Origin of the sequence: Amycolatopsis sp. NPDC005232, assembly GCF_040607795.1 — a bacterium.
GTDB lineage: Bacteria > Actinomycetota > Actinomycetes > Mycobacteriales > Pseudonocardiaceae > Amycolatopsis.
Genome location: NZ_JBEXHL010000008.1, coordinates 111734 through 225090, shown reverse-complemented (window position 1 = coordinate 225090; position 113357 = coordinate 111734). Strand labels below are relative to the sequence as shown.

Annotated in this window: 104 protein-coding genes and 1 pseudogene (2 of these 105 running past the window's edge); 53 read left to right on the top strand and 52 right to left on the bottom strand. The window is 70.1% G+C overall.

What is annotated here, in order from left to right; translation table 11 throughout:
- Window positions 1-4392, top strand: the 3' portion of a protein-coding gene (locus ABZU76_RS17955; protein WP_354870570.1) for an AAA family ATPase. It extends 498 nt beyond the left edge of the window; 4392 of the gene's 4890 nt are visible here — the last part of the coding sequence; the start codon falls outside the window, past its left edge; it ends in the stop codon at window positions 4390-4392.
- Window positions 4393-4660: 268 nt separating this feature from the next.
- Here ABZU76_RS17955 and ctaD read toward each other — a convergent pair whose 3' ends face one another.
- Window positions 4661-6433, bottom strand: a complete 1773-nt coding sequence (ctaD, locus tag ABZU76_RS17950; RefSeq protein WP_354870567.1) for a cytochrome c oxidase subunit I — start codon at window positions 6431-6433, stop codon at window positions 4661-4663.
- A gap of 1159 nt (window positions 6434-7592) precedes the next feature.
- On the opposite strand from ctaD, the gene ABZU76_RS17945 reads away from it, so the two are divergent.
- The 5 genes from ABZU76_RS17945 (at window position 7593) to ABZU76_RS17925 (ending at window position 13500) form a co-directional block, all read left to right on the top strand.
- Window positions 7593-8345 (top strand): sigma-70 family RNA polymerase sigma factor, encoded by a 753-nt coding sequence (locus ABZU76_RS17945; RefSeq protein ID WP_354870564.1) that lies wholly within the window; start codon window positions 7593-7595, stop codon window positions 8343-8345.
- A gap of 686 nt (window positions 8346-9031) precedes the next feature.
- Window positions 9032-9427, top strand: coding sequence for a hypothetical protein (locus tag ABZU76_RS17940; RefSeq protein ID WP_354870561.1), 396 nt, complete (start codon window positions 9032-9034; stop codon window positions 9425-9427).
- Window positions 9427-11148 carry a GAF domain-containing protein gene (locus ABZU76_RS17935; RefSeq protein ID WP_354870558.1) on the top strand — a complete coding sequence of 574 codons (1722 nt, stop codon included), beginning with the start codon at window positions 9427-9429 and terminating at the stop codon, window positions 11146-11148. The genes ABZU76_RS17940 and ABZU76_RS17935 overlap by 1 nt, the downstream gene beginning before the upstream one ends.
- Before the next feature lie 829 nt (window positions 11149-11977).
- Complete coding sequence (locus ABZU76_RS17930; RefSeq protein ID WP_354870555.1) at window positions 11978-12205, top strand: hypothetical protein; 228 nt, start codon at window positions 11978-11980, stop codon at window positions 12203-12205.
- Window positions 12206-12501: 296 nt separating this feature from the next.
- Window positions 12502-13500, top strand: coding sequence for a DUF6454 family protein (locus tag ABZU76_RS17925; protein ID WP_354870552.1), 999 nt, complete (start codon window positions 12502-12504; stop codon window positions 13498-13500).
- An 87-nt stretch (window positions 13501-13587) separates the two neighbouring features.
- Here ABZU76_RS17925 and ABZU76_RS17920 read toward each other — a convergent pair whose 3' ends face one another.
- The 6 genes from ABZU76_RS17920 to ABZU76_RS17895 all read right to left on the bottom strand — a co-directional run bounded on the left by ABZU76_RS17920 (window position 13588) and on the right by ABZU76_RS17895 (window position 19561).
- Window positions 13588-13806 (bottom strand): hypothetical protein, encoded by a 219-nt coding sequence (locus tag ABZU76_RS17920; protein ID WP_354870549.1) that lies wholly within the window; start codon window positions 13804-13806, stop codon window positions 13588-13590.
- A gap of 381 nt (window positions 13807-14187) precedes the next feature.
- Window positions 14188-15108 (bottom strand): NADP-dependent oxidoreductase, encoded by a 921-nt coding sequence (locus ABZU76_RS17915; protein WP_354870546.1) that lies wholly within the window; start codon window positions 15106-15108, stop codon window positions 14188-14190.
- A gap of 128 nt (window positions 15109-15236) precedes the next feature.
- Entirely contained in the window at window positions 15237-16652 is a 1416-nt protein-coding gene (locus tag ABZU76_RS17910; protein ID WP_354870544.1) for a PLP-dependent aminotransferase family protein, read from the bottom strand.
- A 652-nt stretch (window positions 16653-17304) separates the two neighbouring features.
- The gene (locus tag ABZU76_RS17905; RefSeq protein WP_354870541.1) at window positions 17305-18126 is read right to left on the bottom strand and encodes an isocitrate lyase/phosphoenolpyruvate mutase family protein; all 822 of its coding nucleotides are present in this window, start codon (window positions 18124-18126) and stop codon (window positions 17305-17307) included.
- A gap of 134 nt (window positions 18127-18260) precedes the next feature.
- Window positions 18261-18908, bottom strand: coding sequence for a nitroreductase family protein (locus ABZU76_RS17900; RefSeq protein WP_354870538.1), 648 nt, complete (start codon window positions 18906-18908; stop codon window positions 18261-18263).
- Window positions 18909-18961: 53 nt separating this feature from the next.
- Window positions 18962-19561: a carboxymuconolactone decarboxylase family protein gene (locus tag ABZU76_RS17895; RefSeq protein ID WP_354870536.1), complete on the bottom strand. Its 600-nt coding sequence runs from the start codon at window positions 19559-19561 to the stop codon at window positions 18962-18964.
- 101 nt (window positions 19562-19662) lie between these two features.
- Between ABZU76_RS17895 and ABZU76_RS17890 the strand changes: the two genes are divergently transcribed.
- Window positions 19663-20316: a TetR/AcrR family transcriptional regulator gene (locus tag ABZU76_RS17890; protein ID WP_354870533.1), complete on the top strand. Its 654-nt coding sequence runs from the start codon at window positions 19663-19665 to the stop codon at window positions 20314-20316.
- Between the two features lie 55 nt (window positions 20317-20371).
- Here ABZU76_RS17890 and ABZU76_RS17885 read toward each other — a convergent pair whose 3' ends face one another.
- The 3 genes from ABZU76_RS17885 to ABZU76_RS17875 form a co-directional block, all read right to left on the bottom strand.
- Window positions 20372-20524, bottom strand: a complete 153-nt coding sequence (locus ABZU76_RS17885; protein ID WP_354870530.1) for a hypothetical protein — start codon at window positions 20522-20524, stop codon at window positions 20372-20374.
- 306 nt (window positions 20525-20830) lie between these two features.
- Window positions 20831-21751 (bottom strand): NADPH:quinone oxidoreductase family protein, encoded by a 921-nt coding sequence (locus ABZU76_RS17880; RefSeq protein WP_354870528.1) that lies wholly within the window; start codon window positions 21749-21751, stop codon window positions 20831-20833.
- A gap of 195 nt (window positions 21752-21946) precedes the next feature.
- A complete protein-coding gene (locus tag ABZU76_RS17875) occupies window positions 21947-22246 on the bottom strand; it encodes a hypothetical protein (protein ID WP_354870525.1) in 300 nt (99 codons plus the stop codon).
- A 194-nt stretch (window positions 22247-22440) separates the two neighbouring features.
- On the opposite strand from ABZU76_RS17875, the gene ABZU76_RS17870 reads away from it, so the two are divergent.
- Both ABZU76_RS17870 and ABZU76_RS17865 read left to right on the top strand, forming a co-directional pair.
- Window positions 22441-22818 (top strand): glycerol-3-phosphate dehydrogenase C-terminal domain-containing protein, encoded by a 378-nt coding sequence (locus ABZU76_RS17870; protein WP_354870859.1) that lies wholly within the window; start codon window positions 22441-22443, stop codon window positions 22816-22818.
- 429 nt (window positions 22819-23247) lie between these two features.
- On the top strand, window positions 23248-24456 hold the full coding sequence (locus ABZU76_RS17865) for a cytochrome P450 (protein ID WP_354870522.1): 1209 nt from the start codon (window positions 23248-23250) through the stop codon (window positions 24454-24456).
- Between the two features lie 413 nt (window positions 24457-24869).
- Here ABZU76_RS17865 and ABZU76_RS17860 read toward each other — a convergent pair.
- A pseudogene (locus tag ABZU76_RS17860) lies at window positions 24870-24989 on the bottom strand (IS481 family transposase); the annotation flags it as partial.
- Between the two features lie 59 nt (window positions 24990-25048).
- On the opposite strand from ABZU76_RS17860, the gene ABZU76_RS17855 reads away from it, so the two are divergent.
- Together ABZU76_RS17855 and ABZU76_RS17850 are read left to right on the top strand one after the other, a co-directional pair.
- On the top strand, window positions 25049-25624 hold the full coding sequence (locus ABZU76_RS17855; protein WP_354870520.1) for a hypothetical protein: 576 nt from the start codon (window positions 25049-25051) through the stop codon (window positions 25622-25624).
- A gap of 63 nt (window positions 25625-25687) precedes the next feature.
- Window positions 25688-25822, top strand: coding sequence for a hypothetical protein (locus ABZU76_RS17850; RefSeq protein ID WP_354870517.1), 135 nt, complete (start codon window positions 25688-25690; stop codon window positions 25820-25822).
- A 217-nt stretch (window positions 25823-26039) separates the two neighbouring features.
- On the opposite strand, the gene ABZU76_RS17845 is transcribed toward ABZU76_RS17850, so the two are convergent.
- On the bottom strand, window positions 26040-26225 hold the full coding sequence (locus tag ABZU76_RS17845) for a hypothetical protein (RefSeq protein WP_354870515.1): 186 nt from the start codon (window positions 26223-26225) through the stop codon (window positions 26040-26042).
- Window positions 26226-26280: 55 nt separating this feature from the next.
- Between ABZU76_RS17845 and ABZU76_RS17840 the strand changes: the two genes are divergently transcribed.
- Window positions 26281-26472: a hypothetical protein gene (locus ABZU76_RS17840; protein ID WP_354870512.1), complete on the top strand. Its 192-nt coding sequence runs from the start codon at window positions 26281-26283 to the stop codon at window positions 26470-26472.
- 310 nt (window positions 26473-26782) lie between these two features.
- The gene (locus ABZU76_RS17835) at window positions 26783-27190 is read left to right on the top strand and encodes a hypothetical protein (protein WP_354870509.1); all 408 of its coding nucleotides are present in this window, start codon (window positions 26783-26785) and stop codon (window positions 27188-27190) included.
- Between the two features lie 488 nt (window positions 27191-27678).
- On the opposite strand, the gene ABZU76_RS17830 is transcribed toward ABZU76_RS17835, so the two are convergent.
- Window positions 27679-28995: an MFS transporter gene (locus tag ABZU76_RS17830; RefSeq protein WP_354870506.1), complete on the bottom strand. Its 1317-nt coding sequence runs from the start codon at window positions 28993-28995 to the stop codon at window positions 27679-27681.
- Between the two features lie 418 nt (window positions 28996-29413).
- Window positions 29414-29602 (bottom strand): hypothetical protein, encoded by a 189-nt coding sequence (locus ABZU76_RS17825; protein WP_354870504.1) that lies wholly within the window; start codon window positions 29600-29602, stop codon window positions 29414-29416.
- 96 nt (window positions 29603-29698) lie between these two features.
- Here ABZU76_RS17825 and ABZU76_RS17820 point away from each other — a divergent pair, with 96 nt between their 5' ends.
- Window positions 29699-29908, top strand: a complete 210-nt coding sequence (locus tag ABZU76_RS17820; protein WP_354870502.1) for a hypothetical protein — start codon at window positions 29699-29701, stop codon at window positions 29906-29908.
- A 35-nt stretch (window positions 29909-29943) separates the two neighbouring features.
- Here ABZU76_RS17820 and ABZU76_RS17815 read toward each other — a convergent pair whose 3' ends face one another.
- The 3 genes from ABZU76_RS17815 to ABZU76_RS17805 form a co-directional block, all read right to left on the bottom strand.
- Entirely contained in the window at window positions 29944-30138 is a 195-nt protein-coding gene (locus tag ABZU76_RS17815) for a transposase (RefSeq protein ID WP_354870856.1), read from the bottom strand.
- A 272-nt stretch (window positions 30139-30410) separates the two neighbouring features.
- Window positions 30411-31580, bottom strand: coding sequence for a Dyp-type peroxidase (locus tag ABZU76_RS17810; protein ID WP_354870499.1), 1170 nt, complete (start codon window positions 31578-31580; stop codon window positions 30411-30413).
- Window positions 31573-32706 carry an EfeM/EfeO family lipoprotein gene (locus ABZU76_RS17805; RefSeq protein ID WP_354870853.1) on the bottom strand — a complete coding sequence of 378 codons (1134 nt, stop codon included), beginning with the start codon at window positions 32704-32706 and terminating at the stop codon, window positions 31573-31575. The genes ABZU76_RS17810 and ABZU76_RS17805 overlap by 8 nt, the downstream gene beginning before the upstream one ends.
- A 253-nt stretch (window positions 32707-32959) precedes the next feature.
- On the opposite strand from ABZU76_RS17805, the gene ABZU76_RS17800 reads away from it, so the two are divergent.
- The gene (locus tag ABZU76_RS17800) at window positions 32960-35134 is read left to right on the top strand and encodes an alkaline phosphatase family protein (protein WP_354870496.1); all 2175 of its coding nucleotides are present in this window, start codon (window positions 32960-32962) and stop codon (window positions 35132-35134) included.
- A 1012-nt stretch (window positions 35135-36146) separates the two neighbouring features.
- Window positions 36147-37223, top strand: coding sequence for an extracellular solute-binding protein (locus tag ABZU76_RS17795; RefSeq protein WP_354870493.1), 1077 nt, complete (start codon window positions 36147-36149; stop codon window positions 37221-37223).
- 50 nt (window positions 37224-37273) lie between these two features.
- Here ABZU76_RS17795 and ABZU76_RS17790 read toward each other — a convergent pair whose 3' ends face one another.
- Together ABZU76_RS17790 and ABZU76_RS17785 are read right to left on the bottom strand one after the other, a co-directional pair.
- A complete protein-coding gene (locus tag ABZU76_RS17790; RefSeq protein WP_354870491.1) occupies window positions 37274-38521 on the bottom strand; it encodes a hypothetical protein in 1248 nt (415 codons plus the stop codon).
- Window positions 38522-38854: 333 nt separating this feature from the next.
- On the bottom strand, window positions 38855-39010 hold the full coding sequence (locus ABZU76_RS17785) for a hypothetical protein (RefSeq protein WP_354870488.1): 156 nt from the start codon (window positions 39008-39010) through the stop codon (window positions 38855-38857).
- A 51-nt stretch (window positions 39011-39061) separates the two neighbouring features.
- Between ABZU76_RS17785 and ABZU76_RS17780 the strand changes: the two genes are divergently transcribed.
- Window positions 39062-39514 (top strand): MarR family transcriptional regulator, encoded by a 453-nt coding sequence (locus tag ABZU76_RS17780; RefSeq protein WP_354870485.1) that lies wholly within the window; start codon window positions 39062-39064, stop codon window positions 39512-39514.
- Between the two features lie 58 nt (window positions 39515-39572).
- Here ABZU76_RS17780 and ABZU76_RS17775 read toward each other — a convergent pair whose 3' ends face one another.
- Window positions 39573-40424, bottom strand: a complete 852-nt coding sequence (locus ABZU76_RS17775; RefSeq protein WP_354870482.1) for an LLM class F420-dependent oxidoreductase — start codon at window positions 40422-40424, stop codon at window positions 39573-39575.
- 35 nt (window positions 40425-40459) lie between these two features.
- Window positions 40460-40879 carry a RidA family protein gene (locus ABZU76_RS17770; protein WP_354870479.1) on the bottom strand — a complete coding sequence of 140 codons (420 nt, stop codon included), beginning with the start codon at window positions 40877-40879 and terminating at the stop codon, window positions 40460-40462.
- A 467-nt stretch (window positions 40880-41346) separates the two neighbouring features.
- On the opposite strand from ABZU76_RS17770, the gene ABZU76_RS17765 reads away from it, so the two are divergent.
- The 3 genes from ABZU76_RS17765 (at window position 41347) to ABZU76_RS17755 (ending at window position 44664) form a co-directional block, all read left to right on the top strand.
- Complete coding sequence (locus ABZU76_RS17765; RefSeq protein ID WP_354870476.1) at window positions 41347-42213, top strand: hypothetical protein; 867 nt, start codon at window positions 41347-41349, stop codon at window positions 42211-42213.
- Between the two features lie 213 nt (window positions 42214-42426).
- Window positions 42427-44382, top strand: coding sequence for a KUP/HAK/KT family potassium transporter (locus ABZU76_RS17760; protein ID WP_354870473.1), 1956 nt, complete (start codon window positions 42427-42429; stop codon window positions 44380-44382).
- A gap of 21 nt (window positions 44383-44403) precedes the next feature.
- Window positions 44404-44664: a hypothetical protein gene (locus ABZU76_RS17755; protein WP_354870470.1), complete on the top strand. Its 261-nt coding sequence runs from the start codon at window positions 44404-44406 to the stop codon at window positions 44662-44664.
- A 10-nt stretch (window positions 44665-44674) separates the two neighbouring features.
- Here the strand turns inward: ABZU76_RS17755 and ABZU76_RS17750 are convergent, their stop codons facing one another.
- The 3 genes from ABZU76_RS17750 to ABZU76_RS17740 all read right to left on the bottom strand — a co-directional run bounded on the left by ABZU76_RS17750 (window position 44675) and on the right by ABZU76_RS17740 (window position 48109).
- Complete coding sequence (locus tag ABZU76_RS17750) at window positions 44675-44809, bottom strand: hypothetical protein (protein ID WP_255637990.1); 135 nt, start codon at window positions 44807-44809, stop codon at window positions 44675-44677.
- A 92-nt stretch (window positions 44810-44901) separates the two neighbouring features.
- Window positions 44902-47499: an AAA family ATPase gene (locus tag ABZU76_RS17745; protein ID WP_354870467.1), complete on the bottom strand. Its 2598-nt coding sequence runs from the start codon at window positions 47497-47499 to the stop codon at window positions 44902-44904.
- 34 nt (window positions 47500-47533) lie between these two features.
- On the bottom strand, window positions 47534-48109 hold the full coding sequence (locus tag ABZU76_RS17740; protein WP_354870464.1) for an NAD(P)H-dependent oxidoreductase: 576 nt from the start codon (window positions 48107-48109) through the stop codon (window positions 47534-47536).
- Window positions 48110-48271: 162 nt separating this feature from the next.
- On the opposite strand from ABZU76_RS17740, the gene ABZU76_RS17735 reads away from it, so the two are divergent.
- Window positions 48272-49102: a fumarylacetoacetate hydrolase family protein gene (locus ABZU76_RS17735; protein WP_354870461.1), complete on the top strand. Its 831-nt coding sequence runs from the start codon at window positions 48272-48274 to the stop codon at window positions 49100-49102.
- On the opposite strand, the gene ABZU76_RS17730 is transcribed toward ABZU76_RS17735, so the two are convergent.
- The gene (locus tag ABZU76_RS17730; RefSeq protein ID WP_354870458.1) at window positions 49086-49871 is read right to left on the bottom strand and encodes a polysaccharide deacetylase family protein; all 786 of its coding nucleotides are present in this window, start codon (window positions 49869-49871) and stop codon (window positions 49086-49088) included. The genes ABZU76_RS17735 and ABZU76_RS17730 overlap by 17 nt on opposite strands.
- Before the next feature lie 153 nt (window positions 49872-50024).
- Here ABZU76_RS17730 and ABZU76_RS17725 point away from each other — a divergent pair, with 153 nt between their 5' ends.
- Window positions 50025-50564, top strand: a complete 540-nt coding sequence (locus ABZU76_RS17725; protein WP_220240341.1) for a VOC family protein — start codon at window positions 50025-50027, stop codon at window positions 50562-50564.
- Between the two features lie 51 nt (window positions 50565-50615).
- Here ABZU76_RS17725 and ABZU76_RS17720 read toward each other — a convergent pair whose 3' ends face one another.
- Both ABZU76_RS17720 and ABZU76_RS17715 read right to left on the bottom strand, forming a co-directional pair.
- Entirely contained in the window at window positions 50616-51176 is a 561-nt protein-coding gene (locus ABZU76_RS17720) for a carboxymuconolactone decarboxylase family protein (protein ID WP_354870455.1), read from the bottom strand.
- A gap of 49 nt (window positions 51177-51225) precedes the next feature.
- Window positions 51226-51645 carry a GFA family protein gene (locus tag ABZU76_RS17715; RefSeq protein WP_354870452.1) on the bottom strand — a complete coding sequence of 140 codons (420 nt, stop codon included), beginning with the start codon at window positions 51643-51645 and terminating at the stop codon, window positions 51226-51228.
- 340 nt (window positions 51646-51985) lie between these two features.
- Here ABZU76_RS17715 and ABZU76_RS17710 point away from each other — a divergent pair, with 340 nt between their 5' ends.
- Both ABZU76_RS17710 and ABZU76_RS17705 read left to right on the top strand, forming a co-directional pair.
- Window positions 51986-52867 carry a patatin-like phospholipase family protein gene (locus ABZU76_RS17710; protein WP_354870449.1) on the top strand — a complete coding sequence of 294 codons (882 nt, stop codon included), beginning with the start codon at window positions 51986-51988 and terminating at the stop codon, window positions 52865-52867.
- 61 nt (window positions 52868-52928) lie between these two features.
- Window positions 52929-53489 (top strand): TetR family transcriptional regulator, encoded by a 561-nt coding sequence (locus ABZU76_RS17705; RefSeq protein WP_354870446.1) that lies wholly within the window; start codon window positions 52929-52931, stop codon window positions 53487-53489.
- A 36-nt stretch (window positions 53490-53525) separates the two neighbouring features.
- Here ABZU76_RS17705 and ABZU76_RS17700 read toward each other — a convergent pair whose 3' ends face one another.
- Window positions 53526-53903: a hypothetical protein gene (locus ABZU76_RS17700; protein ID WP_354870443.1), complete on the bottom strand. Its 378-nt coding sequence runs from the start codon at window positions 53901-53903 to the stop codon at window positions 53526-53528.
- Between the two features lie 90 nt (window positions 53904-53993).
- Between ABZU76_RS17700 and nadE the strand changes: the two genes are divergently transcribed.
- Window positions 53994-54836, top strand: coding sequence for an ammonia-dependent NAD(+) synthetase (nadE, locus tag ABZU76_RS17695; protein ID WP_354870440.1), 843 nt, complete (start codon window positions 53994-53996; stop codon window positions 54834-54836).
- Window positions 54837-54881: 45 nt separating this feature from the next.
- Here the strand turns inward: nadE and ABZU76_RS17690 are convergent, their stop codons facing one another.
- Together ABZU76_RS17690 and ABZU76_RS17685 are read right to left on the bottom strand one after the other, a co-directional pair.
- A complete protein-coding gene (locus ABZU76_RS17690) occupies window positions 54882-55736 on the bottom strand; it encodes a transporter substrate-binding domain-containing protein (protein WP_354870437.1) in 855 nt (284 codons plus the stop codon).
- Between the two features lie 8 nt (window positions 55737-55744).
- On the bottom strand, window positions 55745-56581 hold the full coding sequence (locus ABZU76_RS17685) for an ABC transporter substrate-binding protein (protein ID WP_354870434.1): 837 nt from the start codon (window positions 56579-56581) through the stop codon (window positions 55745-55747).
- A 117-nt stretch (window positions 56582-56698) separates the two neighbouring features.
- Here ABZU76_RS17685 and ABZU76_RS17680 point away from each other — a divergent pair, with 117 nt between their 5' ends.
- A complete protein-coding gene (locus ABZU76_RS17680; protein ID WP_354870431.1) occupies window positions 56699-57436 on the top strand; it encodes an SDR family oxidoreductase in 738 nt (245 codons plus the stop codon).
- Between the two features lie 51 nt (window positions 57437-57487).
- On the opposite strand, the gene ABZU76_RS17675 is transcribed toward ABZU76_RS17680, so the two are convergent.
- Complete coding sequence (locus ABZU76_RS17675) at window positions 57488-58489, bottom strand: LacI family DNA-binding transcriptional regulator (RefSeq protein WP_354870851.1); 1002 nt, start codon at window positions 58487-58489, stop codon at window positions 57488-57490.
- Between the two features lie 226 nt (window positions 58490-58715).
- Between ABZU76_RS17675 and ABZU76_RS17670 the strand changes: the two genes are divergently transcribed.
- The 13 genes from ABZU76_RS17670 (at window position 58716) to ABZU76_RS17610 (ending at window position 73599) form a co-directional block, all read left to right on the top strand.
- Window positions 58716-60233, top strand: coding sequence for a sugar ABC transporter ATP-binding protein (locus tag ABZU76_RS17670; protein ID WP_354870428.1), 1518 nt, complete (start codon window positions 58716-58718; stop codon window positions 60231-60233).
- A 91-nt stretch (window positions 60234-60324) separates the two neighbouring features.
- Window positions 60325-61368 (top strand): ABC transporter permease, encoded by a 1044-nt coding sequence (locus tag ABZU76_RS17665; RefSeq protein ID WP_220240351.1) that lies wholly within the window; start codon window positions 60325-60327, stop codon window positions 61366-61368.
- Window positions 61361-62413, top strand: a complete 1053-nt coding sequence (locus ABZU76_RS17660) for an ABC transporter permease (protein WP_354870425.1) — start codon at window positions 61361-61363, stop codon at window positions 62411-62413. The genes ABZU76_RS17665 and ABZU76_RS17660 overlap by 8 nt, the downstream gene beginning before the upstream one ends.
- Window positions 62414-62431: 18 nt before the next feature.
- On the top strand, window positions 62432-63505 hold the full coding sequence (gene rhaS, locus ABZU76_RS17655; protein ID WP_220240353.1) for a rhamnose ABC transporter substrate-binding protein: 1074 nt from the start codon (window positions 62432-62434) through the stop codon (window positions 63503-63505).
- A 73-nt stretch (window positions 63506-63578) separates the two neighbouring features.
- Complete coding sequence (locus tag ABZU76_RS17650) at window positions 63579-63917, top strand: L-rhamnose mutarotase (protein WP_354870422.1); 339 nt, start codon at window positions 63579-63581, stop codon at window positions 63915-63917.
- Between the two features lie 11 nt (window positions 63918-63928).
- A complete protein-coding gene (gene rhaI / locus ABZU76_RS17645) occupies window positions 63929-65104 on the top strand; it encodes an L-rhamnose isomerase (protein ID WP_354870849.1) in 1176 nt (391 codons plus the stop codon).
- A gap of 2 nt (window positions 65105-65106) precedes the next feature.
- Window positions 65107-67137 carry a bifunctional aldolase/short-chain dehydrogenase gene (locus ABZU76_RS17640; RefSeq protein WP_354870419.1) on the top strand — a complete coding sequence of 677 codons (2031 nt, stop codon included), beginning with the start codon at window positions 65107-65109 and terminating at the stop codon, window positions 67135-67137.
- A 12-nt stretch (window positions 67138-67149) separates the two neighbouring features.
- Entirely contained in the window at window positions 67150-68601 is a 1452-nt protein-coding gene (locus ABZU76_RS17635; protein WP_354870416.1) for an L-fucose/L-arabinose isomerase family protein, read from the top strand.
- Window positions 68602-68615: 14 nt separating this feature from the next.
- Window positions 68616-70076 carry a rhamnulokinase family protein gene (locus ABZU76_RS17630; RefSeq protein ID WP_354870846.1) on the top strand — a complete coding sequence of 487 codons (1461 nt, stop codon included), beginning with the start codon at window positions 68616-68618 and terminating at the stop codon, window positions 70074-70076.
- Window positions 70073-70798 (top strand): (Fe-S)-binding protein, encoded by a 726-nt coding sequence (locus ABZU76_RS17625; protein ID WP_354870413.1) that lies wholly within the window; start codon window positions 70073-70075, stop codon window positions 70796-70798. Before ABZU76_RS17630 ends, ABZU76_RS17625 begins: the two co-directional genes overlap by 4 nt.
- Before the next feature lie 17 nt (window positions 70799-70815).
- A complete protein-coding gene (locus tag ABZU76_RS17620; protein WP_354870843.1) occupies window positions 70816-72267 on the top strand; it encodes a lactate utilization protein B in 1452 nt (483 codons plus the stop codon).
- Window positions 72264-72845 carry a lactate utilization protein C gene (locus ABZU76_RS17615; protein ID WP_354870410.1) on the top strand — a complete coding sequence of 194 codons (582 nt, stop codon included), beginning with the start codon at window positions 72264-72266 and terminating at the stop codon, window positions 72843-72845. Before ABZU76_RS17620 ends, ABZU76_RS17615 begins: the two co-directional genes overlap by 4 nt.
- A gap of 100 nt (window positions 72846-72945) precedes the next feature.
- Entirely contained in the window at window positions 72946-73599 is a 654-nt protein-coding gene (locus ABZU76_RS17610; protein ID WP_354870408.1) for a response regulator transcription factor, read from the top strand.
- Here the strand turns inward: ABZU76_RS17610 and ABZU76_RS17605 are convergent.
- Window positions 73596-73958 (bottom strand): response regulator, encoded by a 363-nt coding sequence (locus tag ABZU76_RS17605; RefSeq protein WP_354870406.1) that lies wholly within the window; start codon window positions 73956-73958, stop codon window positions 73596-73598. The genes ABZU76_RS17610 and ABZU76_RS17605 overlap by 4 nt on opposite strands.
- Before the next feature lie 375 nt (window positions 73959-74333).
- The gene (locus tag ABZU76_RS17600) at window positions 74334-75839 is read right to left on the bottom strand and encodes a DUF4118 domain-containing protein (RefSeq protein WP_354870403.1); all 1506 of its coding nucleotides are present in this window, start codon (window positions 75837-75839) and stop codon (window positions 74334-74336) included.
- Window positions 75840-76227: 388 nt separating this feature from the next.
- Between ABZU76_RS17600 and ABZU76_RS17595 the strand changes: the two genes are divergently transcribed.
- Together ABZU76_RS17595 and ABZU76_RS17590 are read left to right on the top strand one after the other, a co-directional pair.
- Window positions 76228-76434 carry a hypothetical protein gene (locus tag ABZU76_RS17595; RefSeq protein WP_354870400.1) on the top strand — a complete coding sequence of 69 codons (207 nt, stop codon included), beginning with the start codon at window positions 76228-76230 and terminating at the stop codon, window positions 76432-76434.
- The gene (locus ABZU76_RS17590) at window positions 76431-76622 is read left to right on the top strand and encodes a hypothetical protein (RefSeq protein WP_354870397.1); all 192 of its coding nucleotides are present in this window, start codon (window positions 76431-76433) and stop codon (window positions 76620-76622) included. The genes ABZU76_RS17595 and ABZU76_RS17590 overlap by 4 nt, the downstream gene beginning before the upstream one ends.
- 120 nt (window positions 76623-76742) lie before the next feature.
- On the opposite strand, the gene ABZU76_RS17585 is transcribed toward ABZU76_RS17590, so the two are convergent.
- Window positions 76743-77228 carry a helix-turn-helix domain-containing protein gene (locus ABZU76_RS17585; protein ID WP_354870394.1) on the bottom strand — a complete coding sequence of 162 codons (486 nt, stop codon included), beginning with the start codon at window positions 77226-77228 and terminating at the stop codon, window positions 76743-76745.
- Between the two features lie 89 nt (window positions 77229-77317).
- On the opposite strand from ABZU76_RS17585, the gene ABZU76_RS17580 reads away from it, so the two are divergent.
- Together ABZU76_RS17580 and ABZU76_RS17575 are read left to right on the top strand one after the other, a co-directional pair.
- Window positions 77318-78781, top strand: coding sequence for an amidase (locus ABZU76_RS17580; RefSeq protein ID WP_354870392.1), 1464 nt, complete (start codon window positions 77318-77320; stop codon window positions 78779-78781).
- 85 nt (window positions 78782-78866) lie between these two features.
- Window positions 78867-79157, top strand: coding sequence for a hypothetical protein (locus ABZU76_RS17575; protein ID WP_220240367.1), 291 nt, complete (start codon window positions 78867-78869; stop codon window positions 79155-79157).
- Here ABZU76_RS17575 and ABZU76_RS17570 read toward each other — a convergent pair.
- Entirely contained in the window at window positions 79147-80025 is an 879-nt protein-coding gene (locus ABZU76_RS17570) for an alcohol dehydrogenase catalytic domain-containing protein (RefSeq protein ID WP_354870389.1), read from the bottom strand. The two genes, ABZU76_RS17575 and ABZU76_RS17570, sit on opposite strands and share 11 nt — an antisense overlap.
- A gap of 136 nt (window positions 80026-80161) precedes the next feature.
- Between ABZU76_RS17570 and ABZU76_RS17565 the strand changes: the two genes are divergently transcribed.
- Window positions 80162-80731 (top strand): helix-turn-helix domain-containing protein, encoded by a 570-nt coding sequence (locus ABZU76_RS17565; RefSeq protein ID WP_354870386.1) that lies wholly within the window; start codon window positions 80162-80164, stop codon window positions 80729-80731.
- Window positions 80732-81049: 318 nt separating this feature from the next.
- Here the strand turns inward: ABZU76_RS17565 and ABZU76_RS17560 are convergent, their stop codons facing one another.
- Window positions 81050-82276, bottom strand: coding sequence for a hypothetical protein (locus ABZU76_RS17560; RefSeq protein WP_354870383.1), 1227 nt, complete (start codon window positions 82274-82276; stop codon window positions 81050-81052).
- 134 nt (window positions 82277-82410) lie between these two features.
- On the opposite strand from ABZU76_RS17560, the gene dxs reads away from it, so the two are divergent.
- The gene (gene dxs / locus ABZU76_RS17555; protein WP_354870381.1) at window positions 82411-84309 is read left to right on the top strand and encodes a 1-deoxy-D-xylulose-5-phosphate synthase; all 1899 of its coding nucleotides are present in this window, start codon (window positions 82411-82413) and stop codon (window positions 84307-84309) included.
- Between the two features lie 16 nt (window positions 84310-84325).
- Here dxs and ABZU76_RS17550 read toward each other — a convergent pair whose 3' ends face one another.
- The gene (locus tag ABZU76_RS17550) at window positions 84326-84934 is read right to left on the bottom strand and encodes a TetR/AcrR family transcriptional regulator (RefSeq protein ID WP_354870379.1); all 609 of its coding nucleotides are present in this window, start codon (window positions 84932-84934) and stop codon (window positions 84326-84328) included.
- A gap of 65 nt (window positions 84935-84999) precedes the next feature.
- On the opposite strand from ABZU76_RS17550, the gene ABZU76_RS17545 reads away from it, so the two are divergent.
- Window positions 85000-86466, top strand: a complete 1467-nt coding sequence (locus tag ABZU76_RS17545) for a fatty acid--CoA ligase family protein (protein ID WP_354870376.1) — start codon at window positions 85000-85002, stop codon at window positions 86464-86466.
- 102 nt (window positions 86467-86568) lie between these two features.
- A complete protein-coding gene (locus ABZU76_RS17540; protein WP_354870374.1) occupies window positions 86569-90069 on the top strand; it encodes a multifunctional oxoglutarate decarboxylase/oxoglutarate dehydrogenase thiamine pyrophosphate-binding subunit/dihydrolipoyllysine-residue succinyltransferase subunit in 3501 nt (1166 codons plus the stop codon).
- A gap of 3 nt (window positions 90070-90072) precedes the next feature.
- Here the strand turns inward: ABZU76_RS17540 and ABZU76_RS17535 are convergent, their stop codons facing one another.
- On the bottom strand, window positions 90073-90438 hold the full coding sequence (locus ABZU76_RS17535; protein WP_354870373.1) for a tautomerase family protein: 366 nt from the start codon (window positions 90436-90438) through the stop codon (window positions 90073-90075).
- A 119-nt stretch (window positions 90439-90557) separates the two neighbouring features.
- On the opposite strand from ABZU76_RS17535, the gene ABZU76_RS17530 reads away from it, so the two are divergent.
- Together ABZU76_RS17530 and ABZU76_RS17525 are read left to right on the top strand one after the other, a co-directional pair.
- Window positions 90558-91004 (top strand): winged helix-turn-helix transcriptional regulator, encoded by a 447-nt coding sequence (locus ABZU76_RS17530; protein ID WP_354870371.1) that lies wholly within the window; start codon window positions 90558-90560, stop codon window positions 91002-91004.
- 178 nt (window positions 91005-91182) lie between these two features.
- A complete protein-coding gene (locus ABZU76_RS17525; protein WP_354870369.1) occupies window positions 91183-92103 on the top strand; it encodes a hypothetical protein in 921 nt (306 codons plus the stop codon).
- A 20-nt stretch (window positions 92104-92123) separates the two neighbouring features.
- On the opposite strand, the gene ABZU76_RS17520 is transcribed toward ABZU76_RS17525, so the two are convergent.
- From ABZU76_RS17520 to ABZU76_RS17500, 5 genes are read right to left on the bottom strand one after another with little or no spacing between them, the layout of a single operon-like run.
- Complete coding sequence (locus ABZU76_RS17520; protein WP_354870367.1) at window positions 92124-93452, bottom strand: cytosine permease; 1329 nt, start codon at window positions 93450-93452, stop codon at window positions 92124-92126.
- A 54-nt stretch (window positions 93453-93506) separates the two neighbouring features.
- Window positions 93507-93890 carry a nuclear transport factor 2 family protein gene (locus ABZU76_RS17515; RefSeq protein ID WP_354870364.1) on the bottom strand — a complete coding sequence of 128 codons (384 nt, stop codon included), beginning with the start codon at window positions 93888-93890 and terminating at the stop codon, window positions 93507-93509.
- Between the two features lie 24 nt (window positions 93891-93914).
- Window positions 93915-95126 (bottom strand): amidohydrolase family protein, encoded by a 1212-nt coding sequence (locus ABZU76_RS17510; protein WP_354870362.1) that lies wholly within the window; start codon window positions 95124-95126, stop codon window positions 93915-93917.
- On the bottom strand, window positions 95123-96205 hold the full coding sequence (locus ABZU76_RS17505) for a DUF917 domain-containing protein (RefSeq protein ID WP_354870360.1): 1083 nt from the start codon (window positions 96203-96205) through the stop codon (window positions 95123-95125). Before ABZU76_RS17505 ends, ABZU76_RS17510 begins: the two co-directional genes overlap by 4 nt.
- Window positions 96192-97757, bottom strand: coding sequence for a hydantoinase/oxoprolinase family protein (locus ABZU76_RS17500; RefSeq protein ID WP_354870358.1), 1566 nt, complete (start codon window positions 97755-97757; stop codon window positions 96192-96194). Before ABZU76_RS17500 ends, ABZU76_RS17505 begins: the two co-directional genes overlap by 14 nt.
- A gap of 223 nt (window positions 97758-97980) precedes the next feature.
- On the opposite strand from ABZU76_RS17500, the gene ABZU76_RS17495 reads away from it, so the two are divergent.
- The gene (locus ABZU76_RS17495; RefSeq protein ID WP_354870356.1) at window positions 97981-98577 is read left to right on the top strand and encodes an XRE family transcriptional regulator; all 597 of its coding nucleotides are present in this window, start codon (window positions 97981-97983) and stop codon (window positions 98575-98577) included.
- 56 nt (window positions 98578-98633) lie between these two features.
- On the opposite strand, the gene ABZU76_RS17490 is transcribed toward ABZU76_RS17495, so the two are convergent.
- The gene (locus ABZU76_RS17490) at window positions 98634-99182 is read right to left on the bottom strand and encodes a carboxymuconolactone decarboxylase family protein (RefSeq protein WP_354870353.1); all 549 of its coding nucleotides are present in this window, start codon (window positions 99180-99182) and stop codon (window positions 98634-98636) included.
- Window positions 99183-99301: 119 nt separating this feature from the next.
- Here ABZU76_RS17490 and ABZU76_RS17485 point away from each other — a divergent pair, with 119 nt between their 5' ends.
- Entirely contained in the window at window positions 99302-99889 is a 588-nt protein-coding gene (locus tag ABZU76_RS17485) for an ABATE domain-containing protein (protein ID WP_354870351.1), read from the top strand.
- Window positions 99890-99893: 4 nt separating this feature from the next.
- Here ABZU76_RS17485 and ABZU76_RS17480 read toward each other — a convergent pair whose 3' ends face one another.
- Entirely contained in the window at window positions 99894-102686 is a 2793-nt protein-coding gene (locus ABZU76_RS17480; RefSeq protein ID WP_354870349.1) for a transcriptional regulator, read from the bottom strand.
- 154 nt (window positions 102687-102840) lie between these two features.
- Between ABZU76_RS17480 and ABZU76_RS17475 the strand changes: the two genes are divergently transcribed.
- Window positions 102841-104328, top strand: coding sequence for a sialidase family protein (locus tag ABZU76_RS17475; RefSeq protein ID WP_354870346.1), 1488 nt, complete (start codon window positions 102841-102843; stop codon window positions 104326-104328).
- An 80-nt stretch (window positions 104329-104408) separates the two neighbouring features.
- Here the strand turns inward: ABZU76_RS17475 and ABZU76_RS17470 are convergent, their stop codons facing one another.
- The 5 genes from ABZU76_RS17470 to ABZU76_RS17450 all read right to left on the bottom strand — a co-directional run bounded on the left by ABZU76_RS17470 (window position 104409) and on the right by ABZU76_RS17450 (window position 111399).
- Complete coding sequence (locus ABZU76_RS17470) at window positions 104409-105998, bottom strand: ABC transporter ATP-binding protein (RefSeq protein WP_354870344.1); 1590 nt, start codon at window positions 105996-105998, stop codon at window positions 104409-104411.
- 11 nt (window positions 105999-106009) lie between these two features.
- Window positions 106010-106882, bottom strand: coding sequence for an ABC transporter permease (locus ABZU76_RS17465; RefSeq protein ID WP_354870342.1), 873 nt, complete (start codon window positions 106880-106882; stop codon window positions 106010-106012).
- Window positions 106879-107835: an ABC transporter permease gene (locus ABZU76_RS17460; RefSeq protein ID WP_220240382.1), complete on the bottom strand. Its 957-nt coding sequence runs from the start codon at window positions 107833-107835 to the stop codon at window positions 106879-106881. The genes ABZU76_RS17465 and ABZU76_RS17460 overlap by 4 nt, the downstream gene beginning before the upstream one ends.
- A 3-nt stretch (window positions 107836-107838) precedes the next feature.
- Window positions 107839-109470, bottom strand: coding sequence for an ABC transporter substrate-binding protein (locus ABZU76_RS17455; RefSeq protein ID WP_354870340.1), 1632 nt, complete (start codon window positions 109468-109470; stop codon window positions 107839-107841).
- A gap of 138 nt (window positions 109471-109608) precedes the next feature.
- Complete coding sequence (locus tag ABZU76_RS17450; protein ID WP_354870338.1) at window positions 109609-111399, bottom strand: gamma-glutamyltransferase; 1791 nt, start codon at window positions 111397-111399, stop codon at window positions 109609-109611.
- 70 nt (window positions 111400-111469) lie between these two features.
- Here ABZU76_RS17450 and ABZU76_RS17445 point away from each other — a divergent pair, with 70 nt between their 5' ends.
- Window positions 111470-112345, top strand: coding sequence for a LysR family transcriptional regulator (locus ABZU76_RS17445; protein ID WP_354870336.1), 876 nt, complete (start codon window positions 111470-111472; stop codon window positions 112343-112345).
- Between the two features lie 106 nt (window positions 112346-112451).
- On the opposite strand, the gene ABZU76_RS17440 is transcribed toward ABZU76_RS17445, so the two are convergent.
- Window positions 112452-113117 (bottom strand): hypothetical protein, encoded by a 666-nt coding sequence (locus tag ABZU76_RS17440; protein WP_354870334.1) that lies wholly within the window; start codon window positions 113115-113117, stop codon window positions 112452-112454.
- 205 nt (window positions 113118-113322) lie between these two features.
- Window positions 113323-113357: the final stretch of an NAD(P)H-binding protein gene (locus ABZU76_RS17435; protein ID WP_354870332.1), read on the bottom strand. It continues 166 nt past the right edge of the window; the window shows 35 of its 201 coding nt (coding positions 167-201); its start codon lies off the right edge, out of view; the stop codon is at window positions 113323-113325.

The following is a 113357-nucleotide window of genomic DNA, read 5'->3' as shown; positions in this document are numbered from 1 at the left end:
ACGCTGTACGAGCTGGCCACGGGGCAGCCGCCGTTCGGCACCGGGGACCCGCTGCGCCTCACCCGCGATCACCTGGCGCGGGTGCCGGTGCCACCGGCGAAGGTGAACCCGGCGGTACCGGGGCCGCTGTCGGAGATCATCCTGCATCTGATGGAGAAGGAACCGGACCACCGCTATCAGACCGCCGACGGCGTGATCCACGACCTGGAGCGGGTGCGGGAGGTCCAGGTGCGTCCCGCGGCCGCTTCTGTTCGCGTCGGCGAGCACGATGTTCCGCTGCGGCTGTTGCCGCAGCGGCTGGTGGGCCGCGACGACGACGTGGGGACGCTGCGGGCGGCGTTCGAGGATGCGCGGGCGGGCCGGTGCCGGGCGGTGCTGGTCGGCGGGACACCCGGGGTGGGCAAGACCGCGCTGGTCGACGAGTTGCGGCCGCTGGTGGCCGGCCGGGGCGGCTGGTTCGTGGCCGGCAAGTTCGACCAGTACCGGCGCGACCTGGAGTTCAACGGGGTCCACCAGGCGTTTCGGGCGCTGGGTCGGCTGCTGCTGGCCGAGCCGGAGGCCGAGCTGACCGAGATCCGCGCACGGATCTTGGCGGCGCTCGGCCCGAACGCCGGGCTACTGACCGCGGTGGTGCCGGAGTTCGCCGCGCTGCTGGCGGTGCCGTCCGATCCCGGGGATCCGCTGACCGCGCAGAACCGGGCGCAGTGGATGGGCGTGCAGGCGCTGCGGGCGGTCGCGTCGCGGGAACGCCCCGTGGTGCTGTTCCTCGACGACCTACAGTGGGCCGGGCGCGGCGCACTCGGCCTCGTCGACATGATGCTCGACGAGGAACCGGTCGGGGGTCTGCTGCTGGTGGGCGCCTACCGCGACGAGGACGTGGACGCGGCGCATCCGCTGGCGGCGCCGCTGTCCCGATGGCGTGAGCAGGCCGGAGTGCGGCACCTGCGATTGGACAACCTGTCCGTCCCGAGCGTGGTCACCATGGTCGCCGAGATGCTGCACGCGGCGCCGGCCGTGGCGGCCGGTTTGGCCGAGGTGATCGGGCCGCACACGTCCGGCAACCCGTACGAGACCGTGGAGCTGCTCAACGCGCTGCGCCGCGACGGCGTGCTCACCGCGACCGCCACGGGATGGCGGTGGGACACGGCGGCGGTGCGCGCTCATCTGGGCCGGTCAAAGGTCGGCGAGCTGTTGGCGGCGCGCATCGAGACCGTACCGCTGCGGTCCCGGCAGCTGGTGGAGGTGATGGCCTGTCTGGGCGGCCGCGCCGAGCTGAGCCTGCTGCCGACTGCAACCGGCGACCCCGCGGGGGAGGTGCAACCGGTGCTTGCGCCCGCCCTCGCCGAAGGCCTTCTCGTCATGGAGCCCGGCGCACACGATGCGGTGCGGTTCCGCCACGACCGCCTCCGCGAGGCGATCCTGCGCGGCCTCGAACCGGGGCGGCGACGCACCTTGCAGCTGGCCACGGCCCGGCGGCTGGCCGGGGTGCCCCGGTTGTATGCGGTCGCCGCCGAGCAGTACCTGCCGGTCGTCGACGCGATCGACGATTCCGGCGAGCGCCGTCGGGTGGTCGGGCTCATGCGGCGCGCCGCCGACCAGGCCACGTTGATCGGGGACCACACGCTGGTGAACGCGCTGCTGACCGCCGCGCTGCGGCTGATCGAGCCGGGTGAGACTGCCACGCTGATCGCGGTACACACCGGTCGCCACGCGGCGCTCTACGGCCTGGGGCGCCTGGATGATGCTGACGAGGAATACCGCACGATCGAAGCGCTGGGCCCCGCCGCGTCGGACCGCGCGGCCGCGACGGCGATGCAGGTGAGCAGCCTGACCCACCGGAACCGATTTGCGGACGCGATCGGACTCGGCATCGACTTGCTGCGTGAGCTCGGTATCACCGTGCCGGTGGCGGACCGGCTCGCCGCCGAGCTCGACCACCATTTCGACCGCCTGTACCGGTGGCTGGACCGCACCGACGCCGCCGATGATCTGGCTCGGCCCGACCTCACCGAGCCCACACTGCTGGCCACGACCCGCCTCATCGACGCAGTCCAGCCGGCGGCCTACTTCGCCGGCGGCGACGCCACGGTCGCCTGGCTGAGCCTGGAATCGTTGAGGATCTGGCTCGAGCACGGCCCTGGCCCTACCCTGATCGGACCTGCCAGCGCTGCCGCCGTCGCCGCGGCGGCGCTCAGTGGCCACCACGGCGTCGGGTACCGGGCAGTGCGCCGGATCCTGGCGTTGGGCGAGGCCCGCGGCTACGAACCCGGCACCTCCGAAGCCCGCCGCCGGTTCGCTCTGCTGAGCTGCTGGTTCGAGCCGATCGAGAACGGTGTCCAAGCCGCGGCGCGGGCCCGCGAGGGGCTGATCGCGGGGGGCGACCTGGCCAACGCCGGCTACACCTACCACCCGACCGTGCACTACCTGCTGGACTGCGCGCCGTCACTGGACGTCCTCGTCGCCGAGGTGGAGGCGGGTCTGGCCTTCGTGCGGCGCACCGGCAACGAGCAGACCGGCCAGTGGCTCGACAGCTACCAGTGGCTGGCCGGTGTACTGCGCGGCGAAAGCGTTGTCACAACTGGCAAAGAGGTCTCCGCCGACAGGTACGCCAACAACCCGATGCCGCTGTTCCACGCGTATCTCAGCCACGCGCTCGTCGCCGCGCTCTTCGGCGATCCGGGAGGACTGGCGCGGCACGCCGCGGCGGCGATGCCGCTGCTCCCGGCTGTACCGGGCCTCTACCCCACGGCCGTGGCCCGCCTCCTGCGCGGGCTGTCCCTTGCCGAGCAGGCCCGCGCCGGCCACGGGAACGAACGCGGCGGCCCGCTGTCCGAATTGGACGAGGTGACGAGCTGGCTGGCCGCCCGCGCCGCGGACGCGCCGGACAACTTCCGGCATCTGCAGCGGTTCTTGGAGGCGGAGCGGGCCTGGGCGGCCGGCGACTTCCACGCTGGAGCAATCGCCTTCGACACCGCACGGCGCGAGGCCGCCGGTCGGCAGCGACCGTGGCACCGGGCCCTCATCACCGAACGCGCCGCCCGCTTCTACCTCGCCCACGGGTTGGAGGAAGCCGGCCGCGACCTGCTCGCTCGCGCGCGGCAGTACTACGCCGTATGGGGCGCGACAGCGAAGGTCGCCCAGCTCGACTGGGCCTACCCGATCCCACGGCTGGGAGCACTCACGACCGGCGAGCCCGGCGTCGACCGGCGTGCCGATGAACTCCCTCTGTCCTCGACGGTCACGACCGGCACACTCGATCTGCTCGGCATCCTCGCCGCGTCGCAGGCGCTCAGCTCGGAGACCGACATCGAGCGCTTGCACACCCGCGTCGTCGAAATGCTCAGTGCGATGACCGGCGCCACCAGCGTGCGCCTGCTGTTGTGGGACGACGACCGCCACGACTGGCTGCTGCCCACACCGAACCACACCGCGGATGCCGCCACGGCGGGCGGCCCGCAGGAACGCGACCTGCCGATGTCGGCACTGCGCTACGTCCAGCGGACGGCTGAGATCCTGATCGTCGACGACGCCACCCGCGATGACCGCTTCGCCCGCGACCCGTACCTCGCCGGCCTCGGTCCCTGTTCGTTGCTGGCCATGCCGATCCTCGGCCGGGGCGCGCTGCGGGCGGTGCTGTTGCTGGAGAATCGCCTCATGCGCGCCGCGTTCGCCACGGAACGACTCGACGCCGTCAGGCTCATCGCCTCGCAACTCGCCGTCTCCCTCGACAACGCTCAGCTCTACTCCGACCTCACCGCTTCGCGTGCGCGTATCGCCGTCGCCGCCGACCAGGCCCGTCGGCGGATCGAGCGGGACCTGCATGATGGCGCCCAGCAACGTCTGGTCGCGCTCGTCATGCGCGCGCGGATCGCGCGAGCGGCCGTACCGCCCGAGTCCGGCGAACTGACGGAAGAGCTGGAGGCTCTCGAGGCCGAAGCCGCCACCGCCCTGGACGAGCTGCGCGACTTCGCCCGCGGCATCCACCCGTCGGTCCTCGCCGCGGGCGGCCTGCGTCCGGCGCTCAAGGGACTCACCCACCGCTCCGCAGTCCCGGTCGAGCTGGCCGTGCAGGTCGACCGGCGCCTGCCCGAGCCGGTCGAGATCGCCGTCTACTACGTCGTCTCCGAGGCGCTGACCAACGTGGCCAAGCACGCGCGGGCATCGACCGTCCACGTCGAGGTCGAGATCGTCGACGGTGGCGGCGTGCTGCGGGTCCGGGTCCGCGACGACGGCCGTGGCGGCGCCGACTTCTCCGGCGGCTCCGGCTTGGTCGGGCTCAAGGACCGGGTGGAAGCCCTCGGCGGCCGGCTCTGGGTGCAGACCGCCCCCGGCACAGGCACCGCCGTTGTGGCTGAGTTCTCCCTGCCGCGCACCGGCGTGGGCCCGAGCTGAGCAGCAGTCACCTCACCTTCGTGCGGATACCGTCGAGCGCCTGACTGAAAGCCCGTTGGGGAGGGGCCGGTGACACGGTAGGCCCGACCCACCGCGTGCGCTGCCCGCGACGTCAGAGGCGGCTCACAGTTCTCCGGAGGCTATGCCTGACCTGCGAGCCGATCGCTAGCACCTTATGCGCCTGGAGCGGACTCATCGCGCGCGGGCGCAAGCCTTGCCCCTGTAGTCCGGTTCGCCTTCCGCCGGAGGTGGAGTGGAGTGGACGACGCTATTGCTCGCCGGCGTTGTCTTTGCTGTGGTCGCCCGGGATGGTCGCGTCGACCAGATTCTGTGACGGCTGAGCGACGTGGCGTGGTTTGCCGAAGAAGCCGATCTCGCCTTCGGTGTGCATGCGCTCGATCATGTGGGGGTAGTGCAGTTCGAACGCGGGGCGCTCGGAGCGAATCCGGGGCAGTTCGGTGAAGTTGTGCCGCGGCGGCGGGCACGACGTGGCCCATTCCAGGGAGTTGCCGTAGCCCCAGGGGTCGTCGACGGTGACGATCTCGCCGTAGCGGTAGCTCTTGAACACGTTCCAGATGAACGGCAGCGTGGACGCACCGAGGATGTACGCGCCGATCGTGGAGATGGTGTTCAGCGTGGTGAACCCGTCGGAGGTCAGGTAGTCGGCGTAGCGGCGGGGCATGCCCTCGGCGCCGAGCCAGTGCTGGACCAGGAACGTGCCGTGGAAGCCGATGAACGTCGTCCAGAAGTGCCACTTGCCGAGCTTCTCGTCCATCATCCGGCCGGTGATCTTCGGGAACCAGAAGTAGATGCCGGCGAAGGTCGCGAAGGCGATCGTGCCGTAGAGCACGTAGTGGAAGTGCGCCACGACGAAGTACGTGTCGGACACGTGGAAGTCGATCGGCGGCGCGGCCAGCAGGACGCCGGTCAAGCCGCCGAGGAGGAACGTGACCAGGAATCCGACAGCGAAGATCATCGGTGTTTCGAAGGACAGCTGGCCCTTCCACATGGTGCCGATCCAGTTGAAGAACTTCACGCCGGTGGGAACGGCGATGAGGAAGGTCATGAAGGAGAAGAACGGCAGCAGCACGGCGCCCGTGGCGTAGAGGTGGTGCGCCCACACGGAGAACGAGAGGGCCGCGATCGCCAGCGTCGCGAAGACCAGGCCCTTGTACCCGAAGATCGGTTTGCGGCTGAACACCGGGAGGATCTCGGACACGATCCCGAAGAACGGTAGGGCGATGATGTAGACCTCGGGGTGGCCGAAGAACCAGAACAGGTGTTGCCAGAGGATCACTCCGCCGTTGGCGGGGTCGAACACGTGCGCGCCCAGGCGGCGGTCGGCTTCCAGGCCGAAGAACGCGGCGGTGAGGATCGGGAACGCGAGCAGGATCAGGATGCTCGTGACGAGGATGTTCCAGGTGAAGATGGGCATCCGGTACATCGTCATGCCCGGCGCGCGCAGGCAGACCACGGTGGTGATCATGTTGACCGCGCCGAGGATCGTGCCCAGGCCGGACACGATGAGGCCGCAGATCCACATGTCGGTGCCGGGGCCCGGGGTGTGGACGGCTTCCGAGAGGGGCGTGTACCCGGTCCAGCCGAACTCGGCCGCACCGCCCGGTGTCAGGAAGCCGGATACCACGATCAGGCTGCCGAAGAGGTAGAGCCAGTAGGAGAACGCGTTCAGCCGCGGGAACGCGACGTCGGGCGAACCGATCTGCAGCGGCAATACGAAGTTGGCGAACCCGAACAGCACCGGAGTCGCATACATCAGCAACATGATCGTGCCGTGCATCGTGAACAGCTGGTTGTACTGCTCCTGCGACAGGAACTGGAGCCCAGGCCGGGCCAGCTCCGTGCGGAGCAGCATGGCCATCGCACCGCCGGCCATGAAGAACGCGAACGCCGTGACCAGGTACATCACGCCGATCTGCTTGTGGTCCGTCGTCCGCATCAGCCGCAGCAGCGCCGCGCCCTTCGTGGAAACGCGCGCGGGATACGGCCGCGTCGCGATCGGCCCTGGCGCAGCGGTCCTCATGATTTCCTCCTGCCGGATGCTGGACTGGCTGCTTTTTCGATCCCGGTTCGGAGTGGGAAACCGTTCGACGGCACCGGCCCGGACTGATTTTTTGGGAACGCTCACCTCGTCGGACCGCCTTCAGCCCGGACCCAGTTCGTGCCGACACCGAGCGCGAGCAGCAAGCCGGTCGTCGTGCCAGAGAAGCCTGACGTGCCGCAGCCGTGGACATCGATGTGCTACAGAGTCATACCGCCGCCATCCGCGCGCATTGCCGCCAGCGGCCGTTGCGTACTTGTTGCTGGCAGGAATGCCCGAGTACCTGCCAGCCGGTAGCGACCGCACCGGCCACCAAGCCTTCGGGTGACCTGAAAATCCGACATCGCCCCGTCGACGCTCGCTCACGCCTGGCTCGCCGTCTCCCGATTCCCTGTCGCAAAAGGGAATCTGGCGTCGGTGGGCCAGGCGTGATCGGATTCACGTTCCCCGGAGATCCGACGCCTGCTCGCCAAGCTGGTTCTTCGTGTCACCGACGCCGCCGAAACTTCGGGTCCTGGTCCCGCTTCGCCGCGCTGGGACACCAGTTCGGCTGTGCTTGCCTGCTACACGATGTGGTCCGGGGACGCCTCAGCCACATGCGGGCCAGCCGTTCCATCCGACGATGACTGGGCCTTCGGAAGACCCGGTAGTTCAAGGCGTTGCTCAGACGGCATGTCCGGCGGCCGGCTCCAAGTAGGTGACGGTAGGTGCGGACTTCCAGGTGGCAGGAATGCGAGGGGACCCCCGCCGCCGCGATGCTGGGCAGGCCCTCGCCACCGGGGGACACGCGGTTTCCGGCACTTCGCCGGGCGTCCGCCCCCATCGGCTCCGGACCGGAAGATTGAGTCTGATGAGAAACATCGGCCTGGCCCGTGCCGGACGTCCGGCGTTTTCCCGTTGCGCAACCGCTTGAGCCGCTCACGTCCTGCACGTGTCCCCGGCAGCCGCCGCGTTCAGGTTGCCTGCCCTGTTCCCGCGCCGAATCCGTATCGAACGCAGGTGGAGGACGTGAACCTCGAACAGGTTCCGTTCGCCTGCCTGGCGTCTGCCCCAGATGGGTTCGGCTCATCGTCGATGGCCATCGACGCGGTGGTGAGCAAATTCGTCGAGGAGCCGTGAAGACGTAGCACGGAGCTTGCAAATGCAGAAGACGGTCAACGGAGAGAAGATGAGACGGCATGACGCCGGGATCGTCCCGGATCCGGCCGGCACACAGCGCTGGCACCGGACGGAAACCCCCGCTCACATGAGCACGTCGGAGACCAGCGGGCGAGTCCTGGTCGGCGGACGCAGTTTCGACCCCGAGTCCGCCGCCTGGGTCCAAGACTTGAGCCCTGGCAGCGCGAACTTCGAAGATGTCTGCCGCAGGCTGTACGCGATGCTCATCAGGATCGCCAGAAGGGAGACCGGGCGCAGGTCTCCGGCCGCGCGGATCAGTGGCCCCGAGCTCGAAGACCTCGCCCACCAGGCCGCGGCCGACGCCCTCATGCGCATCACCCGCAAGATCGGCGAATTCCGAGGCGATGCGCAGTTCAAGACGTGGGCCTTCAATTTCGTCATCCGCGAAGTCTCAACGAAAGTCGGCCGCCACTTCTGGCGGGATCGCCGTGTGTCTCTCGACCAGGACGAGACGAACCGCGCACGCGCAGCCGTCGGCGACGAACCGCCCCACCAGGTGGAAGTCGTCGAGCTCCGAACTGCCCTCACTCACGTCATCGAGAACGTATTGACCGACCACCAGCGGCGTGTCTTCGTTGCCGTGGCGATCGACAAAGTCCCGATGGTAACCCTCGCAGCGCGACTGGGCACCAATCGCAACGCCATCTACAAGGCCATGTTCGACGCCCGGCACAACATCCGCAAATACCTGGTAGCGAACGAATTCATCGCCTGACCAGCACGACACGCAGAACGCCGATCCGAGCGACCGGGCTTTCCCGAATGGCAACCGCCCCTCATGCGGCCACGACAGCCAACCGGAACTGACGGCCCAACCACACTGAACAAGGACCGCGGCTCGTCGTCTACCCGCAGGCCCGTCGGCAAGGCCGCTGCGGCCAGGCCGCGCATGTGACTTCGGCTCGTGAACGCCCATCACCGCGGCAGCTGGGCCCGAGCACCGTCCTTTCGTAGTCCCCGATCAAAGAGCAGCCGTCAGGCCCGCTTCGTCCGCGCGCACCACGGCCCGGCGTCCGATTGGACGGGCAGGCCGTGCCGAAGGAGCGCGATCTTCACCGGTCCGGCTTCGAGCCGGCGGCCGCAGAAGCCCTGGCACTGCTCGCTGGCCTGGTCGGCATCGGCCTGCTCGGTTGGGGGTGTCCGCCGCCGAGTCGGTGGTCTCGTACGTCGTCGGGGACACCTTTCGTAGCGCGGGGCCGGCCTGAGCGGACCGGTCCGGGGCGCCGACGTGACCCGTGCTGACCTAGGGTGCGGGGTTGTGGTCATGGAGGGGTCCGCGCATAGTGAGAACACGGGTGGCGCGGGACCGGCGTCACAGACATCTGCGGCCCTTTCGACCTTCGGCGTTGCCCGATGAGGACGGGATCGTGGCGGCGCCACGACCGTCCGGAGGTCTGCGCTGTGGAGACGATCGGTCACGTGGGCAAGCGCCGTGGTGGTGCGCTCGCCAGACGCGCGAGCGTGCACGTCGACGACCATGTCGCCAGTCGATTCGCGCTCGGCGACATGGCGCTGGAGCTCGAGCCGATGCGGCCGCAGTCCGGTCGCAACGGCGGTTTTTGTGAGGCGTTGCAGGTCTTCGCCGGCGACATCGGAGTGGAGTTCCGCACGCCGCTGGACTACGACGCGGTAGCCGCGGCCTGGCCCGAGAAGCACAGCTCCGCCAGGGCCAGCTGGACGGTGTATCAGCGGATGGCGCACCTGCCCGGCTGTTCAGTCGTCCAGGATCCGCCCTTCACCGATCGGTTGGGCGTCCGGTGCGGAGGCGGCGTGGCTACCGGGGGAGCGGAGGCCTGATGGCTACTCGGCGAAGTGACCGGATCGCCGGGGAGCAGGCGGCGCTGCGGCGGGTGGCGACGTTGGTGGCCCGGGCGGCGGCGCCGGAGGAGGTGTTTGCGGCGGTTGCTGAGGAAGCCGGGCAGTTGCTGGGCGTCGACCATTCGTGGATGACGCGGTACGACCCTGATGGCGCGGCAAGTTTGGTCGCCACGTGGAGCAGCACCGGCGCTGCTGCCCCCGCCGGGACTCGATTGAGCCTCGGAGGGCGGAACGTGCGCACGGTGGTGTTCGAGACCGGCCGTCCCGCGCGGATCGACAACTCCACCGACGCCACGGGCCTCGTCGCGGACCTGGCCCCCGGGTTCGGTTACGGCGTGGCCGTGGGCGTGCCGGTCAGCGTCGAGGGCCGCCTGTGGGGCGCCATGGTCGTCGCATCCTCGCAAGGGGAGCCGCTGCCGGCCGATTCGGAGGCGCGGCTGGCTGGGTTCACTGAACTGGTGGCCGCCGCGATCGCCAACTCGCAGGCGCGGGTGGAGCTGCGCTGGTTCGCCGGGGAGCAGGCGGCGCTGCGGCGGGTGGCGACGTTGGTGGCCCGGGCGGCGGCGCCGGAGGAGGTGTTTGCGGCGGTTGCTGAGGAAGCCGGGCAGTTGCTGGGCGCGGACCATTCGTGGATGACGCGGTACGACCCTGATGGCGCGGCAAGGTTGGTGGCCACGTGGAGCAGTACCGGTGCCGCGGTCCCTGCGGGGACTCGGCTGAGTCCCGGCGGGCGGAACGTGTACACGCTGGTGTTCCAGACCGGCTGTCCCGCGCGCATCGACAGCTCCACCGGAACCTCGGGCCCGGAGTGCGACATCGCCAGCGAGCTGGGCGTCCGCTCGGCTGTCGGCGTGCCGGTCAGCGTCGAGGGCCGCCTGTGGGGCGTCCTGGTCGTGTCGTGCACGCATGAGGAGCCGCTGCCTGCGGACACCGAGGCGCGGCTGGCCGGGTTCAGCGAGCTGGCCGCGACTGCCCTCGCCAACGCCGAGGCCCAGACAGAGCTGGCCGCCTCCCGGGCCCGGATCGTGACCACGGCCGATACCGCCCGCCGCCGGATCGAACGCAACCTGCACGACGGCGCCCAGCAACATCTCGTCTCCCTCGCCCTCCAGCTACGCGCCGTGCAGCTGACCGCGCCCTCCGGGGCGAGCGAGCTGATGCGGCAGCTGGACGAGGTGGCCGCTGGGCTGGTCGAGGTCCAGGAGGAGCTGCGCGAGATCGCCCGCGGCCTACACCCGGCCATCCTGGCCGAGTGCGGACTGCACTCCGCAATGAAGGAGCTGGCCCGCCGCTCGGCGGTCCCGGTCCGGCTGGATGTCCGCGTGGAAGGGCGGCTGGACGAGCCCGTCGAGACCGCCGCTTACTACGTGGTGGCCGAGGCGCTGACCAACGCGGCCAAGCACGCGCACGCCACCACCGCTGAGGTCCACGTGGCAGCCGGTGAGGGCGTGCTGCACGTGCGCGTCCGCGACGACGGCCGCGGCGGCGCCGACGTTACCCGCGGCTCCGGTCTGACCGGCCTCAACGACAGGGCCGAGGCGCTCGGCGGCCGGATGGCGCTGCACAGCCCACGCGGAGAGGGCACCACCCTTCAGGTTCAGCTCCCGGTGGAGCAGGTCCGCCCCACCGCGGCGGGAGCGGCAGGGACAGGTCCCGCAAAACGCGTGCACGAGGTGCCACCGTGGTCATGTTCTCTCTGAGCCGGGAGACACCGGTTTGACTGGGGACAATGCCGCGCGTCTGAAGGACCAGGTGCGCCCGTCGTCGGTGAACACACGAGGCAAGGCGTGATGGACGAGTTGCCCTCGAACCGAGCTGCCGGCCAGAAACCCTTCCGGCGCTTCCGTGTCGATACTGGTCGGCTGACCGGCAACATCGTCTCGGATGACGTGGCTCTCCGGCCGAGTCACAGTGGGTTGATCAGCAGCTTGGCTGCGCACCCCCGCCCGGCACTGCCGTCAGATCGGGGCGGCTCGGATAGGTCGGACTCTTGGTGCCTGGGGCGACGGAGGCCAGATGCCCAACGTTGGCTCTCCGTCTCAGCACGTAAAATTGATCTGTACATGATCCGGGGCCGTCGGTGCGAGCTAACCGATGGTGGTTGACGTGCGTTCGATGGTTATATCTACGCCGAACGGGCCCTGGTCGCGCACGAAATATCGGTCGTGATGGGCCGCAACACGGAGACCATACTGCTGCGTGCAGAGGCGGAGATTGATCTCGACGACAACGGGGCAGGGATGTGACTCTCGGATACAATTAACGAATGATCTGCCGAAACTTGGGAGATTTCCCGTGCGCGCGGGTTCAAGTCCCCCAGGTTCGTGTCAGCGCACGGTTTGAGTGTCCTTCTGTCCTTCTGTCGTTCGTCGGGATGACGGACGTGAGCCGACAGTTGAGCCCACGTCCCCGACCGGCGTCGGATGACCGGCTTATGGGGTCGTGTCAACCGCGGAGTGCGCAAGTCGGCCGCTTTAGTCTGTTGCCATGGTGTCGAGGGGGTGGGCCGTCAAGGTCGTGGAGCGGCATTTGGCCGAGTGGGTGGAGAATGGCGGGCCGACGCTGGTGATCACAGACGTCAGTCCGCATCGGTTGGGTTGGGTGGTCGGGAGTCAGGGCGAGCGCTACATGCGCACTCGTATGTTGCCCACGCACGGGCTGACCGCGGCGGACGTGGATCGCTTCGTCCGCGCAGCCGAGGTCCGATCCGCAGCCAGAACGGGCGAAGGTGAACGCGACGCCGGCATCGCTGCGTAGCCAGTAGCGAACGTCGAGAACTTGCCGCCAGCCGTGGAGGAAGCCGAAGCGCTCGAGCCCCCGGATGGAACACCAGTGACACGGCAGCTGCGACCCGCGAAGCACGCCGCCGAGGGCACCGTCGTGTGCTCCGACACCGCACCCACGTTCCACTGTGGATCGAGCTGGCGCGATCCGCGTCACATCGAAGGGGCATCGTCTTGGCTGGGGGTCGGACGGCGTACTTGTTGCCGTCGTCAGGCGTTCACCTCGTCTCCGTAACCTCCGTTGCTCTGGGGTCGGACAAGGAGCGAGACATGAAGAAACCAAGGTCGCGTCTGGTGGTGGCCGCACTGTCCATCGCCGCGGTGCTCGGCTCTCTGGTGACGGCCCACGCGGCCGGCGCCGACGGTAGCGCCGCGAACGGGTCCGGTGCTCGGGCCGCGGCGCGCGGTGGGGTGCTGGCCAACGATTTCACCGCGGTCGATCGCACCACCGCGTGGAACCTGACGAACACCCTGGACCTCAAGTTCCCGACCTACCACCCCGAGGGGCTGGCCGTGGTCGGCGACCGGATGTTCCTGTCGTCCACGCAGATCATCGAGCCCACGAAGATGTACCCGACGCCGCAGGACGGCTACGACCGCACGCCCGGCAAGGGGATCGGCCACCTGTTCGTGATCGACCGCCAGGGAAAGCTGCTGAAGGACATCGTCCTCGGCGAGGGTGACATGTACCACCCCGGCGGAATCGACTTCGACGGCCGGAACATCTGGGTCCCGCTCGCGCAGTACCGGCCCGGCAGCAGCGCGATCATGTACCGTGTGGACGCCACCACCCTGCAGGCGCACAAGGAGTTCGAGGTCCACGACCACATCGGCGGGATCGTCTACGACCGGACGACCGGGCACCTCGTCGGCAACAACTGGGGCTCGCGGCGCTTCTACGAGTGGACGGCCCAGGGCCGGACGGTGGCCACCTGGGACAACCCGAACCACATCGTCGACTTCCAGGACTGCCAGTACGTTCCCGACGCACGCATGCTCTGCAGTGGACTCACCACGTTCGGCCAGAATCCGGCCGCGGGCGGCACGTCCGCGAGCTACGAGCTCGGCGGCCTCGCGCTGATCGACCTGCGCTCGCACGACATCCTGCACGAGATCCCGTTCCAGAAGTGGTCGGCCGCCGGCCACGTCGTCACCCGCAACCCGCTCAAGGTGGCAGCCGACGGCCACCACCTCACCCTGTGGGCCGCGCCCGACAACGGCGAGGACGTGAAGGGGACGCAGGTGTTCACTTTCCAGGCGACGGTCTAGCCCGATCACGGCGCCACCAGGAATCCCGTAGGCGGGCCGTCTAGCGACCGCGGGAGACGGCCCGCCTTCGGGCACCGCCGGAAGTGATCACACCGCGGCACCCGGGACGTTTGCCCGACAAGGTCGTCGCTGGTGCATCGTCGAACTCTTCGATGAGGCGAACCAGGTGCCATTCATCGCTGCGGGCAACAGGTTGACCTCTTCCCAGCAGTTCACCTGTACATTGGAGAACTGCAGCGCGGGGCCGGTGTCGTGGACCACCGTGACCCGCCACTGCGCTTGACGCCCGTTGAGGCTGGTGCGCAACACCACATCGAAGCTTCCGATCGCTCCGCTGGAGTTGCCATACGCGGCGTTGCCTTTGGTCTCTCCGATGTAGTTGTTGATTGTGCGGTCGTCGAGTCCGCGGGGCGTCGTATGTGTCCGTCCCCGCTGGAGCAGTGAATTTGGAAGCGCCCGCGATCACCAAGATGGTGATGGTCGAGAGGTTAGTACATGAAGAATTCTCATCAGGACCCCCTGAATTATCGATTCCCCAGAATTCCCCTTACCTGATCGTGGTGAAAACACATACCCGGTCGTCATCGGCTCCCAATTTCCACGCCTGCAAACGATTGTAAGATCGAGACCGGCCGACCGGGTTGCGATGTGCGCCGACCCGGTCGGCCGCTTCTGTAACTGCGACGCCTAAGACTCGTGGACCACGACGATCGGCTTCCCGCCGCCTTGCCGTCCGGAGGCGAAGGCCTTCGGTGCCTCGGCCAGCGAATGGCGCGACCCGATCGGCACGCGAAGGCTGCCTTCGCGCACGAGCGCGACCAACTCGGCCAGGCGGGCCCGGTCGGCTTCCACGACGAAGAAGACCGACCGCCCGTAACGCGGCTCGACCTCCGGCGGGGCGGCGATGGTAACGAGCGTGCCACCCGCCCGCACCAGGCCGGCGGACAGTACGCCGATCTCCTCGCCGAACACGTCGAGCACCACGTCGGCTTCGCCGATGTCTTCCAGCCGCTCGTTCTCCAGGTCGACGAACGCGTCGGCACCCAGGTCGAGGGCGATTTCGCGACCGCTGGCGCGGCCCGTGCCGATCACGGTCGCGCCCGCTCGCTTCGCCAGCTGCACCGCGAGCGAGCCGACCCCGCCGGCGGCGCCGTGGATCAGCACGGTCTGCCCCGCCTCGAGCCGGCCGTGGTCGAACAGGGCCTGCCACGCGGTCAGCCCGGAGACCGGCAACGCGGCGCCGACGGCGTGTTCGACGTCGGCCGGCAGCGGCGCGAGGTTGCGGGCTTCGACGGCGGTGAACTCGGCGAGCGACCCGTCGCGGGTCCAGTCGGCGAGCCCGAACACACGCTGCCCGACGGTGAGCCCGGTGGTGCCGTAGCCGAGCTCGGTGACGACACCTGACAGCTCGTGACCAGGCACGCTGGGTGTCCGGTCACGGCCCGCCCGGTCGGTCCAGGTGCCCGGCCACTCCAGCTCGCCGGAGGTGAAGCCGGCCGCGTGCACCCGCACGATGACGTCGTTCTCCGCGGCGTGCGGGGCCGGGCGGTCGGTCAGGGTCAACCCCTCGACTCCGGCGGCGGGGTCCTTGACGGTGATGGCTTTCATGCTGAGTCCTCGTGGTGAGCGGGCAATGGGGTTCGGCCGTGGGCCTTCATCGGCCTGTCCGCGAGGCTAACTCCGGTTCGACTCGGCACCTGGGTCCACTTGGGACGCGCGAGCGGGGACCAATCGGGTCACGCGAGCGCGCGCACCAACGCGTCGAGAACCCCCGACCACCCGCTCGGCGACGGTGCGGCGAAACCGATCACGACGCCGTCGCGGTCCGAGGCGGCGTCGGGATGCTGGAAGAAGCTCAGGGGTTCGACCGTCAGCTGCTCGGCGGCGATCCGCCGCACGAGTTCGTGGCCCGTGCGCCCGGGTTGTTCGAGTAGGACGTGCAATCCGGCGGCCACCCCCGCCACGCGCACTTCCGGCGCGTGCCGGGCGAGCGTCTCGACCAGGTGCCGGCGCCGGCGGCGGTACTGCGCGCGCATCGCCCGGATGTGCCGGTCGTAGGCGCCCGATTCCACGAACTCGGTCATCGCCAGCTGGTTCACGAACCCGACGGTTTCCTCCGTCTCCCCCTTCTGGGCGGTGATCGCGTCGACGAGGCGGTCCGGCACCACGAGCCAGCCGAGGCGCAGGCCCGGCGCGAGCGATTTGCTCGCGGTGCCCAGGTACAGCACGTGATCGCGGTCGAGTCCCTGCAGCGCGCCGACGGGGGACCGGTCGTAGCGGAACTCGCCGTCGTAGTCGTCTTCGATGACCAGCGCACCGTGTCGGCGGGCCCACTCGACGATCGCGGCGCGCCGGTCGTACCGCAGCGCGACACCCAGGGGGAACTGGTGTGAGGGGGTGAGGAGAACGGCGCCGATCCCCGGTGATCCTTCGAGATCCGAGGGGGCGACGCCGTCCGCTTCGACGGTGAGGGGAACGGTTTCGAGCCCGGCGTCGGCCAACATGCGGCGCTGGGCCGGCAGGCCGAACCCTTCCACGGCCACGCGCGTTACCCCGGCCGCCGCGAGCGCGGCCGCGACGAGCCGCAACCCCTCCGCGGCGCCACTGCACACGACGACGTTGCCGGCGTGCGCGCGCAGGCCGCGGGCCCGCGCGAGGTACCGGGCGAGAGTGTCGCGGAGTTCGCCTCGGCCGCGGGGATCCGCGTAGCCGAACGCCTCGAACGGCGCGGTGCCGACCGACTTCTTCACCGCGCGAATCCACTCGTCGCGCGGGAACGACGACAGGTCCGGATGGCCGGGCCGCAGATCGTGCCCCGGCCGCGAGCGGGTGTCGGCCGGCCGTGGCCGAGCTCGTTCGCCGACGATTTCGACTACCCGCTCCGAAACTTCGGTGCCGGAACCCTGAAGCCCGGTGAGCCAGCCCTCGCTGATGAGCTCGGAGTAGACCCGGACCACGGTGTTGCGGGCCACCTGGAGGTCGGCGGCCAGGGCACGGCTCGACGGCATCCGGGTCCCGGGCGCGAGCCGGCCGGCGCGGATCGCGTCGCGGACCGCGTCCATGAGGCAGGCCCGCACGTTCCCCTCGAGCCGGCCCAGGTGCAGGTCGAGGCCCGTCGTCCTGGGGCCGCGCTCAGCTGCTCGGTCGGTCACGCGTCAACGATACTGACCGGCCGGGATGATCGAGCTGATCACCTGATCCGGTGATCGCGTTCTCGCGACGTTCGAGCGCACGGCCAGCCGAAACGATCGGTCGCGCCTGTTGGCCGGCAGGATCGGCCAGGAACGATCTGCAATTTCAGCTGAGCTTCCCGAGGATTTGCTGCTCACGTTTGCAAGGGGTGCCGATGATCTGTTTCACGTTTACCGAGCTTCGCAGAAGGGCAAACGGACCGGACGAAATTGTTAACGGACTCAACTCCACTCGGCACGTGGATGGCGAAGGTCCTGCCTACGTCGGGACCGAAGATGTGGCGCAGACGTGGGCTGGTGAATTGGTCGGTACACGCGAGAACTACTACATAAACGGATCCTGTGTGTCCACGCCTTCGGTGTGGGTGTTCAGCTGATGCCGGACGGCGCCTATGGCCATGCAAACGCCCTCGCGTGACGGATGGTCGATTCACGGTGGAAGACACCGCGGGGCATATTGGAGAAGTTCGAAGGGCTCTCGTGCTTTCAGCTGCACCATGAACCCGACGTGTGGCGAGGCGTCCGCCTCCAGGAGCTGATCACCCTCCGACGAGCAGCGCCGGCGCCTCGTCCACGTCGCAGCGACGCTCAGCTGCCCGGTTGCGTGGCCGTGTCAGCCCTTGATGAGGTCGATGATGTGGCCGAAGGTGAGCTCTGCTGCGAGCGCCGTCAGGTCTCCCTCCGCCAGCTTCGCCGCAGCCGCCTGTGTTGCTCCGAGGGCGTGTGTGTAGGGGTCGACCCCGAGGCTGATCCGGCGGACCCCGATCGTCTGGAGTTCTGCGAGGGTGGCCGGGTCCTGGGGGCTGACGAGGACGTTGACCGGTTTGGGTGCGACAGCGTTGATGACGGCGGTGATGGAGGCCATGTCCGGCAGGTTCGGCGCGTACAGGACGTCCGCTCCTGCTTCCGCGAAGGCCGTGAGGCGGCGGATGCTGTCATCGAGGTCGGAAATTCCCCATAAGAAGTTGTCCGTACGGCCGGTCAGAACGATCCGTCCGTGCGCGGCTGCGGCGGCGGCCTCGATGCGGCGAACCGCGTCGTCGAAGCCACGAATCGGCTGGGACCGGTCGCCGGTGGTGTCCTCGACTCCGATGCCGGCCAGGCCACGGGCGATGGCGGCATCGACGGTGGCCCGGACGTCGTCGGGAGTCTCGCCGTAGCCGTCCTCGAAGTCGCCGTTGATCGGCAGGCCGCTCACCGACGTGAGGAGCGCGGCATGATCCAGGTGTGTGTCGCGGCTGACGGCGTGGATGCCGTCGAGCCGACCCAGCGTCGCGGCGAAAGCCGCTGAAGAGGTCGCGATGGACTTGAACCCGGCCTCCTTGAAGAGCAGGGCCGACGGCGCGTCCCAGGCGTTGGGCATGATGAACGTGCCGGTGCCGCGATGGAGTTCGAGGAACTGTTCGTAGCGAGCGTGCTGCGTCGTGTCAGGCATGGTGATGCTCTTGCTTCTTTCTGCGGTTCGACGGTCGTTCGATGCGCGCCTGGGTCTTCGTCGCGCGCTTGGTCAGTGCCGGTTCGCGGCGTCGTATTACGGCAAAGCGCGATACGGGCAAGGCCAGGGTTATTTTAGGCGAAGGTGAAGAGCCGGTCGGGCTCGAAACGCGAGATCGGGGTGGCGTACGCCTTGGCGGTGTCGGGGTAGCCGAGTGCGAGCAGCACCGTGGTGGTGTGCCCGGTCTCGCGGATGTTGAAGGCCTTGTCGACGCTGGTCGGGTCGAATCCTTCCAGCGGCATGGCTTCGACGCCGAGCTCGGCCGCCGCCATCATCGTCATCCCGAGCGCCATGTAGGTCTGCTTCTCCATCCAGTGGTTCAGGTCTTTGTAGCCGTAGTTGCGGATGGTGAGGAAGTCGCGGGTCATTGATTCCCAGAGCGACTGCTTCGCGGGGTCGGGGAACCGGCCATCCGCCCTCTCCTTGTCGAACACGGCCTCGAGGTGCTCGTCGGGCACGTCCACGCGAGTGGTCATGATGATCGCGTGCGACGCGTTCATGATCTTCTCACCGTTGTCGGCGAAGCGTTCGCCCAGATTGTCCGCGAGCTGCCTCTTTCCTTCGTCCGTGCCGAGGACGTAGAAGTGGTTCGGCTGCACGTTCACTGACGTCGGCGCCGAGCGCAGGAACTTCAGCAGCTGCTGAAGTGTTTCTTCCGGGATGGCCCTGCTTCCGTCGAAGTATCGGGTGAGGTGCTTGTTCATCAGCTTGTCGAGGTCCATGTCGATCTGCTTTCTTCTTGGGATGCCGTGGTGAAAAATGGATGGGTGCGTGATCAGGCGGCGGTGTTCGCCTCCGCGACGGCGGGGATGTCGACGTCGGTCTGGTTGACGTTGTTGAGGAAGTTGGTGAGCAGGAACACCACCGCGACCGTGACGATCGCTTGGATCTGCGCGTCGGTGTAGCCGGCGCCTCGCACCGCCGCGATGTCGGCATCGCTCACTTGCCCACGGCTTTCGACGACCCGCTGCGCGAAGCGAGCGACTGCGGCGCGCCGGGGGTCGGTGGAGCTCCCCGCGTGAGCCAGCTCGATGTCGTCATGCGACATGCCGCCGAGCTCGGAGGAGACGTAGGCGTGCATGGCCTGGCAGTAGTCGCAGCCGTTGGCTTGGGAGACTGCGAGGGCGATCGTGTGCCGGGTCTTCGCATCCAGAACCCGGCCGATCTTGCCTTGCAGGGTCATCACAATGTCAAGGACAGCCGGGTTCGCTGCCAGGGTCGCGAACATGGTCGGCACGAAGCCGAACTGCGCGCGGATACCGTCGAGGGTGGCCTGCACCTGCGCGGGAACCTCGTCGGGAGCGGGGGTGGTGAGTCGGGACATGGCGTCGGCCTCCGTTGATTCGTGTGGGTGGTGATCCTCGACGGTGGCCATGAGTGCCACCCCCGAATATTTTGGGCTGTTCAGCCCACTTCTGGAAGTGAACACCATCAGAGAATGGGCTGTCAAGCCCAATTTTTGGTAGGGTGGAGACCATGAAGACGGACACGGGACCTCGGCAGGCCCACAAGCTCACCGACAAGGGGCAGGCGACGCGCGCCCGCATCCTCGAGCACGCGGCCGATCTCATCTACACCAAAGGCGTTCACGCGGCGAACAACGAACAGCTTCGCCGAGTCGCGGGCGTGAGCGGCTCCCAGCTCAACCACTACTTCCCGAACAAGGAGAGCCTCGTCCTCGCCGTCATCGACTGGCAGGCCCGCGGTGTCCTCGACTTCCACCGCAGCGACAAGTTCGACGGCTTCGACACCATCGACGCGTTCCGGGAGTGGGCGGACTTCTACGTCGCCCATGGCCGTCCATTCGAGGACGGCTGCAGCCTCGGATCGCTCGCGAGCGAGATCGTCAAGACCGACCTCGACGTCCACCAGCAGCTGGCCGCCACGTTCGAGCAGTGGCGGGACATCTTCCGCGATGGCCTCGAGCGGATGCAGCGCCTCGGCCGCCTCGACGCTGCGGCCGATCCCGCCCGGCTCGCGCACGCGCTCCTCGCCGCGTATCAGGGTGGCATGCTCCTCGCGCAGATCGCGCGGGACATCGCGCCGCTGCGAGACGCCTTGTACGCCGCGGTCGACTACGTGGAGACCTTCGCGATATCGCCCGACGCCGACAGGCCGCGGGGGCAGTAACCGAGCATTCGGGGCCGCGTGCCGGTGCTCCGGACGACCACTGGCGCGTCCTTCCCTACCGGGAGGACGACCACCGGACGGTGAGCATGGTGGCCGCGCCCAGCGCCTGCAACCGATGCGCGTGCGCGGGCCCGAAGAGGACGTAGTCTCCCAGTTCGGACAACAGCACGCTCTGCTGGCCGACCTCGACGCGGAACGCGCCGCCCAACACAAGGATTGTGAGCGTGTGCGCGTCCGTCGGCGGGCAAACCCCTCCCGTTCCTCGCCGGCCGGGTGGTTGGCCGACTTTACCTCGACCTTGTCGGCGTGCCGGCCACTGTCGGCCGGGACGAAGTGCCCGACTGCCTTTCAGCGGCACTCGGGGTTGGGACGGGTGAAGTCGACCCGCTCGACGATGCGCGGCCGCACGTCCACGGAAAGCCCGCGAACATGTGTAGCTGCAGCCGGGCCTACGGGCCCGCCGCGGCGGCCGGGTCGCCGCCGCTGCGGCACCACAGCCGGTGAGCGCCGATCCTCACCCGGCCACTCGCACAATGGACTTGCCGGCGGGCGGCGCACTTTGTCGCGCGATCATCCGCGGCACCTCATCGAACGCGTACACCGTGCCCACCGGCGTCGTGATCGCGCCCTGCGCCGCCAGTTCGGTCAGGCGCTGCCACGCGGTTGCCTCCGTCTGCGCGTCGGACGGGCTCGCCAGCACACCGACCACCGTGTAGTTGCGCAGCAGTATGTCCATGGGGTCGAGGGGCACCGGCGCGCCGCTCGCCAGGCCGATCATGGCGATACGCCCGTTGCGCGCGATGCTCTTCACCACCGTGGCAGCCGTGTCGCCGCCCACTGGATCGTAGATGAGGTCGAGGCCGCGGCCGTCGGTGATTTCCGCGATTCGCGCCGTCAAGTCGTCCGTCCGGTGGTTGAGGACGTGGTCGGCGCCCAGCCGCGCGCAGAAGTCCACCTTCTCCGGGCTTCCCGCGACGGCGATCACCGTCGCGCCGAGCGCCTTGCCGAGTTGCACAGCGGTGGCCCCGCTGCTTCCGGCGGCACCGAGTACGAGCAGGCTCTGACCCGGTTCGACCGGAGCGCGCTCGACCAGCCCCGCGTACGCCGTGCGGAAGCCGATCGGGAAACCGGCCGCCTGTTCGTCCGTCATGCCCTGAGGTATCCGGATCGTGGAGCGCTCGCGCAGGTACACGTAGTCCGCATAACCTCCCCACCCTTCTCCGAAATCAGTGATGCCGCTCACCTGCTCACCGACGGCGAAGGAAGAGCCGGGTGGCACGGCGACGACTTCGCCTGCGGCTTCCTCCCCAAGACCGAAAGGCGGCGCACCCAGCAGCGGGAATGTGCCGCCCGTCATCATCAGGTCAGGAAACCCGGCCCCCGCGGCCCGGACCCGAATGAGCACCTGCCCGGACGACGGCTCAGCCCAAGTCATCTCCTGGAGTTCGGCCGCCTCTCCCGGTTCGCCGAACTTCACCACCCGCCACGCACGACCAGAGAACACAGTGTTCCTTTCCGAAAATGCACTCGAGCACGAGCTTGCGGACCAGGGCGTCGAGCTCGTCGTTGGCTGTCATGCCCCCCGATGCTGATCGGGGTGTTGATGCCCACTCACCTTGAGCAGCAGCGGTCAGCGGGCCCGGCCGGCGAGGGGTGGCGTTTCTGCAGGACTGGCGCTGTGGGCGTCGCTGTGGCCGTTGCTCAGCTGTACGCGCCGATCGCGCCGGTAGGACACAACTTCTCGAATGTCGTCGGTGGTGACAATCCGCACTGTGGTCGCGCCGACCAGGATCTCGGCGACTTGTAAAGACCATGCCCGCAGTCCACGCACCGGTTCGTGCCAGAACCACTGGCCTTCGGTGAGATTCTCCGCGGCCACGGTCGGCTCATGAATGTTCACCTTCGACAGCGTCGCTGCGGCGATCAACATTACCGGTCAGCCGACCACGGCCGACCCGGCTGAGTTCCCACCGCGACTACATCACGCACTGGAACACCACCGCCAAGCCCTTCACCTGGGCCGCCACCGCCGACGAGATCCTCGCCAAGGTCCGCCTCGTCCAGACCAACATCAAGAAACACGTCGACAACAACGCTAAGTAGAGACACCAGAATCACGGGACACTGGGCCGGTACGGCACGCTCACCCTGGGCATTCTCGACCTGATCGCCGACCGGCCCGAGCTGGCTCGCCCGGTGAAGGGCGCGCCGAACTACCTCACGGCGGAGCTCCACTACGCTGCCCGGAGCGAAGGGGCGTTGCATCCCCATCTCGCCGACGTGATGGAGCGGCGAACCCGAATCTTCATCGAGACTCCCGACCGAGGACTGGGTGCCGCACCGTTCGTTGCCGAGGTACTGGCCGAAGAGCTCGGTTGGGACTACGACCGGCGAGCGGTCGAGGTGGCGCGGTATCGGTTGGAGCGGGAGGCTGACCGGCGCGCGCTCGCCGCGGCTTCCGACGACGATGCGGTGACTGCGCGCCTGTCTGTGCGGAGCTGACGTGGCTCGGTTATACCGGTCGGCCTTGTCTCATCGGCAAGTGCGACATGTTTGTCCGAATGCGACGGTCAGTGCCTGTTGTGATCATGCAGCGGCGTCAGCCTCCCCGCTTCAGCCCGCCTCTCCCGATCGATCGTCGCAGCCACGGCCGAGCGGGCATCGTCTGAGAGTCTGTTGCTTCGGCTGTGAGGTGAGCGGGGAGGCCCCTACATTCCTGCGCTTGTTCTGAGATTACCGCTCCGGGTAACGAGCAGACCGGGTGCAAATCCCCGACTTGGTTCGAGGCGTGGCGGTTCGCGCCGGCCTGATATCCGATAGTTCCCGATCGTCAGGTCTTACTGCCCGATCTCACCTTCGCCTGCTGCCTTATCAGGTCGCGGTTTCTGCGTGATAGTTGATCACGCGATGTACGGGCTTACGGTGGGCTGCATGCGAGTGGTTGTGGACGGTGAGGCGATGCAGGACGCGCACGGCTTCATGGCGAAGCTGCGCGAGTCGGCGCCGGTGTGTCCGGTTTCGGAGGCGCGCCAGGCGGCGGCCGTCCTCGTGACCCGTTACGAGGATGTCCGGGCTCTTGTCGGTGACGGCCGCGTTCGCCACGACCTGCGGTCGAAGGCCGAGCAGGACGCCGCGGCGGAGCGGCGTGAGCTCACGCCTCGTGAGGAGCTGATGTACCGGGCGCTGGGCAGCAGCATGATTTACCGCGACCCGCCCGACCACACGCGGCTGCGCAGGTTGGTGAACCGGGCTTTCACCCCGCGTGCGGTCGACCGGCTCCGCCCGCGGCTGTCGGCGGTGATCGACGAGCTGATCGGCGCGTTCGCGCCGGGCCGGCCGGTGGACCTGGTGGCCGAGTTCGCCGTGCCGCTGACCACGTTCGCGATCTGCGAGCTGCTCGGCATCCCGCAGGACGACCGCGGCGTGTTCTGGGGCTGGGCGCAGGCGATCAACGACGCCGAAGCCGGCGACGGGTACTACGAGGCGCTCGCCGAAGCCGTCGAGTACTTCACCGCGCTGATCGAACGCAAGCGCGCGAACCCTGCGGCCGACCTGCTCTCCGAACTCATCGCGGTGTCCGATGAGGACGGTGATCGGCTGAGCGCGGACGAGCTGGTCGCGACGTCCCTGCTGCTGTTGATCGCCGGGCACGACACGTCGGTGCACCTGATCGCCAACGCCGTGCTGTGCCTGCTCACCTCGCCGGATCAGCTCGCCGCGTTGCGCGCCGATCCTTCGTTGGTGGACAACGTCGTCGAAGAGGTGCTGCGGTACGAGTCCCCGGTGAACATCCTGCCGACGCGGTTCGCCGGTTCGGCGATCGAGCTGGCCGGCGGGACCATTCCCGAGGGCGAGACGGTGCTGCTGTCGGTGCTGTCGGCCAACCGCGACGAGTCGGTGTTCCCGGACCCGGACCGGTTCGACATCACCCGCTCGGCCGCCGGGCACCTGGCATTCGGACACGGCATCCACTACTGCCCGGGCGCGCCACTGGCCCGGATGGAGGGCAGCCTCGCCGTGGCCGCCTTGATCACGCGCTTTCCGCACCTGCGTCTCGCCATCGCACCGGACGAGCTCCGGTGGCGCGACAGCACATTGATGCACGGCCCGGAGAGCCTCCTCGTCAGGACCGCGCAGTGACCGTGCCTGAAACGGACGGCTACGTCCTGGGGCGGTCCCGGCCGAGACGATCGGATGCGCTTGCCGGCTGAGATTTACGGGCCGCACACCGCGTTCCTGCTGACCCGGGCCGGCATTGAGCCGGGGATGCGGGTGCCCCGCTATCTCGCGGAACTCGCTCGCAGCATGCTGCCGGTGATCACCGCGCACGGTCTGGCCACCGAGGACGAGGCGGACGTCGACACCCTCGCGAAGCGAATAGCCGAGGAGATGACACCGCGGGCGCCATGCTGTGGCTGCCCGACCTCGCTGCCGCGTGGGCGCACGTCCCGTAGCAACACCACGGTTTCCGCCATCGCTCGCGTGATCCACCGGATCTGGCGGCCGCGTTCGGGCGCCGCTCGCTCACCATCACCCACAGTCGGTCGTCAAGCCGGGTTGATACGCGGAAGACTGGACCGGTCGTGCATTCCGGCTTCCCGGTCGATGCGGTAGCGAACGGCCCATTGCGCGGCGGTCGAGACCGACATCCGGAACCGCTTCGCGGCGCATCGTCGGTAAGAATCGATCGTCGACTGACGCCAGCATTGAGCCGAGCTGCAGAGGAGGGCGCGTGAACAAGCCAACGGTGCAACTGAACTCCACTTTCAAGGTTCCGCCTCTGACGAATGCCGTGGCGTGCGAAGAGGACGAACGACGGGTCGGCGTCAAGATCGGCGGGCAGGTGGATCGGCGCGAATGCGCGGCGCTGGTGTTCGAACTGATCGGTGGCTACGTCGAAGGCGATGCCGACCGGGTCGCTCAGGTCACTCGTCAGGTTGGCGCAAGCGCGCGCGTCGGCGAGGTGCTCGCTGAGGCAACCCGGTTCGCCGCGTACCTGACCGCTGAGGCTCGGGCCGCGGGCGCGCGGCTGAAGGCTCGGCAGATCCGGACAGGGGTGCTGTCGCGGCTGGCCGCGACGGTGCCACCGCACCACGAGCTGGCAGTGTCGGCCGCACTGGACGCGCTCTTCGAGGGGCGATTCCACGCCGCGGCCGCCGCGTTCGGAGACGGCCCGGCAGGAGACCTGATCGCGCTCCACGCTCTGACCGCGTTTACCGCCATGCTCGGCATCCGCGTGGCCGCGCCCGGCGAGTTCACGTCCGCCAACCTCGCGGCCTTGGCGTCGATCCTGCACCGCCGTGACTGAGCTCGACCATCCGGAACGTGAGGATGGCATGGCAGCGGCGGCCGGCCAGGCCTGTGCAGCTCGATGTACTGGGTCGACCGCACCAGCGGGCTTACCACCGCCCTGTCCACCCAGACCTTCCCCTTCGCGGTGGCCGACCAGGTCGCCTTGTGGGAACGCTTCGAGAGAGCGGTCTACGCGGCCTTCGTGACGCGTTGACTGCGGCGGCGGACGGCCACGAAATGGCGACTCGAGCTGACCGTCGCGGGTGGCCGGTGTCCGTCGATACCTCATCGCCCGGCGGGCGTCGTGGCTGCGATCCCGCCAGCACTGTCGAACGCTGTGCCGGACCGTTTGGTGTCTATCCGACAAGTCCGCCGAACCGGCCGTCGAGGTGTTCGAAGCACAGCAGATTCCATCGGCCGATCTCTGATCGTCACTTCAGCTCGGGGGACACGGGCCGGACGCGCGGATTGATGGAGGCTTCGCCAGCCCGTACTCGGTGGCCGGCGGTCTGCAGAAGCATCTCGGTGGGGTAGATCGCTCCCGTCAGTTGCGACAGATGCTCGCCCCATCGCCCCATCGTGGCCAGGATGCCCACCGAGCGGCGCGTGGTGATCACCGCGCTACGGTGGCGCGGGACCGGTGCTGGATGTGGAACGAACACGGGGGTCGCTGTGCGGCTGGTGTCGGTGAACGCGTTCAACCTCTACGACGGCGACACCCCGGCCGCGGAGCAACGGTTCGCGCGCCTGGAGGCGCTGGTGCGCGGGCTCGACGCGGACGTGCTGGCGGTGCAGGACATCGTCGCCCGCGAACCCGGCCCCCGCGACCCTGACAAGCGGGACCTGGCGACGACGCGGCTGTGACGACTGGCCAAGGCTGTGGACCGGCAGTGGAAACACCGCGGCGAGCCGATGCTCGCCCTGGGCGGCGGGATCCACCACACCGCGCTGCTCTGGCGCGAGGGCATCACCCCCATACCCGGCACCTTCGACCGCTACGAACGTGCCGACGCGGGCATGTGGCACTCGCTGATCACCTGCGTGTTTGACACCGGCGGCCCGCGACTGAGGATCGGGTCAGTGCCGTTGTCGCCGTTCGATCAGGCATGGGGCTGGTCCGACGCCGCGCAGATCATGCGTGCCAAGCACGGCGACGACGTGCCCGGGTTCGTCGGTGGCGACTTCAACGGCATCGGCGCGACCACAGTGGCGCAGCCCGACGGCAGCGAAGCCTTTCTACGACCGCGACCCGTACCGGCGCCAGCCCTGGCACCCGACGTTCGCCTACCAGTTCGACGAGCACGGGAGCCTCGACCGGCGCGTCGCGATCCGGCTGGAGCGACTCGGCCGGATGCGCGACTGCGCCCGCATCGCCGGCGCCCCATGGACCGCGACCACCGGGTTCCACCCGGCCGACGACCACCCGCCCCGGCGCATCGACCGCTGGTACGCCACCCACCACGCCCCCGACGCCGCCGTGCGTAGCCTCACGGTCGTCGACCAGGGCACGGTGGGGTACTGCACCGCCCACGCCCACGCCCCCGTCGTGCTCGAGCTGGACCACACAGCCATCGCGCGGTAGGCCTCTGGGCGGGCGTGGGGTCACTGCTCTTGATCTGCCGGTCGAGGTCGGTCCTGTCCTTCTGCAGGCGATCGGCGCCACGAACCGCATGCAGCACGCAGGCGCGACCTCGGTCGGCCGGGCGCGTCCGTCACCCGTCCGTCGATCACGAAATGCCGGGAGGTGACGCCCCACCTGTGCAAGGCTGTCGTGCAACGAGGTGCTGAGCCGAACGACGTGAGCCGTGTGCCGGAAGAACTCTTGGTTCAGGCCCGGCCCGCGAGCTGGTCAAGATCGTGCGTTCCGAGTTCGAGGGGACGAACGAGGCTCGGCGGTCTTCCTCGCGCAAGCTGGCGAAGTCGTGTACGCGGACGAGAAGGAGAAGTCGCGTTCGTGCAATGACTGAGCTGTGCGGCAACCAGCCCCGAGCTGCCTGGACGAATGGCGCGCCGGCAGTTCGGGGCCGTGTGCGAGGAGGAGTTTCCTGCGCTGGTGAACTCGTCAAGTGTTCAGGCTCCTGTGTCCCCTCTGGCAGCCACGTTACGGCTGGCCAGCATCAGAAGGCCCGAGATGAGGCAGCCGCCGGCCCCGACGACGAGCGCGGCCGGGCCGTAGCCCCAGCCGAGCCCAGTAAGGGCTGACAGCAGTAGCCCGCCGAGGATGGCGCCGGGCTGGCTCATGGCAAAGGCGAATGCGCCGCCAGTCGCGCGGCATTCGGTGCTGTAGCACTCGGACTGGAAGACCAGGAGGGTCGCGTACGGGCCGAGCAGGAAGAACAATCCGATCATGTAGGTGACGAGCACGAAACCGACGTTGTTCGGGCCGAGCAACATCAGCGTGAACATCGCTGCGGCGACGGTCCAGCCGACGGCGATGACGCGGTGGCGCGGGAAGCGATCGCCGAGCCAGCCGTGGGCGAGGTATCCGAGCGCGGCGACCAGGTTGGACGCGACGACGAGCAGCAGGCTGTTCGACGAGCTGAAGCCTTTGCCCGATTCGAGCACGGTGGTGCCGAGAACGCTGAAGGTCTGAATCGCCATCCAGTTGGTGAGCCAGCCGAGCGCGAGCACTACGGTGTTGCGCAGCTGGGCGCGCTTGAAGATCAGCGACAGCGGCGCGGAGCGTTGTTTCTCGGCCCCGCGCTGGGCCAGAAACTGCGGGCTCTCCCGCAGCTTGCGGCACAACAGAGCGACGAGAATTGCCGGGACGGTGGCGAGGAGAAAGACCCAGCGCCATTGGCTCGGGTCGAGGAAAAGTGACACGAGAGCGACGAAGCCCGCGGCGGCGAGGGCGCCCAGCGGCCAGGCCGTTTGCACCATCGAGAACACGAAGCCGCGGTGACGCGAAACGCGCTCGTCCTCGGCCGCGGCGTAGAGCTCGTTGAGGTAGGTCGCGTTGACGGACTGCTCGGACAGACTGAGCCCGCTGATCGAGCGCACTGCGACAAGGCTGGTTGCGCCTCCGGTCGCGGCCGTCACCGCAGACGCGATTGCGGTGCCGCTGACCGTGGCGATCATTCCGCGGCGGCGCCCGATCCGGTCCACGATCGGCCCGATCGCGAACAAGGCCACGGCCGTACCGACGCTCACGAGCGTGGACACCAACAGCGCGAAGGACTCGGACCAGCCGAACGTCGCCGCGATCCGCGGCAGCAACGTGCCGAACAGGATGAAGTCGTAGACAGCGACGATGCCGGCGACCCAGCCGATCACGGTCGAGCGTTTGATGTCCCGCGTCGGCACCTTTTCGAAGGCCGGTTCGGTGGGTTCGCCGAGAGTTCTGGCCCTGGCGGGGTCACGCTCGAAGGGTTCGGGGTACGCGGTCATGAAAGCTCCTTGACGTAGTCGGGACGACCGAGCCGGCTGAGGTCGGCGGAGCGTCTCCGGTCGAGTCGGGTGTCCGATGAGAAGCGAGACGAAGAACGATGGGGCCGCCGGCTGTGGCGCCGGTCAGACCGGTCTGCCGGGGTTCGTGGCCCGGGCGTGGATGTCGGAATAGTGGAACAGCGGACACGGTGTCCGTGTGGCCAAAGATTCGCGGCCATGGGACCGGCCGTTCGCCGGTCGAACGGGTAGCCGGCGACTGCCCGTTCGGCGTCCCGCTGACGGCGTCCGGGCGCCGGAGCTGGCCTTATGGTGTGTGGTCGGCTCCAATGGGCCGCTATGGCGGTACTCGGCTTTCGACACCGTGCGGACGTCGTTCGAAGGAACGATCGCAGGGAGGAAACCCGCGAGGAAGCAAATTTCAGCTTCCGCGCGGAATGGGAAAACGGAAAACGAGCTGTAGCAGGACCAGATCTGGCAGGAAGACGCCGAACCCGAACTGGCCAAGCTCCACCGGAGGCCACCCGCACCCCACAAGAGAACGTTCGGCCATCGCGTCGGCCACCAGCTCGGACAGCTCGTCGGCCACCTCCGGGTCGTCGATGTCCACCGAGTCTTCGAACCCGTGCAGGCCGCCGTAGTTCTTGTCGCCGTGGTTTGCTGACTGTGCCTGGGATCGGTGGAATGGCCGCGATCAGCGGGATCAATGAGTGACGTCGTTGCGGTGTCCGCCGGTCAGCATGACCGCGAGTGGAGTTCCGACCGCGTCGGTGATCAGGTGATGCTGGGAGTCGAGCTTGCGGCGATCGACTGGACTCGGCTCCGTGCGTTCCCTACTGAGCGCGCCCAGATGCGTGGAATCCGTCAGACCTGCGGTCTGGTCGAGCAGGCCGGCGGCGCGAAGCTCAGCGAGTAGCTGTTCGTGCAGTTGCTGCCAGACCCCGCCTCGTACTACTCGGTCAACCGGTGCCAGCACGTAGCGCCGGAAGCACCGAGCAGAGCGGCCGGTGACCGGTTCCAGCCGATACCAGTGCGCACGACGTACAGCACACCCTCCAGGGCAGCACGATCGTCCGCGCGCTTGCGGCCTGGAAAGCGGATACGTCGCTCAGGAAACGGAATCAGCGGCTCAAGCCGACCCCGCAGCCCGTCACGATCTCGTCACGCACCCTGACAATCTTGGACCCTCCACAGCCCACGACGCAGACAGACCGACCTCATTCTGAACTGACTTCTTGGACGCCGCACAACGGGTCCGGCGCGGCAACTCGATGCCAAGCAGAACCAGCGCTCATCGCCGGCCACATCGACATCGGCCAAGCGATGCGGCTCTACCAGGACGGATGCTCCCCGGCTCGGATGGGGATCTCGTTCAGGTTCATGGCTGACGTGCCTGGAAACGCCCGACCGGTGGCCGTTCAGTCGAGCATGCCGTGACCCAGCCAGTCGTCGGCATCCCGTACGCCGGGCAGGGCGAAGAAGTAGCCGCCGCCGACGGGGGAGATGTAGTCGACCAGCGGTTCGTCGATGAGCAGCGTCTGGACGGCGACGAATTGCCGGTCGAGGTCGGCGTTGAAGCAGATGAAGATCATCCCCATGTCGAGCTGGCCGTTGCGCTCGATGCCGGCGCTGTAGTTGAAGCCACGGCGCAGCATCCGTCGGTCGTCGGCCGTGCCGTCGTGCGGGTTGGCGAGCCGGGTGTGCGCGGTCAGCGGCACCGTGTTGCCGTGTGCGTCCCTGAAGTAGCTGGGGAGCTGGAACTCCTCCTGGCCGGCTACTCGTTCGCCCGGGCGGCCCGACAGCGGCGCGCCGGTGTCGCGGTCACGGCCGAAGATCCGCTGCTGCTCGTTGATCGAGATCCGGTCCCAGAACTCCACGAACATCCGGATCAGGCGGACCACGTGGTAGGAGCCGCCGGTCACCCAGTCCGGTTCGTCGCCGCCTGCTTTGGTCCACACCAGTTGATCGACGAGATCGGGGTGGTCGAGGAATTCCTTGTTGGCTGTGCCGTCCTTGAAGCCGAACAGGTTGCGGGGCGTCCCACTCGGCCGCGGCGGGCTGGTGAAGCCCTCCATCTGCCACAGCACCTGCAGGTCGGCCCGGGTCGCGCGCGTCAGGATGCGCAGCGCGTGCAGCACGGTGTCAGGGTGATCGGCGCAGATCTGCACCAGCAGGTCGCCGTCGCAGCGGTCGGGGTCGAGCGCGTCGTTCGGGAACTCGTCCATCGCGCGCAGCCGGGCCGGTTTGACGCCGGCAAGACCGAACCGGTCGTCGAACAGGCTCGCGCCGACACTGACCGTGACAGTGAGGCCGTCGGGTACCGTGCCCGCGCCGAGCACGCCATTCTCGTACGGGGTGGACACGAGCCCGTCGTCGCTGCCGCGCCCGGCCGGTGCGTCGTCCCCGTCGACCAGGTAGCGGATCGTCGCGGTCAGCGTCTGGAACATTTGCCGCAGCGCGGGCCGGTCGGCCGCGGTCACGAGGAACGCGACGACGATCGCCGCTTGCTGCGCGGGCTCGAGAATGCCGGCCTGGTGGGTGCCTTCGAACGGCCGGCTCGTCGGCAGGGCGGTGTCGATGTCAGTCATGGGTGATCGGGCCTCGGTCGCGGGTGGCGTTGCGCGGGTCGACGACGACCGCGGCGTGGGAGAGCAGTTCGACGCTGTGCTGCACGGCCGCGTTGACCGCGGCCCGCTGGCGAACGGACAGTGCCGCCAGTCCGACCCAGCCGTCGGCGTGGTGGTGGCTGCGGACCAGCTGCTGGGTGAGCCGCAGCTGCTCGTCGGTCTGATCCAGGTACGGGTTCTGCTTGCGCAGTATCGGCCGCAGCGGGTCCAGAGCCTGCCAGACGCCGGTGAGGTTCGCGTCCACGGTCGCCAGCTCGGTCTGGCTGCCGGCGTCGCCGATCCCGTTGAGGTCCCACTGCAGGGCGTCCTCGAGGATCTCGTGCGCCCGCCGGGCCATGTCGATCGGCGCGATCGCGTTGGGCAGCGCCAACTCGTCGGCGAGCCGCCCGATCGCCTCGAGCAGCGCGTCGACGTGCGGCACGATCGTCGCCGCCGGCCGGTCGCGCCACAACATCGCCTCGATCTTGCGGAAGCCGGTGAAGTCCGCGTCCGCGAGGCGAGCGGGGGAGACGCCGCGTGGCGGGTCGGCGTTGATGTCGTCACCGATCTCGTCGTACGCCCGGTAGGCCCCGCCCAGCGTCTCGTAGGTGAGGTGGGCGGTCAGCCAGTCGCGTTGGGCGGCCGCTGTATCGCCGGCTTGCAGGGCGCTGCGGAGCCGTTCGACCTGCTGGGTGAGCGCGGGCAGCTGTCCCGTGATCCAGGCGACGTAGCTGTTGATCGGGATCCGCAGGTCCAACCCGGTGACGGGGATGATCCCGTGCACGTCGTGGGGCAACGGGTCACCCGTGACGACGACCGGCAGGCTGTACTTGATCGTGTAGTCGGTGATGCACACCCAGCGATACGTTCCCGGCGGCACCCATGCCGTGACGGTGCGGCTGACGCCGCGGCCGAAGTGCTCGACCTCGACGTAGATCCGCTCGGTCTCGGGGTCCTCCAGGTAGATCTCCGCGCCGGCGCCCTCGTTGTTGACGAACTCGAAGTCGTAGCGGCCGGCGGGGCCGCCGAGCCAGTCGTCGATGCCGTAGGGCGAGCCGACGACCAGGGTGACGGTCTGCGGCCGGGGTGGTGCGGCCGAGGCCGTCATGGTGCTCACCGCGCCCAGCTTGGGTGGCGGTCGTGAACGCGTTCGATGGCGCCCATTGCGCGTCAGTGAACAGCATGTGACTCGGATGCGATTTTATCCGGGCAACCCCGACGGAGCGAAATCGCGGACGCCCTGAGACTTCCCGGAACGTTCATTACCTGATTCTCGCGGCGCCGAGACTTGCGGCAGTTGACTTTGGCGTGGTCGGCGATTCAGGCCGACTCCCCACCACGAGAACCGAGGTAAGAACCGCATGTCTCAGAACGACTCGGACGGCGACAGAGTGACCACGGACCGCAACCGAATCTCCCGGCGCCGGCTGATCCAGGCCGCGGGAGCCGCGGGCGCGGCAGTCGCCGCCGGCGGGCTGACGGCCGTCCCGGCCGAGGCCGCGCCCGACGCGGTCGTCCCGGTCGACGCCGTGGCGGACGGCAAGCCCGGCTCGAAGCCGGCGCACCGCACGGGCACGATCAAGGATCTGAAGCACATCGTGATCCTGATGCAGGAGAACCGGTCGTTCGATCACTACTTCGGCACCCTCGACCTGGCCGGCGCGCGCGGCTTCGGTGACAAGCAGGTGCTGACCTGGCAGAACGGCCAGACGATCTACTACGACCCCAACAGCCGCGCCGAGGGCTACCTGCTGCCCTACCACGCCGACAGCCTGAAGTACAACGCGCAGAACAGCAGCGCGCGCAACCGGTACTTCATGGAAGCCGACGTGCCGTGGCACCACGCGATCGCCAAGGCCTACACCATCGGTGACCACTACTTCTGCTCGCTGGACACCAGCACCAGCCCGAACCGCATCATGATGTGGGCCGGCACCAACGACGCGGCCGGCACCCAGGGTGGTCCGGTCGTCAACAACAACGGCGACTACGGCTACGCCTACAAGTTCAAGACCTACCCGGAAACGCTGCAGGACGCCGGCGTCAGCTGGCAGATCTACGTCAACAACGACACCGACGACAACTTCCTCGGCGACTACACCGACAACACGGTCCGTTCGTTCGCGGCGTTCGACCCGAAGAACGCGAACCCGCAGAACACCATGCCCCGCGAGGGCCTGCTCGCCCGCGGTGGTGTGGTGCACGCCCACACCACGCAGCCCGCCGGAATCAAGAACGACACCTCCAACCTCGACTACGTGCTGCGGGACTTCATCGCCGACTGCAAGGCGGGCGACCTCCCCGAGGTGTCCTGGGTCGTCGCGCCCGCGGCGTGGACCGAACACCCGACGTACGCCCCGAACAACGGCGCGGTCTACACCGACCGGGTGATCCAGGCGGTGCACGACAACCCCGAGCTGTGGGAGTCGACGCTGATCATCCTGAACTACGACGAGCCCGACCACGCGAACCGCATCGGTGAAGGCGGCTTCTTCGACCACGTCGTGCCGCCGATCCCCGAGGTGGGCACCGTCGGCGAGCGCGCACCCGGAATCAAGCCCGGCATGGGCGGTCGCGTGCCGTTCGTGCTGGTCTCGCCGTGGACCCGTGGCGGCTTCGTCAACTCCGAGGTCTTCGACCACACCTCGACGATCCAGCTGATCGAGGAGTGGACCAAGAGCCTCGGCAAGCCGGCCATCAGCAAGAACATCAACGACTGGCGGCGCAGCGTCTCCGGCAACCTGCTCTCGGCGATCGACTTCGGCAACTTCGACACGTCGTTCCCGAAGCTGCCGAAGCCCGCCGACCTGCTCAAGTCGGTCGTCGTCGACGCCAGCCTGCCGGCAGTGCCCCAGCCGGCCGTCGGTGCGCAGGTCATGCCGACCCAGCAGATCACCGGCAAGGCGAAGCGGAGCCCGCTGTCGTTCCAGCCCAACGGCGTCCTCGTGGAAAACCACAACACCGGGACCGCGACCGCGACCTTCACCGTCGAAGGCGGCGCAGGCGGCAAGGCGGTCAACCTGGTCGGGCTGGCCGACAAGTACGTGCCCGCCCTCGTCGGCGCCGAGCCGCTCGGCATCGGCCAGGACGCGCTGCCGCTCACGGCCGGCAACCACCGGTCGAACTCGTACACCTGGGACACCAAGGCGACGAACGGCAAGTACGCGTTCACCTTCTACGGGCCCGACCACTTCATCCGGTCCTTCGCCGGCATCGTCGTCCCGGCCAACGACCGGACCTCGGCCCAGCCGCGGGTCGACGTTCGGCTGGTCAAGGGAAACACGCGGTCGGACGGCCGGGGCAAGTCGGCCGACGCGACTGTCGAGTTCACCCTGTCCGCCGACGGCAGCCGGTCAGTGACCTACACGCTGACCGCGAACGACTTCGCCGGGAGGAAGACGACCATCCAGGTGCCCGCCGGCAAGCACAGCGTCGTCACCTGGCCGACCGAGGACGGCTACTACGACGTGATCATCACGGCGAAGGAGTCTGCCGACTTCATGCAGCGGTTCGCCGGTCGCGCCGCGGAGAAGTGAGCCTTTCGCCCACCGCTTTGAGCTAGTCGCGATGTGCCCGCGTTCCCCACCGGATCGCGGGCACATCCGCGATGGGGCGACGCCCTGGCCACGCTGACGGGGTTTCGAAGTTGTGGTGTGTGGTGGGGGGTGCCGCAGTCGAGCGGGTCATCCTCACCCGCGAACGCCGCAGCACTCTGAAGTTGGTGCAGCCTCGTTTCGGAGCCTCTGGAGAGTCTGCAGGCACTACGGCAGGCCGGCGGCCCGCTGGGCGCACACGATGGCCGGCCGAGGTCTTCATCGACGTCTGATCGAACCGGGGTGCGCCTGGTTCGGCAGCGCAGGACCGTTCCCACGCCGACCGGACGGGTGCACATCCCTGACCAATCCGACGTTGCGGCGGTAGTGATCAGCGTGCAGGCCGTCGAGCGCAGGGCAGCCCGCCTGTGCTCGCGGTTGGTTGCGAGTCGTCACAGTTGAAATACGCGCCTTCCAGCGTCCCCAGGGGATACGACGGATAACCTGCCGGCGGGAAGCTTCCGTTCACGGCGCCGTAGTACTCGCTCGAGTTGTTGAGTCGGCTTCTGTAGAGGATGCCGCTGTCCCAGCGGCGCCGTGGCGGGAGACCCGGCGTCATATGCACCGCAACTGTTGTCGGGCAACAGGTTGACCTCTTTCCAGCAGTTCACCTGTGCAGTGGAGAACTGCAGCGCGGGGCCGGTGTCGTGGAGCAAGGTGACCCGCCACTGCGCTTGACGCCCGTTGAGGTTGGTGCGCAACACCACATGACAGCACCGCTGCCTGGCAGCTGGACAACGGCGCGTTCTTCGGCGAGGCGCTCGGCGGTTGTGCCGAGCCGCTGGCCCCCGGGGGTTCGTCGAAGGTCGGGCCCGTCGACGTCGGCGCGCGGCCGGCGACGGTTGACAAATAGTCCTACCAATAGTCCATACTGCTGAGCGTCGATTCCGCACTCACGCCGAGGTGAATCGCCGCCCCGCGTTGAAGGGTGGCCGCCCTCGCCGAAGGGACGGTTATGAACGTGTGGCGCTCGATCTCCCGGCCGCTCGCGGCCCTGCTTGTGGTCACGGCGGTCGCCGCGTGTGGTGGTGGGGCGGGTGATGACTCGGTGGCCCAGGCCGCGGCCGACAAGCTGAGTCCCGCTCAGCTGGCGGCCGCCGCGGCCAAGGAGGGGGCCGTCGTGTGGTACACGACCTTCGCCGACACCGACGTGCAGCCCATCATCGCCGCTTTCAACAAGACGTACCCGAACGTCAAGGTGAACGCGTTGCGGCCCAGCGCATCCGAACTGCCCCAGCGCATCATCACCGAACAACGCGGCGGGAAGTACAACGCGGACGTCGTCTCCGGGGAGGGGCCGCAGATCGCGCAGCTCGTGCAGGCCGGTGCGTTGCAGCCTTACCAGCCGAAGGACGCGCCGCCGCTGCCTGACGGCCTGGCGCTGCCGGCCGGGTACCGGGGCGTCGTCTACGTGCTCACCACGGTCTTGGCGTGGAACCCGGCCGTGGTGGCGCAGCGCGGACTGACGGCACCCAAGTCGTGGGAGGACCTGACACGGCCTGAGTGGAAGGGTCAGTTCTCCATCGACCCCTACGCGGTGAACTGGTACGACAGCCTGATCATCGCCATGGGACACGACAAGGCGCTGGCGCTGCTGAAGGCACTCGGCGCGAACTCACCGCGCTTCGTGCAGAGCCACACCGTGTCGCTGACGAACGTCCAGGCGGGCGAGCCGCCCGTCGCTGCGACCGCGTACGGCTACAAGGCCTCGGCGCTGAAGCGGAAGACCCCGGGCGAACTCGACTTCGCCAACGGCACCCCGCTGCCGGCTTCGCTCAGCCTGATCGACGTCGTCAAGAACTCGCCGCATCCCAACGCCGCCCGGCTTTTCGACGACTGGATCGTCTCGAAGGCCGGCCAGGAAGCAGTCGTCCGGATCACCAACCACACCTCGATCCGGACGGACGTCACGAACGACGCGGCCGTCTGGGACCCGACCAAATGGGCCCCGGCCTGGAGCCACCCGGTCCTCGCGCAGTCGGACTACAACAACTACCTCGCGGAGATGAAAGCGGCGCTTCGCGCTCCGTGACAAGGAGCGCGAAGCGCCAGGCACGGTCAGGCCGTCAGCCCGTCAGCCAGTCAGGCCGGCAGCGAGGACAGCGGCACGGCGAACACCGAGCGGCCACACGTCTGGCCCTGGGCGGAGCAATCCGTCGTCGACCATTCCGACTGGGACCACACCAGGCCGGTGGACCAGTCGTAGGTCAGGGCTTCCGGATGCACTGCCCAGCAGGCCGTCGTGGCGGGGGAGCTGCACGTCGAAGAGCTGCTCGCAGAGGTCGTCTGGGTCCAGAGCTGGCCGTTGAGCGTGGCGGAGCTGTGGGAGACGTACCACTTGCCGTTGTGGGAGAGGACGCCCTGCATGTTGCCGACGGAGCTGCGGAAGGCCTCGGTGGCGGGCGTGGTGCCCGTGCTCGCCAGGAGGTAGTCGGCGCCGGTGGGGTAGCGGTAGAGGCGGCCGTGGAGGGATTGGTCGGCGAAGTATTCCGTGGTGACGATGGTGGCGGGCGAGGTGGTGCGGTCCAGGGACATCGAGGAGAAGCAGGGGACGCCGGTGTCGGACTGCATGCTGCAGGTGCCGCCGGCGTAGGTGTAGTAGCCGATTTGCATCAGGGCGTACTTGTAGGTGTAGGCGGCGTATCCGGCGGACGTCTTGCCTATCGAGTTGGACGTCGTGTCGCTCATCTGCAGGATGTGTTTGGTACTGAAGACGCGGATGGCGGTGGAGGTGTTGCCGACGGCCGTGACATAGATCTTGTCGCCGTACCAGGCCATGCCGCCCATGTGGGCTTTGGCGGCGGTGAAACTCGAGCCGGTGCTGTTGGGGACGGCGAGGTACACCATGCGGTTGGTGGGCGCGGCCGGCTTGTCGTAGTTGACGGCCATGATGCGGGCGTCGTCGTAGCGGCCGAGGGCGTCGCCGCTGTGCCAGCCGGACAGGATGATCTTGTCGGCGCCCCACATGCCGTCGTCGTCGGCGTCGCCGGAGGTGGTGATTCCCTGGGGGACCCAGGTGGCGCTGTTCGCGCGGTCGGTGTCCCAGCAGAAGGACGTGGTGGCCGCCGGCGCCTTGGGGAGAGCGGCTTTTTCGGCGGCGGTGCAGCCGGTGGTGGGGTAGCTGGGGTCGTTGACGACGGTGTTGAGGCTGACGTTGGGCAGCGCGTTGTCGAGCGCCGTCAACGCGGCGGTCGGGGTGGCGTGCCAGACCAGGCTCTGTTTGGTCGTGGTCGTCAGCGGATCGCTGTAGGCGGCGCTGGCGGTGCCGGGGATCGCGAGCGCGCCGGCGGCGACGGCGAGCACGAGGAGGAGCACTCGGGGAATTCGCATGACGACTATTTCTGCACGCGATTCGGGAAAGTGTCAAACCGTCGGGTGAACCGAGTTTGTACGATTCTTGTACAATTCTTCGGTAGGAATAGGCTGGGGTCGTATTGGTGCTTTCAGGCGAAACGCGTGTCCGGCGCCGTGCCGATGGGATTGGATGAACGCCGTGCCCGTCGAAACCGCGCTGATCGCGCTCGGCACCGTCGCCGTGCGGACGACCACGAAGCTGTGGCTCGGCGACCACGAGATCGCCGCGGAGGTCGGGAGCGGTGGTCGACCGGCTGTCCGGGCAGCTCACGAAGGAGCGCGACCGGCGCGTACCAGCAGGCGCGGTTCTTATTTGAGCTGGGCGAACCAGGACCAGACGCGCTCGGGCGGGGCGGGCAGGGTGAAGGCCCGGTCCATGACGACGTCGGCGTGGGGGAGGAGGTCGTCGCCGGGCAGGGCGGCGGTGAGCTCCGCCTGGCGGCGTGTGACTCCGAGGCTGAACACGGGCAACCTCCGTATCGGATGAAACCGTATCAGTCGAGGTAGAGTGCGGGCATGAGTGGGAAGTCGCGGGCGATCGATCGTCCGGGGGATGACTCGCCGTTCGCGCTGGGGTTGCTGCTGCGCCGGGCGCACGCGCGGGTGGCGAGCACGATGACAGCCGCCATGCGGCCGCACGGGCTGGATCTGCGGCACTTCGCCGTGCTGATCATCCTGGTGGACCAAGGGCCGACCACGCAGCGGGACCTGGTCGAGGCGACGGGCTCGGACAAAGCCGGGATCATGCGGGTCGTCGACGACCTGGAGGAGAAGGGGTACGCGGTCCGCAAGTCCGTGGCGGGGGACCGGCGCGTGCGTGAGGTCGAGATCACCGAAGCCGGGTTGAAGGCGTTCGACGCGGCGCACGATGACGCGGTGGGGCCGGCGCAGGAGTTGGTGTCGCACCTGCGGCCAGGTGAGCCGGCGAAGTTGATGGATTTGCTGACCCGGTTCTCGTATCCGGAGTAAGCGGCTGGTCCACTGTGGACGATTCTGGTGCAGCGACGGCCGTCGGGGTGTCGCGGGTTCAGGCGGAGAGCCAGCGGTCGGCCAGAGCTGAGACCCATTCTGTCGCCGACCCCGGATCGTCGGGCGGACTGTCGACGATCACCAGCTCGTCGACGCCCAGCGAGGCCAGCTCCGCGACGTCGCCAGGGGCGGGATTGCGCAGGGCGACGGCGATCCGCAGTTCGGCGAGGTCTCGGCCCTGAGCGGCGAGGAAGTCCAAGCGGTCGGCGACCTCGGGAACGCCGTCGAGGTTGAAGCCGTACCAGCCGTCGCCCAGGGTGGCGGCGCGGCGAAGCGCCGAGTCGCTGTTGCCGCCGAAGATGATCGGGATGGTGGCGCCACAAGGTTTCGGATTCACGCGGATGGATGAGAACCGGACGAAGTCGCCCGTGAAGGAGGCGACGTCCGAGCGCCACAACGTGCGCATCGCGGCCACGTACTCCTCAGTCCGCGCCGTCCGCCGGGCGAAGGGCACGCCGAGCGCGTCGAACTCCTCGCGCGACCAGCCGACACCCACACCGAGGGTGAGGCGGCCGCCGGACAGGACGTCGAGGCTCGCGGCCTGCTTGGCGACGACGATCGGGTTGTGTTCGGGCAGGAGCAGGACACCCGTGGCGACGCGGATGGTCGAGGTGGCCGCGGCGGCGAAACTGAGGCCGATCAAGGGGTCGAGCCAGTCCGCGGCCGCCGGGACGGCGATGCGGCCGTCGGCGGAGTACGGGTAGCGCGAGGACGTGCGGTCGACCATCACGACGTGCTCGCCCGACCACAGCGTCGCGAAGCCGCACGACTCGGCCGCCACGGCGACCGCGTCGATCACGGCCCGGCGGGCGCCGGCGCCGATGCCCAGTGCGTGCAGGCCGAGCTGCATGGCTACCGTGCCTCCGCTTCTGGGTGAACCGCGGTTCAGGCCGGGGCGGTGGTGACGGCCAGCGCGTCGACCTCGATGAGCCACTCCGGCAGGCCGAGGGACGACACGCCCAGCCACGTGCTCGCGACCTTCGGGAACTCGTCGCCGAACACGCGCTGGGCCGCGGCGAAAATGGGCTCGATGAGCGCCGGCGAGGAGTCGACGACGTGGATCGTGTACTTGACCAGGTCGGCCGGCGTGCAGCCGGCGGCCGCCAGTGCCGCGCGCAAGTTGAGGAACACCTGCTCGGCCTGCGCGGCGTGGTCGCCGGGACCGACCAGCACCTCGTCACGGTCCAGGGCCACCTGCCCGGCGATCGCCACCAACCGCGCGCCGGGCGGGCCGACGGTCACTTGCGAGTAGAGGTCCATCACGGGCGGGGACAGAGTCTCGGGGTTGAGGTGGTCGACGGTCATCGAGGCCTCCCGGTGCCTCGGAGGTGGCTGGCTTCCGAGTGTGCGGCGGCTCGTGAACGGGTGTCAACCGTGGCGCAGACAACCTTGTCGCGAAGACGATCACCCCTACTCGGTTGGTGATTTCCCGGAGTACCCCGAAATACGGCACAGGGAGTCGCGGTGGGCATCTAAAGTGGACTGTCCGGAGTCGACGCGGACGTGGGGTGCGCGTGGTCGCCGGTGGGTGCGGGTTGGCCGGCGCCCGCGGTCAGGCTGGCGCTAGTCCCGCCCGCTGTCCGCGGCGATGCGGACGAAGCTGCGGACCTGCGGGCTCGCGCCGGTTTTGGGCCACGTCACGACGAGGTCGCTCGGCCCGTGGTCGGACAGTGGGATCGCGACAAGGCCCGCGGGCAGCGGTTGGTCGGCCGAACGAGAGCGGCCGCGGCGTTCCAGGTGATGTCGGGTCGGCGCAGTCGTACGCGAAGCGCGTGCTGGCGGGGCAGGCCCCGACCACCGCTCCCCTGCCGCGAAACACCCGGCAACGGACGTTCACCGTCTTCGGCCACGACGTGGTGGTCGACGGGACGCGGCCTGTGCTGCTCGGGGCCGCGGTGCTGGCGTGCGGGGCCGGGGTGCTGGCCTATCGGCAGATGAACGGTCGGCGAGCCGTCCGGATGTTCTCCGTGGCGCGTACCGCGATGCGGCGGCGGCCGGTGCGGGCGACCGGGTTCGTCGTCACTGTCGAAGGCAGCCCGTCGGCGGACACCGCCGCGCACGCGGCCGACCTCGCCGACTGGCTCCGGGGATCGGGCACCGGCACGGTGGTGCTCGCCGCCGACCCGGGCTGGGGCGACCCGCGGCTGCAGGCACTGCTGTCCGGTGCTGCGGTGACGACCGCGCGAGCCCGAGTGCTCGCCGCGGCCGCCGTGCGGGCCGACATCGTCGAGCGCGAGGTCCGGCCGGCGCTCGAGTCCGGTGCCATCGTGGTGATCGAGCGCCTGATCGACTCGCCGCTGGAACAGGACGGAACCGGACTCGACCTTGAGGAGCTGGCGGGCCTCGCGGAGTGGACGGCCGGCCGTCTTCGGCCGGACTTCACCATCCTGCTCGACCACGGCGCGGACGAGCCAGCGCCGGCAGCGGACGCCTGGGACCGGCGGATCCGCCGGTGGCTGAGGGACCGTTCGATGACCGCCCGCTGCGTCGTCGTCCAGACCGCCGATCACGATGCCGACCGGGCACAGATCCGTGCGGCGATGACCACGGCACTCGCCCGGATCGCCACGTCCGAGGCGGCCGAGGAACCGGGGCCGGTTGACCGCGATCGCCGCACCGGCACGCGTCCGGGCTTCTGACGGGGACCAAGCCCTCCGGGTAACCATCACCGCTGGTCACGAGTCGGGGAGATGCTTTTCAACGGCCGGCAGCGCGGATCGCCTTCCGCGGACGTACGACCGAGGAGAGCCACGATCCGACGCGGCCGTTGATCTTCCGGTGCCGTCCACCTCGGACCGGTAGGGTTCCCCCCGATGCCGGGGCTGTGCCCGCTCGCGCCGAGGAGGAAGACCGTGACCGAGGGCCGTGAGGCGACCACGACGGAGGACGGGCCGGCCGGCCGGGCGCGGCTCGCGCGGGACTCCGTGAAGCTGGCCGTGGTGGTCGGGGCGCTGGGGGTCGTGTTCGGCGACATCGGGACGAGCCCGATCTACACACTGCAGACGGTGTTCAGCCCGAGCGACCCGCACCCGGTGCCGGTGAGCGCGCAGAACGTGTTCGGGGTCGTGTCGCTGATCTTCTGGTCCGTGACGATCATCGTGACCGTCACATACGTGCTGCTGGCGATGCGCGCGGACAACGACGGTGAGGGCGGCATCATGGCCCTGATCACCCTGTTGCGCCGTCGCAACGGGCAGGGGCGGCGGCGGGTGGCCGTGGTGCTGGCGGGGCTGGGCATCTTCGGCGCGTCGCTGTTCTTCGGCGACAGCATGATCACCCCGGCGATCTCGGTGCTGTCGGCGGTGGAGGGGCTCAAGGTCGTCGACGACTCGTTCGAGAGCTGGGTCGTGCCGATCACCGCGGTGATCATCGTGGTTCTGTTTTTGGTGCAACGCCGGGGCACGGCCGCGGTCGGGCGGGTGTTCGGGCCGGTGATGATCGCGTGGTTCACCGTGATCGGCCTGACCGGCGTGACGGGCATCGTCAAGCACCCTGCGATCCTCGAAGCGCTCTCGCCCACGTACGCGCTCGACTTCATGGTCGGCCACTTCGACATCGCCTTCTTCGCGCTGGCGGCGGTCGTGCTGTCGGTCACCGGCGCCGAAGCGCTGTACGCGGACATGGGCCATTTCGGGCGCCGCGCCATCACGCGCGGGTGGCTGTTCCTCGTGTTCCCGGCGTGCGTGCTCAACTACTTCGGCCAGGGCGCGCTGATCCTCGAAGACCAGGCCAATCTGAGCAGCCCGTTCTTCCTGCTCGTCCCCGGCTGGGCCCGGCTGCCGCTGGTCTTGCTGGCCACGGCGGCGACCGTGATCGCGTCGCAGGCCGTGATCACCGGCGCGTACTCGGTCGCCTCGCAGGCCGCGCAGCTCGGGTACCTGCCGCGGCTGCGGATTGCGCACACGTCGGAGACCGAACGCGGCCAGATCTACGTGCCGTGGATCAACTGGCTGCTGATGGTTTCCGTGCTGACGCTCGTGTTCGCCTTCCGCAGCTCGTCGGCGCTGGCCTACGCGTTCGGCATGGCGGTGACCGCGACGATCACCATCACCACCCTGCTGTTCTTCTACATCGCCCGGTCGAAGTGGAGCACGCCGCCGTGGCTGCTCTGGGGCGGCGGGGGAGTGCTGCTGGTGGTGGACCTGCTGTTCGTCGCGGCCAACCTGACCAAGCTCGTCCACGGTGCGTGGCTGCCGCTGCTCATCGGCGTCACCGCGTTCACGGTCATGACCACCTGGCAACGCGGCCGCCAGATCGTGACGGCCGAACGCAACCGGCACGAAGGGTCGCTGCGCGAGTTCGTCGACAAGCTGCGCAACGGCGAGTCTCCGACGCAGACGGTGCCCGGCACGGCCGTGTTCCTCAACCGCGGCAACGACAGCGCGCCGCTGGCGATGCGCGCCAACGTGGAGCACAACCACGTGCGCCACGAGCACGTGGTCATCATGTCGCTCGAAACCGAGCCCGTGCCGCGGATCCCGGACGCCGAACGGATCTCCGTCGACGACCTCGGCTACGCCGACGACGGCATCACCCACGTCACGGCCCGCTTCGGTTACATGGAAACCCCCGATGTGCTGCGCACGCTCGCGCTCGTCGATCCCGCCGACACCGAAGGCCGCCTGCAGGTCGACGACGCGTCCTACTTCCTGTCGAAGATCGAGCTGCGCCGCGGCGACGAACCCACCATGGCGTCGTGGCGCAAGCGCCTGTTCATCGCCACCTCCTACATCACCGCCGACGCGGCCGAGTACTTCGCGTTGCCCCGCGAACGGACCGTGATCATGGGTTCGCACATCGACGTGTAGCGCGTCAGGAAGGTGCAGACGATGACCGACCCCGATCTGGAAACCCTGCGCGCGGCGGCCGCGCGAGGAGACTCCGACGCCGTCGACCAGCTGATCGAGCTGGCCGCCGAACGCGGCGACGCGGCCGAGCTGCGCCAGTGGGCGGCCGGTGGCAGTGCCGATGCCGCGGACCTGCTCGTCGAGCTGGCGACCGAACGCGAGGACCACGACGAGCTGCGGCGCCTGGCTCTGGGTGGCAACACCACGGCCGCGGAAGTGCTGGCGGAGCTGGAAAACGACTAGTCCGGCAGGGTCACTGCGGGGGCGGGATGTGGCGCGCGAAGGGGTCGTCGTCGTGGGAGTCGAGCCATGCGCCGGCCAGGCGGAGCAGCAGGGCCACCAGCACGAACCCGCCGATCGCGACCAGGGTGAACGTCAGGTCGGTCATGGCTCCAGCGTGCGGCTTCGGGCCGGTCGTGTCCTCGGCGCGGACGGAACCTTGACGCCCGCGAAGCGCTCGTTGACGGCGTTTTGCTGCCGTCAGTCCGATTCGGGCGACGGCAGATCGAGACGGGCGAGCTGGGCACGGGTCGTGACGCCGAGCTTCGGGAACGATTTGTACAGGTGATAGCCCACGGTGCGCGGACTGAGGAACAGCCGCGCGCCGATGTCCCGGTTGGACAGTCCCCGCGCGGCGAGGCGCACAACCCGCAGCTCCTGTGACGTCAGCACCCTAGCGGCGTCGGACGGCGCGGTGTGCGGGGTTTCGCCCGTGGCACGCAGCTCGCTGCGGGCGCGCTCGGCCCACGGCGTCGCGCCCAGCTCCTCGAAAAGGTCGACCGCCGTGCGCAGGTGGGTGCGCGCGGCGGCCCGGTGCTGGTTGCGCCGCAGCCATTCGCCGTGCAACAGGGCGGTGCGGGCACGTTCGAACGGCATGGTGCCGTCGGCTGAGTGGATGGCCTCGGCCTCGGCGAACCGGGCCGCGGTCTCGTCCCCGGTGAGGGCCGCGCACCGCCGGGCGACGGCGTGGGCCCAGTTCTGGTCGACGATCTCGGCCCACCGCGCGAACCGGTCGGCCGCCGTGCGCGCTTCGGCATCGCGCCCGCAGCGAGTCGCGGCTTCGACCAGGTCGGGCAGCCAGCGGGGCCCGTCGGGCAGGTCACGTTCGGCCGTGAGGCCGGCCAGCCGGTCGGCCGCCGCGTCGAACCGGCCGAGGCCGAGGTCGAGCAGGCCACGGGTGGCGGCGATCATCGGACCGCGCTCGTGCACCCCGGCGGGGATCGCGGCGATCGCGTCGGCGACCCCGGCTTCGTCGCCCCTGACGGCGGCGAGGATCGCGCGGACGCCGGCGAGATCGCCGACGACCGAGGCGTGTCCGGACTCCACGGCCAGGCGCAGGCCTTCGGCCACCGCGGCGGCCGCTTGCGCCGGGTGTCCCTGCCGCCAGCGAGCCCGGCCGAGGACGACGAGCGCGCCGGCGAGGGTGTCGAGCTGGCCGCCGGCGTGGGCGGTTCGTTCGGCCGTCGCGGCCAGGGAGTGCGCGAGGGCGGTGTCGCTGAGCACCAGGTACCAGCGGGCGGCGGTGACCAGGGCGCGGGGCGTCGAGAGGCTGCCGGTCGTCTGCCGGAGCGCGTCGATCGCCCGGCGCGGCGCGATGTCGGCACCGAAGTAGCCCTGGACCAGGCGGGCGATCGCGAGCACGTGGTCGGGCAGGTCGCTGGCGGCCGCGACGGCCTGCTCGACCGTCCGCCCGTCGCGCGCTTCCCACGCGGTCCGCACGACCGACAACAGCAGCTCGCCCGCCAGCTGCGGGTCGGCGGCGGCGACGGAGTCCGCCGCGGCGAGCAACACCCGCGGGTCGGGAGCATGGTCGTCCTCGGCCAGCGTGGCTTCGAGCAGCGCCAGCCGCGCCAGCGGAACCGGTTCGGCCAGCAACGGCGCGGCACGGGTGGCCAGTTCGGCGGCGCGTACGCGGTGGCCGGCGTTCGCCGCGGCACCGGCGGCAGCCACGAGCCGCTCGCCCTTGCCTTCGCGGTCGCTGCTGAGCTGCGCGGCGCGTTCGTAGGCCGTGGCCGCGTCCTCGGGTGCTCCGCGGCGCAACGCCCGGGTCGCGGTTTCGTCGAGGGCCCTGGCCACATCGTCGTCGGGGCCGACGGCGACGGCCGCGCGGTGGCGGGCGTGGCGGTCGGGCTCGGTCCGCGGGTCGAGCACGTCGACGAGCGCTTGGTGGGCTTCGTGCTTGAGCGCCAGCGGAGCTCGCGTGTAGGCGGCCGGCCGGATGAGGGGGTGGGTGAACTCGAGGCGGTCGCCCGTCGTCCGCAGCAGGCCGGCGTGCTCGGCCGCGGTGAGGTCGGCGGCGGTGGCGCCGCGCCGGGCCGCGGCGGCCAGGACGGTGGCGAGGTCACCGGTGCCGTCGGCGGCGGCGAGCCGGACGATCGTCTGCGCGGGTGCCGGCATCGCCGCGACCCGGCGGGCGAACTCCTGCTCGGTCCGGCTTCCCGACGTCGGGTTCGCGAACTCCAGCAGGGCCAAGGGATTTCCCGCCGCTTCCGCCCGGACACGGTCGTGCTCATGCCGGGAAAGACCGGCCGCACGGGCACGGAGAACCTCGGTCGCGGCGGCCGGGTCGAGTCGCGGTACGACGAGCTCCGGGATGCCCGGCGCGTCGTCGTCGCGCGTGGCGAACACCATCACCACGCACTCGTCCGTCAGCCGCCGGGCGGTGAACAGCAGCGCCTCTGCGGACGGGCGGTCGAGCCACTGCAGGTCGTCGACGACGAGCACGACCGGCCCGGCCCGCCCGACCGCGCCCAGCACGGCGAGACCGACGAGGAACCGGTCCGGTGGGCCGTCTTCGCCCTGGCCCAGGGCGGTGCGCAGCGCGGACGCCTGCGCCGCCGGCAACGCGTCGAGTTCGACGTCGCGGAGCAGGACGTGCAACGCGGCGTAGGGAATGTCCTGCTCCGCTTCGAGCCCCGCGTGGCGCAGCACCCGCACGTCACCGGCCGCGCGGGCAGCTTCGTCCAGGAGCGCGGTTTTCCCGATCCCCGCCTCGCCGCGGACCACGAGGGCGCCGGCGCCGGCGCGCACCAGGCGCGTCAGCGTGGCGAGCTCGGCGTCGCGTCCGAAGAGGACCATGCCGCCGAGGTTAGAACCTCCGGTGCGCTCGAGGTCAACCCAGCGCACGCGCCGCCCTCGCGTCCCGCAGCGCCCGGGCCCACCAGGTCAGCTCGTCGAGGAGGGTTTTCGCGGCCGCCGCCTTCGCCTCGGCGTCCAGGGGCCGGCCGGCCGCGTCGAACGAGGCCGGGATGCCGTGGAAGCTGACGACGTCGCGCAAGGTCGCGGCGTGCAAGCCGGCGAAGACCAGGCGCAAGGCCTCGACCGCGCGCAGGCCGCCGCAGAACCCACCGTACGAGACAAAAGCGACCGGCTTGCGCTGCCATTCGTCGTGGTGCCAGTCGATGAGCGTCTTGAGCGAGGCCGGGAAGCTGTGGTTGTACTCCGGCGTCACGATCACGAACGCGTCGGCGGCCTCCAGACGAGGGCCGACAGCCGCCACCTCGGACGGCACGGGTGAGGTGCCGAGCCGGTCGGGCAGGCACGCGTCGGCGAGGTCGAGCACGTCGACGTCCACGTCGGTCCTGGGCGCGACCTGCTCGAGGAACCAGTTCGCGGCAGTCGGGCCGAAGCGGCCTTCCCGGACGCTGCCGATGACGACCGCCAGGCGCAAGGGGTTCTCGCCGTCCACAGAGGTCTCCTTCCAGTGCTCGTTGTTCTTGTCACCGACCGTAGGAAACGGCCGGCGCGGGCGAATCAGTCGAATGACCGGTGCCGTGCCGAGATCGTTGACAGCCGCGGGCCGTCCCGCTCAGGGTGACGCTCGAAACTCCCGGAGAGAGGACGGACGACCATGCGGATCACCCGGTTCGAGGACGCGCGCGGAACGGGTACCGGGGCGCTGACCGACGGCGGGCTGCGCCGCCTGCCGTGGCCACGCCTCGACGACCTGTTCGCGGAGCCGGACCCGGCGGCGGCCGTGCGGGCCGTCGACGTGCGCGGGCTCGAACCCGTCGGCGAGCACCGGCTGCTGGCGCCGACCGCGCAGCGCTGCCAGCTCATCGCGACCGGCGGCAACTACGACGCCCACGTGGCCGAAGGCGGCCGGGCGGTGACGGAACCCGTATTCTTCCCCGCGCTGAGGAGCTCCATCCTCGGTCCGGGCGGCGAGATCGTGAAGCCCGCCGAGGACACGTTCCTCGACTACGAGGTGGAGTTCGCCGTGGTGATCGGCAAGCGGGTTTCGAAGCTGACGCCCGAAACCGCGATGGACGCGGTGTTCGGCTACACCGTCGCCAACGACGTCAGCGCCCGCGAAGTCATGGCGGGCAACAAACTGCAGATCATGCTCGCCAAGTGCCTCGACACCTTCTGGCCGGTCGGCCCGCACCTCGTGACCGCGGACGAGGTGCCCGACCTGGGCCGGCTGAAGGTGACTTCTTCGCTGAACGGGCAGCTGCGCCAGTCGGGCAGCACCAGCCAGCTGATCTTCGACGTGCCCACGCTGCTGAGCAAGCTCACCGCGTCGATCACGTTGCATCCCGGCGACATCGTGACCACGGGCACGCCGGGCGGGGTCGGCTACTTCCGGACCCCGCCCGAGTCGATGCGGCCCGGCGACGTGATCACCGTCGAGGTCGAGGGCGTCGGGGCGCTGACCAACCGCGTCATCGCGGGGTGGTAGCCCTGAGGTAGTCGGCGACCTCGCCGCACGGCGCGAGCCAGAGCCGGTCGTCCGCGCGCAGTTGCTCCACGAGCCGGGCGAGCGTGTCGAGCCGCTCGGGCGTGTCAAGCCACAGGGGGTGGAAGATGAAACTCACGTAGCCGCGTGCGTCGACCGTTTCCTGTGCGACGGTCCAGTACGAGGCCAGCATCTCGCCGGGGCCGAGCACCACAGTGGACGGTGGGCGGCGCAGGGCGGGGAAGTGGTAGGTCCCGTCGATGGTGTCCCAGCGGAACGGCAGCAGCGCCACGCCGTCGACCAGGCCTGCCGGCCCGCCGGCCGGCGAGACGAACTCGATTCCCGCGTCGCGCAGGATGTCCAGCGAGCCGGCGGTCAGACCGCCGCCGGGGGGCCGGAAACCGCGGACGGGGACGTCGATCTCCTGGAACAGGGCCATCGACTGGGTGATGAGCGCGCGCTGGTCGTCCTCCGTCAGCTCGCCCCACGCTTCGTGCTGGTAGGCGTGGCAGGCGAGCTCGTGGTCTTTCGCGATGGTGCGCAGGGCGTCGGGGTAGACGGTCGCGTTGAAGGATTCGACGAAGAAGGTCGCGCGCGTCTCGCCCAGGACCGCCAGCACCTTCGGCAGGTTCTCGCGCACGCTGGGGTGCTCGCCCAGCGGCGCGCCGGCGGGCCACCGGCCCCGGCCCAGGTCGGCGGCCTCGCCGAGGTTGTCGAACGTGATGCTCGCGGCCGCGAGTTTTCCTTCGGGGCCCCACGTGGTCACACCCATTGACGGTCCTTTCGGTGGTTTCCGCCCATGTTGTGGCGGGACTTCCCGGGGTGTCAACGCGCGCGGGCCGACTCAGGTCGTTCGACTGATTCGCCCTGGCGACGCGCGTTTCTACTGTCGAGGCGAGGACAACGTGGACAAGGAGGTCTCGCAGTGGGAGCAACGATCAAGTACCAGGGCGTGAGCCATCTGGCGCTGGTGTGCGACGACATGGCCCGGACGGTCGAGTTCTACGAGAACGTGATGGACATGCCGCTCGTGAAGTCGATGGAGATGCCGGGCGTGGGCCAGCACTTCTTCTTCGACATCGGCAACGGCGACGCCCTCGCCTTCTTCTGCTATGACGACGCACTGGTCCGGCCCGCCGCGCCGGGCATCGCGGCGCCGGGGACGAACACGGACGTGTCGGCCAACGGCTCGATGCACCACATCGCGTTCCGCATCGAGCCGGACGAGGTCGAGGCTTGCTGCGAGCGGTTCGCCAAGCTGGGCGTGGACTACCAGTTCAAGGCGCACAACAAGGGCTCCGACGGCCAGGACCTGTCCGATGTGGACGACGAGGACACGTTCTGCGCCTCGATCTACCTGTGGGACCCGGACGGGATTCGCCTCGAGCTGTGCGCGTGGCTGCCCTCGTGGTACGAGCTCGGCAACGACGTGGCCCCGATGTCGCGGAAGGTTCCCGTGGCGTAGGCGTCTGTGTTTCGCTAAAAGCGGGCGACCCCGGCCGGGGTCGCCCGCTTTTCACTGTGGCCCCTCGACGCCGAAGACGTGCAGCTGCATCGCGATGAGCTGGTAGTAGCCGACCACAGTGGACAGCTCGAACAGCTTCGCCGCTCCGAGCTTCGAGACGGCGTCGGCGTAGTCCTCGTCGGTGAGCGTGCCGTTGTCGAGCAGCCGACGGGTGGTCGCGACGATCGCCTGCTCCTCGGGATCGGCGAGTTCCGGCTCCCCGCCCTCGCGCAGCGCGGCGATCTCGTCGTCGGTCAACCCGAGTTGCCGGCCGACATGCTCGTGGGCGAACTGCTCGTAGCCGCTCTCCCGCGAAGCGGCGACCATCAGAATGGCCAGTTCCCGGGCCCGGTCGGACAGTTCTCCGCCGTGGCGCAGCGCCGCGCCGAGCCGCTGTAGCGCATCGCCGACCGGCGGGGTGAGCAGCATGGCGTTGAACGGCCCCGCGAGCGTCCCGTCGGGGTCCACGATGCCGAACGGGTTCCGTGCGCGCGGCCCCGCCGTGATCGACTCGTAGAGGCTCCGCTGGTCATCGGTCAACGCGGCGGGGGCGATGCGGGGAATCCGGCTCATGCCGGGAATCCTAGTGAAATCCCGTCCGTTGTGGCCTTCTTGGCGCGAACTACTCGGCGTCGCCCTCGAAGCGCGCGCGGGTGGGGTGCGGCGCGAGCCAGTCCTGCGCCCGGCGCCACCACACGTCGGCGAACGGCGCGAGGCCGGTGCGGTCGTCGAGGGTGCCGCCCTTGACGATGAGGGTTTCGGGGCGTTCGTGGAGGATCGTGAAGATCGGGGTGCCGCAGTCGCCGCAGAACAGGCGGTCGCGCAGGCGGCCGTTCTCGGTCCCGGTGGTGTGGTGGACCTTGGGCGTGCCCTCGATCTTCACCGCGTCCCGCGCCACCAGGACGTTCTCCGAGAACGCCGAGCCCGTGTGGCGCTGGCAGTCTTCACAGTGACACAGGACGACACCGTCGGGCCGGGCGTCGAACCGGTAGCTGATGGCGCCGCAGAGGCAATGGCCTGTTCGTGAAGCGGTGGGGGTCATGGCGCGATCTCCTTCTCTCAGTTGGGCAGCCGAGGCAGGAGTCGCACGTGGACAGTCCCGGGTGGCTGTGTTTCAAGTATTGCAACGGAAGAACCTCCGTACCTGCCCCCGCTGAACAGCGGATGGTGTGCGTACCACCGCCGGAGACAGGTTCGCGCGGCGACCTGGAGCGAAGCTCGTACTGCCGGGCCGGCAGGGAAGCCCCGAGTTCCGTAAGTCATCGTTCGTAGACATCGATAGTAGACATCATGTGTAGACTAGCGAGTGACGGTACACGGAACCCCACTGCGAGTCGGGTGGTTCGTGCGCCTGTTTCGGCGACCTTGAAGGAGAACGTGCCATGCCCCGAACCGGGGAGATCCTTCCGCTGACCGCGCTCGTCCTGGGGGGAGGTGGTCCCGTCGGTGCCGCGTGGACCTCGGCTCTGGTGTACCGGCTGGAGACCGCCGGGCTGCCGCTGTCCGAGTCCGGGGTGGTGGAGGGTACGTCGGCGGGATCTGTCGTCGGCGCGTGGCTGACGATGGATCCGGCCGGGCTGACCACCGTGCCCGCGATGATGCGGGAGCGCGCGGCCTGGCACGCCGGGAACGCCGCCGCCGGCCGCGGTGACCGGAGCTTGTTCCGGCGCCTGGCTCAGGACACCTCGAAGGGACCCGAGCGGGCACGGCGGATCGGTCAGGCCGCGATCGCCGAGGTGCCGCCGGTTTCGGAAACCGAGGCGGACGCGATGTGGACCCGCGCGCTGCCGAGCGGGGAGTGGCCACCTCGGCTGCGGATCACCGCGGTGAACACGGAGACCGGCCTGGCGCGAGGGTGGTCGCCGGCCGACGGCGTTTCCGTCGCGGTCGCGGTGGCGTGCTCGACGGCGGCACCGGGCGTCGCGCCGCCCGTGAGCGTGGCCGGCGTGGCCTGGGTCGACGGGGGAGTGCGCTCCGGCACCAACGCCGACTTGGCCGTCGACCCGGAGTGGCACGACGGCCGCACTCTCGAGCCGGGCCGTGTGCTCGTGGTGGCGCCGATGGCGTCCGCGGATCTCGCCCGCGAGGAGGCCGCTCTCGCCGAGCGCGGCCACCGCGTGCGGGTGATCACGGCGGACCCGTTCTACGAGAGGCCCCACGACCTGCTCGACCCGCAGTTCGTCGAACTCGGGGCCGAGGCCGGTGCCCGGCAGGCGGACGGTCTGGCCGAGGACCTGCTGAAGTGGTGGAACGAGCTGATCTGACCAGGCCCCGGTTCCAGTAAGGTCCACCGGAACGATCACCTCACGGCACAAGGATCCCGGGATGCCCGACTCTTCGTCTCCCCGTCGTCGCGACGCCGCGGCCAGCCGCGACCGGCTGCTGGCCGCGGCCGGCGAGTTGTTCGCCGACCGCGGCTACGACCAGACGACGGCCCGGGACATCGGCGAACGCGCAGGCGTCGACCCGACGATGATCGCGCGCTACTTCGGTGGCAAGGCGCAACTGTTCATCGCCGTCCTGCGTGCCGAGGGCGACCCGGGCGAGCGGCTTCCCGACATCCTGGAGCCGGCCCGGCTGAAGGGCCTGATCGAGCGCACCGGTACGCGCGGGCCGGGCCCGATCCTGCAGGCCGCCATCCGGCCGTACGACAATCCGGAAGCCCAGGAAGCCGCGCTCGCCGAGCTGGACCACCGCGTCCTGACCCCGCTGCGCGAGCGGTTCCTGCGCGAGGGCGTGGCGAACGCGGAGTTGCGCGCCGAAGTGCTGTCCGCCGCGTTGATCGGCGTGATCCTCGGCCGGCACGCGGGAACGTTGGAGCATCTGGCGGGCGCCGGCACCGAAGAGTTGCTCGCCCTGGTGCAGGAGATCCTCGGCACCGAGTGAGACCTGAGACCCGCTGGTGTCCTGAAAGGACAGCGCTCAGGAACTCGGGCTCGTCACCCGGCGCAGTGCGTCGAGGGTGGATTCCGGGGACGTGTTGAAGCAGAACGTGATGCCCGGGACCAGTTCGACCACGACGTTGACGAGGCGTTCGAACAGGAGGGTGTGCTCGGCGGCCATGCGGACGCCCGCGCCGATCATCGCCGCGGTGACCGGGTTCGCGGCCAGGCAGTCGCGGACCTGCTGCTCCGCTGCGTCGGGGTCGGCGGGGACGTAGCAGGGCACGAGGTCGAAGCCCGCGTCGCGCACGGCGGTCTCGCCGGCGGTGATGCGGGCGGTGAGGGTGGCTTCGTCGAGGCCGGGGTGACGGCTGTAGTCGAGGGTGCTGGGGTGCAGACCGAGCGAGAGGATGGGCACGAGGCGGGTCCCCTTTCGGGTGGAGGAGGCCCTGCCGAGGCTAGCGGCGCGGTGCTCGGCCGGGCGGCAGGCGCCAGTAAGGTACGGCGGATGGAGAACCTACGGCAGCAGATTCTCGCCGAGCTGGGCGTCAAGCCGGTCATCACGCCGAAAGCCGAGATCCGGCAGCGGGTCGACTTCCTCAAGGACTACCTGCGCTCGACGCCGGCCAAGGGCTTCGTGCTCGGCATCAGCGGCGGCCAGGACAGCTCGCTGACCGGCCGGCTGTGCCAGCTCGCCGGCGAGGAATTGCGTGCGGAGGGGCACGACGCCACGTTCGTCGCGGTGCGGCTGCCCTACGGCGTGCAGGCCGACGAGGAAGACGCGCAGATCGCGCTGGAGTTCATCAAGCCGGACCATTCGGTCACGGTGAACGTGAAGCCCGGCGCGGACGCCGTCGCGACGGAGGCCGCGCTCGGGATGAGCGAGCTGCTGGGCGAGGCGCCCGGTCTGCGCGACTTCGTTCGGGGCAACATCAAGGCGCGCGAGCGCATGGTGATCCAGTACTCGATCGCCGGCCAGCTGAACCTGCTGGTCGTGGGCACCGACCACGCGGCAGAGGCCGTCACCGGCTTCTTCACCAAGTACGGCGACGGCGGTGTCGACATCACGCCCCTGACCGGGCTGACCAAGCGCCAGGGCGCCGCGCTGCTGCAGGAGCTGGGCGCGCCGCCGAGCGTCTGGCAGAAGGTGCCGACCGCCGACCTCGAGGACGACCGGCCCGCCTTGCCCGACGAGGTGGCCCTGGGCCTCAAGTACTCCGAGCTCGACGACTACCTCGAAGGCCTCGACGTGACCCCGCAGGTCGCGGAGAAGGTGGAGTCGATCTTCCTCAAGACGCGCCACAAGCGGACCGTGCCGATCAGCCCGCTCGAGGACTGGTGGCGGAGCTGACCCGCGAGTGAAGGGCGGCCGGGCCCGCGAACCCGGCCGCCGTCGTCACTTGGCCGCGAGATCCTTCTGGACCTGTGCCTGCAGCGAGGGCCAGTACTGGAACAGTGAGCTCGGGTACTCCTGCCCCGGGAAGTACTGGTGGTACAGCTTGAGGAACGTGCCGTCGTCGACCACGGCGGCGAGTTGCTTGTTGTAGTCGGCGAGGAACTTGTCGAGTCCTTTTCGGACGGCCATCGCCTCGGGCAGCGGGTTCTGCACCGAGACGCCGACCTTCAGCCGCCCGGGGTGCTGGGCGAAGACCGTGATGGCCTGCACGGAGCTGACGACGAAGCCGTCGAGGTTGCCGTTGAGGAGCTGGTCGATGCCGGTGGCGTTCGTCTGGACGCTCACGACACTGGCCTGCGGCAACGTCTTCGCGGCGAAATCGGCCTGCGCACTGCCGATGCCGACGCCCACGCGCTTGCCGTTCAGGTCGGCGACGGTCTTGGCCGGCGAATCGGAGTGAACCAGCACGTCGTTGGCGTCCACGTAGAACGGCGTGGTGAAGGCGACGTTGCGTTTGCGTTCCTCGGACATGGTGAGGTCGGCGATCATCATGTCGTACTGGCCGGCGGTGACCAGCGGCAGACCCGCGCCGACGGTGGAGAGCTTGTAGGTGATCTTGAGGCCCATGCGCTTCGCGATGACGTCGTTGAGGTCGATCAGCATCCCGGCCGGCTTGCCGCTCGCGTCGGGTGACACGAACGGCGCGTCGCCTTGCGGGACACCGGCGGTGATGGTGCCGGGTACCGCGAGGCCGTAGGGGTCCGTGCTCGCGGAGTCGCCACCGCCGCAGGCGGAAACGGTCAGCAGCCCGGCTGCCGCGAGCGCGGCGAAGGCGGTCCGGAATCGTCGGCGCATTTCTTACTTCATCTGCCCTTCTGGATCTGGTCTCGGAGCTGGGGCCAATAGGTGAACATCTGCGACGGGTAGGGCTCGCCGGGGAAGTACTTGTCGTACAGGCGAAGGAAAGTGCCGTCGTCCATCGTGGTCTTGAGCTGGTCGCCGTAGGCCTTCTCGAAGGCGGTGAGCTTGCGGTTGACCGGCATCGCCGAGGCCTGCTCGTGCGGAGCGGAGTAGGCGATCTTGACGCGGCCGGGGTTCTCCTGGAGCACGGTCGGGACCTCGGTGGAGGCCAGCACCATCGCGTCGAGGTTGCCGTTGAGGAGCTGGGTCACACCCGCGCTGTTGGTGGGCTGCGAGATGAGGGTGGCGCCGGGGATCTTCGCGGTGACGAAGTCGGCCTGCGCGCTGCCCAGCCCCGCGCCGACGCGCTTGCCGGTGAGGTCTCCGGCCGCCTTGGTGGTCGAATCGGTGCGGACCACGACGTCGTCGGAGGCCAGGTAGAACGGCTTGGTGAAGTCGACGCTCTTCTTGCGCTCGGCGGTCGGCAGCATGCCGATCGCGAGCATGTCGAGCTGCCCGGCCGTGACCAGCGGCAACCCGGCGCTGACGGTGGTCATCCGGTAGGTGATCTTGAGGCCCATCCGCTGGGCGATCACGTCGTTGAGATCGACCAGCAGGCCCACCGGCTTGCCGGTCGCGTCGGGGGAGACGAACGGCGCGTCGCCCGCCGTGACGCCCGCGGTGATGGTGCCGGGTTCGGCCAGTCCGAGGCCGTCGGATTGGCCGCGCGACCCGCACGCGGCGAGCGAGACGAGCGCGGTGGTCGCGATCAGGATCCGCCGGATCCGCAGAGCTGCCATAGCTCCCTCCAGGCACCGGCTCGCGGGGCGCGGGCTCGGTGGTCTGGTATTTCTTAGGCTCATAAGACCAGGTTGTCAACTGCCGGGCTCACGCTCGCGTCTGGTAGACGTCGTGGCATGACAGACCTCATCGACCTGGCCGGCAAAACGGTCATCGTCACCGGCGCCTCCTCGGGAATCGGCGCGTCGACCGCCCGGCGCCTCCACGCGGCCGGCGCTTACCCCGTGCTCGCGGCCCGCCGGGCCGACCGCCTGACCACGCTCAGCGACGAACTCGGTGGCGCCCTCGCCGTCCCCACCGACGTGACCGACCCCGCGCAGGTGGCCGCCCTCGTCGCGGCCACCCTGGAACGCCACGGCCGCGTCGACGGCCTGGTCAACAACGCCGGCGCCAGCCTCCACGGGCCCCTCGACCAGGTCGATCCCGCCGCCTTCGGCGCGACGCTGCAGCTCAACCTGGTCGGCCTGCTCGCCGTGACGCAGGCCGTCCTGCCCGCCATGCGGCGGCAGGGTTTCGGCCGCATCGTCAACATCAGCTCCGGCACCACCCGCCGCGTCGCGGTCGGCGTGGGCGCGTACGCGGCGAGCAAGTCGGCCGTGAACATGCTCAGCGCGGTGCTCACGCAGGAACTTGCGGCCGACGGTATCGCTGTGTCGCTCCTGCTGCCGTCGATCACCGCGACGGAGTTCGCGGACGGCCGGTTCACGCTCGGCGCGTCGCCGATCCCGGGGATGGTGGTGCAGAGTCCGGATTATGTGGCCGGTGTGATCTTGCGGCTGCTGCGGACGGGGGAGGAGTCGTTCGATATTCCGCATGGGGTGGAACAGCCGGAGATCACTCGCGTGCCGGAATGATTCCGGATTAGGTCCACTGTGGATGTCCGATGAAGACCATCCACAGTGGACCTACTTCGTCCGCAAAGTGGACGCCCGCACCACCAGCTCCGGAAGGTACGTGACCTGCTGGTGCACGTGGCCCGGGTCCGACGTCTCCTGCATGAGCAGCTCCGCGGCCGTGCGGCCGAGGCGGTGGCGGGGCTGGCGGACGGACGTGAGGGGCACGGTGGCGGCCGCAGCGAAGTCGATGTCGTCGTAGCCCACGATGGCGAGGTCGGCCGGGACGGAGATGCCCAGGGCGGCGCAGCTGCGCAGGAGGCCCAGAGCGAGCAGGTCGTTGGCGCAGAACGCGGCGGTCGGGCGGGTGGCCGAGGGCAGGCCGGCCAGGCGCTGGCCCGCGTTGCTGCCGTCCTCGACGGTGAGCTGGGGGGTGGCGAGGTCGACCAGGTGGTCGGGGCCCAGGCCGGCTGCGAGCAGGGCCCGCAGCGCGCCCTCGCGGCGGTCGCGGACCTGACCGAGGGTGAGCGGGCCGCCGACGTAGGCGATGCGGGTGTGGCCCTGGTCGAGCAGGTGGCGGGCGGCGAGCTCGCCGCCGCGGACGTCGTCGACGGCGACGGAGCAGTGGTCGGTGCCGGCGCGTTTGCGGTCGACGATGACGACCGGCGTGCCGCGGCGCGCGAGTTCGGCCAGGGCGGGGGAGTCCGGGTCGACCGGGGTGATGAGGACGCCCTGCACGCGTTGCTGTTCGAGGCGGCGGAGGTAGGCGGCCTCGCGTTCGGCGAGGTTGGCGCTGTTGCACACGAACAGTGACAGGTCGTCCGCGGCCGCCGCGTCCTCCATGCCGGCGGCGACGTCGGTGAAGAACGGGTTGCGCCCGTCGAGCATCACGTAGGCGAGCACGCTGCTGTGGCCGGCGCGCAGCTGGCGCGCCGACTCGTTGCGGACGAAGCCCAGCGCGGCCATCGCGGCCTCGACCCTGGTCCGCGTCTTCGGGCTCACGCGCTCCGGCCGGTTGAGCACGTTGGACACCGTGCCGAGCGAAACGCCGGCCGCCGCGGCCACGTCCTTGATCCCCGCCGCCCGCGGTGCGGGGGCCGCGACCTCGTTCGAATCTTCCACCGCCACCCCACCCTGTGTTCAAGTCGCTGTGTTGAAACGTGACAATCACGGGTTGCTGCCTGAAAAACCGCGACTGCCTCGAGATGTGCCTGGCAGCCTTTTTCGTTGACTTCCCGTTCGGACACATAGTAGCGTCACCGCGCCAGGTTTGTGAAACCTTTCAATCCCGGAGGTCGCGATGACGCGGCAGGAGCGCGACCGAGTGCCACTGCTCGAGGTCCGCGGGGTCACGAAGTCGTTCGGCGCGGTCGCGGCGGTCGCGGGCGCGTCGTTCCCGCTGTACGCCGGCGAGGCCCACGCGCTGGTCGGCGAGAACGGCGCGGGCAAGTCCACGATCGTCAAAATGCTGGCCGGAGTGCATCGCCCCGACCAGGGCGAGCTGCTGCTGGACGGACGGGAAGCCGAGTTCTCCTCACCCGCCGACGCAAAGGCCGCGGGCATCGCGGTGATCTACCAGGAACCGACGTTGTTCCCGGACCTCACGGTCGCCGAGAACATCGTGATGGGCCGCCACCCGCGTGGCCGGTTGGGGATGATCGACCGCGCGGCGATCCGCGCCGAGGCCGAACGGCTCTTCGAGCGCCTGGGCGTGCGGATCGACCCGAACCGTCCGGCGCGCGGGCTTTCCATCGCCGACCAGCAGATCGTGGAGATCGCCAAGGCGCTCAGCGCCGACGCGCGCGTGCTCATCATGGACGAGCCCACCGCCGCGCTGAGCCTGGTCGAGGTCGAGCGCCTGTTCTCCGTGGCGCGGGCGCTGCGCGACGAGGGCGCGGCGATCATGTTCATCTCGCACCGCTTCGAGGAGATCGTCGACCTGTGCCAGCGCGTGACGATCATGCGCGACGGCCGGCACGTCTCCACCGACGCGATGGAAGACGTGACGGTGGACGAGATGGTGCGCCGCATGGTCGGGCGCGACCTCGACGCGCTGTTCCCCAAGCAGGACGTGGAACCCGGCGCAGTGGTGCTCGAAGTGGACGGTCTGACACGCGAGGGTGTGTTCCGCGACGTCTCCTTCGAGGTTCGGGCCGGGGAGATCGTCGCGTTCGCCGGGCTGGTGGGGGCCGGTCGGTCCGAAGTGGTCCAGGCGGTGTTCGGAGTGGACGAACGCGACGCCGGAGTGGTGCGGCTCAACGGGAAGAAGCTCAAGCCCCACTCGCCGCGCGCGTCGATGGCGGCGGGCATGGCGCTGGTGCCGGAGGACCGGCGGCAGCAAGGCCTCGTGATGGACCTCTCGATCGAGCGCAACGTCACGCTGCCGCGGGCGAGAGCGCTGTCGAAACTCGGCTTGCTCCTCGGCCCGGGCGAACGCCGGGAAGCGTTGCGCTGGACCGAACGCCTGCGCACCAAGTACGGCCGGCTCGGTGACGCGGTCGGCACGCTCTCGGGCGGCAACCAGCAGAAAGTGGTGCTGGCCAAGTGGCTTTCGATGGCGCCGCGCGTGCTGATCGTGGACGAGCCGACGCGTGGCATCGACGTGGGCACCAAGGCCGAGGTGCACCGGCTGATGTCCTCGCTGGCGGCCGAAGGCGTCGCGGTGGTGATGGTGTCCTCGGAGCTGCCCGAGGTGCTGGGCATGGCCGACCGCGTGCTGGTGATGCGCGAAGGCCGGATCGTGGCGGAGATCCCGCGCGCCGAGGCCGACGAGAACTCAGTGATGTTCGCGGCGATGGGACAAGGGGCGGTGGCATGAGGACTGCTCGAAGGTCCGCATCGTCAAGCACGGGGATCGCCCGCACGCCCGCCGCGGCGAACACGACACGAACGTCGGAAAAGGAGGCCGCGTGAACGCGACCAAGGTGGCGGCCCCGCCACCCCGCCAGGCGAGCCCGGGGGAGCGGCGATCGGTGTTCGGGACCGTGTTCAAGGCCCGCGAGTCGGGCATCGTGCTGGCGTTGATCGTGCTCGTGGTGTTCACCGCGACGCAGAACTCCCGGTTCCTTTCGGGGCAGAGCATCCGCGACATCCTGCTCGGGACGGCGATCCTCGCGGTGCTGGCCGTCGGGCAGGCCGTCGTGATGATCACCCGCAACATCGACCTGTCCGTGGGTTCGGTGCTCGGTCTGTCGGCCTTCGCCGTCGGCACGATGCTGCGCGACAACCCCGGCCTGCCGGTGATCGTGGCGCTGCTCGCCGGCCTGGTCGTCGGCGCCGCGTGCGGCCTGATCAACGGCGCGGTCGTCCGGTTCGGCCGCGTCCCGGCGCTGGTCGTCACCCTCGGCACGCTGTACGCGTTCCGCGGTGCGGTCTACTTCTGGGCCGGCGGGCAGCAGATCAACGCCGACAAGCTCCCGCGCTCGTTCCTCGACTTCGGCGACGCGTCGGTGCTCGGGGTGCCGTGGCTGGTGCTGATCGCGGTGCTCGTGATGGTCATCGCCGGCGTGGTGCTGCGCAACTACCGCGGCGGCCGTGAGCTCTACGCCATGGGCTCGAGCCCGCAGGCCGCGCAGCTGGTGGGCATCAAGGTCGGGCGCAACACCACCATCGCGTTCCTCGTCAGCGGAGCGCTGGCGGGGCTCGCCGGTGTCTTGTTCGCCGCCCGGTTCGGCACGGTCGACGCCGCGGCCGGCACCGGGTACGAGCTCAACGTCGTGGCCGCCGCGGTCGTCGGCGGGGTCGCCGTGTTCGGCGGCAGCGGTTCGGTGTGGGGTGCGAGCCTCGGCGCGCTGCTGCTGACGGTGATCGGCAGCGCGCTGGCGGTGCTGGACATCGACCAGTTCTGGCAGCAGGCGATCGTCGGCGCCCTGATCCTGCTGGCCATCGGCGCCGACCGGCTTGTCGCCGTACGCGTCGCCAAGGCACTGAAGAAGAGGGACTCCCATGTCTGATCCCACCACCAGAACGGACACAGCCCGGCGGCCCGCCTGGCTGGCGCGGCTCGCGAGCTGGGACGTCGCCGTCATCGCGATCGCGATCGTGGTCCTGCTCGTCGCGTCGGGCACCATCGACAACTTCGGCACCGGCCGCAACTACACGTTCCTGCTGCTGGACCTCCTGCCGATCGCGCTGATGGCGTTGCCGATGACGTTCATCATCGTCACCGGCGAGATCGACCTCTCGGTGGCGAGCACGCTCGGGCTCACGTCCGCGGTGATGGGTTCGCTGTGGAACTCCGGGCTGACGATCGAGATGATCATCCCGTTGTGCATCGTGCTGGGCGCGGTCCTCGGCGCGGTGAACGGCTTCTTCGTCACGGTCCTGAAGCTGCCTTCCCTGGCCGTCACCATCGGCACCATGGCGCTCTACCGCGGCCTCGCGTTCGTGGTGCTCGGCGACGGCGCGGTGGCCGACTTCCCAGGCTCCTACACCTCGTGGGTGACGGGGACGCTCGGCGGCAGTTCGATCCCCAACGTCCTCATCCCGCTCATCGTGCTGTCCATCGTGTTCGGCGTGGTCCTGCACGCCACCCCGATCGGGCGTGGTGTGTTCGCGGCCGGAGCCAGCGACACGGCGGCGCGGTTCGCCGGTATCCGCACCGGGCGCACGAAGTTCTGGCTCTACGTCGTGAGCGGCGCGGTCGCCGGGTTGGCCGGGGTGCTGTGGACGCTCCGCTACTCCAGCGCCCGCGCCGACAACGGGTTCGGTCTCGAGCTCGCCGTGGTGGCGGCCGTGCTCCTCGGTGGCGTCTCGATCTTCGGCGGCAAGGGCACGCTGCCGGGCGTGCTCGGTGGTGTGGTGCTGCTGTCGGCCTTGCAGAACGCGTTGCGGCTGCGGGACGTGTCGAACGAGGCGCTCAACATCGTGACCGGCGTGCTGCTGATCATCTCGGTGCTGCTGCCCAACATCCTCTCCTCCTCCCGCGCCGCGCTGCAGCGGCGCAGGCGACGATCCCCGTCCCCGAAAGCCGGAGCTCTCGCCGGCGCCGAGCAGTAACCCAGAAAGGTGACGAAGATGTCCCGACGAATCCTGACCGGCGTCGTGTCGGTGGTGAGTGCGGCAGGCCTGGTCCTGAGCCTCACCGCGTGCGGTGGCACCACGAAGAACGACAGCACGGCGTCCGGCCCGGCCGCGTCCACCGCGTCCGCGGACCCGAACGCGGCGAGCAAGCAGGGCGTGAAGATGGCGTTCCTGCCCAAGCAGCTCAACAACCCCTACAGCGACATCGAGGTCGGCGGCGGCAAGACGGCCCTGGATGAGCTCAAGGGCACCTACAAGCTCGTCGGGCCGAACGACGCCAGCGCGTCCTCGCAGGTCAGCTACATCAACACGCTGATCCAGCAGCAGCAGGACGTCATCGGCATCGCCGCCAACGACCCGAACGCGGTGTGCCCGTCGCTCAACCAGGCCCGCAGCGCCGGCATCAAGGTCGTCGCGTTCGACTCCGACGCGGCGAAGAACTGCCGCGACGTGTTCATCAACCAGGCCAGCACCCAGGGCATCGGCGAGCAGCTCGCGAAGATGGCGAACGAGCTGGCCGGTGGTGAGGGCGAGATCGCGATCCTGTCGGCGACGCCCAACGCGACCAACCAGAACGCGTGGATCGACGTGATGAAGCAAGAACTGGCCAAGCCTGAGTACTCGAAGCTGAAGCTCGACAAGATCGCCTACGGCAACGACGACGACCAGAAGTCGTTCCAGGAGGCCCAGGGCCTGCTGCAGTCGTTCCCGAACCTCAAGGTGATCGTGTCGCCGACCACCGTCGGCATCGCGGCCGCGGCCCGTTACGTGAGCTCGTCGAGCTACAAGGGCAAGGTCGCCATCACCGGGCTGGGCACGCCGAACCAGATGCGCGCGTTCGTCAAGGACGGCACGGTCAAGGAGTTCGCGCTGTGGAACCCGGCCGACATCGGCTACCTCGCCGCCTACGCGGGTGTGGCGCTGAGCTCCGGGCAGATCACCGGCGCACAGGGCCAGAAGTTCAAGGCCGGCAAGCTCGGTGAGTACACGATCGGCGCGGACGGCGAGATCGTGCTCGGCCCGCCGACCGTCTTCAACGCCGACAACATCGACAAGTTCAACTTCTGAGCGGAGTTCCGGCCGGGCCTGCTCGGCCCGGCCGGACCCGCCGGACCCATCGAGTCCACTGAGGACGGAGACCGTGGCGCGATACTGCTTCCAGCTGCAGGTGCGGCCCGAGCGGATGGCCGAGTACACCGAGCGCCACCGCGCCGTGTGGCCGGACATGCAGGCGGCCCTGCGCGACACCGGCTGGCGCAACTACTCGCTCTTCCTGCGTGAGGACGGCCTGCTGATCGGTTACGTCGAGGCCGACGACCTCGCCGCGGCGCAGGCCGCGATGGCCGAGACTGAGGTGAACACCCGGTGGCAGGCCGAGATGGCGCAGTTCTTCACCGGACTCGACGGCCGCGGGCCCGACGAGGGGTTCGCCCTGCTCACCGAGGTTTTTCATCTGGACGACGAGCGCGCGAGCGCGTGACGGGAAAAGACGTGATCGACTTGCCCGACCTGACAGCCGTGAAATCCGCTCTGCGGGCGCAGCGGATCGAGACCCCCTCGTGGGCGTTCGCCAACTCCGGCACCCGGTTCAAGGTCTTCACCCAGGCCGGGGTTCCGCGTACGGCGGCGGAGAAGATCGCCGACGCGGCCACCGTGCACCGCTTCACCGGGGTCGCGCCGACCGTCGCGTTGCACATCCCGTGGGACCGGGTCGACGACTTCGCCGCGCTGCGTTCTTATGCCGAGGACCTCGGTGTGGGGATCGGCGCCATCAACACCAACGTGTTCCAGGACAACGACTACAAGCTCGGCTCGGTCACCAACCCCGACGCGGGCATCCGGCGCAAGGCGACCGACCACCTGCTCGAGGCGATCTCCATCATGGACGCCACGGGCTCGCGCGACCTGAAGCTGTGGTTCTCCGACGGCCTCAACTACCCGGGCCAGGACGACCTGCGCGACCGCCAGGACCGCCTCGCGGCCGCGTTGCGCGAGGCGTACGACCGCCTGGGCGACGACCAGCGGATGCTCCTGGAGTACAAGCTGTTCGAGCCCGCCTTCTACGCCACCGACGTCCCCGACTGGGGCACCTCCTATGCCCACTGCATCGAGCTGGGTGAGAAGGCGACGGTGTGCATCGACACCGGCCATCACGCGCCGGGCACGAACATCGAGTTCATCGTCGCGTTCCTGCTGCGGGCCGGGAAGCTCGGCGCATTCGACTTCAACTCGCGCTTCTACGCCGACGACGACCTGATGGCCGGCGCCGCGGACCCGTTCCAGCTGTTCCGGATCCTGTACGAGATCGTGCGCGGTGACGCGCTGGACCCGGCCTACGGCATCAACTTCATGCTCGACCAGTGCCACAACATCGAGGCGAAGATCCCCGCGATCATCCGCTCGGTGATGAACGTGCAGGAGGCCACGGCCAAGGCGCTGCTCGTGGACCGGCACGCTCTGCGCGCGGCCCAGCAGTCCGGCGACGTGCTCGGCGCCAACGCGGTGCTGATGGACGCCTACAACACCGACGTGCGGCCGATCCTGGCGCAGGTGCGCGAGGACGCGGGGCTGGACCCGGACCCGGTCGCCGCCTACCACCGCAGTGGCTACCAGCAGAAGATCGAGGCCGAGCGTGCCGACGGGCAGCAGGCCGGATGGGGAGCATGAGCATGACCGTGCCCGAGGAGCTCATCGCCCGCAGCAACGCGCTGGGCGCCGATCCGCGGAACACGAACTACGCCGGCGGCAACACCTCCGCGAAGGGCGAGGTGCTCGACCCGGTCACCGCCAAGCCCGTCGAACTGTTGTGGGTCAAGGGCTCCGGCGGTGACCTGGGCACGTTGACGGAGGCTGGGCTCGCCGTGCTGCGGCTCGACCGGCTGCGCGCACTCGTCGACGTCTACCCGGGTGTCGAGCGCGAGGACGAGATGGTCGCCGCGTTCGACTACTGCCTGCACGGGAGAGGCGGAGCGGCGCCGTCGATCGACACCGCGATGCACGGTCTCGTCGAGGCGGCGCACGTTGACCACCTGCACCCGGACTCGGGCATCGCCCTGGCCACGGCGGCCGACGGTGCCGCGCTGACCAAGGAGTGCTTCGGCGACCGCGTCGCGTGGGTGGACTGGCGCCGGCCCGGGTTCCAGCTCGGCCTGGACATCGCGGCGGTGAAGGAGGCCAACCCGCACGCGATCGGCGTGATCCTCGGGGGCCACGGGATCACGGCGTGGGGCGCGACTTCCGAGGAGAGCCGGCGCAACTCGCTTGAGATCATCCGCACTGCGGAGAAGTTTCTCGCCGGACGCGGCAAAGCCGAGCCGTTCGGCATGGTCGTCCCCGGTTTCGAGGGGTTGCCGGAGGATGAGCGCCGCGCACGGGCCGCGGCGCTGGCGCCGCTGGTCCGTGGACTCGCGTCCACGGATCAGCGGCAGGTCGGCCACTACACCGATGCCGACGTGGTGCTGGAGTTCCTCTCGCGGGAGAAGCTCGGGCGGCTCGCCGCGCTGGGCACGTCGTGTCCGGACCACTTCCTGCGCACCAAGGTCCGGCCGCTGGTGGTCGACCTGCCCGCGACCGCGCCGCTGGAGGACGTCGTCGCGCGGCTGAAGGAGCTGCACGCGGAGTACCGCGAGTCCTATCGCGCCTACTACGAGCGTTATGCGACGCCCGATTCGCCGGCCATGCGCGGTGCCGACCCGGCCATTGTGCTGGTGCCCGGCGTCGGCATGTTCTCCTTCGGCAAGGACAAGCAGACCGCGCGCGTGGCGGGGGAGTTCTACGTCAACGCGATCAACGTGATGCGCGGCGCGGAGGCCGTGTCGACGTATGCGCCGATCGCGGAGAGCGAGAAGTTCCGCATCGAGTACTGGGCGCTGGAGGAGGCCAAGCTCAAGCGGCTGCCGAAGCCGAAGCCGCTGGCCGGCCGGATCGCGCTGGTCACCGGCGCGGGCTCGGGCATCGGGCGGGCCATCGCCGAACGGCTCGCGGCCGAGGGCGCCTGCGTGGCCATCGCCGATCTCGACACCGAGGCGGCCGAGGAGGTCGCGACCGGCATCGGCGGCACGGACAAGGCCATCGCCGTGACGGCGAACGTGACCGATGCGGCGGGTGTGGCCGCGGCCGTCGACGCGGCCGTGCTGGCGTTCGGCGGGCTCGACCTGGTCGTGAACAACGCCGGGCTCTCGATCTCGAAGCCGCTGCTGGAGACCACGGAACGCGACTGGGACCTGCAGCACGACGTGATGGCCAAGGGCTCGTTCCTGGTGTCGCAGGCCGCGGCGAGGGCGATGATCGCCCAGGGGATGGGCGGGGACGTCGTGTACATCTCCTCGAAGAACTCGGTGTTCGCCGGCCCCAACAACGTCGCCTACGGCGCGGCGAAGGCCGACCAGGCCCACCAGGTGCGGCTGCTCGCGGCCGAGCTCGGCGAGCACGGCATCCGCGTCAACGGCATCAACCCCGACGGCGTCGTGCGCGGCTCCGGCATCTTCGCCGGCGGCTGGGGCGCGCAGCGCGCGGCCGTCTACGGGGTGCCGGAGGAGAAGCTCGGCGAGTTCTACGCCCAGCGCACGATCCTCAAGCGGGAGGTGCTGCCCGCGCACGTCGCCGCCGCGGTGTTCGCGCTGACCGGCGGCGACCTCACCCACACCACCGGCTTGCACATCCCGGTCGACGCCGGGGTGGCCGCGGCCTTCCTCCGCTAGGGAGAGGACCTCATGACCGACACGCTCGCGCGGCCCGTCCCGTCCGGACTGGACCGCATCACCCCGCGCCGCACCCGCGTCGGCCTCGTCGCCGGCGGGCTCGGCGCGTACTGGCCGCAGTTCCCCGACCTGCTGCCGCAGTTGCAGGCCTCGGCGCGCCGGGTCGCCGAGCGTCTGTCGGGACTGGACTGCGAAGTGGTCGACGCCGGGTTCATCTCCGATGCGGCCGAAGGCGCGGCAGCCGCGGAGAAGCTGCGGGTGGCCGACTGCGACCTGATCATCGGCTTCCTGACCACGTACCTGACGTCGAGCATGCTGGCGCCGATCGCGCAGCGCTCGGGCTCGCCGGTGCTGCTGCTGAACTTGCAGCCCACCGAGGCGATGGACCACGCGTCCTTCGACACGGGCGCGTGGCTGGCCTACTGCGGGGCCTGCCCGCTGCCGGAGATGGCCAACGCGTTCCGCCGCGTCGGCGTCGAGTTCCGCTCGGTGTCCGGGTACCTGGAGGACGAGCGCGCCTGGGTGAAGATCGCACGGTGGATCAAGGCGGCCGGCGTGCGCGCGGCGTTCCGGCACGGCCGCCACGGCCTGCTCGGGCACCTTTACCCGGGGATGATGGACGTGGCCACCGATCCGACGCTGGTGTCGGCTCAGCTCGGCGGGCACGTCGAGATCCTGGAGGTCGACGACCTGCGCGTGCGCGTGGAGCAGGTCACCGACGCCGAGACGGCGGCCCGGATGGCGCTCGCACGCGAAGTGTTCACTGTGGACGGTTCGGTCGTCGACGAGGATTTCGCCTGGGGAGCCAAGGTTTCGGTGGCGCTGGACCGCCTGGTCGGGGACTTCGGGCTGGACTCGCTCGCGTACTACCACCGCGGGCTCGACGGCGAGGCCCACGAGCGCGTCGGCGCGGGGTTCATCCTCGGCGCGTCGCTGCTCACGGCCCGCGGAGTGCCCACGGTCGGCGAGTACGAGCTGCGGGCGTCACTGGCGATGCTGCTGCTGGACCGGCTCGGCGCCGGTGGTTCGTTCACCGAGCTGCAGGCGCTGAACTTCCGTGACAACGTGGTGGAGATGGGCCACGACGGCCCGGCGCACCTGGCGATCAGCGCGCGCAAACCGCTGCTGCGCGGGCTCGGCGTCTACCACGGCAAGCGGGGCTGGGGCGTGTCCGTCGAGTTCGACGTGCACCACGGCCCGGTGACGCTGTGCGGCCTCGGCCAGCTGCGCGACGGCACGTTCGTGCTCGTCGCGTCGGAAGGAGAGGTCGTGCCCGGGCCGCTGCTGCAGATCGGGAACACGACCTCGCGGGTGGACTTCGGCTGCGACCCCGGCGAGTGGACCGACGCGTGGTCGGCCACCGGGGTGAACCACCACTGGGCGCTGGGGACCGGTCACCGCGTCGCCGAGCTGAAGGCGGTGGCGGACCTGCTGGGACTCGAGCTGACCGTGGTGTCCGGCTGATGGGTGTGCGGGTGATGCGCGTGGCCGCCGTCGACCTCGGTGCCACGAGCGGCCGGGTGATGGCCGGGACGGTCGGGCCCGGGCGGCTCGAACTGGAAGAAGTGCGGCGGTTTCCGAACGGTGGCGTCCGGGTCGCGAACGCCACCGGCTCCACGCTGCACTGGGATGTGCTCGGGCTGTACCGCGAGGTGCTGGCCGGGCTCGGCGACGCCGGCGAGGTGGCGGGTGTCGGCATCGACTCGTGGGCTGTCGACTACGGGCTGCTCGGCGCCGACGGCCGGCTGCTCGGCAACCCCGTGCACTACCGCGACTCCCGCACCGACGGCGTGGCGGAGTTCGTGCACCGGACGATCCCCGCGCCGGAGCTGTTCGCCGTCACCGGGCTGCAGGAGCTGCCGTTCAACACGCTCTACCAGCTGGTGTCCGAAGGGGACCGGCTCGCGGCGGCCGAGAAGATCCTTCTGATCCCGGACCTGCTGGGCTACTGGCTCACGGGGAGCGTCGGCGCGGAGCGCACCAACGCGTCGACTACGCAGCTCTACGACGTGCGCGAGCGGACTTGGGCGGCCGACCTCGCCGAGCGGGCCGGCATTCCGGCGCGGCTGCTGCCTCCGCTGCGCGAGCCGGGAGAGCGGATCGGGACGCTGCTGCCGGCGCTGGCCGAAGAGCTCGGGAAACCGGAGCTGCCGGTGGTCGCCGTCGGTTCGCACGACACGGCGTCGGCGGTGGTGGCGGTGCCGGCCGAGCCCGGCACGAACTTCGCCTACATCTCCTCCGGCACGTGGTCGCTGGTCGGGCTGGAGCTCGACGAACCGCAGCTCGGCGCCTCGGCGCTGGCGGCCAACTTCACCAACGAGACCGGCGTCGACGGCAAGATCCGCTTCCTGCGCAACGTGATGGGCCTGTGGGTGCTCACCGAAACCCTGCGGACCTGGGCCGCGCACGGCGAGCCCGCGGACCTGGCGACGGTGCTCGCGGAGGCGGCCGCCGCACCCGCGCTGGCGGCCGTCGTGGACATCGACGCCCCCGAGTTCCTCCCGCCCGGCGACATGCCCGCGCGCATCGCCGCCGCCTGCCGTGAAACCGGGCAGCGGCCGCCGGAAAGCCGGGGCGAGCTCGTGCGGTGCATTGTGGACAGTCTCGCGCTCGCGTACCGGCGCGCGGTCCGACAGGCCGCGCAGGTCACGGGCCGGCCGGTCGACGTGGTGCACCTCGTCGGCGGCGGCGCCCGCAACGAGCTTTTGTGCCGGCTGACGGCCGACGCGTGCGGCGTCCCGGTGCTGGCCGGGCCGGTCGAGGCGGCGGCACTGGGCAACGTCCTCGTACAGGCGCGGGCCCTCGGTGCCGGCCTGCCGGACCTCGCGGCCATGCGTAGGCTGATCCGCGAAACCCAGCCGCTGCGGCGTTACCAGCCGGGCGGCGGGAACTGGACCGCCGCCGAGGCGCGGCTGAGCGGGGCGGGGGTGGTGGCGTGAAGGTCGCCGTGCTCGTGACGTGCATCAACGACACGATGTTCCCCGACACCGGCAAGGCGGTGTTCCGGCTGCTGCGGCGCCTGGGCGTCGAGGCGGACTTCCCGGAGGCGCAGACCTGTTGTGGGCAGCCGATGGTCAACACCGGCTACCTCGACGAGGCGGTGCCCGTGGTGCGCGCCTTCACCGACGCGTTCGCCGGGTACGACTACATCGTCACCCCGTCCGGGTCCTGTGCGGGTTCGGCGCGCCACCAGCACGGGATGGTCGCCCGGCGTGCGGGGGAGCCGCGGCTGGCCGAGACCGGGCCGAAAACGTATGAGCTGAGCGAGTTTCTGGTCGACGTGCTGGGCGTGACCGACGTCGGCGCTTACTTCCCGCACCGCGTCACCTATCACCCGACGTGCCACTCGCTGCGCATGCTCGGCGTCGGTGACAAACCCTTGCAGCTGCTGCGCAACGTGCGCGGGCTCGACCTGGTGGAGCTCCCTGCCGCGGAGGAGTGCTGCGGGTTCGGCGGGACGTTCGCGGTGAAAAACGCCGAGACTTCCACCGCCATGGGCGCGGACAAGGCCCGCCACGTCCGCGACACCGGCGCGGAGGTGCTCGTCGCAGGCGACAACTCGTGCCTGCTGCACATCGGCGGCCTGCTCTCGCGCGAGCGCTCCGGCGTCCGCGTGCTGCACCTGGCCGACGTACTGGCCTCGACCGAGGAGGACGCGTGAGCGCCACGTTCGTCGGTATGCCCGCGTTTCCGACGGCCGCGCGCGAGGCACTGGCCGACACGCAGCTGCGCCGCAACCTCGCCCACGCCACCGGCACGATCCGCGCCAAACGCGCGGCCGTGGTCGGGGAGGTGGACGAATGGGAGGAGCTGCGCCTCGCGGGCGCCGCGATCAAGGACAACACGCTGCGGCACCTCGATGACCACCTGCTGACGCTGGAAGCGGCGTTGCAGTCCCGCGGCGTGACCGTGCACTGGGCCCGTGACGCGACCGAGGCGTGCGACATCGTCGCGCGGATCGCGCTCGGCCACGGCGTCGGCGAGGTCGTGAAGGTCAAGTCGATGGCCACGCAGGAGATCGGGCTGAACGAGGCGCTCGCAGCCCAGGGCATCACCGCGTGGGAGACCGACCTCGCCGAGCTGATCGTGCAGCTCGGCGACGATCTGCCCAGTCACATCCTGGTACCGGCGATCCACCGCAACCGTGCGGAGATCCGCGAGATCTTCCGCCGCCGGATGGCCGCCGCGGGCCGTCCCGCGCCCGAGGACCTGACCGACGAACCGGCCGAGCTCGCGGGCGCCGCGCGGCTGCACCTGCGCGAGAAGTTCCTGCGCGCCAAGATGGCCGTCTCCGGCGCGAACTTCGCGGTCGCCGACAGCGGGACGCTGGTCGTGGTCGAGTCCGAGGGCAACGGCCGCATGTGCCTGACGCTGCCCGAGGTGCTGGTTTCCGTGGTGGGCATCGAGAAGGTCGTGCCGACCTGGTCCGACCTGGACGTGTTCCTCCAGTTGCTGCCGCGCTCCAGCACCGGCGAGCGGATGAACCCCTACACCTCCACGTGGTCGGGGATCACGCCCGGAGACGGGCCGCAGGAGATGCACGTGGTGCTGCTGGACAACGGCCGCACCCGTGCCCTGGCCGACGAGGTGGGGCGGCAGGCGCTGCGGTGCATCCGCTGCTCGGCGTGCCTCAACGTGTGCCCGGTCTACGAACGCACCGGCGGCCACGCCTACGGCTCGGTGTACCCGGGCCCGATCGGCGCGATCCTCAACCCGCTGCTCAAGGGCGTCGGCGTCGACGAGCAGACCGACTCGCTGCCGTACGCCTCCAGCCTGTGCGGCGCCTGCTTCGAAGCGTGCCCGGTCCGCATCGACATCCCCGAAGTGCTGGTCCACCTGCGCTCCCAGGTCGTGGACGCGCACCGCGGCGGGGCGCCGAAACCCGAAGCGGTGGCGATGAAATCCGCGGCCTGGGTCCTGTCCGACGCGCGGCGGCTCACCCTCGCCGAACGCGGGATGGGCGCGGCGGGCAAGGCGTTGAACCGCTTCGGCCGCGCCGTGCTGCCCGGCGGCCGACGCGCGCTGCGCCGGCTGCCCTGGCCCGCCTCGCTGTGGACCGGCGCCCGCGACCTGCCCGCACCACCGCCGGAGTCCTTCCGCGCGTGGTGGCGCCGGACGGGCCGCCGATGAGCGCGCGCGACGAGATCCTTGCGGCCGTCCGCGGCGCTCTGCGGGACGCCGACCGGACCGAGGCGCCCGTGCCGAGGGGCTACCGCGGCGCACCACCGCCCGCGGACATGGTTTCCCTCTTCGCCGAACGCGTGGTCGACTACCGCGCCACCCTCAGCCGGTGCACGCCGGCCGACCTGGCCGACACCGTCCGCGCCGCGCTGGGTCCGGCTGAAAACATCCTGGTCCCCGACGGCTTCCCGGTCGGCCTCGGCGGGGCAGCCGACGCCGACGACCTCGACTCCTGCGACGCCGTGGTCACCACCGCGGCCGTCGGGATCGCGCGCACCGGCACGCTCGTGCTCGACCACGGCCCGGGCCAGGGCCGTCGCGCGCTCAGCCTGGTTCCCGACGTGCACGTATGCGTCGTCCGCGAGGACCAGATCGTGCCGGGAGTGCCCGAGGCGGTCGCGCTGCTGGACCCGGACCGGCCGCAGACGTGGATCAGCGGGCCCAGCGCCACGAGCGACATCGAGCTGAACCGCGTCGAAGGCGTGCACGGGCCGCGGACCCTGCACGTGGTGCTCGTCGGTTCGTGACACGCCGCACGAGTTGGTGGCGGCCGAAGCGCTATGGGACGATTTGTCCACATGACTTCCGCGGCATCCGGGCAGCACCGCGGCGAAAGCGGTGGTGGCGATGACGGTGCCACGAGTGGTCCTGGCCGAGGACGACGTGCTGCTGCGCGAGGGCCTGGCCAGCCTGCTCGACCGCTCGGGGTTCGCCGTGGCCGGTCAGGCGGGCGACGCGGCCGAGCTGCTCGACCTCGTGCGGGAGCACCGGCCCGACCTGGTCCTGGTCGACGTCCGGATGCCCCCGACCCACACCGTCGAGGGGCTCGAGGCCGCGCGGACCATCCGTGAGGAGCTGCCCGAGATCGGCATCCTGGTGCTCTCGGCCCACGCCGACGTCGACCACGCGATGGAGCTGCTGGCCGGCGGCCGCGGCATCGGGTACCTGCTCAAGAGCCGGGTTGCCGACGTCGGGGAGTTCCTCGACACGCTCCGGCGGATCGCCAAGGGCGGCTCGGTCGTCGAGCCGGCGCTGGTGCAGGAGCTCGTCGAGGCCCGCCACCGCAACGACCCGCTGGCCGCGCTGAGCGCCCGTGAACGCGAGGTGCTGGGCCTGATGGCCGAGGGCCGCTCCAACGGCGGGATCGCGCGCCGGCTCTGGGTCACGGAAGGGACCGTGGAGAAGCACGTACGCAGCGTGCTGGCCAAGCTGGACCTGCCGGAGACCACGGACGACCACCGCCGCGTGCTGGCGGTGCTGGCCTACCTCGACAACCGCTAGCCGGTCGTGCCGAGCAGGCCGTGGATCGCCCGCGCCGACAGGATGGCCTTGGGCAGGAACCCGACCGCGGGACCCTCGGCGATCACGTCGCGGTAGTCCTCTTCCGCATGGGTCGAGATCACGATGATGCGCGACGAGCCGCCGGCGTCCGTACGCGCCAGGCGCCCGACCAGGTCGAGACCGCTCTCGCCGCCCAGGTCGATGTCGACCAGCACGACGTCGGGGCGTAGCTCATCGACGGACCGCAACGCTTCCGCTCCGCCCCGGGCCACCCCTGCGACCGTGACTCCCTCACGCTCCAGCAACCGACGAGCCGCGACCAGAAAACCCGGACTGTCGTCGACGATCAGGCACCGCACGTATCCACCCTCCCAGAACAACGCAGTACGCGCATTCCCGCTAACCGGTACGGCCACGGCCGGTCACCCCGTCCGCGTACACCTCATCGAGCTGGTGCAACCGGATGCGCCGCAGCGCCTCCGCGAAAGTGCAAGCGCCGTACCAGAACCAGCCGCAGGCGTCGCAATGGCTGTGCCAGCGCCCGCACCGGGTGCAGTACCTGTTGCTTGCGTGGTGGTGGACTGTCATGACCGGACTTCTTCCCGAGGAACCCTTTGTCGCCTCCGTCTGGTCACCCAGTGTGGCGCCTCGAGGGGTCGCCGTCGTCACGGCGAGCGGGAATCCCCGGGCCCGGCCAGCGGGTAGCTCACCTACCGGCTGGCCGGTACGGCCGCTCAGCCTGCGTGCCCGACCAGCGGGAACTCGGCGCGCAGCATCGTGCCGTCGCCGGGTGGGCTGTGGAGGAAGATCCGCCCGCCCAGCGCTTCCACGCGGTCCTTCAGCCCGGCCAGCCCGGTGCCGCGGGCGAAGTCGGCGCCGCCCGCGCCGTCGTCCTGCACGGCGATGCGCAGCACGTCGGCGCCGGTCTCCACGACGACGGTGATGGCGCCGGCCTGCGCGTGCTTGGCCGCGTTCGTGAGCGCCTCGGCGACGACGTAGTACGCGCCGACCTCGATCGGCTCGGGGAGCCGCCCGTCAGCGCGGACGTCGAGGTCGATGTTCTGCGACGAGCGGCGCGCGAGGGCCTTGAGCGCGGGCACGAGGCCGAGCTCGGCCAGCAGCGCGGGGTGGATGCCGCGAGCCATCTCGCGAAGCGCGTCCAGCGCGTCGGACAGCCCGTCGGCGATGCGGTCGAGCTCCCCGCGCGCCTCGAGGGACTCGTCGGGGATCAGCGCCTGGACCGCGCGCACCTGCAGAGCGAGCGAGACGAGCTGCTGCTGGGCGCCGTCGTGCAGGTCGCGCTCGATGCGCCGGCGGGTCCGGTCGGCGGTGGCGACGATGCGTGCGCGCGACGCCTGGAGCTCGGCACGCGCCTCGGCGTTTTCGATCGCGGTGGCGACGAGCTCGGTGAAGCTGGCGATCTGCGCCTCGGTGTTGTCCGGGAAGCGTTCGGCGCTTTTCGTCGACGCGGCGATCACGCCCCACAGCCGGCCGGACGCCACGATCGGACAGCCGACGGACGACCGGATGCCCAGGTTGCGGGCCTCGCGCGCGATCGCGCCCGTCTCGCCGGCGAAGCTCGCGAGCCGTACCGGTGTGCCCGTGACGCGCACTTCGCGCGCGACACTGAGCCCGTCGAGCTCGATCTTCGTCCCGACGACCAGGTGGACGGGTACCCGCGTCCAGGCGGCGACGCCGGTGACGGTGCCGTCCACTTCGTACCGTTCCATGCGGGCCAGGTCGGCGTCGCAGAGCAGGCCGACCTCACGCGTCACGGCTTCGAAGACCTCCGGCGGCGAGACAGCTTGAGCGACGAGCGTCGCGACGCGGCGCAGGGCCGACTGCTCGTCGGTCAGGCGCTCGGAGATCTGGGCCGTGCGCTGAAGCCGTGATGCGAGGGTCCCCACCACGACCGCCGTGATGAGGAAGACGCCCAGCGCGACCGCGTTCTGGGCGTCGATGAGGTGCAGGGCAGAGGGCGGCGGGGCGAACAAGGTCGCGTGGACGGCGACGCTCAGCAACGAGGTGGCCACCGCCAGGGCGGTTCCCCAGATCACGGCGACCGGCAGCACCACGACCAGGTACAGCATCAGCAGAGACACCGAGTCCACGTGCGGTTCGAGCAGCAGCGCGACACCCGTGACGGCGGCGACGGCGACCCCCGCGGCGAGCGCGCCGCTGGAGCGCCGCCGCATGCGCTCTCCGGTTCGGCGGCGCTGCACCATCGTTTCGTTGGACACGCCGCAACACCCACCCTGAGGATAGGCGCCGCCCGCGCGCACAGCCAGCCCCCGGCCCACGGGCGAAAGTCCGGGTAGCGGGGGCGGGGGACTCCAGGTGGCAGGAATGCGGACCGGAGCCGGTCCCGGCGATCCTGTGAGGACTCGAAAGCCATGGCGGTAGCCGGCACCGGGACGTGAAGATGTCGCCCGCCCCCCGAGATCTGCTCCGGATCGGAAGGTGGAAGCGTGATGCGTCAGCACGGCTTGCCCGACCGGGGACGCGCGGTCGCCGCCCGCCGCGTCCCGGCCGGACCTCGGCAGCGGACGCGCTGGGGCGGGCTGCCGCGCAGCGGCCCCGCGGCCGTGCTCTTCGCTCGGCGCCTCACGAACGCGGAGAGGAGGAGCCATGCCTGAGCAGTTCTCCCGCTGGGGTTTGCAGCTCTTCGGCTGCCCGTGCTCCGTGTGCGGCCGCCCGGCCGAGCGCCTGTGGTTCCTCGCCGACAGCCGCGTCGTCTCACACCCCGGCGGCGGGCCGCTGTGCCGGCTGCCGAACCCGCAGACCGACGAAGACGTCTCGGCGCCGGTTGTCTCGCGAGGAATGAGTGCGGCGTGACCGAGTACGTGGGACCGCCGAACTGGTGGTCGAGCGATCGGCTGCTGGGCTGGGACGACTTCGACCTGCGCGGCCAGGCGGCGCGGCTCGGACTGCCGACCGGCTGGCTGCTCGACCGGGCCGAGCGCGGCTCGGGTGAAGGCGTGCCACAGCGCGCCGATTGCCAGGGAATCCCTGGCGGACAATGAAAACCGGGACGGACCGCCGTCCCCGCAGCTGCCCGGCCGAGGTCGTGTGTCCCCCGCCCCGCGACGTCGGCCGGGTTCCCAATTCGCGAGTGGCGATGCGGGTTCCCGCACCGGCGGACATCACGGCCGCACCCAGGTCTCGTTGGGCACGACGGCGAGGTCTTCGAGGTCAAGCGGTTCGCCGGAGTCGGTGTGGGGCGCGACGCTGACGGGTTTTCCCGAGCCGCGCTCGACGATCCGGACCGGGCCGCCGTCGGGCTGCAGGTGCTTGTCGGCCCACTGCATCAGCGCGAGCACGACCGGAAAGAGATCGCGGCCCATCGTGGTGAGCACGTATTCGTCGCGCGGACGTGAGCCGGGCTCGCGGTAAGGCTGCTTCTCGAGTGCGCCGAGCTCCACGAGCTGCTTGAGCCGGGCGGCCGCGACGCTGGGGGAGAGGTCCGTGCGGTCGACGAACTCGTCGAAGCGCGTCGTGCCGTAGAAGGCCTCGCGCAGCACGAGCACGGTCGCGCGGGCGCCCACGACCTCGATCGCCTTGGTGATCGAGCAGTTCTCGGCCAGCCAGCCGCGCCGGTCGGTCACCGCGCCCTCCAGTGTCATCGCCATGCGGTGAGTCTACCCCTGGGTTGCGATTGCCGAAGTCAGCTGCGTAGAGTCTGACTTCGACCATTCGAACCCAGCAGGGGGGATTACCGATGCAGGCGGACTGGACTTACGCGACGGCCGGCGAACTGTCCGCCGCTCTGCGCGCGGGCAAGGTGAGCGCGGTCGAGCTGACGGAGTCGGCGATCGCGCGCATCGAGAAGTACGACCCGGAGCTCAACGCGGTGTGCGTGCGCGACTTCGACCGGGCGCGGGCGGCGGCGCGGGAAGCCGACGCGGCGCTGGCACGCGGGGACGACCGGCCGCTGCTGGGGATTCCGGTCACGGTCAAGGAGTCGTTCAACGTCGCCGGCCTGCCGACCACGTGGGGCATCCCGCCGTTCAAGGACTTCGTCGCGGCCGAGGACGCGCTGCCGGTCGCGCGGCTGAAAGCGGCGGGCGCCATTGTGCTCGGCAAAACCAACGTCCCCTTGGGACTGGGGGATCTGCAGACCTACAACGCGATCTACGGCACCACGAACAACCCGTGGGATCCCACGCGGACGCCAGGCGGCTCGTCCGGGGGCTCCGCCGCCGCGCTCGCCGCGGGGTTCGGCGCACTGTCGATCGGGTCCGACATCGCGGGCTCGCTGCGTGCTCCGGCGCATTTCACCGGTGTGTACGCGCACAAGGCGTCGCAGGGAGTGCTGCCCTCGCGGGGGCACACGGCGCCGCCGAACCCGCCGTTGCCGTCCGAAAAGGACCTCACCGTGATCGGGCCGATGGCCCGCACCTCGAGCGACCTCGTGCTGCTGCTCGATCTGCTCGCCGAGCCGGATCCGGTCACGACACCCCGCGGTGCCTCGAGGAAACTTCCGCCTTCACGGCGCACCGCGCTCGCCGACTACCGCGTGCTCGTGGTCGAGGATCATCCGCTGATGCCGACGTCTTCGAGCGTGCGGGCCGGAATTCGGCGGGTCACCGACGTATTGACTCGTGCCGGCGCCGTTGTGGAGCACGACAGCCCGCTGCTGCCCGATCCGGTGGAGGCTGCGCGGACGTTCGTGCTGCTCTTCGACTCCGTCGTCGGGGCGAGCTATCCGCCGCCGGTCTACGAGCAGTTCCGCCGGCGTGCCGCCGAGGTGCGGCCCGAGGATCACAGTCTCGCGGCGGAACACCTACGGGGCACGGTGATCAGCCACCGCGACTGGCTCGCGGCCGACGCGGTCCGTCAGCGTCACCGTCAGGCTTGGCGGGAGCTGTTCGAGGAGTTCGACGTCGTGCTGTGCCCGGCCATGCCGACGCCGGCGTTTCCGCACGACCACAGCGAAGACCAGTGGGGCCGCCTGATCGCGGTCGACGGCGTCGACCAGCCTTACCCCGGCCAGCTCGTGTGGGCCGGGATCGCGTCGATGCCCGGGCTGCCGGCCACCGTCGCGCCGGTGGGGCTGTCCGACGAGGGGCTGCCCGTCGGTGTCCAGCTGGTGGGGCCGATGTTCGAGGACCACACCACGATCCACCTCGCGGAGCTGCTGGAAGCCGAGCTCGGCGGGTTCACGGCGCCACCTCGGGGTTAACCGCCCAGGATTGACTTCGGCAGTCGCCGGTTCCTAGACTCCTTCAGGTGAGAACGGCCGTTCTCACATGAAGGAGGAGGGAGTCGTGGACGTGACGACACAGCAGGTCCGGTTCGAGCGGCTCGCCGAGCACGATTACCTCGTCAGCGTCCCCAGTGGAGACGACGAGGTCCTGATCCGGCTCAGGTCGGACAACGCGACCGTGTCCGAGCTGGAGTTCGGCGGGATCGAGGAGGAACGGCTGGTGCGCGCGATCATGGCGTACCTGCTCGCGCGCCAGGACGCGGACGACCTGCCGGGCGAGCTCGACCTGGAGGACGTCGCCGCGGCGTACGACGATTTCGGTCCGGTGGTCCGCGGCTCGCTCACGGAGTGAGGACCAGGCGGCCGCGCAGACCGCCGGCCCGGAACTTCGGGTAGACGGCCGGCGCCTCGGCCAGCGGGGTGGTGCCGGCGCGGCGGGCTTCGAGCACTCCCTTTTCGGTGAGGGCGAGCATCCGCGTCAGGGCGGCGGCGTCGGGGAACACGACTGCGGAAGTGACGTCGATGCCGCGTTCGGGCGCGGGTTCGCGGCCCGGGAAGATGCCGACGTACGAACCGTTGGCGCGGACCGGCGCCAACGCGGCCTCGTTGAGCAGGGCGGTGTCGAACACCGCGTCGACCTCGGACGCTTGCGCCAGGTCCGTGACGATTTCGCGCGCTCCGGCGCGGGTCAGGAACTCGGTGTCCGACGCGCGGGCGAGGGCGATGACCGACCAGCCGTCCTGCGCGGCGAGTGCCACGACGTAGCCGCCGACCCCGCCGGCCGCGCCGGTGACCAGCAACCGCCGTCCTGCCGCCGGGCCGAGGTGGGCGAGAAGTTGTGCTGCCGTCAGGGAATTGCAGGGCACGGTGGCGGCGTCGAGGAGGTCGACACCGTCCGGCACTACGGCGGCGTCTTTCGCCGGCACGAGCACGTACTCGGCGGCGGCACCCGCGACGGCGTGGGGCGCGTGCGGGAACTGCAGAGCCGCGACGCGGTCGCCCACGGCGAACTCGGTGACCCCGGGGCCGACCTCGTCCACCACACCCGCCACGTCGAGCCCGAGCCCGACTCCCGTGTGGCCGCTGTCGATCACGTGGAGGTCGGCCGGGTTCACGGCCGCGCCGGCCATCCGGATCCGGAGCTGCCCGTCCGCGGGGTGGGGATCGGGCAGCTCCACGACCTCCGGCTCGCCCGGGCTGGTGAGGATGACCGCACGCATGACGTGGTCCTTTCTGGCGGATCTGCCGGTGCCGGCGGGCTCGCCGGGCGTATACTCGACGTCGGCCGGAGCACTGCTCCGGTGCACTTCAAAGCTACGGAGCAGTGCTCCGTGACGTCAAGGTGGGAGGGCTCGCGTGACCAAAGCCACGCAGTCCGAGGTGCCGCGCAACCGGGAGCTGCTGCTGGCCGCCGCGCGCGAGGCCTTCGCGGACCAGGGCACCGACGCGTCGCTACGGGACGTCGCCCGGCGGGCCGGCGTGGGCATCGGCACGCTGTATCGGCACTTCCCGACCCGGGCGGCGCTGCTGGAGTCCCTTTTGGACAGCAACTTCGCGGCGTTGCGCGCGCGGGCGGAATCGCTGGCGAGTAGTCCTGACCTCGCGGCGCACGACGCGTTGCTCACCTGGCTGAACGAAATGGCGACGGGCGTGCGCACCTACCTGGGCCTGCCGGAGTCGATCATGGCGGCGCTGGCGGACGAGGACTCGGCGCTGCACGCATCGTGCGCCGCGATGCGCTCGTCCGCCGGGCAGCTGCTGGCCCGCGCCCAGGAAACCGGCCGCGTGCGCGCCGACATCACGGTCTACGAGGTGATCTCGCTGGCACTCGGCCTGGCCTGGGCGGCCCAGCAACCCGGCGGCACCTCGGACCTGGTGGAACGCCTGCTCTCCACGGCAATGCACGGCCTGGCGGTGCCGGGCTGACCAGTCGGCGGGCGGGTGCTTCGGCCGACGTGCGCCGGGTCGGCTGAGCCGTGCCCGCCGGGCCAGGGGCGCCGAGTCTGCCGACCAGTGCCGAGCCCGCCGAGCGGCACCGGACCGACGCGGCTGGCCGTGAAGTTCTGCCTTCCGGAGAAGGGAAACCCGTCACGATGAGCTGGGTCGCCAGCCCCCGCTCTCGACGCCGCGCAGGCGCCGCGGGTGCTCCCGCCCGTCGTGGACCTGCCGGAACCCCGCGGCGCCTCCCCTGAAGAACCGACCGGGATCAGCGCGAGCTGACCGCCGGGGTGTAGCCGACGTCGATCACGTCCGGCAGGCCGGCCGGGCGGCGCTTGCCGGTGAGTACGGGGTCGAAGTCGTTGCGGCCGTTGAGGAAGCGCTGGAAGAACGCGGTGACGTAGGCCGAGGTGACGCGCGCTGCCGGGTCTCCGTGAGCTGGGGCTGGTCCTGCTGCGGGCCGTCGGGGAACTGGGACGCGCACGTGCCCGGGCGGGTGCCGGGGAGGGCGTCGTCGTGGCTGCCGACCTGGTGGCCGCTCGGGGACCATTCGGTGTTGTAGCTGTCGTGGTTGCCGCCGGTGAGCGTGTAGCGGTAGATCGGGACCTGGTTGGCGCCGGAGTTGCCCGCGAAGTAGTTGCCGGTGTTGACCTGGTCGCACGTGCCCCACATCTGGGCGAACGGGACCTGCGTGACGGGCTCGTCGTTCCAGTTGTCGGTGGGCGCGAGGGCGAACACGGCCTTCACGGTCACGCCGGCGGGCCAGTCGCCGTGGCGCTGGTCGGCGGCCTGCTGCAGGACTCCGCCGCCGCCCATCGAGTGGCCGAGGGTGCCGACGTCACCCATGTTCAGGTGGCCCTGGAAGCCGACGTTGCGCGGTTTTCCGGTGGCCGGGTCGGTGAAGTGGCCGTGCAGGGGTCCCTGCCCGTTCGAAGCCAGCTGCTGCCACAGGGTGAGCTGGGCGTTGAGCAGCGCCGCCCGCGTGTAGTAGACGGTCGGCGCCTGGCCGGCCGCCGTCGCGTTGATCCCGTTGGTGCCGATGGACACGACCACGAACCCGAGCTGCGCGAGCTGCCGTCCGAGGTACTCGTAGCCGGCGTTGCTGGGCATCGGCGGCACGCCGGGGGCGCAGGGCCACGTCCACATCCGCGCGGACGTCTGCTCGACGATCTTCTGCTGCCGCGCCGCTTCCGCGTCGTCGCCGGCCTTTTCGGCCGCTGCCAGGGCGGCCTGGGCCGCGGTGTTGGCGTCGGTCGCCGCGCGGTCGGCGCAGGTCTGCCAGGAGCCGTGTTCGATCATGATCAGGGGATGGGTGCCGGCGGAGACGTCGGAGGGGTAGTAGACGACGCCGTCGAGCTCGTTCTTGCCTTCGTTGCCGAGGTCCGCCGGAGGCGTGAAGGCCTGGTCGCCGAGGTGGTAGGTCACCGTCTCGACCCGGCGGGCGTCCGCCGGGTTCCCGGTCGCCACCGCTGTGCCGGATCCCGCCACGATCGCCGCGACGGCGAGCACCGTCGTCTTCATGATCAGCCGCATGGGCGGGGACGGTAACCGAAGATTGTCAGGAACCCGTTTGTTCAGCTTACTCAGACCTCTGAGAACGATCATTCTCACTGTGTTGTACGTTCGGGTGGCTCCGGCCAAGTGGGCCGGTTGGCGAGGGGAGTGGCATGACCGGCCTGCTCTCGGGCGTTTCGAGCCCGGAAGACGTGCGGCGGCTGAGCTTCGAGGACCGAGTGGCGCTGTGCGGTGAGATCCGGGAGTTCCTGATCCGGACGGTGTCGGCGACCGGTGGGCACATCGGGCCGAACCTGGGTGTCGTCGAGCTGACAGTGGCGCTGCACGCGGTGTTCGACTCGCCGGCCGAGCCGATCCTGTTCGACACGGGGCACCAGACGTATGTCCACAAAGTCCTCACCGGCCGGCGCGAGGGCTTCGAGCGGCTGCGCCAGACCGATGGGCTGTCCGGCTACGCCGCGCGCGCGGAGAGCGAGCACGACTGGATCGAGAACTCCCACGCCTCCACGGCACTGTCCTACGCCGACGGCCTCGCGAAAGGCCTGGAACTGCGCGGCGAGCGACGCTGTGTGGTCGCGGTGACCGGCGACGGCGCCCTCACCGGCGGCATGACCTGGGAGGCGCTCAACAACATCGCCGCGGCCCGGCGACCGGTGGTGATCGTGGTCAACGACAACGGCCGCTCGTACTCGCCCACCGCCGGCGCGCTGGCCGACCGGCTCGCCAAGCTGCGCCTGCAGCCGGGCTACGAACGGGTGCTGGACTCCGTGAAGGGGGCGCTGGAGCGGGCGCCACTGGTGTACGACGTGCTGCACGGCGTGAAACGCGGGGTGAAGGATCTCCTGGCGCCGCAAGGGATGTTCGAGGATCTCGGGCTCAAGTACGTCGGCCCGGTCGACGGCCACGACCTTGCCGCGCTCGAACGGGCTTTCACGCTGGCGAAGAACTTCGGTGAGCCGGTGCTCGTGCACGCGGTCACGCGCAAGGGCCACGGCTACACGCCCGCGGAGAACGACGACGTCGAGCAGATGCACGCTCCGGCCGCCTTCGACATCGCCACGGGACGACCGCTGGCCGCGAAAAAGCGCACCTGGACGTCGGTGTTCGCCGACGAGATCACCGCGCTGGGCGCCGAGCGCGAGGACCTCGTCGCGATCACCGCGGCGATGCGCGAGCCGACGGGCCTGGGCAAGTTCGCGCGCGCGTTCCCCGAGCGCTTCCACGACGTCGGGATCGCCGAGCAGCACGCCATGACGTCCGCGGCCGGCCTCGCCTCCGCCGGCGCGCACCCGGTGGTGGCGCTGTACTCGACGTTCCTCAACCGCGCGTTCGACCAGCTCCTCTTCGACGTCGCGCTGCACCGGCTGCCGGTCACGCTCGTGCTCGACCGCGCCGGCGTGACCGGCGCGGACGGGCCTTCGCACAACGGGGTGTGGGACTACGCGTTGCTGGGGATGGTGCCGGGGCTCGTGCAGGCGGCGCCTCGGGACGAAGCGACGTTGCAGGCCGCGCTGCGGGAGGCGGTGGCCCATGACGAGGGTCCGAGTGTCGTGCGGTTCCCCAAGTCGCCGCTGGTCACCAGCGTGTCGGCGATCCGTCGCGAGGGGGACGTCGACGTCCTGCGGGAGTCCGGCGAAGGTGACGTCGACGTCCTCGTCGTCGCGATCGGCACCATGGCCACGGACGTTCTCACCGCGGCGCCGGGAATCGCCGACGCCGGATTCACGGTTCGCGTGGTGGATCCCCGATGGGTGAAGCCGCTGCCCGCCGCGCTCGTTTCCCTCGCCGGCGGCGCGGGTTTGGTGGTCACCGCGGAGGACGGCGTGGTCGCCGGGGGAGTCGGCTCGCGGATCGTGCAGCAGCTCCACACCGCCGGCGTCGACACCCCGGTCCGCGAAATCGGCGTGCCGGACGAGTTCCCGGCCCACGGCAAACTCGACGACGTGCGGGCTCGCCTCGGCCTGTCCGCGCAGGCCATCCGCACCCGGATCACCGAGTGGGGCGCCGCTCTCGCGGTGTCCACAGAGGAAACCACCGCACCGTCGGCCTGACGGCTGCCGCCCGCGCTCAGGACTGGGCGCGGGCAGCGCCGCGGCGAAAGCGGCCGGGCGTTTCGGCGCCGAGGATGATCTCGGCCGTCCGGCGGGCCTCCGCCGCCGGGGTGGCGGTGCGCTGGACGGCTGCCGCGGAGACCGCGCCCTCGGCCAGCAGGTACACGGCGGTGCCGGCCTCGCGGGAGAAGCCGGCGTCGGTGACGATGCCGGACAGCAGCTTGCGGAACTCGCGCTGGTGGTGGTGCACCTCGGCGGCGACCGGCGGGGTCGTCGCGCCGAGCTCGCCGAACGCGTTCATCCACGGGCAGCCGCGGAAGTCGGCCTCGCAGAACCAGCGGTGCAACCAGGTGAAGATCGCGGCCACGCGGGCGTGCGGCTCGTCGGCCTTGGCCACGAACTCGGCGATGCTGCCCATCATGCGCTCGTGGCGCCGCCGCAGGAAGGCGACCACGAGGTCGTCCTTGCTGGGGTAGAGCTGGTAGATCCGGCGCAGCGGCAGGTTCGCCGCGGTCCGCAGCCGATCCATGCCCACGGCCTGGATGCCCCGCGAGTAGAACACTTGCTCGGCGGCGTCGAGCAGCTGCTCGCGGACGGGGTCTCGGAGTTCCTCGGCGCTGGTCACGGCACCTCACGTAAGCGGACGTTGACGGTCGAAAAAGTGAACCCTAGACTACCAGCACCGTGAGAATGAACGTTCTCACCGACGATGAGGACACCATGGACTGTCCCTCCGGGGTCGAAGCGGGCCGGGAGATCCGGGACGCGCTGACCCGAGCAGCCGCCACCGTGCTCACCTCGAGCCCCGACGGCACCGTGACCCGCACCGGCGAAAACCTGCTGCGACGGGCGCGTTCACTGGCGGGCCGGCTCGTCGAGCGCGGGCTGACGGGCGCGACGGTCGGCCTGTCGTTCCGCAACAGCGCGGCCGCGCTCGAAGCGTTCATCGCCACGGAGCTCGCCGGGGCCACGCGCCTGCCGGTCGAACCGTCGGCGGCGACGGCCGAAACCCGGGCCATCTTCGACGCGGGCGGCGCGCGGGCGGTGCTGACCGACGGCCACCACGAAGAGGTCCGTGACAACTCGGCCGGCTGGACGAGCACCGCGCTCGGCGCGGCGACTCTCGTGCACCACGACGCTTCGCCGTCACCCGGCCCCGAGTGGTTCGACCGGGTCTTCGTCAGCCCGGACCAAGCACTGGTCGTCTATCCGCGCGCGGTCCGTGGTGGCGAGCTCTTCGGCATCCCCACCAGCTACGCGAACTGGCGCGCCATCATCGAGATCAACGTCGGCCTCTACCGCACCGGCGGGTACGGCCCGTCGCTCGCCGCCGACGAGCGCTACCTGACCGTGGTCCAGCTGATGCACGCGACCGGCCTGGTCGGCAGTTTTCCCTTCCTGCACCTCGGTCTTCCTCAGGTTCTGCTGCCGCGCTTCTCCGCCGGCGCGATGGCCGAGGCGATCGAACGGCACAGGATCACGACGCTGTTCGCCGTTCCCGGCATGCTGAGTCGGGTCGCCACCGCGGTGGACGATCCCGGCCGGCTGGCTTCGCTGCGCCGCGTCCTGTACGGAGGCGCGCCGGTGGAAGAAGCCGAGCTCGCCCGCCTGCACCACGTCTTCGGCGACACGCTCTACCAGCTCTACGGCCGCTACGAGGCCGGCTGGCCGCTCACCGTCCTCACCCCCGGCGACCACCGGCGCCTGCTCGACCACGACGCGCAGGTGACCGGGACGTGCGGCCGTCCGATCGACGCCGTCGACCTGCGGATCGTCGGTGGCGAAGTCCGGACCCGCGGCCCGATGGTGTCGTCCGCCTTCGCGGACGCGGACGGCTGGTGCGGGCTCGGCGACACCGCGGAGCTCACCGACGCCGGCTACCTGCGCCTGACCGGCCGGCTCGACGGGATGATCAACACCGGGTCCTTCCACGTCTACCCGGACGAGGTGGAATCGGTCGTTCTCACGCACCCGGCCGTCACCGCCGTCAAAGTGACCGGGGTGGCCGATCCGCGGTGGGGCGAGGCTGTCGCGGCCTACGTCGTCGCCACGGATCCGACTGTGGCCACGACGTTGCGCGAGTGGCTGCGCGATCGCCTCGCGCCGTACAAGGTCCCGACGGTGGTGCACGTCGTGGATCACTTGCCGCACCACTGATTTCCCTGGGATTCGGGGCCGGGTGAACGGTCCGATTCCGAGGCGTAGACTGATGCCGAGCACTGAGAACGATCGTTCTCAACGAACAGGAGCTGGATCGAAATGGCGGGCACGGGCGTCGACGAGGAGTCCCCGGTGGGGTTCGGGGTCAACGAGTGGCTGGTGGAGGAGCTGTACGACCGGTATCGGCAGGACAAGACCTCGGTGGACCGTTCCTGGTGGCCGGTCTTCGAGAACTACCGGCCGGAGGCGGACACCCCGAGCGCCTCGCCGACGCCGAAGCCTTCCACCCCGCCGACACCCGGCGAGCGACCGGACGGCGACGTCACCGTCCTGCGCGGCACTGCGAAAACTCTGGCGTCGACGATGGACGCCAGCCTCACCGTGCCCACCGCCACCAGCATCCGCACGGTGCCGGCGAAGCTCCTGGTCGAGAACCGGATCGTCGTCAACGATCACCTGCGCCGCACCGGCGGCGGCAAGGTCAGCTTCACGCATCTGCTCGGCTGGGCGCTGGTGCAGGCCGTGAAGCGGTTCCCCGGCCAGAACGTCCACTACGCCGTGGTCGACGGCAAACCGGCGGTCGTCACGCCCGAGCACGTGGGCCTCGGCATCGCCATCGACCTGGCGCGCCCCGACGGCCGACGGACGCTCGTCGTGCCGGTGATCAAGGCCGCCGAGACGCTGACGTTCGGCGAGTTCCTGGCGTCGTACGAGGACCTCGTCGCCCGCGCCCGCGGCAACGCGCTGAAGGTCGACGACTTCGCCGGCGTCACGCTGTCGCTGACCAACCCCGGCGGGATCGGCACCGAGCACTCCGTGCCGCGCTTGACCCAGGGCCAGGGCTCCATCATCGGTGCGGGCGCGCTGGAATACCCGGCCGCGTTCAAAGGCGCGAGCGCGCAGTGGCTCGCTGACAACGGCATCGGCAAGACGCTGACTCTCACCAGCACCTACGACCACCGGGTGATCCAGGGCGCGGGCAGCGGCGAGTTCCTTCGCCTGGTCGAGGAACTCCTCCTGGGCGAGCACGGGTTCTACGACGACGTCTTCGCCGCGCTCCGGATCCCGTACGAGCCGCTCCGCTGGGCCTCCGAGGTCACCGAACCGGTCGACAAAACGACCCGGGTGCACGAGCTCATCGACGCCTACGGCGCCCACGGCCACCTCGTCGCCGACACGGACCCGCTGGAGTACCGGCAGCGCGCACACCCGGACCTCGACCCGGCCACCCACGGCCTCACCCTCTGGGACCTCGACCGCGAGTTCGCGACCGGCGGCTTCGCCGGCCGCGAGCGGATGGCCCTGCGTGACATCCTCGGCCTGCTGCGGGACGCCTACTGCCGCACGCTCAGCGTCGAGTACACGCACATCCAGGACCCCGAGCAGCGCCGGTGGCTGCGCGAGCGCGTCGAGCAGCCGTTCGCGAAGCCCGCCCATGACGAACAGCTGCACCTGCTCGGCAAGCTCACCGAGGCCGAGGCGTTCGAGACGTTCCTGCAGACCAAGTACGTCGGCCAGACGCGCTTCAGCCTCGAGGGCGGCGAGTCGGCGATCGCGCTGCTCGACACGATCCTGGGTCGCGCGGCCGGCGAGGGCCTGGCCGGCGCGACCATCGCGATGGCGCACCGCGGCCGGCTCAACGTGCTGGCCACCATCGCCGGCAAGACGCACCGCCAGATCTTCGACGAGTTCGAGGACAGCGGCGAGGCCGGCGACGGGTCCGGCGACGTGAAGTACCACCTGGGGACCGAAGGCGTCTTCACCGCCGCGGATGGCGCTGAGCTGCCGGTGTACCTGGCGGCCAACCCGTCGCACCTCGACGCGGTCGACGGCGTGCTGCTCGGGGTGGCCCGCGCACGCCAGGACCGCAGCGGCGACGGCAAGTTCTCGACGTTGCCGATCATCGTCCACGGCGACGCGGCGCTCGCCGGCGAAGGTGTGGTCGCCGAGACGCTGCAGATGTCGCAGCTGCGCGGCTACCGCGTCGGCGGCACGATCCGCATCAACATCAACAACCAGGTCGGCTTCACCACGTTGCCGCAGGACGGGCGTACGTCGGTGTACTCGACCGACGTGGCGAAGACGATCCAGGCGCCCGTGGTGCACGTGAACGGCGACGACCCCGAGGCCGTCGTGCGCGCCGGGCGGCTCGCGTTCGCCTACCGGCAGGAATTCGGACGTGACGTGGTGATCGACCTGATCTGCTACCGCCGCCGCGGGCACAACGAGGCCGACGACCCGTCGATGACCCAGCCGCGGATGTACGCCGTGATCGAGGCCAAGCCCTCGGTGCGCAAGCTCTACACCGACGTCCTCGCGCGGCGAGGCGAGCTCACCGAGGACGAGCTCGCGGCGGCCGAGCGGGATTACCGGGAGCGGCTGGAGCGGGCGTTCGCCCAGACCACTGTGGACGGTGCGGCCGCTGCTGCCTCGGAGGTCGGGCCTGCTGCGTCGGCGCGACCGACCGCGATCTCCGACGTCACGGTGAAGCAGATCACCACGGCGTTCACCGATGAGCCCGCGGGCTTCACCGTGCACCCGAAACTCGCGCCGCTGCTGGCAAAGCGGGCGGAGATGGGGGAGAAGGGCGGCATCGACTGGGCGTTCGCCGAGCTGCTCGCGTTCGGCTCGCTGGTGCTCGACGGCGTGCCGGTGCGGCTGGCGGGCCAGGACAGCCGGCGCGGCACGTTCGTGCAGCGGCACGCCGTGCTCCATGACCACGTCACCGGACGGGAGTGGACACCGCTGGCGGACCTCGGTGAGACGCAGGCGCCATTCCGGATCTACGACTCGCTGCTGAGCGAATACGCGGCGCTCGGGTTCGAGTACGGCTACTCCGTCGAACGGCCCGACGCGCTCGTGTTGTGGGAGGCGCAGTTCGGCGACTTCGTGAACGGTGCGCAGGTGATCGTCGACGAGTTCGTGAGCTCGGCCGAGCAGAAGTGGGGCCAGTCGTCGTCGGTGGTGATGCTGCTGCCGCACGGGTACGAGGGCCGCGGGCCGGACCACTCGTCGGCGCGGATCGAGCGGTTCCTGCAGCTGTGCGCAGAGGAGAACCTGATCGTGGCGCAGCCCTCGACGCCGGCGTCGTACTTCCACCTGTTGCGGCGCCAGGCTTTCGCGCCGTTGCGCAAGCCGCTGGTGGTGTTCACGCCGAAGAGCATGCTGCGGCTGCGGGCCGCGACCAGTGCCGTCGCGGACTTCACCGAAGGTGCCTTTGCTCCGGTCCTCGACGACCACCGCGATCTTGGCCCCGGTGCGGTCGAGAAGGTGGTGCTGGTGTCGGGCAAGCTGTACTACGACCTACTCGCGCGGGCGGGCGCGAACGTCGCGCTGGTGCGGCTGGAACAGTTCCACCCGTTGCCGCAGGAGGAGCTGACGCGGGTGCTGTCCCGTTACCCGAACGCGGAAATCGTGTGGGCGCAGGAGGAACCGAAAAACCAGGGTGCGTGGTCGTTCCTGCGGGGCGAGCTCGAACTGCCGGCCGGCAAGCGGCTGACGGTGGTGTCGCGGCCCGCCGCCGCGTCGCCCGCGACGGGTTCGCACCACCGGCACCAGAAGGAACAGGCCGAGCTGGTGCGGCGGGTGCTGGAAGGCTGAGCGTCAGACCTCGGGGAGGATCCGGCCGTCTTCGAGGACGTTCGCGCCGGGGATCTCGGTGAGGAAGATCGCGACGCTTTCCTTGGCGTCGCCGGTGATCGCGCACCAGTCGTCGGCCAGCCGGTGCAGCAGCCGGGCCCGCAGCTCCGGCGGCCGGCCGGCGCGGATGAAGCCGACCAGGCGCGGGCCCGTCACCGGCTCCCCGGCGACGAAGATGCTCCCGGGAGCGACTTCGGTGAACGAGCAGTGCACGTAGACCTCGGGCGCCCCCGTGACCTCGGCGTGGACTTTCGTGACCGCCGCGGCGACTTCGGCCCGGTGCTTCAACGTCGCGCCACCGCTCGGGACAGTGAACTGGTAGAAGGGCATCGTTGTCCTCTCAGCGGCCGGGACTCGAATCGAGTCTGACTCTAGGGGGCGGCCGCGGTGCCTGCAACCAGGTAAGACTCAGAAGTTGTCTTACTCGGGCTTGTCCTACGATGGTCGCCATGAAGCACGACGAGCTCCAGGACGTCTACTGCTCCGTCGCCCGCACGTGGTCGGTGATCGGCGAGCGCTGGACGATGATGATCCTGCGCGAGTGCTTCCGCGGCGAGCGGCGCTACGACCACTTCCGCACCAAGCTGGGCCTCGGCAGCAACGTGCTGAACGACCGGCTGCGCCTGCTCACGGCGGAGGGCGTCCTGGACCGCGTGCAGTACCAGGACACCCCGCCGCGGCACGAATACCGCCTGACGGAGAAAGGCGCGGACCTCTACCCGATCCTGCTCGCCGTCATGTCCTGGGGCGACAAGTACCAGAACGAGGTCCCGCCGGTCCGCCTCCACCACCGCGACTGCGGCCACCCCGCCGACCCCCGCCCGACGTGCGCGCGCTGCGGCGAGCCGGTGGGATGGCGGGATCTGACGGCGGAGTTCGAACCGGGAGCTTGGTGAGCGTGCCGCCGCGAAATTCGGTGGTCCGCAGGTGCTTTACCGTGCTCGAATGCTCTCGATGACTGATGCTGACTATCGTCGACGGCAGGCAGAACGGCGCGCTGCGGTCCTGGAACTGCCCACCCTCCGGCTCCGGCACCACACGAAGATCCTTCCACCGCAAGAAGGAGACGTGCGCGTGGCGGCGTCGATCGGTCCCTCCGGCGAGGCCGTGGCGCTGTGGGCGGCAGCGGGCGACCTCGCGGCGTTGAGGTCGACGACCACCCAGACGGGCTGGGCCTCGTTTCCCGATCCCTTGGCGCCCAAGGCAGTCGCGGCCCGCGTGAGTGTGCACGCGCCGGACGCGATCGTCACCACGAGGATCGCGTGGCTTCCGGTGGCGCATCCCCACGTGCAGCCGATGCCCGACGGCCGGACCCTGATCGTCGGCGCTCGCTCCCGGTGGCGCAAGGACGGCCCGGACCGCAACGCGATCGTCTACGACGCCGACGGGACGCCGGTGATCGAACAGACCCTGGGCGACGGCATCGAGCACGTGGTCGCGACGCGCCGGGGCGAGATCTGGGTGGGGTACTTCGACGAGGGCGTCTTCGGAAACTACGGCTGGGGTGAGGAGGAAGCCGACGAACCCGTCGGAGTTCACGGGCTGAACCGCTTCTCCGCCGATTTGACCCTGACCTGGCGCTTCCGCCCGCCCGACGATCACGGGTCTTGGGGAATCAGCGACTGCTACGCCCTCAACGTCGACGGCGACACGGCGTGGACCTGCCACTACACCGACTTCCCCCTTGTGCGCATTCGAGACGGTGAGGTGACCGGTTGGCACAACGAGGTCGGCGGCTCCCGCGCTCTTGCCGTCGCCGGCTCCAGCGTGGCGTTCTACGGTGGTTACGGCCCTGAGCACGACCGGCTCGTCGTCGGTGTCCTCGGCGACGATCGCGTGCACGTGACCGGCGAGTACCGTCTGGTCCAGCCGGACGGACACGACCTGCCCGCCGCGGCCGGCGTCGTCGGGCGCGGGCCGGACCTGCACGTTCTGCTCGACCACGACTGGCTGCGGCTGGCCGTCGAGGACCTCCCCGGCGAGGGGCCGCGGTAGCCGGCTGTCCGGCGAAGACGTCACGACGCTTCCGCCGCGGGAGCCGGCGCGGGTTCGGCCGCGGGCACGACAGGACGCCGCACCAGGCCGAGCTTCCCGGCCACCACGTAGAGCACAAACCCCACCACGAGCGCCGTGATCGCCGGACTGCCGAATCCCGCCAACGCGCCCGCGAGCGACGCCAGCACCCACACCACCAACGCCGCCGGGACCCAGCGCGGGGCGTCCGGCGGAAGCTCGTCGGTGGCGCGTCCCCGGTCGAGCAACGGCCGGCACGAGCGGACCACGAAGTACTCCGCCAGCATGATCCCGGCCACCGGCGGGAAGATGTACCCCAGGGCCGCCGCGTACGAGGTGAACCAGTCGAGCGCACCGAACGCCGCCGTGACGCTGCCGACCACGCCGACCGCGATGGTCACCGCCGCGCGGTGGACCTTGCGGTGGAAGATGATCTCGACGAACGACACCAGCGCGAGGCTGGCGCTGTAGAGGTTCCAGTCGTTGATCTTCACGGTGCCCAGCAGGATCACCAGCACGCCGACCCAGCCGACGGACGAGACGATGATCGCGATGACATCGCTGGAACCCGCGGCGTGCGCCAGCAGCACGCCGGCCAGGCCGATCACGTACTCGCCGAGGGTGATGCCCACGACGGTCTGCTTCACGACGTCGCCGACGGACCGGTTGAACCGCGCCATGTCGGGCGTGATCACGGCGCCGGTGATGAACGAGCCGGCGACCAGGGCGGCGCCCTGTGCGAGGGTCATGGCCGGGCCCGGTGGAGGAGAGGCGGCCAGGTCCGACAGCGAATGCCGCGACAGCTCGGTGCCGACGGACCACGCCACGAGTGCGAGGAACACCGGCACGGCGAGGTAGGCCGTCCACGCCATCGACGTCATGCCGTAGACCACGATGCCGGTGACCACCAGGCCGAACACGATCGCCCACGCCCACAGCGGCAGGCCGCCGAGCAGGGACAGCAGGCCTTGCGCCGAAACGCCCGACTGGACGCCGAACCCGATGGTGATGGACAGCCCCAGCACGAGCGACAGCAGCGCCGAGCCGCCGGTGCCGAAGCCCGTCCACCGCGCCAGCAGCGCGGTCGGCAGTCCTTCCCGCACGGCGATCACACCGACCAGAATGGACACGAGCTCGATCACCAGCGCGCCGAGCGTGAGCGCCCAGAACGCGGTCCAGAAGTGCATGCTGTACCCGAGGGTCGCCCCGATCAGGAACTGGATCAGGGCCGAGAGCTGGCCGAACCGCTGGACCGCGATCCCGAACCAGGAACGGCGCGCGGTGAGCGGCACGCGCGCGAGGGAATAGTCGTCAGAACCCGCCGAACTCATGACAGCCTCCAAGGCCGGCTCGATGTGGTGGATCCCCCCTGGGATGGTCGGAACTCAAGGCTGGTGCGGGACGCCCTCGGACAGGTGCGCGTGCACGACCTTCCAGTCCCCGTCGACGCGGCGCAGCACCGCGGTGAAGCGGGCGTCGATCACGCCCTCGTCGAGCAGGTCGACCCGCGGCGAGTCGAAGATCCACGCGAGGTCACCGTGAACGAACCCCTGTGGGTCCGAGACCAGCACCTCGCGGGGCTGGTACTGGCGCAGGTGGTCGAGGAACTGCGCCAGGGTGAGCGCGCCGTCGGGACCTGAGGCGACGGTGTGGACGAAGTCCTCGTCCTCGGTGTGGGAATGCTTCGTGATGAACTCGACGTCACGCCGGTGGCCTGCGGCCAGCCAATCCTTGACCAGGTTCACGACTTCGTCAGGCGCCTTTGCCATGGGGTACTCCTCGGGGAAGGGGGATCAGCGGGTGCGGACGAGGTGCCCGCGTTGCCAGACTTGCGCGACGCGCTTGCCGTAGCCGGCGAGGTCGAGCGGGTCGCCGTCGACGACCACGAGGTCGGCGACCTTGCCGGGTTCGACGGTGCCGAGCTCGTCGCCGAGGTCCAGCAGCTTGGCGGCGCAAGAGGTTCCGGCGCGGAGGGCGTCCACTGGAGACAGTCCGGCCTCGCCGAGCAGCTCCAGCTCGTCGAGGTTCGAGCCGTGCGGGAACACGCCGCTGTCGGTGCCCAGGGCGATCGGCACGCCGGCGTCGACCGCGCGGCGGATCGACTCCAGGTGCTCGGCCGTCACGGCGCGGGCCTTGTCGAGAATGGCCGGGGGCAGCCGCGTGGTGCCCGCATCGACGTCACGCAGGAGGGCCCGCCCGGCGATCAGCGTCGGCACGAGCCAGGTCCCTCGCTCGAGCATCAGCGAGATCGCCTCGTCGTCGAGGTGGACGCCGTGCTCGATCGAGAGAACCCCGGCGCGCACGGCGTTCTTGATCCCGGCCGTGCCCTGCGCGTGGGCCATCACGCCGAGCCCGGCGGCGGCCGCTTCGGCGACGCAGACGTCGATCTCCTCGGGGGAGAAGTGGCCGTGCCGCGGGTCGTCGCTGGGGGAGAGGACTCCGCCGGAGGTGCAGATCTTGATCACGTCGGCACCGGCGCGCACGAGCTCCCTGACGCGCCGCCGCATCTCGTCGGGGCCGTCCACGATCATGTCCGGCCGCCCGGGGTGCGGCACGAGCAGGCGCACGGTCTCGCCGCTCGCGCTCCAGCCGTCGGTGTGGCCGCCGGTCTGGCCGAGCACGGTGATGGCCGTGCGCAGCCGTGGCCCCTCGATGAGTCCATCGGAGAGCGCTTTCTTGATCCCGGCGTCGGCGCCGCCCGCGTCGCGGACGGTTGTGATGCCGGTGTCCACAGTGGCCGCTAGGTTCCGTGCGGCCGCGTAGAACTGGTAGGAGAACGGCTCGTGCTGCATCCGGAACGGGTCGACGCCGGAGAACACCACGTGGACGTGGCAATCGATGAAGCCGGGCAGGATCGTCCGGCCGGTCACGTCGACTTCCTCGTCGCCGTCGAGCCCGAGCCCGACTTCCGCGATGCGGCCGTCCTCGATCACCACGTCGCCGTCGGCGGGCGCGGCGCCGGTGCCGTCGAGCACACGGCCGCCGCGCAGGACCGTGCGGCTCATCGCGCCACCACACTGGCCTCGACCGGCGTGAAGTCCACGTCGTAGCCGAAGCGCCGCGGGCCGGACGCGCGCAGACCCGCTTCGGTGCGCCACCGATCGTCGCAGGGCAGCCCGATCACGGCCACGCGATAGCCGTACCGCAGCTCTTCGGCCGGAATGGGCGCGCCGGTCTCGCGTTCCAGCGCCATCAGGAGGTCGGGCGTCGTCGCGACGATCCGGCCGTCGCGCCAGCCGACCAGATATTCGTTGCGGAAGCCCAGTCGGAACTCCTGCCCGGCGAACGCGTCCAGGCCCTGCAGCACGGCTTCGCCGACGGTCCAGCCACCGTCGGTCGCCCGCTCGACCCCGACGACCTTGCCGTCGAACAGCCGCGCGCCTCCGCGTTCGGCGACGACAGCGTCCACTGGTGAGGTGTGCTCGGCCCGAGCGGTCCGCACGACCTTCCCCAGCCGCGCGGCCAGGCTGAGCGCGCCGCGCACCAGCCACTGCTTAGCCTGCGCGCCCGTCATCGGGTACAGCGCCGACATCATCACGCAGCCGGAAGTGATCATCGCGGACCGGGCGATGCGGTCGGCCCAGTCGTTGGACTCCGTGGTGATGACCAGCCGATTGCCGTGTTCGTCCACCAGGGACATGGGTGTGGTCGACGCGCCGTAGAGGGCGGGGGTGACGAGGTCGAGCGTCGGGAAGGCGCGGCCCATGCCGTCGGCGTCGAGCACAGGAATGCCGCGCAGCGCGGCCGCGGTCACGGGGATCACCGCGTTGAGCCCGCCCGCTTCGGCGGGAGCGACGTGCGTGAAGCGGTAGCCCAGGTGCTGCTCCAGCGTTTCGAGCGCGGCCACGATCTCGCTCGCCCGCGGCAGCTTCTCCACCACGACGCTCGGCGCGCCCATGCCGGCGACGAACACGACGCGCGCGTCGTCGGGGATCTCGGCCACGTCGAGCAGCGACACCGGGCCGTGCTCGCGGATCGAGAGCCGGGCCATCAGCTTGCCCAGGTAGGGATCGCCGCCGCCACCCGCGGCGAGGATCGTGGCGCCGGTGACCAGGTCGTCGAGCACCGGTTCATCGAGCTGCATGGATCTGCTCCTCACGGGTTGCCGCGAACGTGCCGAGGTCGCCGACGGCCCGGACCCGGACCCTCGTGGTGTGCTGCAGGTAGGCGAGCGGGAGGTCTTCCTCGTCGACGATCCGCACCGTCCCGGTGACGGCGCCGGCTTCGACCGCACGGGCGTGCGCCGTGCGTCGGGCCTCGTCGAGGACGTCGTCCCGGGTGCGCTCGGCGAGCGAGTAGATCCGGTCGACCTCCGCGCCGACGTTCGCGGTCGCCGCGCCGACGGCGTTCGCCACGGGTGCGTGGCCGGGGACTCGCACCGCCGACACGCCGGGCATCTCGTCGCCGACCACAAAAGCCCCGCCTCCGACGGCGATCACGGGAATGGGCGCTGCGCTGAGCTTCGCGCGTTCCACGGCTTCGGCGATCCGCTCGTGGACGTGGGCGAGCACCCGGCCGGTGAACCCGGCCGCCAGGTGGGCGACAAGGGTCGGATCGCCGACGTCGGCGATCCCGGCCGCGACCGCGATGTCGGTGAGGGTCAGCGTGTCGCCGCCGAAGACGAGCGCGCGTTCGGTGAGCTGGTGGCCGACGCTCCCGGGCCCGACGGTCACCACGCCGTCGTGTTCGGCGACCAGGCTGCCGCCGCCGATCCCGAGCGAGACGACGTCGGGGATCCGGAAGTTGGTGCGCACCCCGGCGAGGTCGATCGCGATGGCCGACTCGCGCGGGAACCCGCCTTGCACGAGGCCGATGTCGGTGGTGGTGCCGCCGACGTCGGCGACGATGCAGTCCGTCTCGGCCGACTCGAAAGCCGCACCGCGCATGGAGTTCGTCGGCCCGGAGGCGATGGTGAGGATGGGGAAAGCCCGTGCCAGGGCCAGGTTCATCACGGTGCCGTCGTTCTGGGAGAGGAACAGTGGCACGTCGAGACCGACGTCCGCCAGTGCGTCGGCGAAACCGGTGATCACCCGGTCGGCCAGCGGTCGCAACGCAGCGTTGAGGATCGCGGCGTTCTCCCGCTCCAGGATGCCGAGCCGGCCGATCTGCTGCGACAGCGTGACCGACGCTCCAGGGCGCGCTTGGTCGATGAGGTCGCGGGCCTCGCGCTCGGCGTCCGGATTGACCGGGGAGAAGGTGCCGCTGACCACGAACTCGCAGCCCTCGGGCGCGTGGCGGGCGATCTTCCGGATGGCGTTCGCGTCGAGCGCCCGCAGTGGCTCGCCGGTGAACTGGTGCCCGCCGCCGACGACGTGGGCCTGCGCTCGCACCGCGGCGGCCAGGGGCGGCGGCCAGTCGATGAACGGTTCGAGCGTCTGAGGCGGCGTGGCCAGCCGGACCACGACCACCGGCGTGAGGCGGCGCGCCTCCACCACGGCGTTGACGAACTGCGTTGTGCCGATCACCACGGCCTCGACCGCGGCCGTGCCGACCTGCTCGACCACGGCGGCGAGTGCCGTGGCCACGCCGGAGAGCACGTCGTCCGTCGTGGCGGTTTTCGTCCACGCGACGACCCGCTCGTCGTCCAGCGCGACTGCGTCGGTGTTGGTGCCGCCGACGTCGATTCCGATGCGCATCGTTGCCCTTCCCGGACCACGGAGCGGGACCCGCCGCCGCTATCCAGTAAACAGAACGTTAATCCAGTAAACTGAACACTGAACTTGCGGCGTACAGTACGAGCCGAGTTCGTGCGGGTCAACTGTCCGCCCGATAACGGATGCGTCACCGCGGTGGCGAGGGAAGTTCACAACACCGGACGGGACTTCCAGAAAACTGGACAATCGAGTACCGTCCCGGACCATGTCATCCGGGTCTCTCGACGAGGCGGTCCCCGAGATCGGTCCCTACCTGCGCGCGTGCCGCAAGCGGCGCGGACTTTCGCTGCAGCAGGTGGCACTCGCGACGGGGATCTCGAAGTCGTTCCTGTCCCTGGTGGAGAACGGCACCAACGACATCACGTTCGGCCGCCTGCACCGGCTGCTCACGCTCTACGGCGTGGACCTGGCCGACCTCATGCCGGCCCGCGACCCGGAAGAGGGGATCGTGGTGCGCGCCGTCGAGCGCCGGCGCGTCTACAGCCCGGCCGACGGCATGAGCGTCTACCTGGCTTCCCCGGATACGCGCCGCACTCTGCTGTCGGGCATCGCCCTGCTGGAACCGGGCGCGGTCATGGCCGAGGACTCCGTGCACGACGGCGAGGAATGGGTGCACGTCGTGCGCGGCGCGGTGCAGCTTACGCTCGACGGCGGGGAGTCCGAAGTGGACCTCGAACCCGGCGACAGCGTCTGTCTGCGCGCGGGCCGGCGGCACCGCTTCGCGAACCGCGGAGATGTCGCGGCGGAGGTGATCACCGTGCTGTCGCAGGGCGGGTTCCCCGGTGGCGCGGCGGCCGACTGAAATCCGCGCGCTGAGCGGGGTTCGAGCCGTTTCCGACTCGAACCCCGCTGGCGAACTCAGTCGTGCTGGTGGGGCTGCACGACGGGGAACTCGTTGTCGGTGTCGGCGACGATGTTGAAGTAGTTCGTGAGGATGTTGAGCGCCAGGTTGCCGATGACCTCGCCGATCTCGGCGTTGGTGACACCGGCTTCACGGGCGGTCTTGAGGACGGTCTCGTCGATCGTGCCGCGGCCGCGGGCGATGGTGTCGGACAGGGTGAGCAGGGCGGCGACGTGCTCGTCGGCCGAGTCGGCGTGGCGGGCGCGCTCGATCTCGTCCGCGTCGAGTTTGGCGACCTTCCTGCCGATCATCGTGTGCGCCGACAGGCAGTAGGTGCACTGGTTGTACTCGGCGGTGGCGAGCGCGAGGCGCTCGCGGACCGCGGCGGGCAGCACGCCGCCGGCGAGCGCGCCGGACAGGCCGAGATAGCCCTTCAGGAGCGCGGGGCTGCTCGCCATGGTCTTCGCCATGTTCGGGATCGCGCCCATGTTCTTCTTCGTCTCGGTGAGCAGGACCGCGGCCTGGCCGGTGGCGTGCTCGAGCTCGATCTGGGGCAGCGTCGACATCTCGGACCTTCCTAATGTTTGGATCTTGGATAACCGTTAGATCAAGGTGGCACGAGTCGACCGGCGGTGTCAAATGGTTGTGACGCAGGCTTCCATTAGGCAGTGCTACAGTGGGTGCCATGACGACCGCTGTCCTGCTCGGCGAACCACTCCCGGTGGAGCTGATGAACACCGTGAACGCCGGCCGCGACGGCGTGACCGACGCACTGACGGACGAGGCCGACGTCGCGAGTTGGCTGGCTGCAGTTGCCCCTCGTCTCGCGACCGAGGCCGGCGTGGCGCTCGACGGCGACTCAGCGCCCGTCGCCGACCGGCTGCGACGCCTGCGCGACGCCCTGCGCGCGCTCGCCGCCGAGGCCACGGAAGACCCTCGCCCGGTCGCGGTCGAGGTGGCCCGGGCCGACGCGCTGGCCACGCTCAACGACCTGGCCCAGACTCGCGCCGAGCTCGTCTGGCCTGAGGACGGCGAGCCCGCGCGCGTGCTGCGTTCGGGCGGCACCCCGGCCGAACGCGCGGTGGCTTTCCTGGCGCACCAAGGCATCGACCTACTCGGCGGCGACCAGCGGCAGAAGCTGCGCGCCTGCCTGGCGCCGAACTGCCTGCTGTTTTTCGTGAAAGACCACTCCCGGCGTGAGTGGTGCTCGGCCGGGTGCGGGAACAGGGCGCGCGTTCAGCGGCATTACCAGCGTCACCACGCCAAGAGCTGACGGGCTACGCGCCGTTGTCACTCCTGGCGGTGTGCGGGTCCGGCGGGTTGACGACCGGCAGGTCCCACGCCCGGCGGAACGCGCTGATGGTCAGCCAAGCGAGCCGCGCGTTGACCGGGAAGAGCTGCCGGACCGACGTGAGGGTGTCGAACGACGCGTCTCCCTCGCCGCGCCCGCGTTCGAGATCCGCCGGGCCGAACACCGGGCCGAACACTTCGAGGACGGTGCCGAGGTAGTACAGGTGCCCGAGCGTTTCGAGCTGAAGCCGGTGCAGGGCAACGGTTTCGGTCGTCACCGCAGCGGTGACCGGCGGCTGAGCCGCGGCCGTCAGCAGTGAAGCGCCGTCAGCCACGGCATGGGCGTCGACGTGCCGGACCAGCTCGCTCACGGCGACGTCGTCGAAGGTGTCGCGGCCCACGACCGTGCGCAGGGCTGCCCGCTTGTCCCGCAGTTCCTCGCCGACGAGCCGGTGCGCCACGTCGGCCAGCTGCCCGGCCGAGCCGAGCACCTGCCGAGTCACGCGGATCAGCTCGCGGGGCAGCCCGCCGGACAGGCAGTGCGCCAGGCACACGAACGGTTCCGGCAGCCCCAGCACGCGCCGGTTCAGCAGCTGCCGAGCGTCGCCGAGCCGCAGGTACTCCAGCCGGAAGATGCTGTCGAACGTGCTGTCGAACGCGTCGCGCACCGGCAGCCCACGGCGTTCGAACGACGCCAGCGCGTCCTCCGACACCGAGACCAGCAGCAGGAAACCGGGCACGTCGAAAGTCAGCACCGCCTTGATCTCGTTGACGAAATCCTGGGCCGCCTCCGCCGAGACGATCTTGTCCAGCTCGTCGAGGATGACGACCACGGACGGCGTCGCCATCTGCCGCAACCCGCGGACGCAGTCGACCGTCACCTCGAGGAAGGCGCTGAACTCGTGCACGATCTGCGGATACGTCAGCGGCTGCCGGGTGGTCTCCCGAGAGCCGCTCACGCCGGCTTCGGCACCGACCGGCAGGCCGACTTTCCCCGACCAGCCCGACGTGTGCTTCTGCTGATACCGGATCCGGCCGAGGTTGCGCTCCGCGACAGCCTTCAGCGCCCGCACATCGCCGGGTTCGAGGCCGGGCTGCTCGCGAACGTCGGCCGGCTCCGGTGACGACACGCGGCGGCGACGCCGCGCCAGAGTCGCGACACCGGCCACGCCCAGCAGTGTCACGAGCGCCCACCAGTTCGCCGTGAGCCAGGTCCGCAGGTCGGCCTGCGGACTGCGCAACGTCAGCGACCCCAGGACACCGACGATGACCCACGCGACCACCACGGCGGCGAACGGCCACGCCCGGCGCAGCACGGGCCACACTGCCGACCACCGGCTCGGCCGGTCCACGACCTCGGCGCCCTCGGACTCGCAGAACCTGATCACCGCCTCGCACATCCGCGAGTGGAGGTGCAGCACGAACTCGCGCGCGTCGTAGCGCACCGGAACGCTCTCCAGCAACGCGATGTGCACGCGGTTCGGGTCCAGGAACCGGCCCGCCTGGTACGCCTCCAGCAGCGTCGACTTGCCCACGCCGCGCGGGCCCGCCATCCCGACCGCGCCGCCGCGGATGCCCGAGAGCAAGGACCGCAGCCGCCGGGCCGCGTCGGTGTCCAGGAAGACCTGCTCACCGGGGCGCATCTGGCCGAGCGCACCGGGATCGAGCTCAGGCAGCTCCGTGCTGAACGGCGGGTCGAGTACCGCGGCGAGGTGCAGCCGCACACTCTGCTCGACCTGCGCCACAGCGGCTTTCGTCCACTCTTTGCTCGCTGTCTCGCGGGCCAGCTCCAACTGGTCGCGGCGGCGGGTCCACGCGGGACTGCCGAACCGGGCGGGATCCCGCGAGAGCCGCGCGGGCACGGAGCCGAGCAGGAGCGGACCGCCGAAGACCGCTATCAGCGAGCACACCACGTCGGCCACCACCCACGCGGTCCATTCCCCGCCCGCTGCGGTGAAAACCGGGCTGAGGATCGCGGCCGCCGCCACCGTGACGAGCAGTTCCCGCCAGACGACCGGACCCGGGACGCGGCGGCCCGGCGGCTCGTCCCTGAGCTTCATGAACCCGATCGCCGTCACCATGAACAGCGCGAACGCGGCGACGAGGCCGAGGGCGACCCAGACGATCACCGCCCAGACCGGGCCCATGCTCTCGCGCGAGGAGGGCCACAGCCGCAGGATCAGCAACAGGTACGTGGTGGCGAAGCCGGTCAGGAACGGCCAGCCCGCACCGCCGAGGGCCGGTTCGCCGTTCAGCCGCCGACCCGCCCGCGCGACGGCGCGGTGCGCCGGCCGGAGCAAAGCGAATCCCGTGACCACCACTGCCGCCGACACCCAGAAGTGCGCGGTCGGGGTCAGCGGGGTCTGCAGCAGCTGCCAGACGACGACCGGCAACAGGACACCGAGCCACAGGGCGGAACCCAGCAGTGCGTGGGCGACCTTGTCGCGCCGGTCGGGTTGCCCGGCCGCCTGCTGGGGCGGGGTTTCGTGCGCGTCGAGGGCCTGGCGGGCCTGGCGCAGCACGGAGATCTGCTCGTTGGTCTCGCTGAGCAGCGTGTCCGAGTCGCCGGCGACCCGCTGCACGACCTCCGACCGCACGCCCTCGTCCCGCACCCGGTGAGCCACGGTCGCGTCCGGGGATTCGGCGAAGAAGCCGAGCATGGCCTCGGCGGTGGGCTTGATCAACTCGCGCAGCTCTTCGACCAGCTCGTCGCGGACCGGTTCGGCGTTCTTCGCGGGTTCCGGCAGGGCATCGGCGAGAGACTGTGGCGGCGCGGTCACAGCGCGGAATCCTATCGGGGCGAACGCCCCGACACCGGCGATTCCGGAAACTTCGGCCTCGCGGCGCGCCGAGAACAATCGCCGTTGTACGGCGCTTGTACGGTCCGCCGCGATCCTGGCCGCACTTCACAGGCGTCAGGACGGAGCCGGGATCATGGGATTGAGACGTTTCGCGACCGGGGTGCTGGCGGCCGCCGCCGCGGCCGCGGGGCTGGGGGCGCTGCCCGCCGCGCCCGCATCGGCCGACGTGGCGAGCACGGCGGTGTTCCAGGCGAACACCGGAGGGTACGACTGCTTCCGCATTCCCGCGGTGGTGAAGGCGCACAACGGCGACCTGCTCGCCTTCGCCGAGGGACGGCACACGGGGGCCGACTGCGCGGACATCGGTGATGTGGACGTGGTGCTCAAGCGGTCGAAGGACAACGGCAAGACGTGGAGCGCGTCGACGATCGCGGTGCAGGGATTCGGCGACACCAAGGACAACGCGGTGCCGATCGTGCTGCCGACGGGCCGGGTCGTGCTGCTGACCGAGATGCAGTGCGTGAAATCGGCGCCGTGCGGGCGGGTGCCGCGCGTGAGCTACAGCGACGACAACGGCGCGACCTGGACGGCCCCCAAAGCGCTCACCGCGCAGCTCGGTTTCTCCGCGGCGCCGAACTGGCTCGCGACCGGCCCCGGTCACGGCATCGTGCTGCAGCACGGCGCGCACGCCGGCAGGCTCGTGGTCGGCATGGGCTACCAGGTGACTCCGTCGAGCCCGAACTTCGGCACGCTGATCTACAGCGACGACCAGGGCGTCACCTGGCATCTGGGCGCGTCGGACCAGGCCGCCGACCCGAACACGCTGAACCCGCAGGAGATCAGCGTCACCGAGCTCGCCGACGGGCGCATCTACGCGGCCGCGCGCAACGACCACTACTCGAAGCCCGCCGACGCCTGCGCCATCCACAACCGCGCCTTCGCGATCAGCTCCGACGGCGGGGCGACGTTCGACAAGAAGTTCGCCGTGGAGACCGGTCTGACGACCCCGCAGGTGCAGGGCTCCGTGCTGGAGATGAGCGCCACGACCGCCGGCGGCGCCTACGACCGGCTGCTGTTCGCCGGACCGTCCACTTGCGACCGGCGCAAGGAGCTGCGCGTGCGCTCTTCCTTCGACGAGGGCGGCACGTGGACGAGCGACGCGAACAGCCTGCTCGTGTGGGGCCAGGACGCGTCCTACACCGACCTGATCTCGCTGAGCCCGACGTCGGTCGGACTGCTGTACGAGGCCGGTCCCGAGTTCCAGGCCGACGCCGGTATCCGCTGGTCCACGGTGTCGGAGACCCAGCTCGGCGCCCCGGCCTGCGGCACCGGCTACGGCGTGATCGACTCGGCCCCGCTGGGCACGGCGGGCACCGCGTACCTGTCCTACAACGCGGCGAACGGCCAGAACTGCGTCAGCACCATGAAGAAGACCGGCGCGGGCACACCGTCGCAGACCTCGGCCTACCTGCAGGTGGAGGGTGCGACGCGCAAGACGGACTCGGGCGCGTTCTCCTACTACGCCGGGCCGGTGTCGGCGGCCGCGGCGGGCAAGTGCGTGCAGTGGGGCGGCGCGATCGGCGCGGACAAGTACGACAGCCCCCTCGAACACTGCGGTTGATCGGACACCGCGACAGATCGGACACTGCGGCTGAAACCAGGGGTCCTCCGGCTCGACAAGGCCGGAGGACCCCTGGCTCGTCACGAGGTGAACGTGCCGGCCCCGGGCACGGCGTCGAGCAGCTGCAGGGTGTACGGATCGGCCGGCGAGGACAGGACCTCGCCTACCGGTCCGTGCTCGACGACGCGGCCGGCCTGCATCACGAGCACGTCGTGGGCCAGCGACCGGACCACGGCGAGGTCGTGGGAGATGAACAGGTAGCTCAGCCCGAGTTCCTCCTGCAGGTTCCGCAGCAGGCCGAGGATCTGGTCCTGCACCAGCACGTCCAGCGCCGAAACCGGTTCGTCGCACACGACCAGCCGGGGACGTACGGCCAGCGCGCGGGCGATGGCGACGCGCTGGCGCTGGCCGCCGGACAGCTCGTGGGGATAACGCTGGGCCAGCGCGGCGGGCAGCGCGACCTGGTCGAGCAGCTCCGCCACCTGCTTGCGCCGCGACGCGCGGTCGCCGACGCCGAACGTCCGCAGCGGCTCGGTGATCAGCCGCTCGACCGTCCACATCGGATCGAGCGACGCGTACGGGTCCTGGAACACCGGCTGCATCGCACGCCGGGCGGCCCGCAGCCGAGCGCCGCGCAGGCCGACGACCTCGGCGCCGTCGAGGCGGATCGTGCCGGACGTCGCGGGCACGAGGCCGAGCACCATGTGCGCGGTGGTCGTCTTGCCCGAACCGGACTCGCCGACGATCGCCGTGGTCCGCCCGTGCCCGACGGTGAACGACACGTCGTCCACGGCCCGCAGCGCACCACCGCCGCCGCGCACGCGGTACTCCTTCGCCACGTGCGACACCTCGAGCACCACGTCAGCGGCCGCCGAGGCCTCGCGCATCGGGCCGGTCAACGACGGAGCCGCCGCCACCAGCCGCTGCGTGTAGCCTTCCCGCGGCTCGGTCAGCACCCGGCGCGCCGGGCCGGTCTCGACGATCTTGCCCTCGGACATCACCACGACCCGGTCGGCCCGGTCCGCCGCCAGCCCCAGGTCGTGCGTGACCAGCAGCAACGCCGTGCCGAGCTCCTGCGTGAGCTTCTCCAGGTGGTCGAGGATCTGCCGCTGCACGGTCACGTCGAGTGCGGAGGTCGGCTCGTCCGCGATGAGCAGGTCGGGCCGGCAGGCCAGGCCGATCGCGATCAGCACGCGCTGGCGCATCCCGCCCGAAAACTCGTGCGGGTACTGCCGTGCGCGCCGCGCCGGTTCGGGGATCCCGGCCTCGCCGAGCAGCTCCACCGCCCGGGCCCACGCCTCCCGGCGCGAGCACGTCCGGTGCGCCACCAGGGTTTCGGCGACCTGCCGGCCCACCCGCGCCACGGGGTTGAGGTTGGACATCGGGTCCTGCGGCACCAGCCCGACCTCGCGCCCGCGCAGGCGGCGCAGCCGTTTCTCCCCGGCGTGTGTGAGGTCCTCGCCGCGCCACCGGATCGCGCCGCCGGTGATGCGCCCGGCGCCGGGCAGCAGGCCGATGACCGCGTGCGAGGTGGTGGACTTGCCGGAGCCGGACTGCCCGACGACGGCCACGCGTTCGCCCGGTGCCACCTCGAGGCTCACGCCCCGCACGGCCCGGGTGCGGCCGAAAGACACCTCGAGGTCGCTGACTTCCAGGAGCGGTTCGGTCATCGTGGTCCCCTTCACCGCGTGCTCTTCGGGTCCAGCGCGTCGCGCAGGGCGTCGCCGAACAGGTTGAACCCCAGGCAGATCAAGGCGAGCGCGATCCCGGGGAAGATGCCCGGCCAGGGTGTGCGGAACAGGTACTGCTGCGCGTCGGACAGCATGATCCCGAGGCTCGGCGCGGGTGGCTGGATGCCGAGGCCGAGGAACGACAGCACCGCCTCGCCGATGACCGCGACCGGCATGATCACCGTGGCCTGCACGATGATCGCCGACAGCGCGTTGGGCAGCACGTGCTGCCCGAGGATCCGCCACGACCCGGCGTGCATCGTGTTCGCGGCGAGGACGAAGTCGGTTTCCTTGAGCCGCAACGTGTCGGCGCGCACCACGCGGGTCATCGTCGGGATCTGCGCGATGCCGAGCGCGATCGCGGCGTTGGTGAGGCCGCCGCCGTTGATCGCGGCGAGCCCGACGGCGACGATCAGGAACGGGAACGCCAGCATGAGGTCCGCGAGCCGGGAGATCAGCGCGTCGAGCCACCGCCAGTACCCGGACAGCAGTCCGAGTGGCACGCCCACGACCACGGCGAACAGCACCGACAGGGCCCCGACCTCCAGCGACGCGCGCGTGCCGTAGAAGACGCGGGAGAGGATGTCGCGGCCGAGGTCGTCGGTGCCGAGGGCGAACCCGACCGTGCCCGGCTGCTGGAACGGCGTCTCGAAGTGCACCGCCGTCGGCGCGTACGGCGCCAGCAGCGGCGCGAACACCCCGGCGATCACGACGATCAGCAGCAGCACACCGCCGATCACGCCCAGCGGGTTGTGCAGGAGCCGGCGCGTCACGCGGCCGTGGACACGGGCCAGTGGCGCGGGGGTTTCGGCGGCGATCGTCATCGGGTCCTCCCGGAGACTCGCAGGCGTGGGTCGATGACCGTGTAGAGGAAGTCGACGAGCAGGTTGATCACGATGTAGGCCGCCGTGATCACGAGGACCACGGCCTGGATCACCGGGTAGTCGCGGGTGAAGACGGAGTCCAGCGTCAGCTTGCCGATGCCCGGCAGGCTGAAGATGCGCTCGGTGACCACGGCGCCCGCGATGAGCCCGCCGAGCTGGAGCCCGACGATGGTGGTGACCACGATGAGGCTGTTGCGCAGGCCGTAGCGGAAGATCACGGCGGCGCGCCCGAGTCCCTTCGCCCGCGCGGTGCGCACGAAGTCGGCGGTGAGCGTCTCGACCATCGACGAGCGGGTCTGCCGCTGCACCACCGCCGCGTGCGTGAGGCCGAGGATCACCGCGGGCAGCGTGAGGTAGTAGATCCCGCGCAACGGCTGGTCGAACGGCGAGACATAGCCGGACGCGGGGAACCACCGCAGCTGCACGGACAGGTAGAGCACGGCGAGGATGCCGAGCCAGAACGTCGGCACCGACAGTGCGAACAGCGAGAAGCCGTTGGCGCCCCACTCGGGCCAGCGACCGCGGAACACCGCGGCGACGACTCCGGCGAGCACGCCGATCAGGACAGCGACCAGCATCGCGAACACCGCGAGCTGCACCGTCACCGGCAGGGTCGCGCCGATCATCTCCCGCACCGGCGTACCGGTGCGCACGGACTTGCCGAAGTCACCGGTGAGCGCGTGGCCGACGAACTTGAAGTACTGCACCGGCAACGGGTCGTCGAGCCCGAGCTGCGCCCGCACGGCCGCGATGGCGGCGGGGTCGGCTTCCTCGCCGGCCATCGCCGTGGCGGGGTCACCGGGCAGCGCGCGCACGCCGATGAAGACCACGATCGAGGCGAGCACCAGCGTCAGGGCGGACTGCCACAGGCGGTGGAGCAGGTAACGTCCCACGGCTCAGCCCTCCTGGTTGCCGGTGAACGCGGCCTTGCCGAGCCGGACCACCCCGTCGGCGTACACCTGGATGCCGGTGACGCGGGTGGAATGCACGGTGAGGTTGCGGACCCGGTAGGTGTAGACGATCGGGTTCTGCTGCTGGATCAGCTGCACGGCCTGTCCGTAGAGCGCGGCGCGCTGCTTCGTGTCGATGCTGCGTGCGGCACCCGACAGCAGGTTGTCCAATGTGGATGAGTTGAAGCCGCCGTAGTTGCCGCCCGAGCCGGTGGAGAGGAAGCGCGCGGTGTTGGCGTCCGGGTCGATGCGGCCGGACCAGCCGAGCATCAGCGCCTCGAAGGTGCCGCGTTTCTGCACGTCCAGCAGGGTGGAGTACTCGACCGGCACGATCTTCACGTCGAACCCGCCCTCGGCGACGCTGGCCTGCAGGGCCTGGGCGTACCGCAGCTGGTCCTGGGTGTTGGTCACCTGCAAGGAGATCGGGAACGGCACGGGCACCCCGGCCTCTTTCAGCAGTTGCCGTGATTTCGCGGGATCGAACGGCGGGCAGGCGTCGCTCGCGGCCGACGAATAAGGCGTCTTCGGGGCGACGGGGGAGCAGGCGGGGTCGAACCAGTTGTTGAAGACGGTGTCGACGAGCGTCTGCCGGTCCAGGGCCAGGGAGAACGCGAGGCGGATGCGGGGATCGTTCGCGATGGGTTTGTCGATGTGCTTCGTGGGTTTGCCGACGCCGTCGACGTTCCCGGTGTTGAAGGTGACGCTCTGGTAGCCCAGGGAAGGAGATTGCAGCACCTTGAGATCCGGGTCCTGGGCGAGCGCGTCGACGTCCTGGGGCGAGATCGTGTCGGCGACCTGGATGTCACCCGAGCGCAGGTTCGCCGCGCGAATGTTGGCGTCGGTCATGATCCGGTAGGTGATCGTGTCGAGGTGGACGTCTTTGGCGTTGTAGTACAGCGGGTCGCGCTCGACGTCGATCTCGGTCTGTGGCACGCGTTTCACGAACTTGAACGGGCCGACGCACACGGGGTTCTCGCCGAAGTCGTCGCCCTCTTTGGCGAGTGCGGCGGGCGACATGATCATGCCGGCGCGGTCGGCCAGCGCCGCGGTGATGGGAGCGAAGGGCTTCTTGTAGTGCAGCACGACGTGGCTCTTGTCGGGCGCGTCGATGCGGCTGATCGGGCCCATTTCGCTTTTGCGCTGGGAGGTTTTGAGCTCGAAGTGCCGGCGCAGGCTCGTCGCGACGGCCGGGGCGTCGAACGGGGTGCCGTCGGCGAAGACGATGCCGGTGCGCACGGGGATCGTGACGGTGAGCCCGTCGGGGGAGACCACCGGCAACGCGGTGGCCAGCTGCGGCACGATGGTGCTGGTGTCGTCGATGTCGTAGAGCTTTTCGCAGATCGTGGTCATCACGTAGCGCGTGTAGAGCGAGCTGGACGTGGTGGGGTCGAGTTTGTCGGGCTCGTTGGACAGGCCCATGACGAGGTCGCCGCCGCGCTGGACCGTTCGGTTGCCGACGGGGGTGCCGAAGTCGTCGTGGTGCTCGCTGCGAGCGCTCGCGTGTTGCACGGGTACGCACGCCGTGAGTGTCAGCACCGCCAGCCCGGCCAGGAGGGGGAGCAGGGACCGAGGAGACATGGCGAACAACGTACGTCGGTTTTTCCCCCACTCGATTTCCGGCTGGTTAATGCGTGTTAAATCGTTATTCGCCGAAAATGGACATGCCGAAAAGCGGGCCCGGGAATCGGGTCCGCTTTTCGGCGGGATGTGCGGTGATTATCGCCCGGCGGCATACCCCTGCATTCCGCGGGGGTTCGCCGCGGCCGAGAGAACGCCGGTCTCCGGGTCGCGGGCGACGGCGCACAACCTCCCTTCGGACCAAGGTTCTCCGACGGTCACGAGGTGGCCCCGGCGCTCCAGTTCGGCGATGACATCGTCGCCGACCCGCGATTCCACGGTGACGCTGCCGGCCACCATCGCGCGCGGGTAGAACGAGCCGGGGAAACTGTCGGTGTGCCAGTTCGGTGCGTCGATCGCGCCCTGCAGGTCGAGGCCGCTGCGCACTTTTTCGCGCAACGCGACGGCGAGGAAGAAATGCGCGCTCCACTGATCCTGCTGGTCGCCGCCGGGGGTGCCGAATGCCATCACGGGCACGCCGTCGCGCGAGGCCAGCGACGGTGTGAGCGTGGTGCGCGGGCGCTTGCCCGGGGCCAGCGAGTTGGGCAGGCCGGGGTCGAGCCACGCCATCTGCAGCCGGGTGCCGAGCGGGAACCCGAGCCGCGGGATGACCGGGTTGGACTGCAGCCAGCCGCCACTCGGCGTCGCGGCGATCATGTTGCCCCACCGGTCGACCACGTCGAGGTGGCAGGTGTCGCCGCGCGTCGCCCCGTCCTTGGCGACGGTCGGCTCACCCGCACCGGCGGCCGTGGCCACGGCGCCGCCGCTCGCCACGTACTGGGCGTGCTTGCTCAGACGTGGTTCCCGGCCGTCGGGGCGGCCCGGGCGCAGCTCGTGCGACGCGCGTTCGCTGATCAGCTTGCGGCGGGTTTCGTTGTAGGCGGGGGAAAGTAGCGTGGCGATGTCGACGTCGGCGCTGTCGCCGTACCAGGCTTCGCGGTCGGCCATCGCGAGCTTCGTGCCCTCGATGAGGGTGTGGTAGTAGTCCGGCGTGGCGTAGTCCAGGCCGTCCGCGTCCGGCAGGAGTGCGAGCTGCTGCAGCAGCGTCGGGCCCTGGCTCCACAGGCCGGCTTTCGCGATGGTCCAGCCGTTCCAGGTGAACGTGACCGGGTCCTCGTAGGTCGCGCGGAAGGCGGCGAGGTCGTCGCCGGTCAGGGTGCCGGCGTGGCGTTCGCCGGAGGTGTCCATGGTGGGCTTCGCCGCGAACTCGGCGATGGCTTCGGCGATGAAGCCTTCGCGCCAGACCTTGCGGGCAGCTTCGATCTGCGTCTCGCGGCTCGCGCCTGCGGCTTCGGCCTCGGTGATGAGGCGGCGCCAGGTGTTCGCGAGAGCGGGGTTCTTGAAGAGCTCGCCGGGCTTCGGTGAGCGTCCGCCGGGGAGGTAGAGCTCGGCGGAGGTGGTCCACTCGGTCTCGAACAGCTCGCGGACGGTCTCCACAGTGGCGCCGACGCGGTCCACGGTGGGGTGGCCGTTTTCGGCGTAGGAGATCGCGTACTTGAGGACCTCGCGCAGCGGCTTGGTGCCGTGGTCGTGCAGGAGCAGCAGCCACGCGTCGACCGCGCCGGGCACGGCGGCGGCGAGCGGGCCGGTGCCGGGCACGAGGTCGAGGCCGAGTGAGGTGTAGTGCTCGATCGTGGCGCCGGCCGGCGCGCCCCCCTGTCCACAGAGGACCTTCGGCGTGCCGTCCGCCGGGGCGACGATCATCGGCACCTCGCCGCCGGGGCCGTTGAGGTGCGGTTCGACGACGTGGAGCACGAACGCGGCCGCCACGGCGGCGTCGTAGGCGTTGCCGTCGTCTTCGAGCACGGCCATCGCGGCGGCCGAGGCGAGCCAGTGGGTGGACGACACCATTCCGAAGGTGCCCTGCAACGTGGGACGGGTCTGGAACATCCCTGCATCGTCGCGCGTACGTCGGCGTACGTCAAAGACATGTATGACACCGTTGCGATAGCCTGGTGCTATGGAACGTCGGCAGCTCGAGTACTTCGTCGCGATCGTCGAGCACGGCGGCTTCACCCACGCGGCGCGGGCGCTGCGGGTGGCCCAGCCGTCGCTGTCGCGCGCGATCGCCAAGCTGGAGCACGAGCTCGGTGTGGCGCTGTTCCACCGTGTCGGCCGCAACGCCGTGCTCTCCAGCGCGGGCGAGTTCATGGCCGACCGCGCGCGGTTGGTTCTCCGCGACCTCGACGCCCTGCGCGCCGCGGCCCGGGCCGTCGGCGATGGTCTCGCCGGGCGCGTCGACGTGGCAGCCACGTCGTCCTCCGCGCTGGAACCGGTGATCAGCATCATCGCCGACCTGCGCGAACGTCACCCGGGCGTGCTGGTGAGCACCTCCTCGGCGCTGTCGGCGGCGGAGGTCGTGGCGATGGTCCTGCAGGGCCGCTGCGAGGCCGGCGTCTGCGGCAGCGCGGAGCGTCCGACCGGCCCCGGCTTGGTGGCCCACCACCTGCGCGACGAGGAGTTCCTGCTGGTCGCGCCCCCAGGCTCGGGCGTGGGCGACCCGGTCGAGTGGTCCGACCTGCGAGGGATGCGCTTCGTCGTCACCAAACCCGCCACGGCGGTGCGCGCACTGTTCGACCGCATCGCCGCGACCGTCCCGGACGTCTCCATCGCCGCCGAAGTGGGCGACCGCAGCGTCGTCCTCCCGATGGTCCTGCGCGGCATCGGCGCCGGCCTCATGCCCGACGGCTGGACCGACCTGGCCCGCCGCGCCGGCGCGGAGGTGGTGCGCTTCTCGCCGGCCGAACGGTTACCGCAGTGGCTGGTGCACCGGTCCGGGCCGATCACGGCGGCTACGCAGGCATTTCTCGACACGACGTTGGCGGGCGTTTCCTGAGACGTGGTCGGAGCCGCGGTAGTCGCCCGTCGGATTCGGGCTTGCGGAGATGTTCCATCGCCGTCGCCACCTCGCATGCCTTGCTGCTCAGGCCGCGGCGTCGGCGTCAGCTGAACTTGGCCGAAGCCATCATCCCGTCGAAAGCCGCGTCCTGGGCGGGGGTGCTGGCGTGTTCGACGATGAGGAGTTTGCTGGTGGGCAGCCACCACATGCGGACCTGGTTGTTCTGTGCCGGGTCCTTGCAGGTTTCCTGGAAGCGCGCGTATTCGGCCTTCTTCGGGCCGACCGGGGCGAAGCCGTGTTCCAGGACCGCGCCGCCGGTGGCTTCGGAGGCGACGCCGGGGTCGGCGGACGGGCCGATGCACGTGGGGACGTCCGTGCCGGGGTACCAGCCGAACGCCCGCGTCGAGCTGGGGAGGTTGATCATGCCCCCGTCGGCGGCCTGGCGCAGGTCCAGGATCTTGCCCGCGCACGCGAAGGTGGCCGATTGCAGGCAGCCCTCGTAGCCGGGGTCGCGCGACTCGACGGCGTACTGCGTGCCGGCGGGGAGGGTGACGGTCATGGTGGCGATGGTCGCGGTGACGCCGTCGGTGGAGGGGTAGGACGGTCGCGTGGAGGGGACGGGGGAGCCGGTGCCCGGCGAGCCGCCGAGCTGCCCGACGTCACCCGCCGGGCTGGGCTGCGCTTGGCCGGTGGTGGTCTGCGTGCAGGCCGTCAACGCCACCGTCGCCGCGAGTGTGACGGTTGCCAGAAACCAGGATCTTCTTCGCACCGCTGCCCCTTTCCTCAGGCCTCCGGTGACTTCGACGTCGACGAGCGGCGCCGGTTCCGGTGCAGGGCAAAGGTTAGGCCACGGTCCGGGGCCGCCCGCGGAGTGCGCTCGCAGGCGGCCCGGGGCGCGGTCAGCGAGGGCTGCCCGGGGGTTTGTCGGCGTCTTCTGGGAGCCGCCGAAAAGGGTCGGGCGGCCGGCCCGTACACTACCGCGCCGAGCAGGAAACGGTGTCGATGCCAG

Bases quoted from the DNA above. Each gene is read 5' to 3' on its own strand.
- ABZU76_RS17475 (WP_354870346.1), top strand. From the start codon at position 102,841: ATGGGATTGAGACGTTTCGCGACCGGGGTGCTGGCGGCCGCCGCCGCG.
- ABZU76_RS17880 (WP_354870528.1), bottom strand. From the start codon at position 21,751: ATGACTTGGGCTGAGCCGTCGTCCGGGCAGGTGCTCATTCGGGTCCGG.
- ABZU76_RS17745 (WP_354870467.1), bottom strand. From the start codon at position 47,499: ATGGTCCTCTTCGGACGCGACGCCGAGCTCGCCACGCTGACGCGCCTG.
- ABZU76_RS17470 (WP_354870344.1), bottom strand. From the start codon at position 105,998: ATGACCGAACCGCTCCTGGAAGTCAGCGACCTCGAGGTGTCTTTCGGC.
- ABZU76_RS17865 (WP_354870522.1), top strand. From the start codon at position 23,248: ATGCGAGTGGTTGTGGACGGTGAGGCGATGCAGGACGCGCACGGCTTC.
- dxs (WP_354870381.1), top strand. From the start codon at position 82,411: ATGACCGGCCTGCTCTCGGGCGTTTCGAGCCCGGAAGACGTGCGGCGG.
- ABZU76_RS17755 (WP_354870470.1), top strand. From the start codon at position 44,404: ATGACCGACCCCGATCTGGAAACCCTGCGCGCGGCGGCCGCGCGAGGA.
- ABZU76_RS17715 (WP_354870452.1), bottom strand. From the start codon at position 51,645: ATGACCCCCACCGCTTCACGAACAGGCCATTGCCTCTGCGGCGCCATC.
- ABZU76_RS17900 (WP_354870538.1), bottom strand. From the start codon at position 18,908: ATGGACCTCGACAAGCTGATGAACAAGCACCTCACCCGATACTTCGAC.
- ABZU76_RS17580 (WP_354870392.1), top strand. From the start codon at position 77,318: ATGCAGGCGGACTGGACTTACGCGACGGCCGGCGAACTGTCCGCCGCT.
- ABZU76_RS17490 (WP_354870353.1), bottom strand. From the start codon at position 99,182: ATGTCGACGCTGCCCCAGATCGAGCTCGAGCACGCCACCGGCCAGGCC.
- ABZU76_RS17620 (WP_354870843.1), top strand. From the start codon at position 70,816: ATGCCCGCGTTTCCGACGGCCGCGCGCGAGGCACTGGCCGACACGCAG.
- ABZU76_RS17510 (WP_354870362.1), bottom strand. From the start codon at position 95,126: ATGAGCCGCACGGTCCTGCGCGGCGGCCGTGTGCTCGACGGCACCGGC.
- ABZU76_RS17720 (WP_354870455.1), bottom strand. From the start codon at position 51,176: ATGAGCCGGATTCCCCGCATCGCCCCCGCCGCGTTGACCGATGACCAG.
- ABZU76_RS17915 (WP_354870546.1), bottom strand. From the start codon at position 15,108: ATGAAAGCCATCACCGTCAAGGACCCCGCCGCCGGAGTCGAGGGGTTG.
- ABZU76_RS17705 (WP_354870446.1), top strand. From the start codon at position 52,929: ATGCCCGACTCTTCGTCTCCCCGTCGTCGCGACGCCGCGGCCAGCCGC.
- ABZU76_RS17505 (WP_354870360.1), bottom strand. From the start codon at position 96,205: ATGCAGCTCGATGAACCGGTGCTCGACGACCTGGTCACCGGCGCCACG.
- ABZU76_RS17680 (WP_354870431.1), top strand. From the start codon at position 56,699: ATGACAGACCTCATCGACCTGGCCGGCAAAACGGTCATCGTCACCGGC.
- ABZU76_RS17535 (WP_354870373.1), bottom strand. From the start codon at position 90,438: ATGCCCTTCTACCAGTTCACTGTCCCGAGCGGTGGCGCGACGTTGAAG.
- ABZU76_RS17545 (WP_354870376.1), top strand. From the start codon at position 85,000: ATGAACGTTCTCACCGACGATGAGGACACCATGGACTGTCCCTCCGGG.
- ABZU76_RS17805 (WP_354870853.1), bottom strand. From the start codon at position 32,706: ATGACGGCCTCGGCCGCACCACCCCGGCCGCAGACCGTCACCCTGGTC.
- nadE (WP_354870440.1), top strand. From the start codon at position 53,994: ATGGAGAACCTACGGCAGCAGATTCTCGCCGAGCTGGGCGTCAAGCCG.
- ctaD (WP_354870567.1), bottom strand. From the start codon at position 6,433: ATGAGGACCGCTGCGCCAGGGCCGATCGCGACGCGGCCGTATCCCGCG.
- ABZU76_RS17795 (WP_354870493.1), top strand. From the start codon at position 36,147: ATGAACGTGTGGCGCTCGATCTCCCGGCCGCTCGCGGCCCTGCTTGTG.
- ABZU76_RS17570 (WP_354870389.1), bottom strand. From the start codon at position 80,025: ATGCGTGCGGTCATCCTCACCAGCCCGGGCGAGCCGGAGGTCGTGGAG.
- ABZU76_RS17905 (WP_354870541.1), bottom strand. From the start codon at position 18,126: ATGCCTGACACGACGCAGCACGCTCGCTACGAACAGTTCCTCGAACTC.
- ABZU76_RS17515 (WP_354870364.1), bottom strand. From the start codon at position 93,890: ATGGCAAAGGCGCCTGACGAAGTCGTGAACCTGGTCAAGGATTGGCTG.
- ABZU76_RS17520 (WP_354870367.1), bottom strand. From the start codon at position 93,452: ATGAGTTCGGCGGGTTCTGACGACTATTCCCTCGCGCGCGTGCCGCTC.
- ABZU76_RS17615 (WP_354870410.1), top strand. From the start codon at position 72,264: ATGAGCGCGCGCGACGAGATCCTTGCGGCCGTCCGCGGCGCTCTGCGG.
- ABZU76_RS17810 (WP_354870499.1), bottom strand. From the start codon at position 31,580: ATGACTGACATCGACACCGCCCTGCCGACGAGCCGGCCGTTCGAAGGC.
- ABZU76_RS17540 (WP_354870374.1), top strand. From the start codon at position 86,569: ATGGCGGGCACGGGCGTCGACGAGGAGTCCCCGGTGGGGTTCGGGGTC.
- ABZU76_RS17875 (WP_354870525.1), bottom strand. From the start codon at position 22,246: ATGTTGATCGCCGCAGCGACGCTGTCGAAGGTGAACATTCATGAGCCG.
- ABZU76_RS17560 (WP_354870383.1), bottom strand. From the start codon at position 82,276: ATGCGGCTGATCATGAAGACGACGGTGCTCGCCGTCGCGGCGATCGTG.
- ABZU76_RS17445 (WP_354870336.1), top strand. From the start codon at position 111,470: ATGGAACGTCGGCAGCTCGAGTACTTCGTCGCGATCGTCGAGCACGGC.
- ABZU76_RS17800 (WP_354870496.1), top strand. From the start codon at position 32,960: ATGTCTCAGAACGACTCGGACGGCGACAGAGTGACCACGGACCGCAAC.
- ABZU76_RS17945 (WP_354870564.1), top strand. From the start codon at position 7,593: ATGCAGAAGACGGTCAACGGAGAGAAGATGAGACGGCATGACGCCGGG.
- ABZU76_RS17640 (WP_354870419.1), top strand. From the start codon at position 65,107: ATGACCGTGCCCGAGGAGCTCATCGCCCGCAGCAACGCGCTGGGCGCC.
- ABZU76_RS17690 (WP_354870437.1), bottom strand. From the start codon at position 55,736: ATGCGCCGACGATTCCGGACCGCCTTCGCCGCGCTCGCGGCAGCCGGG.
- ABZU76_RS17775 (WP_354870482.1), bottom strand. From the start codon at position 40,424: ATGCAGCTCGGCCTGCACGCACTGGGCATCGGCGCCGGCGCCCGCCGG.
- ABZU76_RS17670 (WP_354870428.1), top strand. From the start codon at position 58,716: ATGACGCGGCAGGAGCGCGACCGAGTGCCACTGCTCGAGGTCCGCGGG.
- ABZU76_RS17830 (WP_354870506.1), bottom strand. From the start codon at position 28,995: ATGACCGCGTACCCCGAACCCTTCGAGCGTGACCCCGCCAGGGCCAGA.
- ABZU76_RS17710 (WP_354870449.1), top strand. From the start codon at position 51,986: ATGCCCCGAACCGGGGAGATCCTTCCGCTGACCGCGCTCGTCCTGGGG.
- ABZU76_RS17890 (WP_354870533.1), top strand. From the start codon at position 19,663: ATGAAGACGGACACGGGACCTCGGCAGGCCCACAAGCTCACCGACAAG.
- ABZU76_RS17780 (WP_354870485.1), top strand. From the start codon at position 39,062: ATGAGTGGGAAGTCGCGGGCGATCGATCGTCCGGGGGATGACTCGCCG.
- ABZU76_RS17585 (WP_354870394.1), bottom strand. From the start codon at position 77,228: ATGGCGATGACACTGGAGGGCGCGGTGACCGACCGGCGCGGCTGGCTG.
- ABZU76_RS17685 (WP_354870434.1), bottom strand. From the start codon at position 56,581: ATGGCAGCTCTGCGGATCCGGCGGATCCTGATCGCGACCACCGCGCTC.
- ABZU76_RS17635 (WP_354870416.1), top strand. From the start codon at position 67,150: ATGACCGACACGCTCGCGCGGCCCGTCCCGTCCGGACTGGACCGCATC.
- ABZU76_RS17735 (WP_354870461.1), top strand. From the start codon at position 48,272: ATGCGGATCACCCGGTTCGAGGACGCGCGCGGAACGGGTACCGGGGCG.
- ABZU76_RS17895 (WP_354870536.1), bottom strand. From the start codon at position 19,561: ATGGCCACCGTCGAGGATCACCACCCACACGAATCAACGGAGGCCGAC.
- ABZU76_RS17610 (WP_354870408.1), top strand. From the start codon at position 72,946: ATGACGGTGCCACGAGTGGTCCTGGCCGAGGACGACGTGCTGCTGCGC.
- ABZU76_RS17790 (WP_354870491.1), bottom strand. From the start codon at position 38,521: ATGCGAATTCCCCGAGTGCTCCTCCTCGTGCTCGCCGTCGCCGCCGGC.
- ABZU76_RS17820 (WP_354870502.1), top strand. From the start codon at position 29,699: ATGAGTGACGTCGTTGCGGTGTCCGCCGGTCAGCATGACCGCGAGTGG.
- ABZU76_RS17770 (WP_354870479.1), bottom strand. From the start codon at position 40,879: ATGACCGTCGACCACCTCAACCCCGAGACTCTGTCCCCGCCCGTGATG.
- ABZU76_RS17925 (WP_354870552.1), top strand. From the start codon at position 12,502: ATGAAGAAACCAAGGTCGCGTCTGGTGGTGGCCGCACTGTCCATCGCC.
- rhaS (WP_220240353.1), top strand. From the start codon at position 62,432: ATGTCCCGACGAATCCTGACCGGCGTCGTGTCGGTGGTGAGTGCGGCA.
- ABZU76_RS17935 (WP_354870558.1), top strand. From the start codon at position 9,427: ATGGCTACTCGGCGAAGTGACCGGATCGCCGGGGAGCAGGCGGCGCTG.
- ABZU76_RS17530 (WP_354870371.1), top strand. From the start codon at position 90,558: ATGAAGCACGACGAGCTCCAGGACGTCTACTGCTCCGTCGCCCGCACG.
- ABZU76_RS17660 (WP_354870425.1), top strand. From the start codon at position 61,361: ATGTCTGATCCCACCACCAGAACGGACACAGCCCGGCGGCCCGCCTGG.
- ABZU76_RS17465 (WP_354870342.1), bottom strand. From the start codon at position 106,882: ATGACGATCGCCGCCGAAACCCCCGCGCCACTGGCCCGTGTCCACGGC.
- ABZU76_RS17730 (WP_354870458.1), bottom strand. From the start codon at position 49,871: ATGGGTGTGACCACGTGGGGCCCCGAAGGAAAACTCGCGGCCGCGAGC.
- ABZU76_RS17455 (WP_354870340.1), bottom strand. From the start codon at position 109,470: ATGTCTCCTCGGTCCCTGCTCCCCCTCCTGGCCGGGCTGGCGGTGCTG.
- ABZU76_RS17595 (WP_354870400.1), top strand. From the start codon at position 76,228: ATGCCTGAGCAGTTCTCCCGCTGGGGTTTGCAGCTCTTCGGCTGCCCG.
- ABZU76_RS17495 (WP_354870356.1), top strand. From the start codon at position 97,981: ATGTCATCCGGGTCTCTCGACGAGGCGGTCCCCGAGATCGGTCCCTAC.
- ABZU76_RS17750 (WP_255637990.1), bottom strand. From the start codon at position 44,809: ATGACCGACCTGACGTTCACCCTGGTCGCGATCGGCGGGTTCGTGCTG.
- ABZU76_RS17485 (WP_354870351.1), top strand. From the start codon at position 99,302: ATGACGACCGCTGTCCTGCTCGGCGAACCACTCCCGGTGGAGCTGATG.
- ABZU76_RS17630 (WP_354870846.1), top strand. From the start codon at position 68,616: ATGCGCGTGGCCGCCGTCGACCTCGGTGCCACGAGCGGCCGGGTGATG.
- ABZU76_RS17850 (WP_354870517.1), top strand. From the start codon at position 25,688: ATGTACTGGGTCGACCGCACCAGCGGGCTTACCACCGCCCTGTCCACC.
- ABZU76_RS17450 (WP_354870338.1), bottom strand. From the start codon at position 111,399: ATGTTCCAGACCCGTCCCACGTTGCAGGGCACCTTCGGAATGGTGTCG.
- ABZU76_RS17500 (WP_354870358.1), bottom strand. From the start codon at position 97,757: ATGCGCATCGGAATCGACGTCGGCGGCACCAACACCGACGCAGTCGCG.